Source organism: Flavitalea plasmicola (genome assembly GCF_030546645.1).
Taxonomy (GTDB): Bacteria; Bacteroidota; Bacteroidia; order Chitinophagales; family Chitinophagaceae; genus Puia.
In genome coordinates, this window is the sequence record NZ_JAUOTO010000001.1 from 749,730 (window position 1) to 865,072 (window position 115,343).

Here is a 115,343-nt window from a genome sequence, read left to right on the forward strand (position 1 = left end):
ACTTATGCGAACAGATGCAGAAATACAGAAAGACATTTTGAATCAACTGAAATGGGAGGCATTCCTCAACGCAGCAGAGATCGGCGTAGCGGTGAAGGACGGCGTAGTAACTCTTTCCGGCCAGGTAGATAGCTATTATAAAAAGATCGGGGCCGAATTGGCCGTCAGGAAGATCGCCGGCGTCAAGGCGGTAGCCGAAGAGATCCAGGTCGGCGTTTCTCCCGTCTACCTCAGGTCCGATGCGGAGATCGCCAAGGCTGTCACCGATGCGCTGAAATGGCATACGGCTGTCGAGGAAGACAAGATCAAGATCCTCGTGGAAAAAGGGGTCGTTACCCTTTCCGGCGAGGTCGACTGGAATTACCAGCGCCAGGCTGTCGTCGATGCTATCCGGAATATGGCCGGCATCACCCGGGTGAATAACTACGTCACTGTCAAGCCGGGTGTGACTTCCGCCGACATACAGCAGAAGATCTCGGACGCACTGGAGCGCCATGCCACCATCGATTCAGAAAAGATCCGGGTCGAATTGGTGGGCCATAAAGTGATCCTCCGGGGTACCGTGCGCTCACTGGCTGAAAAAGATGACGCAGAACTTGCCGCCTGGTCCGCTCCCGGCATCACTTCCGTGGAGAACAGGCTGACCATTGCGGTCAGGGAGTATTCTTTTTAGGCTCTTATTTATGCGCATAACAAGACCATCCGGAAGGAGGTCTTGTTATGCCCCTTCGGGGAATTTTCTAAAAACACACTTATGCTTACTCCTTACAAACAAAATTTTGTCATACCCTGCGGGAATAAACAACTTTCCTGCGAGCTGACCCTGCCGGAAAATGCCCATGCCATCATCATTTTTTCCCAGGCAGGCGGCATCAGCAGGAACAGCCCGCGCAGCAGGATGATGGCCGAATATTTACAGCAGCATAGCATCGGCACCCTGCTGCCCGATCTGCTGACGCCGGAAGAAGAACAGTCTTCAGGCAGGCAATATGACGTTGAACTGATGACCAGACGGCTGATCGCCGTAACACAGTGGGTCCTGGACAGGGACCTGTTGGATCATTACCGGCTGGGCTATTATGGCACCAGCACCGGCGCCGCTGCCGCCTTGCAGGCCGCTGCCCTGTTACCCGAAGACATTGGCGCGATCGTTTGCCGGGGCGGCCGGCCCGACCTTGCGAAAGGGGCACTTTCCAGGGTGCAGGCGCCTACGTTACTGATCGTTGGCAGCCTGGATCGGTATGTGGAGCAGATGAACAGGGAGGCATTGGATGAACTGTCCTGTGACAAGCAGCTGGAAGTGATCCAGGGCGCCACTTATTTATTCGAAGGCGAGAAGATAAAGGAGGTGGCCGCTTCCACCACCTCGTGGTTCGCAAGGCATTTACATTCTTTACAATTTGCACATCCTTAGATCATGGGTAAAGACAAAAAGAAGAAAGAGCCGGCCGAATTGCCGTTGCCGCCAAAGGAACCCCAGGTATCGCCGGATAAGGAACGGCCTTCTCCACAGAACCCGGACGAACTGCCGCCGGTGCAACCCGACGCGCCCCCGGAACCCCCACCCTCCGAGATCCCTTCATTAATGTATGATCCTTCCATCCATCATCTCGATGATCCTGTCTGACCGCGCCGCAAAATCTTTGTCATGGGTGACAGCCAGAATGGTGTTACCCTCCTGGGCCAGCTGCCGGAATATATTGAAGATGATCTGCGTATTGTTGGAATCCAGGTTGCCGGTGGGCTCGTCCGCCATGATGATGCCCGGGTTATTGATCAATGCCCGCGCAATGGCGACGCGCTGCTGCTGACCGCCTGATAGCTTCCCCGAAGGCTTCAGCGCAACATCCCGGATCCCCATTTCCTCCAGCCTTTGCATCGCATTGTGTTCGATCTGCTGCCGTGAAAGCTTACCCAGCTTCATCGCCGGGATCATAATGTTCTGCAGGACCGTGAATTCCGGCAGCAAATAATGGAATTGGAAAACGAACCCGATATGCTCGTTGCGAAAACCCGACAAATCATGCTCATTCAGACCTGTAACCTTGCTGCCATTGATCGACAGGTTGCCGGTGTAATCCGTATCCAAAGTGGAAAGGAGATAGAGCAGGGATGATTTTCCACAGCCTGACTTGCCGACGATGGTGATGAACTCACCTTTCTGTACCGAGAGCGAGATGTCTTTCAATACCTGGAAAGGTTCCGGCAGGCGAAAGAATTTATTGAGCTGCGTGGCTTCCAATATTGGTTCATTCATGATATCTCTTTTAGCTGCGGAGGATGGCCACCGGGTCCACGCGCGCCGCCTTCCGGGCAGGCAGCACGCCTGCTACGAAAGTCGTCAGCATCCCAAAGCCCGCTCCAAAAAAATAATATTTGATGTCGAATACCACCGGAAAGAATTTCATGAAGGTGAATTCCGTCTGGGGAAAAGGCACCCGGGACAACCCGTACGACAGCAGGAAACCCAATAACAACCCTGCTAACGCGCCCAGGATGCCGATCACCAGAGACTGGGATAAAAAGATCATTAGGATGTCCTTGCCGTCAAAACCTTGCGCCTTCAGTATCGCAATGTCCTTCATCTTGCTGGAGATCACCATATTCATGATGTTGTAAATACCAAAACCCGCCACCGTCAGTAAGGTGAGGCTTACCACCCAGGTAAGGGTGTCCCTGATCAGGTTACCCGCCTTGATGGAAGGATTGGAGCTTTCCCAATCTTCGGACTTATACCCATATTTTTTTCTGCAGACTACCGCCAGGTCCCTTGCCATGTTGATGTCTTTTAGCTTGACCCGGATGTCCGTAATATAGTCATGGTCTTTTGCCAGCAATTGCTGGACGCCGGAAAGACTTACATAAGCCTTGATGTTGTCCACGGTGCTGAGGCCGAATGAAAAGGTTCCCACTACCCTGAAGCGCATAGAGTTGCCGGCAGGAGTAGCCAGCGTAACCTGGTCGCCCCGGACGACATTCAGCTTGTCGGCAAGGCCTTGACCCAGAAGGATACCCTTGTCAGCCGTCAGCAGGTTTTCAGCGCGCCCCGTCATCATTCTTTCCCGCAGACTGAATAAGCGAGCTTCTTCAAGGATATTGACGCCATCGAGGACCCCGTTCAGTTGCACGGGCCCGTAGTTGAAAAATACCTGGGTGGACAAAAGAGGCGAGACGACCTCCACGTCGGATCGCGTTTTCAGGTCGGAAATGATTAGGCTGGCGTTCTTCAGGTTCAGCCTCACTTTTTCCGGCCGGGGATGATGCACGACCACCACTTTGTCGGGATCATTGCGAAGCCATATGCTGGTAACCGACGATGTATAGTCGGTCCTGATGTCATTATAAATGTGAACATCGGGGATCGCGGAAAGCATGGTATCCTGGATATAGTTATTGACTCCCTTCATGAAGCTGATCATGAAGATGAACATGGCGATGCCGAATATGACGCCCAGCATGGCGATGAAGCTTTGTCGCTTGCGGGCCAGCAGCTGCGTGCCGGAGATGAGGAGGTTGACAGGTAGAGTCATCTGCTGCCGGTTTCTTTCTTTAATAATACAGGAGTCCTGGCATCTATCCCGGCCAGGATCTCTACATAATCCAGGGTAAGGATGCCTGTTTTTACAGCGATCTTCTTCTCTTTCCCGTTGACGAGGACCCAGACACTGTCCTCGCCTGCCAGTGCTTCACGCTGTAATACGTTCGCATGTGGTTTGACGGCAATAATGATGTTGGCTTCCACCGAGCAATGGATGAAGGCAGGAGGCAGCTGTTGCACAAAAACGGCGTCCACGCGGAAGGTTTGATCCGATTCATTCATGATAGGATAAATATGCGTGACCGTTGCCTCGTATACCGTGTCACCGGACAGGTCTGTTTTCAACACCACCCGCTGGCCCTTCCTGACCTTGCCGATGTCTTCCTGGTCTACGGAAAGTCGGATGATGCGTCGGCCGCTGTCCCCGATCAACGCCACGACTTCGTTGGCACGCACGCCCTCTCCGGCCTCCCTGAAAGTCTGGTAAACAATGCCGGCCCGGTCGCTGCAGATGAAATGATCATCCAGCTCTTTTTTGGCGGCTTGCAGCTGGCTCTTTGCATTGCTGCTGCTGACTTGCATGTCATGCAGGGCGGAGGTATATTTTTCGGCGGCGCTTTTTTGCTGGTTGACCGAGAGCTGGTAGGCCGTATAGCTGTTGTCCAGGTTGTTCCGGGTGCCGATGCCTTGTTCCCAAAGGTTTTTCCACCGGTGGTAGGTAAGGGAGTCGTTCCTTAATTTGATCTCGGCGCTTTGAAGGGCCAGCTGCAGATCATGCAGCAATGGCGATCGGTCGGAAAGGTTCAGCTCGGTGTTCCGGTAGCCTGCCAGGGCGGCCTGGTATTTCGCCACCACCGGCTCATTCTGGACGACATACAGTACCTGCCCCTTGCCGACCCTGTCGCCGTCCTTCACCAGCTTCTTCAGGATAGTGCCGTTGTTGAATGCGAAAAGGTTGTATTCATTGTCCGAAACGATCTTGCCGGAAGCATAGACGGTCTCTACGATGTCTTTTTGCAGAATATGGACCTGCTGTACTTTTTTACAGGAAAAGGTAATGGAGCCGAATACCATCAGCATGTAAATCCGGGCCTTCATAATGCATGTGTTATAATGCCAAAAGTACCGGAAATCGATAATGGCGCTTATGACACAGGTTGCCCGGAAAAATGATTAAAGTCAGTCCACATGCCACTTCCAATCCCTTACTTCCGGCATATCTTCCCCATGCTGGTAGATGTACTGCCGGTGTGCGATCAGCTTGTCCTGCATTTCCTGCTTCACATAGACTCCCTTTGCTTCCGTTTGCGGCAGCCGGTCGATGACATCCATCACCAGGTGGAATCGGTCCAGGTCATTCAGCACCGTCATGTCGAATGGCGTGGTGATGGTGCCTTCCTCCTTGTAGCCGCGGACATGGATATTAGGGTGATTGGTGCGCCTGTATGCCAGCCGGTGGATCAGCCACGGATAACCGTGAAAAGCAAAGATCACCGGCTTGTCCTTTGTGAACAGCATGTCAAAGTCACGGTTGGAAAGCCCATGGGGATGTTCGGTGCCCGGTTGAAGCTTCATCAGGTCGACGATGTTGATCACCCTGATGGCCAGCTCAGGGAGTTTCTTCCTTAGGATCGACACGGCAGCCAACGTTTCCAGGGTAGGAACGTCCCCGGCACAGGCCATGACTACATCGGGCCCGCGATCCCTGTCGTTGCTGGCCCAATCCCAGATGCCGATGCCTTTCGTACAGTGCGTGACCGCCTGCTCCATCGTAAGCCATTGGGGGGCAGGGTGCTTGCCTGCCACGATCACATTTACATAATGGCGGCTGCGGAGGCAGTGATCCATCACCGACAACAGGCAGTTGGCGTCGGGCGGCAGATACACCCTCACAATTTCCGCTTTCTTATTGATGACATGGTCGATGAATCCCGGGTCCTGGTGGGTAAACCCATTGTGGTCCTGCCGCCATACATGAGAGGCCAGCAGGTAGTTGAGGGAAGCGATCTGCCGGCGCCAGGGAAGCTCCGATGTCACTTTCAGCCACTTGGCATGCTGGTTGAACATGGAATCCACGATATGGATGAACGCTTCATAACTATTGAAAAGGCCATGCCTGCCCGTCAGCAGGTAACCTTCCAGCCAGCCTTCGCATTGATGTTCGCTCAGCACTTCCATCACACGGCCATCGGTGCCCTGGTATTGATCGTTCTCCAATCGCTGCGCCTCCCATTGTCGTGTGGTGGCCTGGAATACGGCATCAAGCCGGTTGGACAACGTTTCATCGGGTCCGAAGATGCGGAAATTTCGCTGGTGCTGATTGAGCTTGATGATATCCCTGAGAAAGGCGCCCACGGTCATGGTATCGGAAGCTTCGACGGCGCCCGGCGCTTTTAAAACCACCCCATATTCCCTGAAGTCCGGCATGAGAAGGCTTTTTAAAAGCAGTCCACCATTGGCATGCGGGTTGGCGCCCATTCTTCTTTGGCCTTCCGGTGCCAGCAGGGCTAATTCTTCTCTCAGCCGTCCGCCCGCATCGAAGAGCTCCTCCGGTCGGTAGCTTTTCATCCATGCTTCCAGTTGCTGCAGGTGCCGGGGATTGCTGTGCGGGTCCGATAAAGGCACCTGGTGTGAACGGAAAGTTCCTTCCACGGGCAGCCCATCCACCTCCTTCGGGCCCGTCCAGCCTTTAGGTGTCTTTAAGATGATCATGGGCCATATGGGCCTGGCAGCCTCGCCGTCATTAAGTGCCCTGGAGCGAATGTCCTTTATATCCTGCATGACCTTATCCAGCACGACGGCCATTGCCTGGTGCATCTCCTCGGGATCATGGCCCTCCAGGAAATACGGTTTCCATCCATATCCTGAAAAAAGCTGTTCCAGTTCGTCCTGGCTGATCCTGGCCAGCAAAGTGGGATTGGCGATCTTATAGCCGTTTAGATGCAGGATGGGTAAGACCGTACCATCTGTCACCGGGTTAAGGAACTTGTTGGAATGCCAGGCCGTAGCCAGGGGGCCGGTCTCCGCCTCTCCATCTCCCACGATACAGGCCACGATCAGGTCCGGGTTGTCAAAGGCGGCGCCGAAAGCATGGCTGAGTGAATAGCCCAGCTCTCCGCCTTCATGGATAGATCCCGGGCATTCGGGAGAAACATGGCTGGGGATACCCCCCGGGAACGAGAACTGCCTGAATAGCTTGCACAGCCCCAGCTCGTCCTGGCTGATATGCGGGTAGACCTCGCTGTACGTTCCTTCGAGATACGTATTGGCGACCAGGGCCGGACCGCCGTGCCCGGGCCCGGAGATATAGATCATGTCCAGGTCATATTGCCGGATGATACGATTGAGATGCGCATAGATGAAATTCTGGCCCGGCGTGGTGCCCCAATGGCCCAGCAGTCTGTGCTTCACATGCTCCGCTCGCAACGGCTCATGTAAGAGCGGGTTGTCACGCAGGTAGATCTGCCCTACGGACAGATAGTTGGCCGCACGCCAATAAGCATCGATCTTCCGCAGCAATTCCGTAGAAACCTGGTTGTCCGGAACTTTTGTCTTATATATTTCCATAAAATGAGGTGTTTTTAGCGATCATTTTTTCTTCATCCGTGGGAATGACATACACCGTGGTCCGGCTTTGCCCGGAGGATATGATAAGGTCATTCTTTTTATTTTTCCCCTCGTCCAGGCCCAGGCCCAGATATTCCAATCCCTGGCAGATCCTGCTGCGGATGACAGCCAGGTTCTCTCCGATGCCGCCAGTGAATACCAGGGTATCGATCCCTCCCAGGACAGCGGAATAGGCGCCGATCTGTTTTTTCACCTGGTAGCAGAATAGCTCCACGGCCTCGGCAGCCCGCACATCTTCGTTCTCCTGCTGCAGCAGGTCCCGCATGTCGCCACTGGTCCCCGATACGCCTAAAAGGCCGCACTGATGATTGATCAGCGCGTTGAATTGAGCAGGATCCAGGTGATCCTTTTGTATCATATACCAGGCCACGCCCGGGTCCAGGTCGCCGGGGCGCGATCCCATCATAATGCCGCCTGCAGGTGTGAACCCCATGCTCGTATCCATGCATCTGCCTTTATATATTGCCGCCAGGCTGGCGCCACTGCCCAGGTGTGCAATGATCAAACGTCCTTCGGCTGCTTCTTTTCCCGCGAGATGCCCCAGCTCCCCGAGGATATAGGAATACGAAAGGCCGTGAAAACCATAGCGGCGTATGCCGGCTTCATCATATCGCCTGGGAATGGGCAGCAACCGGGCAATGCGGGGAATATCTGCGTGAAAAGCGGTGTCGAAGCAGGCCACCTGCGGCAATTGGGGATATTTTTCCCGGAACAGTTCCATCAGGATGATCTCCCCAGGCAAATGATCCGGATCATAGGTACTGATTCCCCGTAATGCTTTCAACAGCTGCTCCGTGACCAATGCTGGACGGACATGCTCCAGGCCATGCACCACCCGGTGGCCAATGGCTTTTATCCCGGCAAAAGCCTTTTTTTGTTCAAGCCAGTTTACCAGAAAACGGGCAGCTTCCTGAAGATCAGCCGCTTCTATCCGGCTTTGGACGGGCGGCCCGGCTTCCGTCTCTGCATAGCTCAACAATGGATCTGCAAGACCGATGCGCTCGATCTTCCCATGCAGAAGGCGCTGTAATGCATCGCCGGTCCCATACACGGAGAATTTAATACTGGAAGATCCGCCATTGATCGTCAAAATACCGGCCGGAGATGTCTGCATGTTTTTGTCTTTCGCCTTCTACCTGATCACAAAAAGAATGCCCCAGGCCGTTAATGATGTAATATTATCATTAAAGTCATCAATGGTGGACGCTAACGTCATTCGTGATACAGATTTTCCCTGTCTCCCGGATCGCCTTAAAACCACCCTCGATATTGATGAGATCGTGGAATCCTCTTGCTCTCAGGATCGAGCAGAAGATCATGGAGCGGTAGCCGCCGGCGCAATAGACATAATAGGTCCTGTCAGGATGCAGCCGGTGCATATTGTCATTGATATATTCCAGGGGTATATTGTCGGCATGGATGGCATGCTCCGCCAGGAATTCAAAGCTTCTCCTGACATCCAGCAGATGGATAGGCGCGATACTCATGATCACAGCCAGTTCCTTCGCGCTTATGCTATTGATCCTGTCCAGCCGTTTTCCCGCATCTTTCCATGCCTTGGCCCCTCCTTTGAGGTAGCCGATGCAATGATCCAGTCCTACTCTCGCCAGGCGTGTGATGGATTCCTCCTCGCTGCCCTCGTCAGTTACGAGCAGGATAGGCTGGTTGAGGTCGGGGATCAGGGTTGCGGACCAGGGAGCGAGATCTCCTCCCAGGCCGATATTGATGGAGTGGGGAATAAACCCTTCCGAAAAGACGGCAGCAGCCCTGGTGTCGAGAATGAGCGCTTCCGTTTCTCTGAATGCCGCTTCGAATGCGGCAGGATCCAGGCCTTGCTGTCCCCTGGACAGCACCTTTTCGAATGGCTCATACCCTTGCTTGTTCATCAGGACATTGCCAGGAAAATAGGCGGGAGGGGGCGTAAGCCCGCTGGTGACCTGCTGAATAAAATCTTCTTTCGACAGGTCGGCCTTCAAAGCATAATTATGCCTTTTCTGTCCGCGCAGCGTATCCGTTCTTTCTATGCCAAGGTTCTTGCCACAGGCGCTTCCTGCGCCATGACCCGGATAGATCACGATGTCATCTCTTAATGGCATTATCTTATTCCTCAACGAGTCGTATAAATAGCCGGCCAGCTTTTCGGGTGTCAGCTCCGCATCGATCTTTTGGGCCAGGTCAGGCCTCCCAACATCATTGATGAACAGGGTGTCGCCGGTGAATAAAGCCCGCTCATGGCCCTTCTCATCTTTCAGCAGGTAGCAGGTGCTTTCCATCGTGTGGCCCGGCGTATGCAGGATGCGGATGCTGCAATGCCCCAGGCTCAGCTCTTGTCCGTCACGGACAGCCATAAATGAAAAACTGGCCTGCGCATTAGGCCCATAGACAATGGCAGCCCCTGTCTTTCGGCTGAGATCAAGATGGCCGCTGACAAAGTCCGCATGAAAATGCGTTTCCAGAATGTATTTGATGGTTGCTCCCGATCTGGCCGCCCTTTGCAGATAAGGCGCTGTTTCTCTCAGTGGATCGATGACGGCAGCTTCGCCGTTGCTTTCAATGTAGTACGCCCCCTGGGCCAGGCATCCTGTATAGATCTGTTCGATTAACATGGCTGCAGTAATTTACTGCAAGCTAAAAAGAGGAGGCCAATAGAAGCATGACATGGGTCAGCAGGTCGCTTGATGAATGTCACCGCCGTCCTCAGACACCGGGGGTAAACTGTGCCAGTTCATAGATGCCCAGCTGCTTTTCAATTGCCATGACCTTGTCCACCATGACCTCGAAACCATCCTTGCCAAAACGCTTGTGCTCGTTGTTCTCGAACTCTTCCCCCAGAGAATCGTATTCGTGGCGGGTCACCAGCCTGCGGAAGGCCGGAAAGAGTACCGTATCTTCCCTGGCTTCATGGGGCCGGTACATGGTATTGAACCTGGTAAGGAGCAGGATCAGCTGCTGACGTTGATCATCGGTAGGCGCTTTCACTTTTCCAAGCTCCATCAGCTGCTGGGTGATCGCGCGTCCGGCGTTGTGCTGTTGCAGGAGCACATTTACCAGGTCGGTGAGCACGCCGGCTTTTCGGAACCTGGGAAAAAGGTAATCCTCTTCCTGCTTTTCATGATAGTCCTCGACGAATGTCTTGATGATTCCTGCGGCCCCGGACAGGGCGTCCAGCGGAGGAGTCTGTTTAGCTGCCAGTTGTTCCCGGCAATGATCATAGATCAGCAGGATCCTGTTGAGCAGTCCATGTTCCTGCATGAGATCTTCGGGAGGGGATACTTCTTTGTCTTCCTCCTTTTCTTTGCAGCCATGGAGCAGCAGGATGCCCGAGGCGCTTCCGAGAAGGCCGGCCTTCAGGCTTTGCCCGAGAAACCGGCGCCGGCTGTTGTCTGTATGCATAACGGATCAATTTGTGCAAAAAACATACCGCGGACTAATGCTGCACCTTCCAGACCGCTGTGCTGCCCGGCTTTCTTTCGTCCGTGGCTTTTACCAGCAGGGTATCGCCCGCCTGGAGCCGGCCGAAGATCTCTACCCCTTTGTCGGTGCTGATCCCCTGGCTGACATCCACCCATTCGATCATATTGTTCTTCACCCGGATGATAAATTTCTTTTCCTGGGTGGTGCTGACGGCTGAGGGAGGCACGAGGAGCGATAGCCCATCCCGTTGCAGGCCAAGCTGTGCATAAGCGAAGGCGCCCGCCTGAAGTTCCTGGTGGGCATTGTCGACCGTGTACTCCCACAGTTCTGTGCGCGTGTTGGGATCGATGGTTCCCGTCCTGCGGGCCGGAACAGCCGTGAAGCTCCGGATAGGATAGGCGTCCACACGGAAACGTATAGCCGGGATCTTGCTCACTGCCGCCGTGTAGGTCTCTGGAACGGCTATGCGCAGACGGAGGGTACGGTCATCCTGTATGGTCAGCAATGGCTGCGTAGTCCCCACCAATGCCCCTTCGTCAGCTTTGCGGGCGGTGATGACGCCGGAAAAGGGAGCGTTGATGTTGAGATAGCCCGAGATATCCCTGCTGGCCTGCGTCTGTTTGCGGGCGGCTTCATAGGCGCTGCTGTCGGTGAGCATCTGGTCCAATGCGCGCTCCAGGTCCACCGGCGCGACGATGCCGGGTGAGGAGGTCCGGGAGGCCCGGTAGAGCCGGAGGTAGTTATCCCGGCTCCCGGCCCATTTCGCTTTGACGGATTGCAGCGTCGCCTGGGATTCTTCCAGCCGGGAGTTTACTTCCGGCGCTTCTATCACCGCAAGGCTTTGTCCTTTCACTACACGGCTGCCGATGTCCACTTTCATCGCACGGACAAAACCCTGCACCCTGGCATAGAGGTCCGTTCGTTGGTAGGGCTCCAGCTCGGCGGGCAGCTCCACCGTCTTCCTGAGAGAGTCGGGCTTTAAAATAAATACCAGGACAGTATCTCCGGGTGTGGTGACGCCGGCCTGTCCGGTGGGTTGCTGCTCGCTGTTCCCGCAGGCAATAAGAAAGCACAAAGGCAATCCTTTAATGAATGGTCGCATATATCTAAATAGAAGGCGCTGGATGGTCATAGTTTTTACTGTTTATGTCATCAGGATCCAGGGATACATTATGATAAGGCTTGCCGCCCGCGATCCATCGGTAGACGGCAGGCAGGAAGAACAGGACGCTGCCGGTGGAGAACAACAGCCCTCCTATGACGGCAATGGCCAGCGGTGCGGTCTGGTCCCCTCCTTCGCTGATACCGATGGCCATGGGGATCATGCCGGCGATCATGGCAGCGCTGGTCATCAGGATCGGACGGAAACGGGCCTCTGCCGCATTCAGATGTGGCAGGGAATTCCCTTCTTTCCGTGCACGTTCAGCCTGGGTGATAAATAATACGGCATTGGCAATGGAGACGCCCGCCGCCATAATAGTTCCCATATAGGATTGGATATTGAGGGAATGCCCCGTCACATACAGCATGGCCAGCGCACCTGCGACAACGGCGGGCGTCACCGCCACCGTGACGACGGCCACCCGGAACGATTGAAAGTAAATGGCCATCGACAAAAAAATGGCGACGATAGCGATGAGCAGGCCGAACCGGAGGTTCTGCAATGTCTGGTCCAGCAGCTCAGGCTGGCCGCGCAGCAATATCTTCGCGCCGGCAGGGAGCTTGCCCATCGAGGAGATGGCGGCCCGCACTTTCGTGAAGGCGCTCCCCGCGTCTTCTTTATGTACGTTGGCCGTCACTGTTACATACCGCTGCTGGTTCAGCCTGTCGTATTCCCCCGGGATGGTCGTGCGCGTGAGACGGCTGACTTCACTAAGATAATGCGTATTGCCTGCCCCGGAAGAAACGGGGACCATTTCCAATGCGCCGGTGCTGTTCATGCTGTATTCGGGATATTGCACCTGTACCTGGTAGGCTGTGCCCGTCGTCTTGTCAAGCCAGTAGCTGGGCATGGTGAAGCGGCTGGAAGAAGTGGCGGCGACCGTGCTCCGCGCGATCTGGTCTCCGGAGATGCCGAGCGCAGCCGCCTTCACGCGGTCCATATCCACGCGGATGGCCGGATAGTCCAGGGGCGTTGCGATCTGTACGTCCCTCAGCGCCGGTGTCTGTTGCAGTTTTTGCACCAGCTGCCGGGCGATCTTTTGCCCCTCGCCCAGGTTGCGGTCCACCACGGCAATTTCCACGGGGTTGCTGCTGCCCAGGTTCAACACCTGTTCGACGATGTCTCCCGGCTCGAAAGACAGCCGCGCTGCCGGCATCTCTTTTGCCGCCGCGGATCGCAGCTGTTCCCGGAAAGCCTCGATAGGTAGGCTGCCCCGCCGAAGCTTGATCCTTGTCACTGATTCCTGGGGGCCGCTGGTCCATAGATGAATATAGTTGACAGGATAGCTGGAAGGCTGGGTGCCTATGAATGCCGAAGTGATCTCCACCTGGCCCTTTCCGGCGATGCGCTCGGCCAGGCCAAGCAACTGGCGGGTGGCGTCTTCCGTCCGCTCGAACCGCGTGCCCACGGGCAGGCGGAGACGGACCTGTGCCTGACCGCTGTCGCCGGGAGGGAAGAGCTCCGTACCCGTGGACGCAAACAGCAGGACCGCAAGCCCGACCGTAATGAGGACAAACAGGCTGGCGGCTATGACATGGCGCCCCTGGAACTTACTTCCCAGACGCACATAACGGTCTTTCAATCGACTGAAAAAAGTCTTATCACCTGCCGGACCTTGCTTATGCAGCGCTTCCCTCATCCACCAGTTGGCCATCACGGGTACAAAGCTCTGGGACAAAAGGAAGGAAGCGATCATGGCAAAGCCCACTGCCAGCGACAAAGGCAGGAACAATGCTTTAGGTACGCCGTTCATGAACAAGGCCGGCACGAAGACGGCCAGGATGCTGAGCAGGATCAGCAGCTTCGGCGCGGCTATCTCCCTGCACGCATCGGCGATGGCGCGGGCCCTGTGTTTGCCGCCTTCCTGGTGGCGGTGGATGTTTTCCACCGTGACGGTGGCTTCGTCCACCAGTATACCAACGGACAAAGCCAGCCCGCCCAGGGTCATGATATTGATGGTCTGTCCGGAAAGATAAAGGGCCGTGACGGCGGCCAGCAGGGCGAGCGGAATGGTGAGGATGACGATCAGGGCGCTGCGACCGTCCCGAAGGAATAGCAGCACCACCAGCCCCGTGAGCAGGGCGCCCAGCCCGCCCTCGATCAGCACGCTCTTCAGTGAATTGATAACATAGCCTGACTGGTCGAATGCATACGTCACTTTTATATCAGGGGGGATGGCCGCCTGCATGTCCGGTAAGGCCGCTTTCACATGCTGGACCACGTCCCAGGTGGAAGCATCGGCCCGCTTCGTGACGGGAATGTATACGGATCGCTTGCCGTTGATCAATGCATAGCTGGTCGTCACATCCGCCCCCAGGCTGACAGTCGCGATGTCCCTGACATAGACGGAAGGGCCGCCGCCCGTTCGCAATGGCATGCTCTGCAGGTCCTGCAGACCTTCGATCACACTGTTTTGAGGGGTGATATAAGTGGTGTCGCCGATGCGGACATTGCCCGCCGGGCTGATGGTATTGAACTTCGCAAGCGTCTGCACCACTTCGTCGGCAGAAAGGTTATAGCTGCGCAATTTGCCGGGATCTACTGTGATCAGCACCGTCTTTTGATTGCCGCCGAAGGGCGGTGGCGCCGACACGCCGGGAAGGGTAGCGAACATCGGCCTGACCCGGAAGAGCGCAAGGTCCGAGATCTCGCCCAGGCTCCGGCTTTCAGAGCTGAAGACCAGCTGACCGACAGGTACGCTGCCGGCATCAAAACGGGTCACAAAGGGCGGTACGGTTCCCGGCGGCATGAAGGCCCGGGCCCGGTTGACATACCCCACCACTTCCGCCATCGCCTGGCTCATATCCGTGCCTTCGTTGAATTCCAGCTTGATGAGGGCGGCGCCCTGGATGCTTTTCGACACGACATACTTCACACCCGTGATATACAGGAAGTGATACTCATAGTAGGAAGTGACAAATCCTTCCATTTGTTCCGGCGAAAGGCCGCCATAGGGTTGTGCAACATACACCGTAGGCAGCCCCAGGCGGGGAAAGATATCTATTTTGGAATTCCTGATGGAAAGATAAGAGAAGAACAGGATGGCAAGAACAGCAACGAGGACCGTGACGGGATGGCGCAGGGCCGATGATATTAATTTCATGGTTGGCTGACTTGATCGGTGAAAAGACTGAGGCGGCCCGCAACAACGGCCATGTCGAGCAAGGATCTCCATGCCTGGACATAAGCTCCGGCCTGGGCTATTTCCGCCTGCAGCAGCTGATACCTCGCCTGTTCCAGCCGGGTGTAATCGATCAGCCCGTTGTCATAGCTGAGCTGCAAACCCTGGTAGGCCAATTGCTGTGCACGGGTCACCGTGGGGATACGTTCCGCAATAAGCCGGCTCTGTTGATAGTTGCGATGGGCCGTTTCCATTTGTTTGCTGAGATCCAGCGACACCTGCGCCAGCTGTGCCTCATCGGCTGCCAGCAAGCTGCGGTATTGCTTTTTCTGCAGGCCTATCCGGGAGAACTGGAGGATGGGGAAGCTCACCTGGAAGCCCGCGCCATAGTTATCGTGGGTCAGCCTCCAGCCGTCGGACTTGTTGATCGTTCCATTCGACAGGATACCCGAGCCACGGCCGTAGGCATTGGCCCATATGTCCAGCTGCGGGCGCCAGGATCGCTGTATTTCTTTCAGTGAAGAAAAGCTGAGGTCTTTTTTAGCCTTGTACCAGCCATACTGCGGGTTGTCGGTGACGGAAAGGGTGGTGTCGGAGAACCGCGGCGTGCTGATGGCGAAAAGCGTGTCGGTGAGCGCAAGATCCTCCGTTGCGCCGGCGAAGGCCAGTAGCCTGGTAAGCTCGACCGCTTGAGCATCGAGGGTACGCTGGGCTCCCAAAAGGTCGATCTCGGACTGGGCCAGCGCGGCCTGGAACTGGATCGTGTCGATGCCCGGGCGGAGCCCTTCTTTGGCCAGGTCAAGGGATTGCCGCAGCTCGCCGCGGGTGCGGTCCGTGTTGGCCTGCAGGCTTGCCAGCAGCTTTTTAAGATAGACAAGGTCGAGATAGATATTCAGGACCGCATACTGTTGCCGGAAAACGGCATCATTATATTCGGCATTGGCAAGCTTGTATTGTGCTGCCGCTTTGTCGATGGCGGCGGCACGCTGGCCAAAGGTCAAAGGCGACCACTTCAGCAGGGCCGTCAACGCCGTACCCGGTACAAGGTCATACGTATTGGAGGCAACAGGTGGTCCCGAAATAGGCATGAACAATCCGGGATAGCTCATGCCCGTGACATTATTGAATGTGGCATAGCCCGCCTGGTAGCCGGCAGTGAGATCAGGAACCAGCGTATTCCGGGCCAGGCTGGTATTGTAGCCCGCGGCAGTAGCCCGTTCTTTGGAAGCCTGCAGCTGCGGCTGCTGCGTCTGCACCAGCGACAGCGCCTCCCGGATGGAAAGGGCCTTTGGCTGCGCATGGCAGGGCACGATCATACAGGCCACGCTCGTGGAGGATACCAGGGTCCGCCAATTGATTGAAAATAAACGCATGCAATGAATGGAATTGCAGGCAAATTAGAGAGGGTAGATAAGATAGGATGGTGAAAACGACCCTATTGATGGTGATTTTGAAAATGTTGCTTCCGGTATGCTTCGGGCGTCAGCTGCTCGTATTGCTTAAAGAATTTAATAAAGTAGGACGGGTCTTTAAAACTAAGCTTGTAGGCGATTTCACCCACGTGGCTGTCCGTATACAGCAAGAGCCGGCGCGCTTCTCCCATGATAAATTGGTCCACCACCTCGCTGGCGCTCTGGTGCGCCGCTTTGCGGCAGGCGGCATTCAGATTTTGGGGGGTAGTATCCAACTGCCTGGCCAGCACGCCCACCTTCCGCTGGATGGCCGGACGGGTTAGCAGAAGGTCGATCAGCCGGGCATACAGCCGCGTCTGCACGCCCGTGTGCAGGAAGCTATTACGCCCTTTTTCAAGCAGCATGGCGACCAGGCTTTTCAGTAGGCCGTCGATACTGTGATGTTCATACGCAGTGGGAGAGACGGATTGCGCCACCAGCAGGGGAAACAGGGCCGCCAGGTCATCGGCGTCATCCAGGTAAAGACAGTTGGCATGCCAGATAAGATGGAGCAGCTGTTTCAGCGGCTCGTCGCGGCTCTGCTGAAGAAAGGTGTTTTTGAGGATGATGACATATCCGTCGGGGTCATTGTCCAGTTGCCAGTTATGCACCTGGTCACGATTGATAAAAAAGAACACGGGAGGCTTGATGTCATAGCAGTGGCCGTCTATCCAATGCTGCCCGCTGCCCCTGGAAAGGTATACGATCTCGAAGTATTGCTTATGCTTATGAGGTGGTGTGACCAGCGTTCCTTTCCGGAAAGGTTCCACCTTAATATGCTTTTCAGGGCTAATCTTATTCTTGGTTGGAATCAGCTGTTTCAACGCAATTAAGGTAATCATTTAAACTGCAAATGCAAAGAGATCACGTCCGATACCAGGTCCGTTGTCTGCGTGTAATGCCCGTATCGAAGCTCCAGCGCGCTCAGGTGCGTGCCGAAGATACCTTTCGGAGGCGCCAGCCGGATGCCGGCCCCGAAGAAATTGCTGGAAAAGGCAGACAGCGCATAATTGCTGGTGTAATAGGTATCCGTGGCGGCATGCTGTGCATAGGGCGCGAAATAATTGGCCGCTGTTTGTGTGTAATATCGGTAGAAAGGCGACACGGAAAAGAAAGGGGTCAGCTTCACCGGCACTTCCAGGCTGGCCGTATGCGATCGCACACCCCAATTGTCCTGGTAGTAGCGGTAATAGCTCCGCAGGATCACCTTGTCGCCCAGGAAATAGTTCAGCCGCACACCGACAGGCAGCTTGAAGCGGTTCGAGGGCAGGTTTTCAACGGCGTCGTTGCCATCCGTGAAATATACTCGGTGGAAGGGCAGCCCCAGGTAACCATGCTGCTGAACAAGGTCCAGCAGGAAGCTGGCCTGCAGGCGGCTGTTGATCACCTGTGAAAAAGAGAAAGAGGCCGTATAGGTCTGGCGGGGACTGGAGCCGTAGTCAGGATGGTTTTCCTCATCACGGCCGCCGCCATAGGTGCGTGCCGGCTCGAACTCCGATGGATAGATGAGCTTCACCCTGTCGAAATAACCGCTGAGCTTCAGCCCAAACTCGCCGTTGTTCTTTGTTTTTTTGGTTGCACCCGCGCTGGCGCCAATGGATTGATAGTTGAATTCATTCGAGTAGTAGGCGCCGAGGCTGAAGGAGGTGCCCTTCTTTTCATTCTCCCGCGTCCAGTCCAATGAAGGATAGATGCGCGTGCCGTCGGTCCTTCGACTGGCGCCTGTCTTTGAAATATAGGCCTGTGATGCGGCCGTATGGATGTCGATGCCCACCCCGGCCGTCAACGTATTCTTTCTTTGATGGGCATCCCATCCCACCCATTTCAGCTCGAGACCATTGGCAAGGTCCGTGACCTTTTCGGAACCGATGCCCCCTTGTATAGCGGAATGGTCACCCCGCTGGGTGTAGTAGCTGGAGACCAGGTTCACTTCGTCCAGTTGCAGCTTTCTCGGCTTAAATGCAGCAGAGTCTTTTGTCACCTGGGAAAAAGCATGCAGCAACATAAAATACATGCCGACGACGGTCAGACAGATCTTTTTCATGGAAATGTATTACGCGATGATTTTTAATTACAGCCGCAGCCGCCTCCTGTTTTTCCGCCGTTGGCGCCGGCGGCGCCTTCCCGGTAGGACTGGAAATTAAGCTCATTCTTTTCCACTTTCCGGCTGGACAGGCTCATCTCTGAATCGTTGATCCGGCTTTTCTGGTATTCTTTCACCGACGTGCATGCCGACATTACCACGCAGGTCAACACCGCGAGGCCTCCTGAAAGAAAAATGCTTTTTTTCATTGCTGTTGTTTAGAAAAATGTATGTGGTCCGATGTATATACTACGTCGTCGTCATCTATCAATATCGCCTCGATGTCTCTCATCTGGTTGATCATATCGAGTCCCGCCCTGATGCCCATGATCATGACAGGGGTGGCCATGGCATCGGCGATCTCAGCGTTCGGGCACAGGATGGTCACGCTTTTGATGCCCGTGACAGGCAGGCCGGTCCTGGGATTGATCGTATGGGAATATCGTTTTCCATCGATGATGACATACTTTTCATAATTGCCCGAAGTTGCCAGCGCAAGCCCCGTGACATTCAAATAGGAAAAGATCTGTCCCGCCGAATTGGGGTTGACAATGCCAATGGTCCAGGGTTCTCCGCCAGGCTGATAGCCCCATGCTGTCAGGTCTCCGGAAGCATTTACGACGCCGCTGGCGACACCCATTTGCTGCATGACCGCCTTGGCCCTTTCAGCGGCATAACCTTTCCCGATGCCGCCAAAACCGATGCGCATTCCTTTTTCTTTCAGGAACACCGTGTGATTTTCCTTATCCAGGAGAATATGTTGGTAATTGATCAGCCGCACCATCCGCCTGGCAGTGGCTGCATCCGGCAGCGCCCGCATCGTGGTATCGAAATTCCACAATCCCTTGTCCACGGAGCCGTACGTAATATCGAAGGCGCCCTGGGTGACCTGGGAGATGCGGATAGATCGTTCGATAAGGGCGAAGGTTTCAGCGCTTACCCGCACCGGCGCCAGCCCGGCATGGGCATTGATAAGGCTGGTCTCGCTGCCCTCGTCATAGGTGGTAAGTAAAGTTTCGATGCGTTGGATCTCCCGGACACCGGCATCGATCCGGTGGTGGGCCCATTCTTCCTCTTCAGCTACGACGCTTAGCTCGAAATGGTTGCCCATGAGCTTCATCGCACGCTTAAAGATCTGTTGCTGCACAGGAGCTTTCGGGACCTTAATGTGTTTTGCCGGCGTCAATGATGGATCGTATCTCTGAAGTGAATGGATCGGGTTTTATCGAAGGGTTGCCTTCCCATTGATGGATCACTTTTCCTTCAGCATTCAGTAAAAGCGTTAAAGGAAATTTCCCCTGCGAATTATAATGGTCAGCCAGCTGATCGTTCTGCTGCTGCTGTTCTTTCGACAGCTGATTTTTTTTCATACGGGGAAAATCGGCGTTCACCAGCACCAGGGTGCTGTCCGCAAATGCCATAAAAGCCGGCGAGTCAAAGACTTCCTTGCGCAGCATGATACAGGGCCCGCACCAGTCGCTGCCCGAAAAGTTCAGCAGGATATAGCGGTGCTCCTTCCGGGCGATCTCTTTGGCTTCCTGTAAACTGTTATGCCATGGCGAAGGCGGGGTCAGGCTCAGGAACCCAAGCAGGAAAAGCGCTTTAAGCATTATTCAGAAACTTTGATGTTATAACGTCAATTACGGATGAAGGTTTGTTTAGGTTGTGTTAAAACCTTATTTTTTATGGAACCTGTATCCTAGAATGATCTTAAAGATATCATTGTCTGTGCTTTGCGTAAGGCCCAGGCCGTAGCCGACATTTAACTCCCAGTCCGGGGACCAGTCCAGGTCCACCGCCACGAAGATCTGATGCCCCTGGTTCTGATAAGAGGGGATATTATTCAGGGGGCCCAGCGCACCATAGTATTCAAAGCCGGCTGCAATGATCTTCGTGACATCGTAGGATGCTTTTAAATTAGGAGAGAATTCATAACCGGCATTCTTGTTTATCCCGTGAAAGGACTTGTCAAAAGTAGGGTTGAAGGAAAAATAAAACTTCCCCCATTGCTTGTCCACGATCGGCCTGATCTCCAGGCTCCAGTCATCCTCGCTGAACTCCCTTTTCTGGTAGCCGGCTTCCAGCGAAAGGCTAACTCCCACAGGCCATCCCCAGGACGCAGGCGCCATCACCCGCGGCCGGATATGGCTGCCGACATAGTTGGTGCGGTTGTTATTTCCGATGGTGTTAAAGATATAAAAGCCCGTTTCGAACCAGGAGTTCCATCCATGGGTGATCTCGATGGTCTCATGCAGTACATGGTTGGTGGGCAATACTTTGCTTTGGATAGTCTTCGATCCGTCAATGGTAAAGTTGCTGTGCAGCTCCACCATCGTACTGCCTTTATTGACCGTCGGCGACGCGTAGACCTGGATCTCGTAGTCATCCTGGCCTGATGTTATAAGTGGGAACACCAGTGTCATGAGTAGTAGATGAAGCAATATTCTCATGAATATGAAGTCTTTGGTTTATGCAAACTGCTGCAAGATGCATCCCAATTCTGGAGGATTCTTGAAGTTACGGATCCATCACCAAAAGTGGCAGATTGGTCACTTTTTTCACTGTTTAACTATCCATATCATTTTCCCCATCCCAGCTGAAAAGCTACGAAGGTACCTGTCGGTCCAAAGACGATCCGGACAACCAGGTACAGATCAGGCCCGCGAACAATGATCTGATCATACGACAGCTGTGGGATGGGAAAGAAATAGCTGTCTCTCCCAGGACAGACAGCTATTTTTACAATGACGCGGAATCCTATCCCGTGCAGTTCCTGAAGGATAAGGAGGGAAGGATCAACCGCGTACAGGTATTGGGGACGAATATTTTCGAGAAGCTGCCCGATCCACATAATACATCAGCACCACGCAAATAGCGAACGCCCCGATCGTCACCAATCCCAGGAGGTCATATCGCAACAGCCGGCCTGCCGCATCCTGACCGATCATCCAGCCCCCAACGACAGAAGCGATGCCGCCGCCCAGCTGCTGCACCGAAGAGTTGATGCTCATGAATGCTCCCCGGTCCTTCATATCCGGTACGCCCGATACCAATGCCTGGGTTGGGATCATCCGCGACATGACAGCCGTATACATCAGGGTATTGGCAATCAACACCAGCCAAAAAGGGGTTACGGAAAGATGCGTAATGATCAACACCATAAGGGTGGCAAGCATGGTGCCCATGATGAATACCCTGTATTTGCCCAGCTTATCGCTCCATTTGCCAATGAGCGGCCCCGTGACAAGACCTGCACAACCTGCCACAATGAAGACGACGGGCAGCATCTTCTCCGCCACGCCCACATTCCGTACAAGGAAAGCGCTGGAATAAGGCATCATCAGGAAGCCGCCGGTGGAAAGGAACACGGTCGATAAAAAAGCTACCATATATTCCTTCCTGGTAGCCGTCCGGGCCAGGTGTAATAAAGGCTGCTGCGCAGCTCTTTCCTTCAGATGTCCGGTCACAGGCCGCATCCACCTGACGATGCCGGCGCCCGTCACCAGGCAAAGCCCCACGATAATGAGAAAAGGCATATGCCATCCATATTGATTGGCGAAGAACAACCCGACAGGAATGCCCAGCGCCTGGCTCACCGCAAATGCCATCTGCACAAAGCCCATGACCCGGCCCCGCACTTCCAGCGGGAAAAGATCAGCGACGATCGCCATGTTGACGGAGAAGAGGACACCGCCGAATACGCCGGTAACCATACGGGCCACCAGCAGAAAGGAATAGTCCGGCGCAATGCCGCATAGCAAAGTGCCCACTATAAATCCCGCGTAAAAGAACAACAGCATTTTTTTCCGGTCAAATTTGTCGGCAAAGCCGGCGGCAAGGACACCGGAAATGCCGGCGCTGAAAGCATATACCGACACCACCCACCCGAATTGGGAAGGGCTGATTTGCAGGATACGGATCAACATGGCCCCCAATGGCGCCATTACCATAAAGTCGAGGATCACAGTGAACTGAAGTAAAGAGATCAGCACGATCATGAATATTTGATACCGGCTGAAGACAGCTGTTTTAGCAGAGGTCGTGTTCATTGGATGTATTTAATAAATGAATGTTCGTTTAATTAATAAGTCAAAAAATTTTTTATTGGTGCTTTATACAGCTGATGTCCGGCACAGGCTCGCCGGCGCCTGGTTTCAACGCCTTCAATACCAATGAAAGGGTCTGCATCAGCATCTCATCCGTCAGCTGGAATTTCTCCCCGGACAGGTTCATGCCCGCCTTGTGATACCGGACCAGGTTATAAAGGGGAGCGAAAGCTACAGACCAGTATACCTCGAAAGGCATGACAACCAGCTCCTTATTTTGTATGGCCTTCGTGACGAACCGGGACATCATTTCCGAAAAGCGCTTATCCCGCATACGAATGGATTTTTGCAGCAGCGGCGTAAAAGCAAAATTCTCCATAAAATGACCCTCGTTCGGATGCTTGATAACATACTCGGCCCTTCGCTTCCACTGTACAGCCAGGCCCGAGGCAAAATCCATTTCCGGATCAAAGCCATCCAGGATATAGGCGAAATATTTATCCAGCTCCCGTTTGTGCAGCTGCAGAAGCAGATCCTCCTTGTCCTTAAAATAAATATAGATCGTTGCGGGGGAGACTCCCGCAGCCTTTGCCAACTTCTGCATGCTCAGCCCTTCAAACCCTTCATTGACAACCATTTGCAACGCTTCCCTGTAAATGGCCTCTATTTTATTTTCATCCCTTGTTCTCATGAATGCAAATATAAGTGTTGACCCCATGACCCTTCCGGTTTAATACAAGGGCAAATATAAATGAACGTTCATTCATTTTAAAACAAAGTTTTCCACAACCCTGACATCCATTCATCATGTTCCTTTATCGTACCCTCCGTTTATGACTACCGTCACTCCCTATTCTATTAGGGCGGATGAGCGCCGTTAGTACCTTTATTCTTCATAAGAGATCACAACATACAATGCAACATCCCGTTATTTTCACATTCTGATTTACACCCTTAACAACCATGCGTATTACAATCAAATTATGGCTGGCAGCCAGTATGCTCGGCCTGGCATCCTGCAGCAACAGCGAAAAGGATGATGTCACTGACACGGTTAACCGCGCCGGTGCGATAGAGACAGCTGTCACCGTACAGCATGCCGACAGCACCCATGACGTGCTGCTCACCACCCACAAGGTATGGGTCAACTTCCATGAGTTCAGGACGGTGGTCCACCAGGACACCATCCCGGCTTTGGGCATCGGGGATGCCACCGCCGAGAACGAGGATGGCGACACCAAAAAGGTGAGTGTAAAAAAAGATTACGAGATCTACATAACGCTGAAATGAAAAAGACGAAGCACATAGAGCTTATATTGATCACTGCCGCATTGGCAAGCTGTCACCGTCCCAACAACGAGTGGCAGAATGGCAATAAAGTGTATGTCCGCGGTGACAGTACGGCGCCCTATTCCCGCGCCTATCACTCCCACACCAGCCCCGCGCTCTGGTACTATGCATTCAGGCCTTATGGCAACTGGTACAATGGGTACTATCAACGGGCAGGATATTATTCAGGCGCCATCAGCGAAGCCAGCAACATTGGCAGCAATGGGTACAAAGGCAGTGTCGTCAGAGGCGGTTTCGGCCGCGGATCATTTTCCGTATCCTCCTGACACGCATATTATTTCCAACAATCAACGCCCTTCAAACACAACATATGGAAAGGATCGTCATCAATCCCCGCAATAACTGGCAGTCGGCTGTAGAAAAATTAGGCTTTGGCTTTCACTCTACGAATGTCCCTTACTGGGACGAGAGCGCCTGCTACCAATTCAAAATGGACGAGGTCCTCTTTATCGAAAAGGCGTCGGCCGAGCTCTGGGATCTTTGCCTGGGCGCCGTACAGCACGTAATGGATAATAACCTCTATCATCACTTCGCCATTCCTTCTGACTTCATTCCTTATATAGAAAGGTCATGGACGGAAGACCATCCGGCCATTTACGGCAGGTTCGACTTTGCTTACAAAGAGGGGCAGCTGAAGCTCCTGGAATTTAACGCCGATACGCCGACCAGTCTTTACGAAGCCGGTATTGTACAATGGTTCTGGCTGCAGGATTTCGATAAGAGCAAAGATCAGTTCAACAGCATACACGAGAAGCTCATCGCATATTGGCAATACCTGAAGAATTATCTTTATCCTGCACCGCTTCATTTCACCTGTGTGAAGCAATCCCTGGAGGACCTGACCAATACCGAATACATGCGGGATTGCGCCATACAGGCAGGGTTGGATACGCGCCTGATCTTAGTGGATGACATCGGCTGGGACCAGGATGCCCAGGTATTCATGGACATGGAGCTGCGGCCCATGCAGAATATCTTCAAGTTGTATCCCTGGGAATGGATGGTCAACGATGAGTTCGGCGTCAACATCCTCAGGGACAGAAGCAGGGCCTACTGGATCGAGCCTGGCTGGAAAATGCTCCTTTCCAATAAGGCCATCCTGCCTGTTTTATGGCAACTCTATCCTGAGTGCCCTTACATCCTGCCGGCTTATTTTGAGGAAGGCCGTCTGAGCAATTATGCCAGGAAACCCATCCTTTCCCGGGAAGGGGCCAATATAGATCTGGTACGGGACAACCAGCCCGTGTATAGCACTGCCGGGGAGTATGGTAAGGAGGGCTATATCTACCAGGAGCTGTTCGACATTCCGTCTTTCAGCGGTAATTACCCGGTGCTGGGAAGCTGGATCATCGGTCAGGAGCCGGCCGGTATGGGGATCCGGGAGTCCAGGCAGCTGGTGACGGATAACCTTAGCCGCTTTATCCCGCACCTGATTGTTTGACCGTTTTCCTTTTGAGGCTGATCCTGCGCCGTCCCGGAAGGCGGGTGGGTATTTCGTCGCCCAATAATTTGCCCCAGGGCTTCAGTTCATCGATGCGATCGAAAATGATCTTCAGGATGCCGATGAATGGAATGGAAAGGAACATGCCCGAAATACCCCAGACGGCGCCGCCCAGCAATACCACGAGGATCGAGATCAGCGCATTGATCTTTACTTTCGACGAGACGATATAGGGGATGAGGAAATGATTGTCCGTAAACTGGATGACGATATAGGAAATGATGATGCCTACCTGTGTGCCGAACCCGTCTTTGGTGATGGTCGCGACCAATAAAGGCAGGAAGATGGCGAGAAGTCCCCCGATAAAAGGCAGCACATTCAGGAGCGCACCCAGCACGCCCAGCAGTACGGCATAGGGTACACCCAGCAGCACCAAAGCCAGCGTATTAAGAGAAGCCACGATCAGGCCTTCCAACAGCAGGCCCACCATATAGCTTTGGATCGCGCCCTTGACCTGGCGAAGTACCGTTGCCACCTCGTTGGCATTCTCTTCGGCGAATATTTCATAAATGAAATTGACGAGCAGTGTCTTGTAGTACAGCAGCAAAAAAGTATAGACGGGCAGGAGCGTGGCCGTGGTCAGGGTGCCGGCTACCGTTCCCAGTAGTTGGCCCACCAGGGGTTTGATGCTTGCCTCGGCTTCTCCCAGGTATTGGTTCTGCTTCGCCATCGGCACATTGAAGTCTTTTGTCAGGGTTGCCTGCAGTTTCGCCAGCAATTCCCCGAATTTTTTACGCAGCAGGGGCAGCTGATCCGTAAAATGCATCATCTGCGTGGCCAGGAAATACCATATGCCAGCGATCACCACGATGCCGGCTATCAACGCCAGGGTAATGGAAAGCACCTTGGGCACCTTCCAGGCCATCAGCCGGTCCACCAGGGGATTCAGCAGGATGGCCAGGAAAAGTGCAAATGAAAAAGGGATAAGAATGCCCCGTAGGTTGGCCAGGGCATATGAACATAGGATCAATCCAAGAAGGATGACGGTGGCACGCAGATAAAAGGGATACTTTTTAAAAACGGGCATAAGGGGAAATGATATACCCTTATATAGCGTTTAGCGTGCCGGTTTTTTTTCAGGGGCAAATACGCCATGCTAATGCCTGGTACTGGCAGGATGTATACACAAGCTGAGTATAATATTCCTCACCCTTGGAATTTTCTTTTTATTTTTAGTCCCTCATGCCTTCGTCTTCCGCTAAAAAACTTCGCCCGCTGCAGCTTGCTGCCATCATCTTCCTCACCGTTTCCGGCGGTCCGTATGGGCTGGAGTCGCTTTTTACCTATGTCGGCAATCAGGGGGCCCTGATGCTGCTTTTAGTGACGCCCCTGCTATGGGATGTGCCCACGATCCTCACCGTGCTGGAGTTGAACAGCCTCATGCCTGTCACCGGGGGGTATTATCAATGGGTAAAGCGTGCCCTGGGCATCCGCTGGGCATTTTATGAAGGATGGTGGACCTGGCTGTATACATTCATCGACCTGGCTATCTATCCCGTGCTGTTCATCGGGTATGCCGCCTTCTTTTTCCCTGCTATCGAAGCGTACAAGGTTCCCATCTGCCTGGTGATCATCTGGTCTTCGGCCTTGCTGAATATCCTGGGCATCGTACCAGTGGGGAAGACCTCTGTCTTTTTAGGTATCATGGTGCTGGTGCCATTCCTCGTCCTTTTTATTGTATTGCTTACCCGGCATACCGGCATTCCCGCCATACCCACCCCTTCCCTGCACGGGCTGGGTTTTTCTCCGGTGGCGATGGGGCTTTACACGGTGATGTGGAATTTCATCGGATGGGATAATGCCACCACCTATGCCGGGGAGGTGCGGCGCCCCGCCCGGTCTTATTTGTTATCCATTAGCCTGGCTTTTATCCTCATCGTAGGGGTCTATATGCTCTCGGCCCTGGCCGTACAGCGCAGCGGTATCAGCGCGGAAACGCTGGACAATGGTAAATGGCCCGTGCTCGGCACCCTCGCAGGAGGCCATTGGCTGGGCGCCCTGCTGGCGGCCGGAGGCATGGCCAGTACGCTGGGACTTTACTCCGCCGTCCTCCTTTCGGTATCGAGGGTTCCCCAGGTGATGGCGGCAGACAGCCTGTTACCCTCCTGGCTTTGCAGGCTCCATCCCCGTTTCCAGACCCCGTATCTATCCATTATCGCTTCCTCCATGGTCGTCAGCATACTGATCCTTTGGACCTTTGAAGACCTCGTAGTCATGGACATCGTGCTGTACGGCGCAGGCTTGTCGCTGGAATTCGTCACCCTCTTTGTATTGCGCATCAGGCAGCCGATGGCGCATCGTCCATTCAGGATCCCGTTGAATAACACCGGCCTGTTGCTGATGATCCTGCTCCCCGTTGGCGTATATGCCATCGCCCTTTCCGGCGCGCTGACCTCCTCCGGGACCATGGCCATGCCTGCGCTTATTTCCATAGGGATGCTGATCTCGGCAGAGCTTGGTTGGCAACTGGTCCTCTGGAGGACACCCGCCTTAAAACAACAGACATGAGAATGCTTTCTTTCCTATTATGGACGCTGCTCCCTGCGCTGACAGCCAATGCCCGGCCCCCCATCCGCGTGCTCGTACTATATGAGAATGGCGGTCATCATATTGAATTCTCCCGCGCTGCAAAGGTCTGGCTTGGCCAGCTGGCCACCGACAGCAATCTCGTCATCGATTATATTAATGATACCCAAACCATCAACGATAGTACCCTTGCCCGGTACGCCCTGTTTATTCAGCTGGACTTTCCACCCTATGCCTGGGCGCCCCAGGCCGTCACCGCCTTTCAACATTACATCGAACAGGGCAGCGGCGGCTGGATCGGCTTCCACCATGCCACGCTGCTGGGGGAATTCGACGGCTATCCCATCTGGCCATGGTTCTCCACCTTTATGGGGGGCATACGCTGGAAGAATTACATCGCTGATTTTGCAAGCGCCCATGTCAAAGTAGAAGATGCCGCTCATCCCTGCATGAAAGGTATACCCGCTTCATTTGTCATAGAAAAAGAGGAATGGTATACCTGGGATACGAGCCCCCGTCCGAACGTGCATGTGATCGCCAGCGTAGATGAATCGACCTATGCGCCCAACTCCACCATCAAAATGGGCGATCACCCTGTCATCTGGACGAATGAGCATTATGCCGCCCGGAATATTTATATATTCATGGGACATTCCCCGGAGCTTTTTAACAATAAGGCATATACGACGTTGTTCAGGAATGCAATATTTTGGGTAACAAGCCCGAGCACAGCGAGGGCGTCCGAAGGACAATAGGTTAGCGTCTAAATAAACCCGGTCCGCCAGGACCGGTAATAATCAGGCATTACATAGCCTTAACCACACCATAATGCTGAGGTAACATATAGTAATGATCTTTGCGGCGACAAAACGTTACAGCGCTGTAATCCTATTTAGAAAAAAACCGTTTCAACATGACAACACGTACTTTCCTTGTAACAGGCCTTCTTATCATGGGCCTTTCCGCAGCCGCTCAAGCCCAGAACTTTCACACCGCCTTTCATTCCATGCAACAGGTGAACGCCCTGCTGGACTCCCTGGAAACACCCCATTTGCGGGTGGTGATCCAACAACCCGACAAAAATGACATGCGATTCCGCATCGCCTTCTCCAATCCCAACAGCCGCCATGCAACCATCATCATCCGCAAAAAGGACGATATCTATTTCCACGAAAATGTGGCGGAACAGGAGTATGCCAGCATGTATGACTTCAATCAGCTGGAAGACGGAGACTACCAGGTAGTAGTGGTTGGAGGAAAGGAGAAAGTGTCCACCAACATCACTATCCATACGGAGACACAGGTGAACAGGCAAGCCGTTCTTCACTAGACCTGCACCTACCCAACCCCACACAAAAACAACGATTGCTTCGCAAACCATAGGTAGCTATATGCCTGAAGGAGCCTTATCTTTCCGATGGGAGAATTATGTATCAATGCCTGGCAATAGTCCTGGCTCAATGTTTACTGAAATTGATCGGAGAGAGGAAAGTACAGCGACGGAAGGCCATATAGCTACCGACAAAGCAGAAAAAACTCAAAGCACCTAACTAAACAACAAACCCCAAAAAACTAACGTTCCTTAGCCTTCTGCAGCTGTATCCACCTTTCACTCTTCCCCAACAGCTGCGACACCTCCTTATTACTATCGCTGAAGGAGAGTGCCGTCCGTGTGATGAGCGACTTGATCATATCCATGATATGCTTCACGTCGTACCCGTTCTGCAGCGCCTCCGCAATGGCAGCAGTCAATTCCGGTTGCTCATGCCAGCTCTTCTTGACGGACGTATAACAAAATTGCCTGTCATTTTCCGGAATATCGCCCAGTGTAACAGGGCCCTTACCAACATATCTCATGGAGATCCGGTTGACAAGATGCTGCAGTTCCCGGATATTCCCATGATAATCCCGTTCCTTTAAATAATCGATCACAGCCGGATCGATGGACGGCATCGTATCTTCAGGGAATCGTTTCCGAAGGAAGAAATGCACCAGCGCAGGTATATCCTCCCTTCGCTCGTGCAGGCTGGGCATATCGCACTTCCAGAGGGAGATGCGGTCGTAAAGGTCCTTCCTGAAATTCCCCCTTTCCGCCTCTTCTTCCAGGTTGCGGTTAGTGGCGCTCACCAGCCGGAAGTCTGTTTGCTTCCATACGTTGCTTCCCAGCTTTTTATACACGCCCTCCTGGATCACCCGCAACAGCTCGGCCTGCATGCGCAATGGCAGCTCGCCGATCTCATCCAGGAAAAGGCAGCCATTGTCAGCCAGGGCGAAGGCGCCTTCCCGGCTATGGTCGGCGCCTGTGTAGGAGCCTTTTTCATGACCGAAGAACTCACTGCCTGAAAGTTCTGCCCGAATGGTAGTGCAATCTAACAGCACCAGGTTGGTCTGGCTCCGCTGTTTGTCGACCGCATGGATCAGCCGGGCCAGGGACTCCTTTCCAGTGCCCCGCTCACCCATAATGAGAACTGCACAATCGGAATAGGCGGCAACCTCGATGGCATTCCGGATCAGTTTTTTCAGGATCCTGCTTTCCCCGATGATATGGTTGCGCACGACGGATGACCGCATCATGATCTCGATGGTGCGCCAGCGTATGAATTTATCGCCCAGGCATTCGAATTGGTCGTCACAGGAGGAATATTCGAAATAATATTCCGCACCAAAACTAAAGATCCGCATGACTTCCTGTCTGCCTAATGGCTCGGGCGAGGTATTGAGTACAATGACCCTGTTACCCCGCTGCTTCAATTGTATATTCAACAGCGAGATCAGGTTGTCAAACTGTTCATTGCCGGCTATAAAAATGATACCCAGCTCTATGGACGTCTTACTGTGCCAGTGCTGCAGATCGATCTGCTGTTTCTGAAAAGCTTCGGATACCTTTTGCACACATGACAATACAGGCGACAGGTGTACGCACCAAACATCCATATGGTCAGTTCTTTTGCTCAATGCAATGATTTAAGGTACCCTTTAAGAAGACGTCAGGTAAAATTGAGAGACCGGCACTAACAGAGCGATATACCTGCGATGATCCTATGCATTCTTCAGGTGTTAAAATGCATGAGGGAACAGGCTTTGGTGAATCCCAGACGAACGGGTAGGTATGGGAGATAGGAACAGATAATTTTGTAATGGGTCAGACAAATATGAAGAGCCTTTAATATAAAGATAGGTTCTTGGACCCCTTTTCCCTATACCCTCTTTGTGGTATTCTTTCCCTGGCCAGCCGCAGCCGCCTGGCACGAAAATAAATTCATCCTTTCACGCGATTTTTTTCGCGACCCCGAAAAAATATTCGGAAAACAACTGGAAAAAGGCCTCAAAATCCACTGGCACGTAGTTTGGCATATAGGGAATGCCGGCAATCTTATTTCATCATTAATCAATCCATTTTAATCATCTTAAAAAATTTCAGTTATGCACAACATAGGACGTACAGTTGGCGAAGCCAACCAGGAATTCGAAAGCCATGAATTTGAAGGACATGAATTCGAAGGCGAAAATGAATTTGAATTCGAAGGCGAATTCGAAGGTGAAGGCGAAAGCCATGAATTCGAGGATGAATTCCTGAACGAGCTGCACGGAGAGTCTGAATACCATGAGTTTGAAGGCGAATCCGAGATGCACGAGACCTCCCACGAGGCCCTGGAGATGGAACTGGCCACAGAACTGCTGGAAGTCAGCAACGAAGCCGAACTGGAACAGTTCCTGGGCGGCCTGATCAAAAAGGCGGCAGGCGCAGTAAAGAACTTTGCCAAATCTTCTGCGGGTAAGGCGATTGGAGGCTTCCTGAAATCAGCAGCGAAAAAAGCATTACCGATCGCAGGCTCAGCCCTGGGCAATATGATCGTACCGGGACTGGGAGGGGCTATTGGCGGCAAGCTGGGTAGCCTGGCTTCCGGCATGTTTGAGCTGGAATTGGAAGGTCTGAGCAATGAGGACAAGGAATTCGAACTGGCCAGGGCCTATACACGGTTCGCTACCAATGCCGTTCGCAAGGCTGCCAGCAATCCGAATTATAAATTCCAACCCCGCCGTGTTGCCCGGGCCGCTACCATTTCGGCCGCAAAACGTTTTGCTCCCGGTCTGTTGAAAAGGGTTCGTACTACCGGAAGGCGCTTCAGCCGTCCCGTAGCACCCCGCACCAGGCCCATAGGCGCAGGAGGCAGCAGTTATGGTTTTGGCGGCTACACCGCCGGTGGATATGACAATGGCTATGAACCCGATCAGTCAATGGCAGGCCCGGGAGCCGGTGCTGGTATCGAAGGTTCTGGCACATGGTACCAACAGGGGAATCAGATCATTCTTAACCTCTGAACAATATGAGGCGGAACCTATTTACCACCCGCTTCCTGGTCAACGAAGCGTTGTCCTTACTCAGCAGGCTGGAGACGGTGAAACCGTTCGCGCTGACCATGCCGATGGTGACTGCCGCATGTATTCCGGACGAAGCCCTCAAAGGCATCACCGATCTGATCGTGTCTGGCAATAAAGAGCTGAAAAAACGGGTCAGGGATTTTGTTGCCTGGGTCAGTCATCCCGACAGCCAGCACGTGTCAGCGGAAGAGGCGCAGAGAAGGTTTGCAGTGCTTAAGCTCCGGTTTAACGATCTGCTGGATGAGCTCGACATCTTTGCTGATGTCACTTCCCAGCGCGCCGAGCACGATACAGGGGTCTGGGTGGCGGGGCTGGATGTCCTCGCCGCCGATGCCCTGGACCTGAAGGGTAAATATTACAAGGCGCCGCCCGTCATCTGCTACCTGGAAAGAGGTCACGGAGCTGCGATACGCAGGGCCAGGACAAGGCTTCCCAGCGGAGGGGACAACCCGGTGGCCGTAGTACAGCTTCCCAGGGAAAGGATGGTAGGCAGCGGCATCGCTTCCTCACTTATACACGAGGTAGGCCACCAGGGAGTAGCATTGCTGGACCTGGTGCGCTCTATCCGTAATCAGATCCAGTATAGGAAGAAAAAAAGCAACTACCCGGCGGCCTGGGAGCTCTATCACCGGTGGATCTCCGAGATCCTGGCGGACTTCTGGGCCATGGCCCACCTCGGCATAGGGGCAACACTAGGTCTGATTAATGTAGTGAGCTTACCGCGTTATTTCATGTTCAGGATAAAATTGGATGACCCACATCCCTTTCCATGGATACGGGTCCGGCTGAGCCTCGCTTTTGGCAAAAAGATCTATCCGCACGAGCAATGGGAGAGATTGGAACGCTTGTGGCTGTCCATGTATCCCTTGCAGAAGGAAAGCCCGGCGACCCTCGCTATCATTGATGCCCTGAATAGGATAATGCCGGAATTCACCGATCTGGTCATCAATCACCGGTCTGCGACGCTCAAAGGGAAAAAGCTGTTGGATATCTTCCCTTATAAGACAAGACATCCGGCACGGCTACAGTTCCTGTATAATACCTGGCGCTTTTCTCCGGAAGAGATCAGCACAGCGCCTCCCAGTCTTGTCTTCGCAGCTATCGGACAGGCACATGCCGACACGAATATCTCAGCAGCCGCAGAGAGTAAATTGTTATCTGACTGGCTAACCCGATGGGCCTTCTTGAGTGTGGAGAACAGAACGAAGAAGGAGACCAGGCAGATCATCCATGAAATAAAAAATTTAATTAACGATTAAAAAAAAGTAATTATGAACAGCGAAATAACAAGGGTTAGAAATGCCAAAGGACAGCCGGCATCGCCTCAGACGTTTGAGCCATTAGTGCTGGCCTGGACGGAAAATGATTCTTTGGCGCGCCTGGATGTCGAGATCTATGACAAGGGCAAGACTCCGGGAAAAACCAAGCCTATCCGCCGGTTTTTCTTCCGGATCGACAGTGGTGAGATCATACCGTTGGTGTTCACCTCCAAAGACCTGGTTGTCCGAAACGCGCCTAAGAACGGCCCTTCATCGACTTTGTACCAATTCCCCATCAACTATGATGCTTTTACGGAAGGCGGCAATACCCTCACTTTTTATGAGGACATTACAGACAGGGACCAGCAGTTTACAATTCCCGGCTCCACGCCTCCCATCGGCGACGTGGTGTCACTGCCGCAGAACGATGGATCTTCCGTTGATGTAGTCCCTTTTGCCGTGATCAAACTGAAAGCACAGCCGGAAAAGAACGAAGTCAACGTCAAGCTGGAAAGACCCGGCATCGAAGAGACCACGGACAAAATACTGTGGAAGGCGATCAAGGCTCATTCATTGAAGTTTGAAGAGTATGAGCACTTCATCGATACGATCCTCGACCATAATGTGCCGGATGCAGGTGGCAGGCATTTCAACCGGAAAAGCGCTAAAAGGCGGTCGCCTTTCGTCAAAAGTGAAGAGTACAATCTCATCAAGTTCGCCACGGAGTTCCACATGCTGTCGAAGTTCGGGCTGAATGAAAAAGAATTGATAGGATACGTGGGCTCCAGCGGAAAGCTCCCTTATTATGACTTCGTCATCGATCGTATCCGGGATGACCTGAAGCTCGATAGCCTCAGCGAAGATTACGAAGATGAGTCAGGTGGTGACGTTGCCCGCAGGGAAGAGCAACGGCTGTACAATCCCTTCATGACAGAGCTCATCTGGAGTTACTGGATGGAGCAGGCAGGGCTGGCCCAGACCATGAACGTTATCAACCTCCGGTTCCAGAACATACGTACCGACGTGTTTTCCGACAGGCTGCAACGCTTCGATGCCGATCCGCTTCGTCCCCTGAGCTATATTCTTTGGGGCTATATCCAGGACGAGCAGCATCGTTTGTCGCTGCCCCGCCGTGTCAACGAGTATGACCATGAATATGGTCTCCTGCTCACGGGCCGCGCAGTGAATAAGTCGAACAACGTGGACACGCGCGTCAAATTCCTGGAAGCTTTTCACAATCTGCTGAATCTGTCTTTTGTGTACTTCAAGGAAAGTGATGATACGACCTATATCGCCGACGCCTTCCCCGTCCTCAATGCCTTAAGGGAGGTGCACCTGCTGCTGGCCGAAGGCAATCACAATGCTTACGGCAATCTCACCTGGACTGCCCGGCAGGAGATGATGATGCAGCAATATATCCTGGCAAGGCCGGAAATGCGTGAGTTCCTGGGAGGCAGGGTGATGGTGCCCTATCCGGAAACCTGGATGGATCGTGTGGACACGATGCGCCATATCCAGCAATGGGGTGAGACCAGCGTTCTTCACTACTATGAGCTGGCGATCCATGGCGAGCAGATCCTGCTGTCCATCCGCTATGGCAACTGGAGCGATGTTACCCTCGACAGGAATAACGCTGCCAACTGGGCCCAGGAGTTCCGTAATAATATTTACCGGTATACCCATGCGTATCGCGTAGTGACAGGCGTCGACCTGACCATGGACAAGGTTCAGTCCACCAGCACTTTTGCGATCCAGCCCGCTTATCTCATCCAGCAGCGTCTGATGCAGGAGAGAGGCAACGGAACCTTTGTGCAGAACCAGCGCATGATGGTCCGTGCAAAGGATAGGAGAGTGTAAAGGTCGGCCAATTACAACGACCACTAATTTATTTACCATTAAAAATTATGTCATGATACAACCCACTGCACGACCTGCTTCGAGAATGCCCGCCGCAGCCAATGGCCCGGCGGGCCGGCCGGCCGCTCCGGGAGCGGCCCGGAACCCGCTCTCCGCAGGCCCTGTAAGAGCTGCTGTTCCATCGAATGCGTTGCGGTCCTCTACCACCGGTAGGCCGCTGGCTTCTACAGGTCGTCCACCGTCCATAACAAGCCGCCCGCCATCCATAACAAACCGTCCCACATCCGTAACAGGACGCCCGCCATCCGTAACAGGACGCCCGCCATCCGTAACAAGCCGCCCACCATCCATAACAGGTCGCCAACCATCCTTAACAAGCCGTCCATCATCTATACCAGGACGCCAATCCATGCCAGGACGCCCACCATCCACTGCAAGCCGTCCGCTGTCTGCAACAGGCCGCCCGCTGTCTGCAACAGGCCGCCCGCCGGCTGCAACAGCATGGCACACGACAGCCCCCCGGCATTCTGTTAGCGCCGCAAGCCCTGCAGGCCGGTCTACCGCGACCACCGGCTGGCCCTCGCGTCGCCGGTCTGCAACCACAGGCACCACTACCGGCATTCGCCATGCTCCAGGTACGGTTACGCCAACCCATCGTCCTTCTGCGGGAACCGCGTCCCCGCTCCGCCATCCGGGTGCACACCATGTCACCAATATCCGGCGCACAGCGGCTCCTGCACAGCACGCCGGAGTCCATCGCCGTGGCATCGGAGCCCATCCTCGTGGCGCCGTTGTTCCCGCCCATCGCCCTGGCGCTCCTTCACATCGTACCACCCCCGCCGCCAGGACAACACATCGCACAGGCACTGCTCACAAGCCTATCACAGGCTGGCCTCACCATGGAAGAAAACAACAGCACGCCTATCCTGCAGGGACCACCACCATGATACGCCATGGCCGTCACATTCCCGGAAAGCCCGGTCACCGCGCCACGCGCTATACGACTGGCGCCCCCGGCACCCGTACCGTACGCTATACGGCCGGCGCCCCAGGTGGCCGCAGGGCACCATACACGCCCGGAATACCCGGTTCGTACGTGGAGTATATCCAGCAAGGCATGAGCCTGCCCGGCCAGCCGATACCAGGTCAGCCATTCACTGGTCAGCCATTCACTGGCCAGCCATTCACCGGTCAACCGATCCCAGGTCAGCCCATGCCCGCACAGTCCATGCCTGCCGGTCAGCCCATGCAAACGGGCGGCTATGGAGCATGCCCCACCGCCATGCCCGCGCCCGGGCCGTCGTCCGCAGGGCCCGAAAGCTCGTACCCCGGATCTGCTGGCGCCTACCCCGCACCAGGCGCCTACCCCGCACCAGGCGCCTACCCCGCACCAGGTCCCACACCCCCTTTATCCGCTGAGCCGTCTGCCACGGCGCCGGCACGCCCCTGCCATACCTGCGGCACCTCCGCACGTGGCTGTACAACGGTGTCCCGCTTTGCCTTCAACAGCGCCGAACTGAAGAACGCACATAAAGCACAGCTCCGGCAGCTGGCTGAACGCATCCTGAGGCAGAACAGCAATACCGTCATTGCCACCGGGCATGCCGACAGCAGCGGTACGGAAGACTACAACGAAGCCCTGGGCGAACGGCGTGCAGCAGCCGTGGTAAAAGAGCTGAAGAAACAGATGGCCCTGCTGAAACCCGGCTCTCAGAAACATCTTTTCTGGAAGATCGATTCAAAAGGAGAGACAAGTCCTGTCTCCCAGACGAATGCCGCGGCCAACAGACGTGTGACGATCTGCGTTAGAAAAGGCAGCTTTACCAGATAAGCTCATGATCAGCAGGGAAGATATAGTACGCGACCTGAAAGAGTTCATCTCATTCCCCAGCGTAAGCGCCGACAGCAGCCAGCAGCAGGCCATGTTCGATTGCGCCAGCTGGCTGGCAGGCCATCTGTACGAGATAGGTATGCAGCGGACAAAGGTCCTGCCGACCTCGGCACACCCGGTGGTATATGGAGAATATATGATCGACGCCGCATTACCTACGATCCTCTTCTATGGACACTATGACGTCACACCCGTCGATCCGTTGAATAAATGGGATACGCCACCCTTCCGGCCGGCTATCAAAGGCGACTATATTGTCGGCCGGGGGGCTTCGGATGACAAAGGCCAGCTGTTCACCCATATCAAGGCGGTAGCAAAGCTTCTACAGGAAGGACGCCTGCCGGTGAACGTCAAGTTCCTCATCGAAGGCGCCGAAGAGATCGGCAGCGTAGGACTGGAAGAATTTGTAGCGCAGCACAAAACGCTACTGCGATGTGACGCCGTTGTGGTGTCCGATACTAAGATGGTAGGGCCGGGACAACCGGCCATTACTTACTCCTTACGCGGCTCCGTCAAAGTAGAGGTAACGCTGCGGACCATGGCCAAAGACCTTCATTCAGGAACATTTGGCGGCTACGTTCCCAACGCGGCCATAAAAATGGCGGAGTTCATCGCAGGGCTGCACGATAAGGACAACGCTATAGCCATTCCGGGGTTCTACGAGGACGTACGGGACCCGTCGCCCGCAGAAAGAGCTTTTGTCGCCGCGAATGGCATCGGCAATGCTGCCCTCATGCAGGAGGCGGAAGCCTTCGCCCCCTGGGGAGAAAGCCGCTTTTCCATGTACGAGCGGATCTCCAGCCGCCCTTCGCTGGAAGTCACCGGGATAACGGCAGGCTACCAGGGAAAAGGATTTAAGGAAGTCATTCCCGCGGTCGCCTCCGTTAAGCTTAATTTCCGCCTGGTACCCGACCAGGAACCCGGGCGGATATCAAAATTATTGGAGCAGCATGTCAGGAATGAAGTCAAAGACGCGGACGTGAAGATCACCTATGGCGCTGTTGGTTATCCCGTCATCATCCCCCGGAATAATTTTTACGTCCGTGCGGCCGCACTTGCCTGCGAAAAGGTTTTCCGGCGAAAGCCCCGGTTCCTCCGCAACGGCGGATCCATTGGAGCCGTGGATTATCTCTACACCATCCTGGGTGTTCCTGTGGTATTGTTGGGATTTGCCCGGGCCGACGACAACATGCACGCACCCAATGAAAAATTCTATCTGCCCGATTTTTTCAAAGGCATCGACACCATCCGGCAATTCCTGCAATTGGTGGCTTCCGGAATGCCTAAAGCATAATAGTATGTCAACCCTCATCATCGACAGCCATTGCCATGCCGGCAAAGGCGACGGCCTCTCGGGACCTTGGGATACCAATGCTCCCCTGAAAGATTATCTGCAATGGTGTAACGACGCCGGCGTGCACAGGACCGTGTTATTTGCCGCGCTGCATGCGGACTACGCCCGGGCCAACTTTGAAGTGGCTAACATCGTGCGCAGCGATCCCGGCCGTTTCTACGGATATGCTTTCCTGGATGCCGAAAGGGATAAAGGCCGCATACATAGCATGGTACGCACCGCCGTCGAGGAATATCATTTCTGCGGGATAAAGGTCCATCGCCATGATGCGCCCATTTCCAGAGAGATCTGCGCGGCAGCCCGGCAGTTCAGGTTGCCCGTACTTTATGACGTGACAGGAGAGATAGCCACCGTCGAATTGCTCGCCACCGAATATCCCGATATCAATTTTATCATCCCCCACCTGGGCACCTTTTCCGATAATTGGAGCTGGCAGCTGAGTTTCATCGACCACCTGGTCCGGCATCCCAATATATATACCGATAGCTCCGGAGTAAAACGATTCGATCTGTTCAAAATGGCTTATGAAAGAGCCGGCGCCCATAAGATCCTCTTCGGTTCCGACGGCCCCTGGCTCCACCCCGGCGTCGAGCTGGCCAAGATCCTGTACCTGAAAGCATCCCCCGAAGAAGAAGCCCTCATGCTCTCCGGCAACTTCCTGCGCCTGACCAGGCAAGCCCGATCACACCAACGCCAACGCCAAAACCAATACCATCTACACAATCAACACCTCACCAAACCCCCACTCGCAACGGCACGACTGTAGGCAGCTATATGTCTGAAGGCGCCTTATCTTTCATACGGTAGGGACATATTATGCAGCTGAGCATCAGTCTCCGCAGACAATGTCCTAATGCTGATCGGAGATTGAAAGTACAGCGCCGGAAGACTATATAGCTGCCGGCAATGAAAAACCTAAAACCAGAAAAACCAGAAAAACCAAAAAACCCGCAAGCCCCCTACCTTTACCCCATGAAACAATTCATCGCCAACATCACCCTCCTGGTCAAAGACTACGACGAAGCCATCGCGTTTTACACCCGTAAGCTCAGCTTCGACCTCGTCGAAGATACCCGCCTCACCGAAACCAAACGGTGGGTGCTCGTCGCACCCAAAGGCTCGAAAGAAACCCGCCTGCTCCTGGCAAAAGCCGATGGCGAAGACCAACAGGCGGCAATAGGCCGTCAGACTGGTGGCCGCGTCGCCTTCTTCCTGTTTACCGACGATCTCCAAAGGGACTATCTCCAAATGCAAAACAACGGCGTTCGCTTTATCCGACTACCCGAGACGCAACCCTACGGCACGGTGGCCGTTTTCGAAGACCTGTACGGCAATCAATGGGACTTATTGCAGCCGGCAAATTAGTACCTTTACCCCGGCATGGAAGATCGGCAACACATACAGTTAGAAAAAGGCACCATGGACTACACCGTCTGGGAGTTCGACGATATCCGCATGGGTCATGGCGTCATGAAGTTCGAAGAATATATCAGCCGTCCCGCCAGCAGCACAAATGACGTGGTCCGCCTCCATTTTGGCCTGAAAGGCAATTACAGCTTTACCTATCGGCAACTGAATAAGACCTATGACCTCATTGGAGGCCACCACAACATCATGTACTCGAAAACGTTCGACATGGTAGTGGAGAACAGGACATTGGAACTGGAGACCTTTGGCGTTCAGTTCCCCGCGGCCATGTTCATCCGGTTCACCCAGAACGGGGACGATCAGCTTAAAAGATTCTCCGATGAGATCCTGAAAGGCAACAGCGCCATGCTGTCCGAAGAGTGGGGCGCCGTCGATACGAATATCCAGCAGGTCATACAGCAGATCATCCATTGTAATTACGCCGATCAGCTTAAAAAACTTTTCCTCCTTTCAAAAAGTATCGAGCTGCTGGTCCTGTCCGCAGAAGCATGCAAATCTGCCGCCGGCAAAAAAGAAACCTTTATTAAGAGCAAGACCGATAAGGAGAAATTGATCGCCGTACGTGACCTGATCAATGAAAGGCTGCATTGCCCGCCCAACCTTTCGGAAATAGCCAGGACAGTGGGACTGAATGAATATAAGCTCAAACGGGGCTTTAAAGAGACTTTCAACAGTACTGTATTCGGCTATCTCACGGAGCAACGCCTGCAGCTTGCCTGGCAATACCTGCGCGATACGGAAAAGACGGCGGCCGAGATCTCCTATGAGCTAGGCTACGCCACTCCTCAGCATTTCAACAATGCATTCAGGAAGAAGTTTGGCATCACCCCTTATTCCGTCCGCAACACACGCAGGTGATCCGCAAAATAGCGTAATTTATCTTTTCAGCATCCTGTCCCGGATTATCTCCTTGATCACCGCCTCCTGGAGATTCTGGCTGATGACCACCCTGGTCTTACCCAGGTTGATCTCATTGGCTTCAATGCTTTTTACTTTATTGATATTGATGATGGTGGATTTATGGATCTTCAGGAAGTGCTTCGCCGGCAACTGCCCGTCGATACCCTTGATCGTAAGATGGACGATCAGTTTCCTCGTTTCCGTATGCAACACCACATAGTTGAGCATGGCTTCCACAAAGATCAGCTCGTCATACAGCACTTTTTCGATCCTCCCGTCGCATTTTACAAAAAAATGATCGGCCGAGGCAGGGGCAGCGCAGTATTCACGGGCCTTATTGCAGGCTTTCAGGAATCTTTCAAAAGAGATGGGCTTGACAAGGTAATCCAGGACATCCAGCTCGTATCCTTCGATGGCATATTCGGTATAGGCCGTTGTGAGGATCGTGGGGGGCACCGCCGGTAAGGAACGTAAGAACTCGATGCCGCTCATCTTCGGCATATCGACGTCCATGAACATAAGGTCCACCCGCTGGCTGTTGAGCAGTGCATTTGCTTTTAAGGGATTTTCCGCCTTTCCCACCAATTGAAGGAAGTCAATGTCTTCGATGTATTCCTCCAGCAGTTTGCGGGCCCCCGGTTCGTCATCTACGATGATACACTGTAAGTTCATGATAATTGCAGGTTTAGAGTGACTTCATAAATATGTTCATTGTCTACGATATCCAGTGCATGTTTGTCGGGATAAAGCAAGGCCATCCTGCGCCTGGCATTGGCGATCCCGATGCCTTTATGCCCGATGCCGCCGCCTTTTCCCCCTTCCCGTGTATTCATACAGGTGAAGAGGAGGCCCTGCTCCCTTTTTTCAAATCGGATATGCACTTTGTTCTCTTTTTCGTCGCTGTCGCTGACATATTTGAAAGCATTTTCGATAAAGGCGATGAACAGCAGCGGAGCAATAAGGAACCCTGTCACATTCTCTCCGATGGACAGACAGACCTGCAGGCTGCTTTCCTTTCTTGCCTGTTGAATGGCAACATAGTTCTTTATATAGCCCATTTCCTTATCCACACTGATATAATGGGTGTTGCAATCATACAGCTGGTAACGCAGCATTTCGGAAAAGCTGAGCAGCATATTCCGGGCGGTAGGGTTTCGCTTATCAATATGCGCATAAATGGAATTGATGGAGTTGAAAAGAAAATGAGGGTTGAATTGCGCGTTTAAAAAGTCAAGCTCCGCCTTGATCTTTTCCTTCTCCATTTCGCCCATATGTTTACGCAGGCGCAGCTGGTCCAGCGCCAGCTTGAAAGAAAGGATGCCGATCACCCAGATCGAAATATTCAGCAGCGACGAATAAAAGATGTCCGTCACCGGAGGTTGTGCGCCACGCGCTGAAAAGAAGTGGTTGTTCATATAGATCACCAGCGGCACGCGCAGAATGGCCGTGACAACAATGCCCGATACAAGCAACATACCGAAGCCAACATATTTTTTCCGGTACAGGAAAGTCGGAATGGCATAACCAACATGGAAATAGTAGTTGGCCGCTATGAAGAGCAGGTAGCAAAATTGAATGGTCCATGTCTTTGACAGCGTAAAAGCCCTGTTCTGGAGCACCAATACCCAGAAGAGATACAAAGCCGCCCACCATAAAAAATCGATCCGCTTGCCCATTGGAATTAGTTACGGAGTCAAATTTAAACCCTTTCCGCACCCTTTTCTGGCGGTTTTACACCATTTATGAAAATTCCTTGATGAACGAATAGGCATAGATGATCATGCCAGGAGCATACTTCATGTAAATGATTGTGCAGCCATCGGGGATTCTTTTTCTTTTGTACCAGCATTTTAAAAAAAACGACATGAAACAAGACGACAGGATCCACAGCGACCATAATGACGACGGCATTGACCGCAAGGGATTTATCAAATGTATGGCCTGGGCAGGCACAGGTGTGTTATGGCTGATGAGCGGGGGCAGCCTGAAGGCATTGGGAATGAGCCAACTATTGGATAAGCATACAGGTCGCCTTAAGGAGGGCCTCATCCTCCCTCCCAGCGATTTCAGCTTTGTCCAGATCAGCGATAGCCATATTGGGTTCAACAAGCCCGCCAACCCCGATGTGACAGGCACCCTGCAGGCGGCCATCGGGAAGATCAATGCCATGCCCAACGCGCCCTCTTTTGTTTTGCACACCGGCGACCTTTCCCATCTTGCGCAGGCGGAAGAGTTCGATACCCTGGATCAAATGTTGAAAACAGTAAAGACAGACAGGATCTTTTATGTGCCCGGCGAGCATGACGTGCTGAATGACAATGGCAAACAGTTTCTCCAGCGATATGGTAAGGGCACGAAAGGCAATGGCTGGTATAGTTTTGACAAGAACGGCGTGCATTTCATCGGGCTGGTAAACGTGGTAGATACGGCGGAGGGAGGATTGGGCGTCCTGGGCGATGCGCAATTGGCATGGCTGGAGGACGATCTGAAAGGGCAGTCGAATAGCACACCCATCGTCGTATTTGCACACATTCCCCTTTGGGCAGTTTATCCCCAGTGGGGGTGGGGAACCCGGGACAGCGAACGGGCGTTGTCCTACCTCAGGCGGTTTGGCTCGGTATCCGTATTGAATGGGCATATTCACCAGACGATGTTAAAGGTGGAGGGCAATATCACTTTTCATACGGCAGCTTCCACCGCCTTCCCTCAACCCCAGCCAGGCATGGCTCCTTCCGCGGGACCGATGAAAGTCCCCGCCGAAAAGCTGCGGGGCCTCCTCGGCCTCACCAACGTACACTACGTGGAGCATGACCATACATTGGCCATCACGGACACGCCCCTGGCGGAAGCAGCGGGGACAGCGGTCAATTCCTAACTCAAAAGCCAGTTATTTTGAAAGCATTGCTATTACAGGTCCTGTGCCTGCTCACAATAATGAATGCAAGGGCCCAGCTCAAACCTGTAGAAGGCCAGTCAGCCATAGGATTTACGATCAGGAATTTTGGTATTCGTGTCAGCGGAATGCTGAAAGGCATAGAGGGAAATATCCATTTCGATCCCGCGCGATCAAATGAAGCCGTCTTCGACATAAATATAGACGCCGGAACCATCAACACGGATAATTCCCTGCGCGACGATCATTTGAAAGGAGAAAGCTACCTGGATATAAAGCATTACCCGAAAATACACTTTCAGTCCACACGGGTCACCTCTTCCAATAGGACGGGTACCTGGATACTCACGGGACGCCTGACCATCAGGGGGCATGAAAAAGAGATCTCCTTTCCCTTTTCGGCCGCTGCAACCAACGGTGGCTATCTTTTCAAGGGAACCTTCAGGATCCACCGGAAAGACTTTGAAGTAGGAGGGACCAGCACGATCTCGGATGAAATGCAAGTCGACCTGAATGTATTTGCAAATTAAAGAGCATGAAAAAAAACAACACTCACGTCCTCATTATCGGGATCACCCTCCTCCTGTTCCTTTGCAGTGCCGCGATCGATCCCCCCAAAAGTGAATACCGGAACCTCAAAGTGTTGCCCGCAAACATAACATCCAAAGCCATGTCGAAGATCATGGTGGATGAATTTTCAGATGCGCTGGGCGTATCCTGCGGCTTCTGTCATGCCGAAGAAGCAGGCTCGCACCGGCTGGACTATGCCAGTGATGCAAAGCCAGAAAAGGCGATGGCAAGGATCATGATGCGAATGACCTTGCGGATCAATAAGCAATATTTCAACGGGAAGCATCCGAAGCTGGAAGATCCGGCCCTCGTGATCACCTGCAACACCTGTCACAATGGGCAGCCTCATCCGGACAATGTATCATTGAAGTAGCAGGCTGCCAACTCCCAAAATTTTCCTAAAACCACCCGGCTGCCATAGCAACCTTATTGATACGGCATTATATTAGGGCATGATAAATGTCTACGACCTGCATTTCAAAAAGGAGATCGTTCCCTTATTCGATCATCTCCACAATGAATTTTCGAGAATGGCACTATTGGAAATAATGTCTGAAATGCCGGAGTCGACGGAAGAGATCTATGAAAGACAAGACATTTTAAAAGCCTTCCTGGCGAATAGGCGCCTCTTTGCACCCTTTGCCTATTCCAGGATCGAGTTCAACCAGGTGTATAGGTACATCGAAGACAAAAAGAACCAAGGCACACATCTCACCGGCAATTCGTTAAAGCTGCAGCTGCTATTGGCCCGGTCGCAAAGCAACAGGGAAAAAGGAAGCCTTCATCAGCTGTATTACTTTCTTTCTAAGATACGCCAATGCTACTTTGACCACCTGGACAGCGGCCCGTTTCCCCAACCCTTCCGGGACAGGATCGGGAACATCAGCCGCATGCTGACCCATCTGCAGGTAGAGAAATATTACACCATCGGAAGGCAAAGAGGATTCAGCATTTTGGACGTGGCCAGGGTGATGGAATTGCTGCAGGAAAAAATAAGCTCCGGGGAGATGGATGTTTTCTGGAAGGACTTCTTCCTCTTCGAGGCATATTATTCCATTGCAAAAGGGATCGACATGAACAATTTCGTATTCCCCGTATTCAACGATACAGGTTTATCCATCGACGGGTTTTACCATCCTTTATTAAAGCACCCGGTAAGGAATAGCCTGGAAGTGAAGGAGGCAGTAACCCTCATCACCGGCCCGAATATGTCCGGGAAATCCACGCTGCTGAAATCCGTGGGATTGTGTGTTTACCTGGCGCATCTTGGGCTGGCCGTTCCGGCGGAGAAATGCGTGCTTCCTTTTTTCAACGTCATCTCCGTTGCAATCAACCTGAATGATGATCTAAAGAATGGCTATAGCCATTTCATGCAGGAGATCCAAACCCTGAAGAAGGTAGTCCTGCAAGCACATGACAACCAGCGATGCTTTGCGATCTTCGATGAGCTGTTCAGGGGCACCAATATCGAAGATGCCCTGGCCATATCAACCACCACCATTCTGGGATTAAAGGCATTTACAGGTTCCTTCTTTTTCATTTCCACACATTTGCATCAATTGGAGCAGATAGCCGGGGCCGGAAAGATCAACACCTGCTGCATCGAATGCCGGCTCGATGAGGGAATGCCCGTATTTACCTATAAGCTACAGGCCGGCTGGTCGGACCTGAAGATCGGGCAGGTAATTTTCAGGCAGGAGGGGTTGAATGATTTGTTACACCGGTAGCCGTGACAGTTCCGTAATTCTCGCCAGGTGATGGTCGTCATGATCGGCTACGAAGAGGAAAAGGTCCATCGTACGCATAGGCGTTTTAAGCCGGGGGTGAAGGGCGGACTTAAATACCGAAGCTTCGTCGATGGCCTCCAGCAATGCGATCGTCTTCCCTCTTATTTGTCTGAAACCTTGCAGCAGCGCTTCTACAGGCACCTCGTTGTGGCCCGCGATAGTCGTCCTGGTATTGAAAAGATCGGTAGGGCTTAGCTCCGTCTTGCCTGTGAGGATATCATCCAGTCGTTGCTGCCACAAGGGTTCCAGGTCACTTAAATGTCCCAGGTTCTCTTTGATGCTCCAGGTATTGTCCACCTGGCGTGACAGTAAAGCCGCCGGGATAGACCTGAATTTTTCTTCCAGCCGGGCAGGAGTGCCCCTAAGCCGCTCCAATATGGAAGGGAAAATATTTTGTGTGGTGGCGAAATCGAAGCTGCGGTCAAACCATTTTACTTGTCCCATAGTATGAAAGTAAAGAAATTTATGCTTCCATCGCCTGGCGCAGGTCATCAATAATATCGTCGATCGGCTCTATGCCGATGCTCATCCGGATGAGCCCGTCACTGACGCCGGCTTTGATCCTGTCCGCTGCCGGCATCCCGGAATGGGACATGGACGCAGGATGTGAAACAAGCGTATCCACCGTACCTACCGATACCGCCCGGGTACATACCTGCAACCTGTCGATGAACGCCATGCCCGCCTGCATCCCGCCTTTCAACTCAAAGGACATCACTGCACCCGCCCGCCGCATTTGTTTTTGCGTGACGGCCTGGTCGGCATGATCCGGCAGCCCGTTGTAATGCACTTTCTCCACCGCCCTGTGACTGGCTAAAAATGTAGCCACCCGTTCCGCATTGTCGCAGTGTCTGTCCATCCTGAGCCCCAGCGTCTTTATTCCCTGGGTTAGCAGAAAGGCGTCGAAAGGATTGCTGTTGGCGCCAAGCAGCTTGTAAGTATCATAGACCACCGTATTCATAAAAGCGAGATTCTTTCCGACAAGCACACCGCCGATGGAAGTGCCATGACCATTCAGGAATTTTGTCGTCGAGTGAAATACAAAGTCCGCTCCATGGCGAAAAGGCTGCTGCAGATAAGGAGTAGCGAAAGTATTGTCCACGGTCACCTTGATCTGATGGCGGGCCGCGATCGAACAGACAGCTGACAGGTCGATGCAGCCCATGGTAGGATTGGCAGGCGACTCGATATGAATGACTTTCAACCCCGGCGTCTTTCTGATCAGATCTTCCAGCTGCCCTTCGTCTTTGAGGTCGGACAGCAGGGAATGAATACCAAATCTTTTCAGCAATCCATAAATGAACTCATGCGTGCCGCCATATAAAGAAGGGTGGGAGAGGATGGTATCCCCGGCCGACAGGTTGGACAGGAGCATGGTTGCCATCGCCGACTGCCCGCTGGCATGGAGCAATGCCTTTAGTTGTAGCGGCTTTCCCTCCTTATCCGTGATGCCGAATGCTTCCAGTCCCGCCACCAGCTCCTCCGCCGCCCTGACCGTGGGATTGGCAAACCGGGAATATACATAACCGGGTTCTTTCCCGGAAAACCGGTCCATCCCCTGCTGGGCGCTTTCAAACGTAAAAGTGGAAGAGGCAAAAATAGGCAGCAGATGTGCGTGTTCGGCATTTTCATGATGGCTGCCATGAATGGCCAGAGAGGTCATGCTGGGCAGAAGGTGATCTGAGCTGGTTTTCATGCGAATCGTTTTTTTCAGTAGGGTGCAAGGTAGCAATTACCAGGGGCTTTCATTCCCATTCTTCTGATAATCAAGACTGAAAAACCTCCCCGTAGGGCCATCGGCGCCAATAGTCGCATACTTGACGACGAAGGCAGCAGCAGCTTCCACCGACCCGCGACCCCGGTGGTGATTAAAGTCCGTAGCCGTATAGCCCGGGTCCACGGCATTTACTCTAAAGGCAGTTGCCCGCAATTCATGGGCCAGCGCCACCGTGTAAGCATTCAAGGCAGTTTTGGACGGACCATATGCCGCGCCTTTCACCTCATAATACATCCAGGAAGGATCGCTGTGCAGGGTCAGAGAGGCCAGGCCCGAAGTGACATTGACGATCACAGGAGAAGAGGACTTGCCCAGCAGGTGCATAAATGCCCTGGTAACTTCTATCGCGCCAAAAAAATTGGTATCAAACACTTCCCGGATAGCCGCCGTGTCGAATGTAGAAGGCGGTTGAGGAAAGCCGCCGGATATACCCGCATTGTTGATCAGCAGGTCGAGGGAGGCAGATTTCCCGGCAATGGTCTGTCGGGCCTTTTCGACGGATGCCGCATCGGATACGTCGATGACGACAGCCTCAACCTGGGACAGTCCCTCAGCGTGGAGCCGGGACACCGCCAGTTGTCCCTTTTCCCTATCCCGGCTGCCGAGATAAACGTAATAATCCTTCTTGAGTAATTGCCTGACTGTTTCAAAGCCGATACTTTTATTTGCGCCTGTGACGAGTGCGGTCTTCATGTGTTTTATTTCTTTGTTGATCACGCAAATTTACTGCCACTTGTTGTCTATGAACATATAATAATACCCTGTCCTCGTCGTTTAGGAAATCTGACCCCAAACCAGCAACCATTCCTATGCGGACCGCTATCAGGTTATTTTTCGGCATGCTCATGATCTTTTCCGTTCATGCCCATGCCCAGACAGACTCAACCCACCGAAAAAAGCACCTTACAGCCCGGCAAAAGCTGATCCCCAATACGATAAAGCTCGAATTGGTATACAAGGAAGCACTTGTTACCCAGTATAATTCCAACGGAGGCAGCAGGTCGTATAATGTATTTGTACCATTCGTCCGGGTCAATGACGCCAAGCCCGTGGAGATCGGCAAACACGCGGATTTTCTTCGCTCCTTTTACTCCAGGTGTAATGAGGCAGATCAGCAGATAGACCTGATGAATCAGCAAATGAGACGGGCCAGGCTTGATTTTTGGGGAGGCGTCGGCATCGGTTCGACCATTGCGTTCGCAGGCGTGTTTCGTGCCGGCAGTAACAATAATATGAGCTCTACCGAATTTTTTGCGCATTTTGTCGTGGGCGCACTGGTCATGGGCACGGGAGCCTTTTTCGCGCATTCCCATGCTAAGCGGGCGGATGAACATTTGCGGCTTTCCGTAGACACATATAATAGCCGATGTTATAAGCCACTGCCGTCAGACACTGCAAGACTGGCAAAGGGGGATGCCCCGGTCTTTCCAAGTCCGATGAAAATATACAGGGACACTACCCTGTACCGGGAGTTACGGAATGAACCTTCCCATTCCGGGCTGTTCGGGTTGAACGTTACACCTGTGGCTGTAAATGTAGCGTCGCTCAACCTGAACTTCAGTGGCGGACTCGGGTTCTTTTATACTTACGAAAGCAAATTCGGTATCAACGTCAATTACCAGCGGGCTTACCTGGATGATCTCACGGGGGACAACCGTGGCGATGGTCCCTCCGGAGATGCGGATAGTCATGGGAGCCCTGCGAATCGCACCAAATCCTCCCTGTTGGATATCCAAACGAAGTTTACCGCCGTATCCTGGGAAAAGGAGGGTTCTTATCGCCTGAAGATAGGAAATACGAAGATCGGCGCCATGCATGCCGAAGTGGTCGGGCGCGCGAAAGGCAAATACCTTAAAGCGATCACAGCCAGGCTGGGATACCAGGCTGATCACAGGCTGGTGGAGAGCTCCAGTGGCATCGCCTATAATAATGCAACACCTGTTTACAATTATAATTTCGAAGGGCAGGTGTACCCCCTGACTCCGGATAACCTGGTGACATCTTCTTCCATGATAAGATCGGGTATTATCACAGCCGGCATCGGGTGGAGCTCATTCTATGACCTTAAGATCGAACTGCTGGATGACACCTACAAAGGGAGGAGAGAGCAGAAAGGGCAGGATGACCTCTTCCTGGACGTCATGTATGCGCACTCAATGACGGTGGAGGATATGATCTATTACCATGCGCTGGAACCCCGGACAGGCGAATATGAGCATCTGCCGCAGCGCCTGGACGTATCACGTACGCCCGTCAAAAAAATTGGCGCCCGTGTGGGATACCAGACAATTGCAATGTACGCACCACATTTTGGGGTGAGAAGCCAGCTGGAGTTAGGCATACGCCCCGGACCACAAACCTTGGACAATAAGACAGGGTTTTATTTTCAGGCCACCTTCGGACTGATATTCGGAGGAAGGGTCAGTCATCAATAAATTCAACCTATTCAAACATGAGACGCCAACTCGTCATAAAGCTCATTACAGTCGTCGCATTGCAAAACCTGTTATGGTCTTGCACGAAGAAGGACGATCATTGCAATCCATCTGTTAAACCCGTTGTCACAACGAACTCGCCGGTGCTGGCAGGTGACTCATTGAAATTGTCCGTTTCCGGTGTGGGCAACGTGTATATGTACAACTGGTATGGTCCCAATGGCTTCTCTTCCCATGATTCCGCGCCGGCACTGCCCGGCGTATCATCCGCCAGCAACGGCAGGTATTTTGTGGACGTTATAACCAAAGAAGGATGTATCTATTCTGCTACCACTGATTCTGTGCAGGTGGGCGCGCCGGTGTTGCCGTGCTCCCTGACTAACAATACAGCTGATATTTCGGGAGTGACGAACATGAGCTTCTACTATATCACAGGCGGCCCGGGCGGCGGCTCATATTTCCTCACGGCCAACGGCTCCCAGGGAGATGTACAATTTGAGTTCCCCGGCACCGGAGTGCCGCCGGTGGGCGTTTATTCAGCGCAAAGCTTAGGAGGATTCTGGGGACCGGGCTATGTTCGGGTCAACTTCACTGCTGCCAGCAGTATTTGGTATGGGGATCCGGGCACTGTTTATGTGGCTGTCTCGAATAATAAGATAACAGTCAGCTCCTGCAATATTCATTTATCTTCACCCACCTGGGGTATTAATACAACCGGAAGCTTCCAGATAACCCAGCAATAAACCTCCATCCCGCCAGGAATATAAGCGGCCCGTCCGTCGTGGATTATAAGCAATAAAAAAAGCCTATAAACAATCGCTTATAGGCTTTAATAAGTTAAACTGGATTATTCCGGCGTCTGCAGGAATTCTTCGAATTCCGGATTTTTGGGGTCTTCACCATAATCATTTGGACCCGTAGTCCCTGGAGTGCAGGCCAGGATGAGGCTGTAGATAGGGATCAGAATGAACCAACCGCTTTTGTTGACATCGTGCATCCTACGGACACCAACAGCAATGTTTGGGATCAAAGTGGCCAATGCCCAAATTACTTGAAGATATGCATTTCCCATTGCACCGCCGATGAAGCCAAGGACAAAGGAAATAATAATGTTGAATAAAAAAAAGTACCAATATTCGGAGCGTCTGGCTCTGCCGTTGAAAACTGCATACTTTTTAAATGCTGCAATAAAATAATTCATTAGGGGCTTTTTTTAGTTAATAAAGGATTCTATTCGTGCGAGCCAAAATAATAAGGAAATTTCATACTTCAAAGCTATAACAGTAATAATATTTAACTGATTTTCAGCTTCTTGTCTGTATTTTTAACAAATGAGACCTATTTCCCTTGCCACAAAACCCCATTACCCTATCCTGGATGGCCTGCGCGGTGTGGCCGCAATGCTGGTGGTGGTCTTTCATATTTTTGAAGCCCACTCCACCAGCCACCTGGATCAGATCATCAACCATGGATATCTCGCCGTCGACTTCTTCTTTCTGCTCTCAGGGTTTGTCATCGGCTATGCATATGATGATCGCTGGGGCAGCCTGACAATGGGAGGTTTTTTTAAGCGCCGCCTGGTAAGGCTTCAACCCATGGTGGTAATGGGTATGGTGATTGGAGCCATTGCTTTCTATTTTCAGGATTCTACCATATGGCCCGCCATTCACACCGTGCCCGTTTGGAAAATGCTTTTGATCATGCTGATCGGGTTTACGCTGATCCCGGTGCCCATATCCATGGATATTAGAGGTTGGCAGGAGATGCATCCGCTGGATGGCCCCGGATGGTCGCTGTTCTTTGAATACATCGCTAATATCCTGTACGCTCTTTTTGTCCGGAGATTTTCCAGGACGGCTTTGTCGATCCTCGTGATCCTGGCAGGGGCGGCGCTCGTCCATTACACCGTGACAGGCAACAACGGGGATGTCATTGGCGGTTGGTCTATTGACGCATTGCAGCTGCGCATTGGCTTTACACGTATGATGTATCCCTTTTTCGCCGGATTGCTGCTCTCCCGCACCGCGAAGCTGACCCGGATCAGCCATGCTTTCTTATGGTGTAGCCTGTTGCTGGTGATCGTCCTGGCAATGCCCAGGATAGGAGGAGAGAAGCATGTATGGATGAATGGACTGTATGAATCGCTGGTCATCATACTGGTGTTTCCACTGATCGTTTACCTGGGCGCAAGTGGTGAAATGACTGGCAAGGCCGGCGCCCGTGTGTGTAAATTTTTCGGAGATATTTCATATCCCATTTATATCACACATTATCCACTCATCTATATCTACACCGGATGGGTCAGCGATCATAAAGGCGTTGGGTTCCGCCATGCATTCCCTTACGCCCTGGCTACATTTGTGTCTGCCGTGGTGATCGCTTACGTCAGCCTGAAGCGCTATGACGAGCCCGTGAGACGTTGGCTGCAGGTTCGGTGGCTGCCCCGGCAATTGGCAAGGAAGAGGCCCGTTGGTAAAAAAGTGATGGAATGACCGCTGGAGCACTACGCCGCTTGGATTGCACGCCGGTAAAGGTCCCGGACAGACTGAAATGACGCTATGAACAAAGTAATTTGACGTTTTAAACAAACCTTGTTACGATGCACCCCTCTAATTTTGATGTATTAAATTCAATTGGAATGAAAGGGAAAATTCAGGCCAACTATAATGGTCTACTGCAAAAGCCCATCGGATCGGGATTTGGTTATCGGTCGACGGCAAGCGATATTATAGAAGGCATCGATCTTACAGGAAAAATAGCGTTAGTTACGGGTGGTCATGCAGGAATAGGCTTGGAAACGGTTAAGACCTTTGTCAGGGCGGGAGCAAAGGTGGTCGTGCCGGCACGGGATATACATAAGGCCGAAAAGAATCTGGCAGGACTTGAAAACGTACTTATCAGGCAGATGGATCTGATGGACCCGGGATCGATCGATCTGCTGGCGGTTGATTTCCTGGCGACCGGAGAGCCGTTGCATTTATTGATCAATAACGCAGGTATAATGTGGGTTCCCTTGCGCCGCGATAAACGAGGCTACGAATCTCAGCTTGCCACTAATCACTTAGGGCATTTTCATCTTACGGCCAGGCTTTGGCCCGCCTTGAAAAAAGCCCAGGGCGCAAGGGTAGTGAACGTCTCTTCTTACGGCCACCAGATGGCGCCGTTCAATTTCGAGGACCCGAATTTCCTGCACCGGGACTATGAAACTTTGCAGGGATACGGCCAGTCCAAAACAGCCAATAATCTCTTTGCGGTGGAGCTGGACCGGCGCGGTGCAAACTTTGGAATACGCGCTTTTAGTCTGCATCCGGGTTCCGTCTATGGGACAGAACTGGGGCGTGACGCGCCAGCAGGCTTATTTCAGCAAATGGGCCTGCAGGATGCCAATGGGGACATTTATCCCGAAGTGGCTGCAAAATTGAAGAATGTGGCGCAGGGTGCCGCGACCACGATCTGGTGCGCCACCAGCCCGCAGCTAAAAGACATCGGAGGCGTTTATTGTGAAAACGCGGACATCGCTGAATTAGATGAAGGGAGCATTGAACACAAATATGATGATCCAATGACCTTGCACGGCGTAAGATCCTATTCACTGGACGAAAGAAATGCAAAAAAGCTATGGGCTTTGAGCGAGCATATGACAGGCGTTTTATTGCCAGGGTAATTTTATTTTATATTTGTGTCACGATCGAATGGAATTCAAGAGCCAATATATTACCCCTGATATTAAGCTGTCAAACTACGATGGTAAGTTATTTAAGACAGAAGTAATGTTCGAGCAACATATACTGGTCTGGTTTATCTCGGGGGAAACAAAAATTGTGCAAAATGATGCCACCTACACTTTTGGGACAGGCGACATCTTCCTGATCCCCAGAAATCAATTGGCAACCATTATCAATTATCCCAAGGACGGGCAGCCACATAAGACGGTCGCCATGCATCTTACGAAAGAGCGGCTGAAAAATTACTACACCAGGCATAAAGCCGTCGGAAAGCCATCGCCTGGTCAAAAGCTGCGTAAATTCTCTAAACATCCTTTGCTGGAAAGCTGCCTGGCCTCACTCATCCCTTATTTCGATCTGTCCGAAGGCCTGCCCGAAAATATCGCTGATATAAAAATTGAAGAGGCTATCAGCGTTCTAAGAGCCATTGATAAGGATATGGATAGTTTACTTGCCAATTTCGAAGAACCCGGCAAAATTGATCTTACGGATTTTATGGAACGAAATTTTAAGTTCAATATGACAATGGAGAAGTTCTGCTATCTGACAGGACGGAGCCTGTCTACTTTTAGAAGGGATTTTAAAAAGATATATAAGAAGAACCCGCAGGCATGGCTGATGGAGCGACGATTGGAATTGGCCCATTATGAACTTTCAGAAAAGCACGGCAAACCCTCGGAGATATATTATGAAGTAGGATTTGAGAATTTATCACATTTCTCCTATGCTTTTAAAAAATATTTTGGATATTCCCCAAGTGAGCTGGTCAACCGTTGACAACTAGAATCCATCAACTTCGATGACCGCATCGGCAAACGCTTTTGGCGCTTCCTGCGGTACGTTGTGACCGATGCCTGGTAGGATCCGGTGCGAATATTTCCCCGAAAATTTCCCGGCATACGATTTCCCGTCCGCAGCTGCGCCATCGAAATCACTGGCAATGGTAATGGTTGGCACGGTGATGACAGGCATTTCGCTCAGCTTTTTTTCCAGATCGTCGTATTGTGGATCGCCTTTCGCCAGGCTGAGGCGCCAGCGGTAATTATGGATCACGATGGCAACATGATCAGGGTTATTGAACGCGGCCGCGATGCGCTCGAAAGTCGCATCATCGAACTTCCATGTTGGCGAGGCGATGGTCCAGATAAGCTTGGCAAAATCGTGGCGGTTGGCATCGTAGCCGAGACGGCCGCGCTCAGTGGCAAAATAATACTGGTACCACCATCCTAATTCAGCCTTTGGCGGCAATGGCTTTGCATTGGCTTCCAGGTTGACGATGATATACCCGCTCACGGCAACAAGGGCTTTGCAGCGTTCGGGCCAGAGTGCTGCAAGGATATCAGCCGTCCTTGCGCCCCAATCAAATCCGGCAATGATGGCTTTTTCGATCTTCAAGGCATCCATCAAGGCGATGGTATCGAGGGCAAGCGCGGCTTGTTGACCGTTCCGGAAGGTTTCAGGTGAAAGGAACCGGGTCGTGCCATAGCCGCGCAGGTAGGGGATGATCACCCTATAGCCCTTTGACGCCAGCAAGGGGGCAACATCAGCATAGCTGTGGATATCGTAGGGCCAGCCATGGAGAAGGATGACCACTGGACCGTTGGCCGGGCCGGCTTCGGCATAGCCGATATTCAATACGCCGGCATCGATCTGCTTCAGAGGACCGAACGACGGATCAGCGGCGGATTTGATGGTTGATGCGTCCCCGGGTTTGCCCGTTCCTGCTTGTGCGGCTACGGTGTCCAGGATGCCTAATTGTGCGCCGGTGAGTGTAATTGCCGCTGTGGCCGCCGTGCCGAGAAAGTGGCGTCGACTTTGATTTTCAAGATACATTTTAATGAATTTTAGGTGCTTGCAATTTTAGACCAGGCCCCACCAGGGCCTGGCGGTAAGTGATCAAACGATGATATTGGTCTCGACATCGACGTTGCCGCGTATAGCCTTGGAATAAGGGCAGGTCTTGTGCCCTGCGTCCACGAGGGCCTGGGCGGTCTCGCGGTCCAAACCCGGCAGGCTGACGTTAAGCCGCGCCTGGATCGAAAAATCCACCCCCGTCAGCAAAAGGTCTACTTCTGCGTCAATGGCCATGTTCTCCGGTAGTTCAACCTTCATTTTACGGGCCGCGATACCCATTGCTCCTTCAAAACAGGCAGACCAGCCGGCGGCAAATAATTGTTCAGGGTTGGTGCCGATCCCATCGGTGCCGGGTGTGGACAGCTTAATATCCAAATGACCATCCGAGCTTCGGGAGACGCCGTGTTCACGTCCGCCAGTCGTATGGGTCTTGGCCGTGTATAATACTTTTGTCTTAGACGTTGCATGCGCATGCGTGTGTTCCATTGCTTTAGTTTTTAAGATGATTATTATTTATTTAGCCGAAGGTGAAGTCAAAAACGGCTACTCCAGGGTCCGAAAACTCTATCTCGAATTCCCGGTCAGTGATGGGCGCAGGTTGCCGGATGACCTGGTACATCCGCTGTCCGGTCACCGTGCCGTTGCCCTCGCCGTCAACGTCGACTCCATGAGCCGCGCCCGGGGCCTTTCCGTCGATGAGCACACGATACCTCAAAGTAGTCCCCTGCACGGCCGGCCCCATGATGAGGTTGACATCGCGGGCGTGAAAGCGGTAAACAAGCCGCCCGTTGCCTTCATTCAACACATTACCTTCTCTTCCCATGGTCCAGTTGCCTGCAAGGGCCCATTGGTTGAGCCGCAATCTCGCAGGGACGGTATACACCTGACGCCGGTCTTCTTTGGCGCCGCCGGGAGATGCAAAATCCACGGTACGCTCATAACCCAGAAAATTTTCTGCAGATCCCAGCGTGCTCAGATCGGCGGCGGCTTCGGCGCCGCTAGCATCCACCGGCACCGGCTCATTGCTGACGCCCTTGACCCCGGCCTCGGCCAGCAACTGCTGGATCACCTTTTCCGACTGTTCGTAGCTGCCTTCGCCGAACTGGTGATGCCGGATCTGACCCTTTGCATCGACAAAATAAAGGGCCGGCCAGTATTCGTTCCGGAAAGCGTTCCATACCGCATAGTTATTGTCCATGGCGATGGGGAAGCCGATCTTCATGTCTTTCGCAGCCCACCGGACGTTGTCGACCTCTTTCTCGAAGGAGAACTCCGGGGTATGCACACCGATCACCACCAGTCCCTGATCTTTGTATTTTTCGGCCCAGGCCCGGACATAGGGAAGGGTGCGCCGCCAGTTGATACAGGTGTAAGTCCAGAACTCGACCAGGACGACCTTGCCTCGAAGGTCCGCTGTCGTCAAAGGTTTTGAATTCAGCCATTGGGTGGCGCCGCTGAAAGAAGGCAGCTTGTCTTTACCGGGCATTGCCCAGGCGATGCCGGCGAGTAATGCAGCGAGGGTCATATAGGTAAGTTTTTTTAACATGGCTCACTGATCTTATTTACTTTTTTCTTTCGGCGGTGATCCCTTTTTTACGAAGGTCCGAGACCAGTTCACCAGCATAACCCCAGTCATCCAGGTCGTATTCCTGGATGACCACAAAAGTGAGCTGGGGGTCCTTGTTGAGTGTATCGCTGATGAGATCGGTCACCCCCTTGATCAGGGTGGCCTTTTGTTCGCGGGTAGTGCCTTCGCGGGTAATCTCAATTTTGACGTATGGCATGGTAAAAGACTTTAAAAGTGATAAATGTTTCTTGAGATGCCCTGCTTAAGCCGCCTTGGCGGTCACGAGGACATGTAAGGTGAAGTCATTGAAAATGAGGGTATCGCCGAGATCTTTGAAGAAGTTCCCGCTGCGAAACCGCATGCCGTATTTAGTGCGGTCGACGATCAGCTTGGCGGAAGCCTGCAGTGTATCGCCATCAATCCCGCCTACTTCCGCATCGAATTCGATGGGATGGCTAATGCCTTTGATGGTTAGGTTCCCGGCTACATGATAAATACCATCGGATTCCTGCGACACGCTGGTGATCTCCAGGGTTGCCGTGGGATATTGCTCGATGCCGAAGAAATCCTCCGAAGCCAGGTGCCCGGCGAACTGGGCGTTGGTATTGAGGTCGGTGATATCCAGGATCCTGATGGAGGTCGTGTCGATGGTGAACTTACCACCGGTGAGCTTGCCATCATTGAATGTAAGAAGACCATCAGCAATGTTGACAGTACCATTGTGTGCACCGGTTACTTTTTTGCCGACCCATTCGATAGAGCTCTTGGCAGAGTCGATCTTAAAACTTTTCGTTTCCATTTTTTATGTTTTTTATTTTTTTTGTTTGATTGACGATTGGCAGGTCACCTGTTCGCAAGCCAGTGCAAAAAGGTGCTGGCTTTTTCTTTTGATACCACCATTTTTTCAGCGACGGGAATAATAAGCTTCACCAGGAGCTTTCGGGCAAAGTAATGCTCCACCTCTTTTACTGCATTGAAGTTGATCAGGTACTGACGGTTTAACCTGAAGAATTTCAGTTCGGGTAAAGTGTTCTGGATATATTCCAGTGAGTAGTTTACTATATATTCCTGCAGGTCGAAACATACAATGATCGAATATTCATTCTTCACATAGAAAAAAGCGATTGTATCGGTAGAGACAGTGAGATACCGGTTGTTCCTGAAGACAAGAAAGCTTTTTTTGCCCACCCGCGAAGTAGGCTTTGTCAGCTGGTCATCCGGATAGCTCCAGCTGTTGACTTGTAAAAAAGATTGTGCTTCCATCTTATTTATTTTTTATGGGTGATAAATTCCGCGGAGAGGGAGAGGTCCTTCCATTTTTTAATTTCTTCGCCCAGGGATGCGATCTTTTCGCTTGCCCTGTCAAAGGCGTTGGCGCCCAGCCAGAGGTGTAGGGGAGGGTCGGGGCTTTCCGCAATCCTTATGAACACGGCCGCGGCTTTTTCGGGGTCGCCGTCCTGCTTGCCGTCCGACGCGGCATAGCGGAGATGAGTGCTGGTGACGGATTGGTAGTCTGCTATCTGGCTTTCCACGGATACAAGGGAATTTTTCGTGAGAAAGCCGGTGCGGAAGCCTGAAGGACCTATGACGGTCACTTTGATCCCAAGCTCCTGGACATCCAGGGCCAGCACTTCAGAGAAGGCTATGACGGCGGACTTGGTAGCGGAGTAAATAGACCAGCCCGGGGCGCCGGCAAATCCGGCCACCGAGGAGATATTGATGATATGCCCGGACCGTTGCTTCCGCAGGTAGGGGAGGACGTATTTCGTTACGTTGATAGTGGCCAGCACATTGATCTCGAAGATAGCCCGGACCTCTTCTTCTTCCATTTCTTCTACTGTGCCTTCCATCCCGTACCCTGCATTGTTGACGACGACGTCGACGGCGCCAAAGGCGGCAATGGTTTGTTCTATTGAGTTGCGGATAGAGTCGGGGCTGGTAAGATCCACGCCCAGCGGAAGAAACTGGTCCGGACGGGTCGTGCCGGCAGACTTTTGCAGCCCGGTGGCGGACCTTGACGTGGCGGCTACACGATAGCCGGCGGCAAGCAGCTGTTTGACGAGGGACAGTCCCAATCCCTGGGACGCCCCGGTGACATACCAGACTTTATTGTTGGACATCGGATATCATTTTATTGACGATAAGCCATTTTTCATTGAATTTATGGAAGGACAGCAGCTCGAAGTAGAAAAAGTCGTACATCTTCACCTGCACCTTCGCCACCGCAATAGAGTTGACGATCTCGATAGCGATGATATCTCCGCTGAAAGGCTTGCCGGAGTCCTTCGGACTTTGACGATTTTTGACGCCTTCCAGGTATTGGGCCAGCGTCTTATAGTAAGGCTGCCCTTTGACGTCTCCAAAGAGCAAGGTGCCTTCATAGTAAATGCTCCCCAGCAGGGCGACATCTCCTTCATAAATACCCTTAAAATAGGCGTTGTTCAGGACTCCTGCGATCGCTGCGGAGTCAATGCTGTAATTTTTCATGTTCTTATAATTTTTTGCCGGCGAGATCTGTGCCGCCGTCGTTAGGGTGAGAAAGATGGATAATAATATAATAATGGCTTTCATGTTCAGACTTTTTACTTATTCATTCTGATTGACAACACAAAGTAACGACGGGAACGGGGAAGGATCGCGTGACCTGCATCACATTTAATAACAGCCGGCACAACTGTGATGTAGATCACTCATTAGATCCTTACAAATCTAAGGAAGGAGAATAGGGGAAGCAATTGACAAATGATGGCACCTGGGGTATCCTTCATCGGGAATGCACGCTTGCGGGAGACTATCTGGACAAAGGCGGCAGGATACCCTCCAACCTGTTTCTCATGTATTCAAGACGGGCCGGTAGCTTCAGTTGTGAGCCCAGTTCTTCCACCGTTTCATCCACAGTAAGACCGGGCTTATCTGATGCCAGCTCAAACAAGGCGCCTCCGGGCTCCCTGAAATAGAACGAAGAAAAATAAGTAACGTCGGTCTTAGGAGTTATACTGAGTCCTTGTGAAAGAAGCCTTCCACGAAAAATGGTCAGGGCCTCATCACTATTCACACGAAAAGAAACATGGTGCACAGTGCCGCCGGCTACATATCCGATGGGACCATCAGGCATTTCAACCAGGTCAATAATATTCGCATCCATAGCCGCATCAGTAACAAAACGGCTTTTGTTGCCTTTCCGCTGCGCGAGGGTATAGCCAAAAATGCCGGTGAGGATTTGCGCTGTTTGTGCTGTGTCCTGCACCATCAGCGATATACTATGGAGACCCTTTACAGCCATCGCTTCAGGCACTTCTCCCCCATGCCATCCCTGCCTTGCATCTTCTCTGCCGGGTACGACCAGGTTAAATTTCAGACCATCAGGATCGCTGCAGTGCAGGACTTCCTCTCCGAATCCCTCGTTTTTGTCGCCGGTCCTGGGATTGAATTGTTGAAGTCTTTCCTTCCATGCCTCCAGGCTGCCGGGCGGCACGGAAAAGCTGATCTCCGTGGCCATGCCCGTACCTTCATATCCGGGGCCAATATTTTCCCAGGGGAGGATACTAAGGATGGTGCCCGGATCGCCTGTCTTATTTCCATAGTACAGATGATATGCCCCCGGGTCATCCATATTCACCGTTTTCTTTACTAACCTGAGACCGAGCAATTTTGTGTAGAATTCATAGTTCCGTTGTACAGATGTTGCAATGGCGGTAATATGATGCAAGCCAGCTATTCTATAGTTCATAAAGTTTTTTTAGGATAAATCGACGGATCATGGAGGTGAATGGCAAAAAAATAGCTGTCAGGGATCAACTGGCAAAACTGAATTGCTGTGAAATTTCCTTTCTGAAATCAGAGAAACTGATGCCCGAAGCTTTTTTGAAGTATTTGCTGAAATGAGAAATATCGTCGAAGCCCAGGTCATAGGCAATTTCTTTCATGCTTGTCCGTACATAAGCCGCTTTACGTTTTGCTTCGAGGATAATGCGTTGCCGGATGTGAAAGCTTGCCGGAAATCCTGAAGCCCGTTTTACTATTTCATTTAAATAGTTGGGAGTCACCGAAAGGTCCTGCGCATAATCGGATACCATTTTTCTATTGATAAAGTCTTTTTCAAGAAGGCTGAAGAATCTTGAAGCAAGCCCTGATTGATGCAGATGGGAGAGTGTTGGCTGGGGTTCCTCCTGTAGCCTGTTCAGATATACCAGGAATATTTTCAGCAGTCCCCTCAGGATTTCAACTTTACCGGGGTAGGCATTTGAAAATTCCCTGATCATTTTTTCAGCCACCTCCAGCATTTCCAGGCTGTTCTCCACTTTTACGATGGAAAAAGGCGAGAGCGGATGAGAAAAGGAGGCGTATTGCAAAGGCTCTGTATGAACGCCTGCCATTGCCAGGAATTCAGGCGAAAAAGAAAGTGAATATCCGTCCGTCTCCCCCTCCGGCTCAAATTTCATTACCTGGCCAGGCTTTATACAATAAATGCAATTGCTGCTAATGGTGTGCGTATGCATGTCAACGCTTAAAGTGCCGGCACCTTCCTTTATCCAGATGATCCTGAACAATTCCTTGATAGCAGTTGCATTATTTTCTCCATTTTTTAGAGCCTGGATCTCAAAAGCGCTTGTGGAATGGTATTGTTTCAGCATAATGGATGTTTTGCCGGTAACAGTTCGATTAATATGCCACATTGGAGAGGGATCGAAAAAAATAATATCGGACAGTACAACAGTATGCTAATAAATGAGTTGGAAGAATTAACAAAAAGTTCCTCATTTCCTGTTTTGCGGGAAGGCTCCGAAAATTTCGGAGTATGAAGGCGTTGGCTCCGAAATTATCGGAGCGCCGGACATATTTTAGGAAAAATCCTCTTTTTTAATGCCCAGTTTTGCCAGCCGTGATTCCAATGTGGTAGGTTTTTGATTTAAAAGCTCTGCGGCTCCTCCTTTTCCCCTGATGCGGCCCTTGGTTTTTTGCAGGATGGAAGAAAGGTATTCCACCTCGGCTTGTTTTTGGATGTTCCTAATATCATCCAGCGATCTGATGGAGGGACTGGTATTTTCATTTTTACCAGGACTTGCATACATAATAGTCCTGCCGGGCAAGGGGCGCTTTAACGCCAATTCCGACCGCCCGTCATTCATGATGACGGCTTGTTCTATGATATTTTCCAGCTCCCGAATATTACCAGGCCAGTCATAAGCCTCCATTTCCTGCATCATACGGGGGCTTATACCATGATAAGATTTATTAAACCTTGAAAAGCACCTGGAAGCAAAGAATTCGGATAATTGTGCAAGGTCCTCTATTCGGTCGCGCAGTGGCGGCAGCGTGATAGGAAATACATTCAATCTGTAATACAGATCAAGGCGAAACCTTCCTTCCGCCACTTCTTTTTCCAGGTTTCTGTTGGTGGCGGCGATGATTCGGACATTTACCTTGATTGGTTGCCGGCCGCCTATTCGCTCAATTTCCTTTTCCTGCAATACCCTCAGTAATTTAACCTGCATTTCCAGGGGCATTTCCCCAATCTCGTCCAGGAATATGGTTCCGCCTTCAGCCAGTTCAAATTTTCCTATCCGCTTGTCCAGCGCACCTGTAAAAGAGCCTTTTTCGTGGCCAAATAATTCGGACTCTATTAAAGTGGCAGGCAATGCACCGCAGTTCACCTTCACAAATGACTTGTCTTTACAAAAAGAGTTCTGATGGATGCAATCGGCAATTCTCTCTTTGCCTGTGCCGCTTTCTCCTAATATCAATACAGATGTATCCAGGGGAGCTACCTGGGCCACTGCATCCAGCACATTCAAGAGGGTAACGCTGTTGCCTATTATACGATCAAATACGGGAGCGCTGGCTGGTCCTTTTGAAGAAATGCCTCCCTCGCTTTCTGTTTTTTTACCCGGCACTTCGATACTTAAGGTTGATACGCTGTCCAGGGCGATCGTCAGCAGCTGCTGCAGCCGGAAAAGCAAAGAGAGGTGTTCCTGGTTGTACGCATCGCTGCGACGGCTGTAAAAAGAAAAAACAAATATCCCCCCGTTGGCCGGCAGCACGGGTATCATAAGGTTGGATGCCAGCTGAAAAGTGTCGGCAAGGAGCTTTTTCATTGGGTTGAGCCCGCAAATACTTTGAAAGTCGGGGCCATTGTACCAGGTTGCCTTGTTATTGGAAGGAGAAGCTGCCAGTATCTTATGAAGCTCATCGGCTTTCAACCCGGTGATGGTCAGCAATTCATCGGTTCTTATCAGTTGGTATTCATCGAACCCGATACGCAAATAGCTGGTCCCGTAGTACAGCAGGTCATCAGCCCTTTTTATGGCAGCAATATAATCGAAGGGGATATATGGTTGAATAGCCCTGGCAACACGCATGAATTTAGTCTCCCAATCAGTCTGCTCTTCTATGATGTCGGTAAGCTGGTGATGCAGGTAATTCTCGCGCCTGATCCTGGACTCTACCCCATATTCCTGCCTGTAACGGGCTATGTCAAGCGTTACAAGCAGGTCTTTTTCACGATAGGGTTTTACCAGAAAGCCATAGGGCTCCGTAGCTTTTGCGGCTTCAAGTATTTGCTGATTTGAATTTGCCGAAAGGTATACAAATCCAATATTGCTTTCTTTCAATTCCTTTGCAAGGGCAATACCATCCAGTTTTCCTCTGAGCTGGATGTCCAATAAAGCAAGCGATGGTTTTTCCTTTTTGAGTATTTCCCTTGCCTCATTTACTGAAGCCGCAATGCCACAAACAATATAACCTGCTTTTTCCAATGTCAGCTGGAGATCATGGGCTACGACAAACTCATCTTCTACGATTAATATCTCTTTATTCATAAACAATTCCTAGATTGTCATTGATAGTTCATTTTCTGGGGCAGGCTTCATCACGGTACTAAGTGGGAACGCTATTTGTACGCATAATCCATTGTCTGATACGATATTTATCGTCCCTCCCAGCTGTCCCGTCAGACCCCGGATAAGGTTCATGCCAAATGAATACTTCTTTCCGGCGCCGGGGCCGGTGGGCAATCCAATCCCATTATCGCTGATGCTAAGCAGGATCCCGCTCCCGGCTACTTTTTTCATAACTACATCGATTGTTCCCCTTTGCCTGCCGGGGAAGGCATATTTGATCACATTGGTAATGGCTTCGTTGAGGATCAAACCCACCGGCACTGCCTGTGAAACATCCAGGTTAATTTCCTCCAGGTCCAGGTTGCACTGGATGTAACGGCCCGAATCATAACTTTCTCTCAGAAAACCCGTCAGTTCGCGAATATAGGATGGCATATTGATAAGTGCTACATTATCTGCCTGGTATAATTTCTGGTGTATTAATGACATGGCCTGCATGCGGTGCTGGCTCTCTTTAATGGCCGTAAGGGCATCGCTTTCCAGGTAAGCAGATTGGGTATTCAGCAGGCTCATCACGATCTGCATGTTGTTTTTAACACGGTGATGCACTTCCTTCAATAGCCACTCTTTTTCAACCAGCAGCTTTTCCTTCTGGTGAACGAGATGCTGTAAGGAAGTATTTTTATCATTTATTTCGCGCTGCTGCAGCTGAAGTTTCCTGTTCCCGCGTTGATTTGTCCGGTAACCATTGAACAACAATCCTACAATCACAAGCAACAATGCTATCAGGCTGAAAGTCAGATTCCTGACGACCCTTGTCCGTCGCAGCTGCTCCTGCTGTAGTTTCGCCTGGTTGGTAAGCAACAGGATGTTGCTTTCTTTTGAGGCGATTGCCTGGTCTTTTTTGATACTTTCATATTGGATCAGGAGCTGATTGATCTGCTGGCTGGTGGTCAGACGGAGTGAAGAATCACTGGCTTCTTTATACTGCTTATAATGTACAATGGCGGACACATAATCCCTCAAAGCAGAATCCGCTTTGAACCACCATAGGGAGTTTTCCACCAGGCCGGAGATAATATGATATCTTCTGCAGATACTATCATTGACTGGCAGATATTTATACATTTCATGATACTGCCCTGAGGCCAGGTAAAAGGGAATGACTGCCCTGTGCAGATTCCTGAGCAAAGGGACATCAGGACTATCGCTCGCCAGCCGGAGCAATTCCCTTACATAAGGTTCAGCCTTTTTATAATTGCCGGTGAGCAGGTATGCCTGTGTATACGTGGAATTATAAATTGCCTTATCCCGTATAGGTTCCTTGTCATATAAAAATTTGGCATGCTGAAGGAAAGTAAGCAGCTCCTGTTGTTTCTCCAGCCGTAACAAGGTATTCATTACATTGGGAACGATCACACGCGCACCCAATGTGTCTTTATTCCCGACAGCAATGGAAAAGGCATGGGTAAAGCAATGATCTGCTTCCTGGTATTGGGTCAGACGGTAATAAATGAGGCCAAGCCGGTTATAAATAGTGCTTAATTCACGGCTGTCTGCTTTTACGCTTTCAGCAGTTTGCAACGCCAGCAGTCCATATTTCAATGCCTGGTGGAAATCGCCCTCATTGAATAGAATATAGCCGATCAGGTCATATACACCCTCCACTTTGGGGTAATGCACTGACTGGAAAATATCCAGCGATTTATGCAGATCTTTCAGTGCAATACTATCTTTTTCATTTATCTGGTAAAAATCGCCCAGATGCTTTAACATAGTGGCCTGTTTCAGCTTGTTCCCTGCCTGCTCGTACAGTCGCTCCGCCTGCTCGGCATATTTCACCTTGATGACAAACTCGCTGTCTGAAAACAAATTGTAATAAAGCTGCAGTTCAAAATAGGCATCTCCCAGCCTTTCCTTCCGGCCATATTTTGCAAAAAGGGGGATAGCCCTTTCTATATAGCTTTTCCCCTTCTCCTTTTGATGGCTTTCCCGGTACACCTGCGAATACACATAAAAGCAGCGGGCTTGCCATACTGGCAAATTCAGCCTGTTGGATATATTCATTGCTTCGGTGGTAAAGAACAAAGCACTGTCGAGATCATGCTTTTCCTCTCCGGGCTTCAGCACATAAACAAGCGCTGCTTCAAGCAATAGATCGATACGTGCTGTATCGGCGTTGCTTTTTTGCAGAAGAGTGCTCAATTCGTCAATGGAATGGATGGGTTCGTCCTGGGCTTTTAATGGTTGGACTGAGAACAATAATAGTACACAGGCAACTAAAAAAACTCTCACCATAACTTGTGTATAAGGCGGTTTTTTAAGCAAGGAATGGCAAACTTGTTAGCGATGCTGCTGCCTTCAGAGAGTAAGGTTCATTGCCCGAATGTAATAGCAGGTCGGTCGATGACAAAGATAGGGATTCATAATTATATGATCCGGGGGGCTTTGGGCATCCGGCGCAAGGCTGCCTATCCCGTGCATTGTCGCCAATTATTTGATTTTTACAAATAATGGATTGATTGCCACAAACAGCAGCCCTGTTTTGCCCGCTATCTTTGTGGTATAAAAACAATCCACGATGGAACAGAAAAATAAGATAGCTCTCGTCACTGGCGGTAGCCGCGGGCTGGGTAAAGACATGGCTTTGCGTCTCGCAGAAAAAGGAATAGATGTCATCCTCACCTACAATAACCAGGTGCAGGATGCAGAGGGCGTAGCAGGGCAGATCCGGCAAGGGGGGCAAAAAGCCGCCAGCCTCCGCCTCAATACGGGTGATTTAAAGAGTTTTGGCGCTTTTACCACACAGCTGCAGGATGTTTTGCACACAACCTTTCATGCTACCCATTTAGATTATCTTGTCAACAACGCGGGCATCGCCGGATATACGCCTATAGCTGATGTAAGCGAAGAGCAGTTTGACGAGCTGCTGAACGTCCATTTTAAAGGCGTTTACTTCCTGACGCAAAAAATGCTGCCGCTTATCAACGATGGCGGTGGCATCGTTAACATATCTTCCGGCCTCACTCGTGTCTCAGTGCCCGGTTCCTCGGCTTATGCCTCCATGAAGGGCGCAATAGAGGTTTTCACGCGCTACCTGGCCAGGGAATTGGGTGCACGGAGTATAAGGGCGAACACCATAGCTCCCGGAGCCATCATGACGGATTTTGGGGGAGGTCATCTTAGGAACGATGAACAGCTAAAAAAAGTGGTAAGTAATATGACGGCGCTGGGCAGACCGGGTGTGGCTGAAGATATCGGCAGTGTGGTCGCTTTCTTATGCACGGAAGAGGCGCGTTGGGTGAATGGACAGCGAATAGAGGTATCTGGCGGAATGCAATTGTAATTTTAGCGCTACCTTTGAATTTTACAAGCCCAATGCCTGATCATTCTTCCCTTAATGACTTTTACAAAAGAAGTGCCGCCCCGCTGCCCGAAGGCATCGAAAAGGAAATAGGGCATTTTAATGTTTTCGAGACTGAAAAGCTGTTCGACAAGGCCTCGGGTAGCCGGACAATGCCTTATAGCCGGAGGAAATATTATAAGATAAGCTGGATACGGGGCAAAAGCAGGGTAGAATATGCGGATAAGGTTATCGATGTTCAGCAGCAGGCTTTGCTATTTGCAACGCCCCAGATCCCTTATCACTGGCTGCCGGCAGATGGGAACCAGACAGGTATGTTCTGCATTTTTACCCCCGATTTCCTTTCGCCGGGAAGGTCCGGCGTCATCCTGGAGGACATGCCCATATTCCAGCCGGGTAGCTTACCCGTGTTCCAGCTCGCTCCGCAGGAGGTGACAGAGGTTGAATATATCTTCAGGAAAATGCACAAAGAGCTTGCGGCGGATTATAAATTCAAGTACGACCTGCTGCGCAATCTTGTATTGGAGCTGATCCATTATGGACAAAAGCTCCAGCCTATGTCAGCGCTCAGCACTGCCCAGAATGCTTCGCAGCGCATATCTTCTTTGTTCATCGAGCTGCTGGAGCGGCAGTTCCCCCTTGAGTCTGCTCATCAAAGACTAAGCTTACGCACGCCAAAGGAATATGCTGACCGGCTTGCAGTTCACGTCAATCATCTCAACAAAGTATTAAAAGAAGTGACTGGCAGCACTACCACGGAGATCATCAGCAAAAGAATGATACAGGAAGCCAAAATACTGCTCAGGCAAACAGATTGGAGCGTAGCAGACATTGCCTATACATTGGGATTTGATGATCTGGCAAATTTTTCCAATTATTTTAAAAAACAGACTTCCCTGGCCCCCTTGGCATTCCGGTCCTGATTGTGCAGCAAAATTCATATATTGACAGGTTTAAAGTCATGATCATATGCGTGTAAGAAAAATTGCAACGACTTTGTTCTTATTTTTCCATGCGGCGACTTTTGGACAACGAAGGCCGGGAGAGGTGGATTCCGCCTTGCTGCCCGGACAATATGCCCATTACATGCCCGAATATGCTTTAGACGCGCCGGTTAGCCCGCAGGCATGGGCCGGACAACCAGGCGGATTGCATGTCTCTTTTGTGCCCACGGACCGGGCCTGGTTCAGGACAGAGGCGCCGGAATTGAAAGAGGCCGATACATGGAAGACTACAGGCTGGAGAGGCGAAAGACTGAATGCCGAGGTGCTGGTGTGGTCACGGGACACCCTTGAACAGGTGCGGGTTATCACGGCTGACCTGAAGAGTGCAGATGGAAAGACCATCAGCCGTAAGCATATTACATTGAACCTTGTCCGTTACGTCTTATCCAACTACCCCTACGGGGCAAATGACGCCGTCTGCGGCCCCTCCCCCTACAAGAACGGGTATCTGATGCCTGACAGGTTCCAGCCGCTGGAACGTTTTCAGCTGCCCGGCCGGACCGTGCGGCCAGTGTGGTTGTCGGTGAATGTCCCCAGGGAAGTAGGCCCCGGCACCTACAAAGGCGTCTTTCGGGTGAGCACTACCAACGCCACTAAAGAATTGCAGGTAAGCATAGAAGTCCAGCCTGAAGTGTTGCCGCCGCCACGTGAATGGCGGTACAGGCTGGACCTGTGGCAGAACCCCTGGGTCATCGCCTGGCGCAACCACCTGCAGCCGTGGTCAGAGGAGCATAAAGCCCTATTGAAGAAGCATCTGCAATTGTATGCGGACGCGGGCGGCAAATACATCACCACCTACGCCGTGCATTCTCCCTGGGCCGACAATTCCTATATGATCGAAGGCGGCATGATCGACTGGATAAAAGGGAAGGAGGGCAAATGGCGGTATGACTTTACCATTTTCGATACATACGTATCCCTTGCCATGCAGGCGGGCGTCGACAAAGCCATTACCTTGTACACGCCTGTTTCCTGGGGAGACCGTTTCCGCTATATGGATGAATCCACCGGCAATGCTGTAAATGCCACCTGGGCTCCGGGTTCGGACATTTATACTGCACGCTGGAATGACTTCCTTACGGCGCTGAAGGCGCACCTGGAAAAAAAGGGCTGGTTGTCCAGAGCCTACATCGGCATCAACGAAAGTGAGATGAGCCAGACCCTGGCTGCCATAAAGGTGATCAAAGCACATTGGAAAGGGTGGCGGATCACCTATGCAGGTAACTGGCATAAAGAGCTGGATGGCCTGTTGGATGATTATTGCTTCCTGTACGGAAATGAGTCCGGTGCTGAAGAAGTAAAGGCCCGCGCCGCAAGGGGCGCCACCACTACCTATTACGTATGCTGCAATCCCGCCAGGCCAAACAATTTCGTTTTCTCGCCACCGGTGGAAGGCAGGTGGATCAGCTGGTATGCCGCGGCCGCCGGATACAATGGGTTCCTGCGTTGGGCTTATGAGGCATGGCCCGAAGACCCGGTGAGGGATGCACGCTTCGGCAGCTGGCCCGCGGGAGATTGTTTTTTAGTGTATCCGGGAGCAAACAGCTGCATCCGGTTTGAGAAGCTGAGGGAAGGGATAGCGGATTATGAGAAGATCCGGATACTGAAGGGCCTGGCGGCAGGTCGCTCCGGGGAAGCGGGACAATGGTGGAAAGCGTTGGAGGATCACCTGAAAGTTTTCACCCGGGAGCGCGATTTCAACGAAGAAAAGATCACCGCCGATGTCGATAAGGGAAAGGCGCTGATCGATGCATTGAGCAGGAAACTGGCGATCACCTTTCTTCCATCCAACTAAGGAAGGCATGCGCCTTCTCTTTGTTGATCAGCAACTTCTCAGGCGTATCTATGACCAGTTTCACATACAGCTTCCGCATGAAATAAGGCTCTACCTCTTTGATGGCCTTGAAATTCACCAGGTACTGCCTGTTGACCCGGAAGAACTGCCTGGGCAAAACGATACTGGCTATCTGGTCCAATGACTTACCCACACTATAGCTCTCCTTGTCGAAGCACACAATTACTGTATCGTCATATCTGATGTAAAAGAATGCAATATCCTCCACCTGCACCGTGCTGTATTTTTGGTTCCTGAAGACCAGGAAGCTCGTTTTGGCGGCAGGAGCATTGAGTTTCAGCAGGAGCTCATCCAGGTTCGGCACGGATTTCTGCTGAAAAAAGTTTTTTAGCTCATCCACCTTTGCGAGGGCTTCCCTGATGTCGTCTTTTGAAAACGGCTTCAAGACATAATCCACGCCATTGTTCTTAAATGCTTCCAGCGAATATTCGTCAAATGCTGTGCAGAAGACGACAGGGCTGGTGATCTTGACGGATTTGAAGATCTCAAAGCAAAGCCCGTCGGCAAGCTGGATATCCATAAAGATAAGGTCCGGCTGGCTACCCGTCGACAGGGCCTCTGCGGAGCCTGCCACACTTTGATATTTGCCGATGATCTTCGCCTCGGGCCTGAGGCCCAAAATGATATTCTCCAGCGATTTAGCCGTCTTTATCTCGTCTTCAATGATGATGATTTTCATAAATGAGGGGAAGTTTTACCTTAAAATCCTTGTCGTCGTTGACAATGGTCACTTGCTTGTCTAGTAAATGACCGTATCGATGCGCGATGTTTTTGAGCCCCACGCCGAGCGAATTGTTTTCGCCTTTCTTCAGGTGAATGGGGTTCTCAACAACTATCTCCTCCTTATCTTCATAGATCCGTATGCGCAGCGGATGTTCAAGTGAGACAATATTGTGTTTGATGCAGTTCTCCACCAGCAGCTGCAGGGTGAAAGGAGGGATCAGGGTTTGCAGGGTTCTCTCGCTTAGTACGCTCGAAAACGAAATGCCATCGTCAAAACGGGCTTTTTGTAAAAATAAATAAGCATGCAGGATCTCCATTTCTTCATGGACATGGATAAGGTCGTGTTTACGGCTTTCCAGTGTGTGCCGGTAAAAATTGGATAGCTTGAGGATGAAATCCACCGCCTCTTCGTCGCCCGATTCGACCATCGCCTTTAAAGTATTCAGGCTGTTGAACAGAAAGTGCGGATTGACCTGCTGTTTCAGCAGTTCGTACTGAGCGCCGAGATTGTCATGCCTGATCCTTTCCAGTTCCATATTCACATGTTGATTCTCATAGTTTTGCTGCAGCAGGTGAAGGAACATGTAAAATACCAGGTTGATCAGGATCCCCCGGACCTCCACCATCAGCATGGTCGACCCGAAATTGATATGAGATAGGATTAATTGCTGTATCCAGGCGAGCCCCAGCATCACCAGAAGCCCGAACGCCAGCGTACCTAAGAGATTGGAATAGGAGAGGGTCTGCTTCCGCGCTTTGGCAGGCTTTCGGGACAACATGAAGATGTTGAAATACCACATCACCAGGGCGAATGCAGCGGTAATCCCTGCATTTACTGCTGCCTCGGCGGCACTAAAATCATGTGCCGCTAATTGCGGCACAGAAGATAATAATCCCAGGAAGATGGAGCTGACCCAAATGGCGGTCCGGGAGATCCTGAAAGTTGTTGTTCTCATGAATGATAGAGCCGGGTGCTTATGATCAAATGACTAAATTAGGAAATTATCTTTAGCACATTTTGCATATTCATCTTTTTACATCTTTATAATTTGATCATGCCCCTTGCTTCGATGATGGCATCCGCAAAAGCCTGCGGCGCCTCCTGCGGCAGGTTGTGCCCGATGCCGCCGGAGATGGTATGGTGTACATAGGGACCTTTGAATTTTGCCGCATATGCCGAAGGGGCGGGATGAGGAGCGCCATTGGCATCACCTTCGAGTGTAACCGTGGGTACGGTGATAACAGGGCCAGCCGCCAGCTTTTTTTCAATCTCATCGTAAGAGCGTTCTCCGTCGGCAAGTCCCAGCCGCCACCGGTAATTGTGGATGACGATGGCCACGTGATCGGGGTTATCAAATGACTTCGCCGATTGCTCAAAAGTCACTTCATCGAAATGCCAATCAGGGGAAGCCGTCTGCCAGATAAGCTTATTGAACTCCCGGCGATTGGCGTCGTACCCTGCCTGACCGCGCTCGGTGGCAAAATAGAACTGATACCACCAGGATAATTCGGCCTTCGGCGCAAGTGGCGCTTTATTCGCCTGTTGACTTCCAATGAGGTAGCCGCTGACGGAAACCAGGGCCTTGCATCTGTCCGGCCACAGGGCGGCGATGATGTCCGCAGTGCGTGCCCCCCAGTCGAATCCGCCGATGATAGCCTGTTTGATCTTCAGGGCGTCCATAAGGGCGACGATATCCGCAGCCAGCGCGGATTGCTGACCGTTCCTGGGCGTCTCCGGCGACAGGAAAACGGTGGTCCCATAACCCCGTAGATAAGGGACAATGACCCTGTAACCCTTCCCCGCCAGTATGGCCGACACTTCAGTATAACTATGGATATCGTAAGGCCAGCCGTGGAGGAGGATGACTGGCTCGCCATTCACCGGGCCAACCTCGGCATATCCTACATTAAGGACACCGGCTTTGATCTGCTTTACATGGTCAAAGTCAGCCCGGACATCCTGGGCCTTCAACGCTGTTCCCGCAAACATCATAACAGAGGCGGTGAGAGCGGCAGCGCTTAAATAGTGGCGGACAATAAAATTTGTATTCCTTTCCATGGTTATTTCATTATGTTGTTTTAATAGCTCAATTGCTCCTCAAAATTAATCGCCCTCCGCCAGATGGAGCGTTTCGGAACCCTTGAGCCGGACAAAACAGTCCGTGAAGCAGACAATAGCCTATTCCCCTTAAAAGATGAACCTTCACAGGCCCCGATTCCCTGTTGGCAGTCGATCTTGTCTGTCTCGGCGGTTTGCTCCCTCTGGCCGGCTCCTGGCCCGAATACCTTTGAGGTACATCAAATCTTACACATATGACATCCGTTAGAAGGACCTCGTTAGGTATCATTTTTGCACTTGTTTTTTCTACCCTGTTTATGGTGGCTCGTTGCAACACCCGTGGAAAAGAGCCAAAGTTGAAGCACGATCAGCCAAAGGACTCCCCGAAAAGTTCCGCTGGAAAAGGATTTGCCGTGCTGGAGCTATTTACCTCGGAGGGATGTTCCAGCTGCCCCGCAGCAGACGATCTCCTGGCGCATGTGCAGGAAGAAGCCGGCGATAAACCCATTTATGTGCTTGCCTACCATGTGGACTATTGGAATCGCCTCGGCTGGATGGATAAATTCAGCAGTCCGGCTTTCTCCCAAAGACAGTATCAGTATCATAACTGGCTTGCCAGCCAGGTCTACACTCCTCAGTTAGTGGTCAACGGCCGCTCGGAACTCGTCGGCTCGGATGCCCCCGCGGTCAGACGCGTTGTGGAGGGATCACTGGGCAATGCTGCTGCCGCAGCGCTGGAGCTCCATGGCCAACAGCAGCCCGGCATGATCAACCTGCAATACCAGGTTGCCGGTGATAACCCCGGCCACCCCATCACTGGCCAGCTCGTCATCGCCGTCGTGCAAAAACACGCCATCAACAAGGTCGAGCGGGGCGAGAACGCCGGACGGACCCTGTCCCATACCCAGATCGTTCGCGATCTGCACACATTCGAACTTACCAAGAATAAAGGCGCAGTAAAGATCGATGTTCCCAGGGAGTTCAATTCCCAGGATTGGGAAGTAATTGGAATGATACAGGACCCCGGATCGGGAGTGATAAAAGCTGCCGCCCGGCTTTCCCTGAATGACACCACAACAGGCATAGTGCTAAAAAAAGCCGTCTCAAAAATGAGACGGCTTTTTCCTTATGAGTGGATGATCAGGCGACAACCGCAGGCTGATAGCTGGCCGGATAGAGCTTACGATACATGATATAAGTTACAGAGATGATCGAAAATGCGATGATCGCGTCGATGGTGGCCGAAAAACCCAGCACACTGATCTTGGAGAAGAAAGCAAAAATGATATCAAAGAAGATCCCGGCGATCACCCACTCCTTTAGCCGCAGTAGTCTGTTGGGCGTTAAAAGCACGGCCACACCCGAAAGCTTGGCGACACCGAGAATGTAGATGAAATGCGGCGGATACCCCAGTTGCCGGGTGATGCCCCACACGATAGGGTTCCCGGTGAGCTCAAAGAATCCGCTTGCCCCGAACCATAATGAAATGAGGCCTGTTCCTGTCCAGTAGATGGCTTTTGTTATTTTCCTGTTCATGATCTTGATCTTAAGTGATTTAATGAGACAAAGTTGCCTCATATCCCACCAGGACCAATCTGGAAAAGACGTGAAGCCGGCAAACTAGGCCGTGGGTTAGACAAGGATCAGTTGCTAATGGACATGATAGGAGTATCCCATTAGGAGCGTATAACTGCGCTGAAAGTTCCGTAAATTGGGATAGATAGCCGGAAATGCAAAAACAACGTCAACCAAATACCGAAACAAACAGCAGGGCAGTGGCTAACAATGTCCAGCGCATGATTCCGAAGCAAGGAAATGCAGAGACTCCCGCTGCTTTGGTTATGCAAGCCAAAGGGTTCAACCGGATCAATAATAAACTTCCGGCTGAGTTCAAAGACGACGATCCCGAAAAAAGAATCGATATAGCAGGAAACAAAGTATGGGACAGTGTTTTCAAAGACGACAAGATCGACAAAGCAGGGGGCGTAATAGCTGAGCATAAACATTCGGATGATAAAGTGGGGGGAGAGGCTACAACTGCACGGGAAAAGGATCTGCCTTTTATGGCATTCGGTCTGGTGGAGTTAACAGGTGATGTAAAGAAAGGCACCGGCATTGACCGGTGGTCATTGAAAGCAGTGTCCGCCGAAGCATCGGATGAACTGATATTCACGCCAGAGACACTTATTGAACATGCAGAGCAGGTGAAGGCGATAATCTTCACAGCACTAAGCGGAGGCAAGGCGGACAAAGATGCCAGTAAAGATACAACCCAATTCAAAGGAGTAGATGACTTTATCACGATGTTCAAACCCATGGCGGATTGGTGTGCGGACAATCCCGAACGCGTACGTGAGATCGTAGTTATGGTGTATCAACATTTGTTGAAGACGATGATAGCACGTAAGGGCCAGTTCACCAGGGAATTTTGCGAGACCATCAGCAGCGACACGGACGATCCTTTTTCAGGGAAACTATACGATGGTATGGTAAGCGGGCTAAAATTGAAGGGTTTAGGGGGAAAAAAAGTTGTTCCTACTCCAGTGACCCTTCCCCTGGAGGAAGTCGTCATGCACGAATTTGGGCATATAGGTGCTGGACTACTCACTACGGAGGAATCCGTCGAAGGCCAAAAAAAGAGCTTTAAACCTCAGCTACAGAGTGCGGTCATCCTGGCGCAACAGCTATCAAAGATCCTGTCGGAAGGCCTCCCCGATCGTGCATTAATGACCAACCTCCGGTTTGCCTGGGCAAGGAATGTGACGGATTGGTATAAGATCAAGGACGGGAAGGGGATCGTCGACGGCCCGAAAACAACAGATGCGCTTAAGATCATGCAAAATATTTTCATGTCCATTGAGGAATATATGAATATCATGGACATAGACAACCAAAAAGCGGACACGAAAGAAGGGATGCGGCTCAAACATGGGACAGAACATAATACAAGTATGCAGATCGGCGAGATCCTTTCGCCTGATCTGGAAAAGACGCTGGCAAATCAACCTAAGACCCAGGTAGCTAAGCCGTTGGAAATGGCGGACACTGTTTGGAGAGAGAAGTTGGAGTTAATACTGAAGGCATTCATACAAAAATACAGTCATTGAATATTTCGCCTATCCGCGAGCGGGGAAATATCCCCGTTTTTTTTTATATTTAACGGAATTACGAGAAGCCTGCCGTTAACCGTTTAAACCTATGCCTGTAAAAATACTGCTCCTTTTCCTGCTTGTTATTTTCCCGTTCATTATTTTTGGCCAGCGCCCCCCGCGCCGGAATGTCCCCCTGGCCGGTCCCTGTACGACGACCAATGCTGAAAAGATCTATGGAGGCCTTTCTGATGATTATGCAGCTAATATTATGATCACCAGCGATGGCGGGTACCTCATGTACGGTTATACGAATAGTTTCGGCAACGGAGGCTATGACGGATATGTAGTAAAGTTTGATAACCTCGGGGTTATCCAATGGTCCAGGACCTACGGTGGGCCCGGTGATGACGAATTCGGAACGGGAAAACAAACATCCGATGGCGGCTATATCCTGGGCGGTTATACCACTTCCTATGGAGATCCGGCCGGAGATGCCTGGCTCGTCAAAATAGACGCCGCCGGTAATATGTTATGGTCAAAGAAATATGGGGATGGCAACCCCAATGGCGATCGGTTATTCGACCTCATACAAACGGCCGACGGAGGCTATGCTTTCTGCGGTGATCATAAGTATACCCCGGGAGTTGTCGATGCCATGGTGGTTCGTACAGATGCTACAGGGAACCTGCTATGGGCAAAAGGATTCGAGTCCGGAGGCAGCGACGAATCCGTCGGCATTCTCGAAGACAAGGATTCGCTCGTGGTAACGGCATTTTACCAAAGCTTCACAGGCTACGACGGGGTCCTGATGAAGATCGAAGAGACCACCGGAACAATCTCCTGGCTGAAGAGCTGGGATTTTGACAACCGTACGAACCGGATGGGCAATATTTACTTACAACCTGATGGATACATCATCGGCGGCGTCAATTCAGATGGGTTTGGATTGAGCAATCCATATGAAAACGTAATGAAAACCGACTTTAATGGAAATATCATCTACGTCCAGGAGTTGAGAACGACCCCGAACACGATGAACGGTTACTTTCGCCCGACATCCGACGGCGGCTACATTATCGAAAATGATGAATTGATAACAGACCCCAATGCGGATATCTATTTTACAAAAGTGGCAAAAGATGGAACCATTGAATGGTCGAGAAGATATCCGCAGCCGGGACAACAAATAATGGGAGGGATCATGCCAACCCCCGATGGAGGTTATGCGGGATTGGCTACTACCAATCAGACCGGTAATGTTGATTTCTTACTGATCAAAACAGATGCGACAGGTCAAACCGGCGGTTGCACCAACGTTGCTGTTACAGGGGCCAACCGGAATCCAGTGGTGACAGACCTGTTGTATAGCTGGCCAGGTCAATATGACATCGTCTTCGATCCCAGTCTGACCATCAACCCCGTTGTAACGACCCCGGCGACAAAAGATTCTTTGCTTTGTCAAACGGTGAACGTATGTGTTGACCTTAAGCTCAACGGCTCAGACAGCATTTGCAATTTCAGTGATACGATATCCTATAAGGCCACCCGGGACCCAGGCTGCGTTTCACCAGTGCAATGGACGGTGGACAACACCTACGCCAATATTATTGCCCAGACAGATTCGACCATCCAACTGCAATTTAAGCAACCAGGCTCCGTGAAGTTATACGGAAAGATCATCAATCCTTGTGCGATAGTGGAAGATAGTATAATCGTCCAGATCTTCACTACGACCCCGATAGACCTGGGTAACCCCGCCAGCATCTGCCCGGGAGATAGCATCGTGCTGGACGCCGGCAGCGGTTTTCAATCTTACGCCTGGAGCACCGGCGACATTTCGCAGCAGATCGTGGTCAAAACCCAGGGGAACTATTGGGTCGCCGCCGTCAATCCCATCGGCCTGTGCTTATCGAGAGATACCATCGCCATCGGAGTGTATCCCAAGCCATCCGTTAATATCGGACCCGACACATCTATTTGCCGCGACAGCGTGTATATATTTAATGCAGGTAGCGGCTTCAGCAACTACCTCTGGCAGGATGGCTCTTCCGATTCCGTCCTTTACACCAGTCTGCCTGGCATCTATTGGGTGAGCGTCACCGACCAGAATGGTTGTTCCACTTCTGACTCCGCCCGCATCCTGCGTATCAACGAAAATCCAAAAGATTTCCTGGAGCCGGCTGCTGAAATATGCTCCCAGGGACAACTGCCCCTGCAGTTGAATGCCATCGGCATTTACCGCTCCTACCTATGGTCCGATAGCTCGGCCGGACCCGCTATTACAATAGCCGCACCCGGCCAATACTGGCTGCAGGTGACGAATGCAGCAGGCTGTACTGCAAAGGACACAATTTCGGTCATTGGCAAAGCATGTCCCATTGGCATTTTCTTCCCGGGGGCCTTTACCCCCAATAATGACGGAAATAACGATGTCTACAGGGCCATTGTCTATACTGTGCTTGATAAATTCTACATGGCCATTTACGACCGCTGGGGTGTAAGAGTATTCCAGACCTCGGATCCTAACAAAGGATGGGATGGGATGTTCAACGGCCATCCGCAGCCAGCCGGCACCTTTGTCTGGTATGCCCAATACCAATTGCATAGTCAGCATGGAAAGGAAATAGTGCAAAAGGGTACGCTTTTGCTGGTACGGTGAGCCGGGCGACCAGAAAAAACATTCCCTGCAAAAAAAATAACGGATCCCTGCTGGGACATCCCCCCCTTTTTTTACTCTACATAATAACCAACTCTTACCGCCATCATGAAAAAAACGCAATCCAGTCCCCACCAGTCGCTGGCAAGGGAACTGTACATCTGTATTTCCGTGGTCTTTTGCCTCACAGGCTGCTCAAAGAACGAGAAGGTTCCTGCACAGGCAAAACCGGCGCTAACAGCAACGACGACGTCCCCCCGCGCCGCGACCTGCTGCTGGGTCAGCACCACCAACGATGCTGACCATAAAGTGGATGTCTGGGACCCCGCCGATAATCCATGGACGACCTCCAATGTCAAGTGGTCCTGGATGCCTACCACGGCATTGGGCTATAACGCGTCTACCGAAATACCTTTGTGGAGCGACCCGACGGATGTAAAAGTGCGCAATAACACCGTATTCGGAGGCTCGCAGGTAATTATAGCCTCGTCCGGCCGCCTCGCTACCATCGCGTCCTATCCCGGCGGGGTACACCTATGGGCTTGCGGTTTTCCATCCGGCGTCCAGCTACATGGAGTAGAGCTCCTTCCCTCCGGCAATTGCATAGTGGCCAATGCCGACACAGGATCAAAAGGTTATATCCGGATATTTTCTTCATCTCAACCTCCTCCCAACCATACGGTGAGCAGCATCTATCCGTTACCCTCAGCGCATGCCGTCTTATGGGACGCAAGCCACAACTGTCTCTGGGCGCTGGGCAATACCCTGAGAAAATATACCGTAGGCCCTTCTCTGACAAACCCGACGCTCAGCCTGGTCGCCACCTATTCATTATTCACCCCATGGGGACATGACCTGTCCGCCTATACCAGCGATAGCAATCTAATGTGGGTGTCGACCAATGGCGGCACTTACATATTCAATAAATCCTCCGGATTATTCTCTCCCCTGCCGGGAGCCGCTTATAACACCTTTGTCAAAGGCCTGAGCGACCAGCCCGGCCAGGGCCAGATAGTGGAGACCATTATGGACAACGCCGGATGTACGCTCAATGGCTGGTGTACCAGGACCATCACTTTTTTTGATTTATCTACAGGTGCGCAGGTTGCCACCCGTAACGTAAGCTCGGCCGCTTTCTACAAAGCGAAGACCTGGGACCCCTATTATTATTGAGTAACTCGGCTGATTATCACCGGCCACCCGAAGGGCTTGGAAAACAAAGAAAATGTCACGATCTTAGAGAATAAGTAGTTAAGTCTCGAATATGAAAGCCGGAGAAAGCAGCCTTGACGCCGAAATAATTCGGAACCTGAAGAATGACGACGCAGGCGCCATGGGAATGTTATACAAATTACACTGGAAAGCATTGTACATTTCGGCCTACAATATTTTAAAGGATAAAGGAGCTTGCGAAGACATTATACAGGAGCTGTTCATACGGATCTGGAACAGCAGAAAAGACCTCAATATCACCTCTTCCTTACAAGCCTATCTTTCCGCGGCAACACGATACGAAGTATACCGAAAGCTCCGGGAGAACAAAAGATATGAACCTATTGTCGATGAAATGGTGGGCGCTCTGGCCGGTTATTCCGGGTACGGGGCTTTGGAATTCAAGGAGCTGCAATCTCAAATAAACACGGTGGTAGATACGCTGTCACCCAAATGCAGGAACGTTTATATCCTCAGCCGCAACGAACAGTTGTCCCATAAAGAAATCGCCGGGAAGCTGAAGATATCTACCAACACCGTTCGGAACCATCTGACGCACGCCCTGCATCATGTAAGGGAAGGCATTGATCAGGCGATCATCATTCTTTTGATCATACTGATCAAATAAGATCATCGGCTGGTTCATTCAGTGTTTGCAAATTTCCGGCGGACATATGGGACATCCCCTTCATTTTTTACTCCTGTATTAAAACGTGGCATCGTGAATAAAAGAGAATTTATACAGCTTTTGGATAAATACCTGGCAGGGACAGCTTCCCCGGAAGAAGAAGCGCTCCTGCTGCGTATTTACGAAAGCTACCAGGACCACCAGGAATGGGATAGCCACGAACTGGAAGCCATCCATTCACTGGAAGATAAATTGTTTGAGAAGATCGAGCTGGCTATCCGGCAGCCCGAAGGGTCCCCCGTACCCGAAATACGCGTCGCCCGACGGTTACGGCTGCTGCCATTAAGAAGGATCCTGACAGCGGCCTGCGTCATCCTGCTCGTTGGGATTGGCCTGATTTTTTTAATAAGACCTCGTCATACTGAGCCCGTCGTTGCTAAGGCGCCAGCGCCGAACAAAGATTTCAGCCCCGGCGGTAATAATGCCTACCTGATCTTGTCTGACGGGCAAAAACTGGCCTTGAACCAGGCAAAAATAGGTGTGCTTGCCCGGCAGGGCGGCCACGAGGTGATCAAAAAGGATGACGGACAGATCGTTTACAGCAGGAATGCCTCCGCCGTCCCCGCAGAAAGCTCAATTTCTCTTAACAAGATCGTCGTCCCTGTAGGAGGCCAGTATAAGGTCATGCTGCCTGATGGAACCAATGTATGGCTGAACGCCGCCTCTTCCCTGGAATACCCCATCGAGTTCACCGGTGACCAACGTCAGGTGAGACTGACGGGTGAAGCCTATTTTGAAGTCGCTAAAAATCGAGTATTACCGTTCGTGGTGAACGTAAATGGCAAAATGGATGTCAAAGTGCTGGGTACGCATTTCAATATCATGGCTTATGGTGATGAAGACAGGATCTCCACTACCTTGCTCGAAGGTTCCGTAAAAGTGGTGGACCGCGCCAACCCTGCCAATGAGAAAGTGCTGACTCCGGGGCAGCAGGCGGATTGGTCGGATCATGAAAAAATTAAAGTGATGGCGGCAGAAGGCGAAGAGGCAATAGCGTGGAAAGAAGGACAGTTCCTCTTCGTAAATGAAGACATACATAGCATTATGCGCAAGCTTGCCCGATGGTATGACATCGAGGTGGTCTATTCAAGATCCATGAAGAACAAAAGCTTTGATGGTTCCATCTCCCGGAATAGAAATATTTCCGAAGTCCTGAAATTGATGGAGCTGACCAAAAGCGTCCACTTTGTTTTTGACGAAAGAAAAATTGTCGTAATGCCTTAGAACCCACCTTTCCTGTATTATTCCCTTTCCTATTGATTCAAAAAAACCAGGAGCGCTGGCACGCCCCTGGAAAGGTCAGAGTTAATTAATGTTACACTTGGAATCTAACAATGTCATTAACCTAACAAATCAAAGTTATGATTTTTTTTAAGCTTTGTCGTGACAAAGAGAAGCGTCTTATTACCCAACAATTCCGGTTAAGTATGAAACTGACGTTTTTGCTATTAATGGTAAGCCTTTTACAGGTCCGGGCGGCTACTTACGCCCAGCAGATCAGCCTGCGCGAGAATAATGTCTCCCTGAGAAAGGTGTTGAATGACATTCATAAACAGACAGGGTATGATTTTATTTTTGACCATGACATTTTAAAAGATATCCAAAATGTCACCATACACGTAAAAAATGCTGCCATCGGCGACGTATTGAGCCTTTGTTTTAAGGACAAGCCCCTGAAGTTCCACATTGTGGAAAGATCCATTGTCATAGAATACGATCCGGTTACACCGGTGATCGTGCAGGATATTATCATCAAAGGAAGGGTCACCGATCTTAATGGCACGCCATTGCAGGGCGTAACCGTTAGTTTCAAGGGAGGGCAGGTCAATTCCGTCACCGATGGCAATGGAGAATATGCGATCTCGGTTCCCGGCAGGAGTGGCACCTTGATATTTAGTTATGTGGGATACGAGTCAAAAGAGGTTAAGATCAATGATCAATCCAATATTTCGATTCGCCTGGCAGTGAAAAACAATGCCCTTTCCGAGGTAGTGATCGTAAGCTACGGCGTACAGAGTCGGGCGAACGTCACCGGCGCCATCTCGCAGCTGAGTGCCAGCAAGGTGAAGGATCAGCCGGTAGGTCAGTTTGCGCAACAATTACAAGGCCAGTTCGCGGGCGTGCAGGCCAATATCAATACGGGTAAACCGGGTCAGGGCATGGAGATCCAGATCCGGGGCGCTGTTTCCATCAATGCAGGGAACTATCCATTGGTGGTGATAGACGGTCAGCCCTTATCTCCCATCGGCAACCAAAACCCCATCAACTATATCAACCCCAACGAAATTGAAAGCTTCACGATATTAAAGGACGCCTCTGCCTCCGCGCTGTATGGCTCCCGCGCCGCCAGTGGCGTCATACTCATCACTACCAAACAGGCCAGGGCCGGAAAGACCCAGATAAGTTATGATGGTTATTATGCGCAGGCATCCCTGGACCGAAGCCATGTTCCTCCCATGATGAATGCCCATCAGCTTGCCACCTTCATGAACCAGTTTTTTCAGGATAAGATTAAATATGAAGGATATATCAATCCTCAAACAGGCACTGCCACCGTGCCTGCCGAATACGCTAATCCGGATCAATATGGGAAAGGGACGGATTGGCTTGGACAGGTAACCCGTTCGGCGCCCACGCAAAGCCATAACATATCCATTTCCGACTATCGGGAGAGATCTTCCACCAGCATAGTAGCCGGTTATTTCAAGCAGCAGGGCATCGTGATCAATACAGGATATGAACGATATTCCATCCGGGCCAACACCGAGTTCCGACCGGTGGATGGTCTGAAGCTCGGATTTAACCTCGCCCCTTCCTATACCCTCGACAACAACAGCATTGGAAGCCCAACGGATGGCTCCCGGCAAATAGTCATGGGGGCATTGCTGTCATCTCCTATCACCAAGCCCTACAATTCCGATGGAACACCCGTTAACCAGGCTTCCGGCTTTTTCCTGCTGGCTTTGCCTAACTACAGGCTTATCGCGGAGAACCAGAACAACAAGGTGAGAACGGGCCGTATGCTGGGAAACAGCTATCTGCAGGTGGACCTCATAAAGGGACTGACCTTTAAAACAAGCTTTAACATCGACATGGCGCAGGCAGCCACCAATGCCTTCACCAACCAGATCGCGGCTGCTGGATTCAATGCTCCGCCTCCCCGTCCCGTCAGCGCTATCTCCGGATATTATAACACTGACAATTATATATCATGGGTAAATGAAAATGTCCTCACGTATAAAAAGACCATTGCCCGGGATCACCACCTGGAAGCCCTCGCCGGTTATTCGGCACAAAAGCTCTCCGAATATACCAACAGGTCGAATGGTGTTACTTATTCCGATGCCTCCATTCCGTATGTGAGCGCAGCCACTACCACTACAGGGACCAGCGCCCTGACACAGTGGGCGCTCCTTTCTTCCTTTGGCCGCCTTGATTATAATTACAAGGAGAAATACCTTTTCGAGACTTCGATACGCAGCGACGGCTCTTCAAAATTCGGATCCAACAAACAATATGGCGTATTTCCCACGGTATCCGCCGGCTGGGTAGCCAGCAAAGAGCCCTTTATCCAACGGATGCTACCTTCCATCAGTTTCCTGAAAATACGCGGGAGCTATGGATTGACGGGAAATAACAATTTCAACTCAGTAAATTATCCGGCAGCATCCCTCATCGGAAATACGACCTACGTGTTGAATGGAGCCCTGGTCAGCGGCAGAACGGTTTCCCAGCTGGGCAATGCCGACCTGACCTGGGAAAAGAACAAACAACTCGACATCGGGTTCGATATCGGGCTCTTTAACAATCGCATATCCCTGACCTATGATTATTACAACAAGATCACTGATGGCTTATTATATGGTATCAATCTCCCGGCCTCCTCTGGCTTTGGCTCCGTTAACAGCAATATAGGAACCTTCAAGTTCTGGGGACATGAGTTCACCCTGAGCACGGCAAATATGACAGGCGCTTTTAAATGGAACACCAGCTTTAACATCACTTTCAACCGCAACCTGATCCAGAAGCTGGGCACGCAGAATTTGCCTATCCTCCCGCTGAATGCGTATTCCTGGCCGAATATACAAAAGGTGGGTCAGCCGGTAGGGGCATTCTATGGCTACGTGAACGAAGGCGTTTATATGACGACGGCTGACTTCAATGCAAGCCCGAAGGATGTCACTTCCACTGTAGGAAGCGTGAAAATGAAAGATCTTACCAAGGACGGTAAGATTACATCGGACGACCGGACAATCATCGGCAACCCCAATCCAAAATTCATCTATGGAATGACCAACAGCTTTGCCTGTAAACGCTGGGACATGAATATCGTTATTGCCGGCTCATACGGCGGCCAGATTGCCGATCCACTGCTGGGAGGGGATGGCAACAACCTGGACGGAGCGTTTAACATATATGCCAGCAACCTTCATCATTGGAGGTCTGAAAGCGATCCCGGCGACGGAAAAACACCCAGAACCCTGGCCGGCACCACCGCATTGTATCGCACATTCAATACGCACAGTGTTCACCCCGGATCCTATCTCACCTGTAAGAACATTACAATAGGATATAACGTCCCCCTTCACAGTAATAGATACATCAGCAAATTGAGGGCGTATGTAAGCGCACAACAAGCCTTTGTGATCACTAAGTACCAGGGATTAAGCCCCGAAACGAACAACCAGGGGACTTCCGGTATTACTGGCCTGGTGGTGGGGGTCGATGCAGTCCAATACCCGATCCCCAGAACGATTTCCTTTGGCCTGAACATGGGGTTATTTTAATTTTTTATTGCTAAAAAAAAGTAAGATGAAACATAGATATTTATTCAGCATATTGTTAGTTTCATTGTGCGCGACTTCCTGCCAGAAGAGCTTTTTACAGCTCAACCCGCCGACACAATTGAATACAGGTACCTTTTATAAGACTGCCGATGATTTTCAACAAGCGCTGATAGGCGTATATCCCTGTCTCCGCAATTGGGCGCTGCCCACCAGCTGGCTGATGGGGGAAAGCCGCTCCGATAATACCCGGTATGATTTTAATATGCAGAACCGTGCCGTTGCTATCTTAGAGCGGGAAAACGTCGATGACTGGGTGGATGACGCCAACAACAGCACCACCAAGACCAAATATGTGGCCGATTATGCCGGTATAGAAAGGGCCAATATGATCCTGGACAAGATAGTAGCTGCGAACATAGATAGCCTTACCAGGAACAACGTTACAGGCGAAGCCGAAGTACTGAGAGCCTTTTTTTATTTCGACCTGGTCCAGTTCTATGGCGGCGTGCCATTGAACTTACATACGGTGGCCAGCCCTTCGCAGGCATTTCTGACACGCGCCTCCGTTGCGGATGTATATGCCGCCATCATAGCCGACTTGAAAGACGCCATTACCAGGCTGCCCACAAAGGTCACCTTCCCGCAGAGCGGAAGGGTCACCATCGGCACCGCTGAGATGCTGCTAGCCAATGTCTGCATGGTCCAGAAGAACTATTCCCAGGCGCAGATAGCGCTGGAGGCCGTGACCAAACTGGGTTACTCCCTGAATGCCAGTTATGCGAATGCCTTTTCTACTACGAACAAAAATAGCGCAGAGTCCATCTTCGAGGTGCAATATCAGCAGGGCACCGCCAATGGGCAATACAGCTATTTCATTTATGACTTTATCCCTCCCATGGCCAGCACTACGGTTGTCACGGGGACTAACACGAATACGCTGAGCGCTTCCGGCGGCCAGAACGTGCCCACGCTGGACCTCATCAACGCTTATGAGCCGGGGGATGCCCGCCTGGACGCCACCGTGGGCATGATCGAAGGGCATACGGATGCAAACGGTAATTTTGTTGCAGAAAGCCTTAAAAGCATCGTCGGGTATACGGCGCCGCCGGGAAAAGTGGGCAGAAGATTTGCGAAGAAATACCTGCATCCCAGCGCTACGCCGGGCCAAACGGATGATAACTGGCCCATCTACCGTTATTCGGATGCGCTGCTCATGCTGGCCGAAAGCCTTAACGAACAAGGCAAGCCCGCTGATGCGCTGCCTTATCTGAACCAGGTCAGGTCACGTGCGGGGCTGCCAGCGTCCGTCGAGACGGACCAGACTGCATTGCGGGCCGTTATAGCCCACGAGCGCCGTATCGAATTAGCCCTGGAGAATAAAAGATGGACAGACCTGTTGAGAACAGGCCAGACCATCCCGGTAATGACCGCATTTGCAGCCCTCATCAAACAAGATCCCAGGGTGCCTTCGAATGCCTACAGCAAGATCGATGAGGATCATTTATTGTTTCCCATCCCCGCCTCGGAGATCCAGCTTAACCCTTTGATCAAACAGAATCATGGTTACTGATATGGCTACCAGAAGAAACTTCATCAAAAAGTCGTTCCTGTCAGGCCTCCTGATTTACAAGGGCGCCGGATTTTGGGAGACATCGCCGGACGACCCCTTTACCTATTCGTCTAAATACCTCAGACTGACCCTGGATCGCGCCTATCCCCAACTGCTGGAATTTGACGTCGACAGCCTGGGAGGATCACAGTTTTACGGTAGCCCATTGCTGCCAGTACCAGACAAATCAGGGGCAAATGCCTTTACGAACAAGGTTGGGCGCAACAGGATTTCCTGGTTCCTGAAAGGGTTTCAAAACAAGCCGGCATGGGAAATGAAATGCGATGAAAAAACCATAACTATCCGTACGCAATATACGGAGGGGGCGCCCGCAATGGACCCCTTCGTCATTGCCATAGCACAGAAGCTCAACCATGCCACCGTGCTGGGCCTGCTGACCCCTGAAAAAAAGATTGGCTTTCCCTGTCTTTTCCACCTGCCCGGTAGAGGCACCTTCCGCATGCATTGTGATCGATCCGAAGTAACGTTGGGATATGATGCCTATCGCTTCAAAGCTAAAGGCGACAAAGGCACTCCCTTTGTAAAAGCCGAATTTCAGGCCGCTGATGCGAAGACCCCTTCGATCACCTACACGCTCGAAGCAGTAGCTGTCTTTCCCGACCTGAAAGATATCCGGGGAGATGCAAGGTTGGACGGCCTGCGTCGGAATTTCATTAATATCTTTCAATTAAATCCGAGGGAGAAAGTATTGGCCAATAACAGCGCCAGTGATCCTTGCGCATTCACCCTGTTCCTGTATGCGGAAATGGCCCGCCGTACGCCCAAACTGACCAGTGACTTCTCTGCACTGGATCTCATCAGGTCTTCGCTGGATGTTTATCTGGGAGGATATAAAGGGTATGGCCAGGTGGGATATTATTACAACAACCAATATGGATGGTTAAGTAAATTCGATTCCACCGACAGCGCCCCTTCTTTGATCATATCGGCCTGTTATTATATACTCGATACAAAGGACAAGACCTGGGCCCGTAAAAACTATGCAGGCATTAAGAGTTGGGCAGCCAAAATGATCCAGACGGATACCAACGGCGATGGGATCATAGAATATGGCCATTCGGGTAACACAGGGAGCTGGGATCAAAAGCCTTTTCAAAGGCCCGCGAACTGGTGGGATGCCATTGGTTTTGGTCACGATGACGCGTATTCAAATGCCCTCGCTTACCGGGCCGCCGGATTATTGGCCGAAGTCGCAGCCTTGCTGGGTGAAACGAGCGATCAAAATGAGCTTACAGCCTTTGCAGAAAAACTAAAAGCCGGTTATTTCAACCATTTCTATAATGCCGACACCGGTGTATTGGCCGGTTGGCGCAGCGCGGATGGGCAGTTGCATGACTATTATTTCACGTTTGTAAATGGGGTCGCCGTCTGTTACGGCTTGTTAACGCCTGAACAGGGCAGACAGGTTATGCAAAGGATCGTACAAAAAATGAAGGAAGTCGGATTCTCCAATTTTAAAATGGGCCTTCCGGGGAACTTAATACCTGTTCCACCTGCCGACTATGTGGCGCATGAAAAACACTGGGGACATGGCGATAAACCCGACGGATCCGACGCTTTTCAGATCTATGAGAATGGAGGTGCCACTGGTTGTTATGCCTATTTCACCATCAAAGCACTTTATGAGCTTGGTTTACGTAAGGAGGCAGACGACATCTTCCTTCCAATGATGGAAGCGTATAAAGAAAATGGATTTGACGGCCACTGCGATGGCAGCAACTATACCAAAGACTGGAAGACCTGGGATGGCCAGTGCTGGGGATACGAAGGATTCCTGGTAGACAGTTATTTGCCCATGCTGGCCGTATACGACTGGCAACGATAATTCAGAAAAATGAAACATTTACACGTATATCTGTCAATTGTTTTTAATCTTTTTTTAGCTACGTCCACTCATTCCCAACAGACCGGATACAAAGGTGGGATCATACCCGCTCCTCAGCACATAAAAGTCACCGGTGGCGACTTTGTCCTTAACAGAAAAACGATCCTGTATTCGGACAGCGCCGGTTGTATGGCCGTAAAATTGTTTCGTTCCTACCTCTCGGAGAATTGCCACCTCGACAATAAGCTGGTCAAAGCTCTGCATGGATCCTATGGAAAGGATACGACCGTTGTAACTATCATAACAAAAAGTGATCCTCTTGTCGTCAGCGAGGGCTATCACCTGAAAATATCCCCCCGAAGGATAACCCTGACAGGCAATGGGGCCGGCGTCTTTTATGGCGTGCAAACCCTGCTGCAGCTTTTATCGCAACAGGATAAAGGCGCTTGTTCAATACCCTGTTTGGACATCGACGATTTCCCAAGGTTTGCCTACAGGGGATTAATGCTGGACGTTGCCCGTCATTTTTTCACCGTTGACCAGGTCAGGCAGGTGCTGGACCTCATGGCACGTTACAAACTGAATACCTTTCACTGGCATTTGACAGATGACCAGGGCTGGCGCCTGGAGATTAAAAAATATCCTAAGCTCACCTCGGTAGGAGCGTATAATGTCAATACGGTGCTGGACGGTGACAGGGATTTGCCGGACAGTATCAGCACAGGAGGCTATTACACGCAGGGCCAGGTACGGGAAGTGATCCGGTATGCGACGGAACGGGGTATCACTATTATTCCTGAAATAGAGGTCCCGGCACATTCCGCGGCTGCTTTGCGGGCATATCCCGAATTTAAATGTGTGTTGCCGGCCGGCTCCTCCAACATCACCGCGAATAATATCATCTACAGCCCTTCTGAACAGACCTTTCAGTTCCTGGAAGACGTATTGACAGAAGTGGCGGCGCTTTTCCCCGGTAAATATATTCACATCGGCGGAGACGAAGCCAACAAAAAGCCATGGGAAGAGTCGCTCTTTTGCCAGCGATTGATGAAGGACCAGAACCTGAAAGACGTGCACGAGCTCCAGAGTTATTTTATACGGCGGATAGAAAAGATCCTCCTTACGAAAGGGCGTAGCCTTGTCGGCTGGGACGAAATTGCAGAAGGTGGACTGGCGCAGACGGCCACCGTAATGTGCCGGTTTGGCTCAAAGGAAGAAAGCAGGATCGTCAAACTCAATCACAAGGTGATCATGACCCCGGGAATTGAAGGATTGTACTTCGACTATCCGCAGAGTAATTCAGGGCTGGAACCATTTTACCATGGACCCTATGTTTCCTCCCTGGAAAAAACTTATAGCATTGATCCGGCGCCCGAATCACTCACAGCTGATGAAAAGCAACTCGTGATGGGCGTTCAGGGTAGCCTTTGGACAGAGCATGTGCCTACCATGAACAAATTGTATTACATGATCATTCCAAGGATCTTTGGGTTAGCCGAAGTTGCCTGGACATTGCCGGAAAATAAAAATAAAACAACCTTTCTGGCCGTCAGCGTTCCGAAACATCTTGCCTGGCTGGAAAATAAAGGATATAATTTCCGGGTGCCTACGGCTTTTAATGAGACCGATACAGTAATGATAGGCCATAAATTCATACTGGAGAACAAATGTCTCCTGCCGAAGGCAAAAACCTATTATACGCTGAATGGGCGTATGCCTACGGAAAATGACAGGGAATTTAATAAGCCCCTGGTTATTTTGATCCCCAGGGACGAACGACGGGAATTACAAACGGTGGTCATTAGCCAGACAGGCAAGCGAAGCGTACCAACCCGAACGGTAATGTATAATTATGACCCATTTCCAGCTGTCGACAGTCCGGGCTTGAACAGCGGTCTTCGTTATTACACCTTTTCTTCCGATCCGCTAGACACAAGCTTGTCGCATCTTGTCACATCGGAGGGCGTTTTGGCGGATTTTCGTCTGGATTCCCTGAGAAGGGACCTGAAGAATTCCACGATCGTTTGTCACGGTTATGTTAATACACCGGTGGATGATGTGTACTGCTTTTTCCTGCCAGGCCGGGATGATAATAAATTCTTTATCGACGGTCGATGCGTCATCGCCGATCTCAGCCATTTTTCGCGTATGGTGAGCATCGGCTCTGTCCCTTTAAAAAAGGGGCTTCATAGGTTCAGATTGGATTATGCTTCCGATGGAAGTGCCGTTATTCCTCTTTATTACCAGACCTCAGATGGTGAAAGGCATAGGTTCACGCCCGGTCAGCTTTTTCATTAGGTTACCGTTCATTGTATTTGTCCTGATTAAATGCAGGATTTTGTATTTTCATGGTAGGTAATCACTTGCTCATAAGAAAATATATTTTATGCAAAGAAAGAGCTCATTTTTGTTCATGGGGTTGCTATTGTTTAGCTATCTCGCGGTAAACGCAAAATGCGGGATGGGACAAGACCGTATTGGCAAAGACAGTTTGCCTCCTGTCGAAACAAAACCGGGATTTGCCAACTACAAGCCCGCCTTTGCAGGGCAAACCAGGGTTGCAGGCGCCAAAACAAACACTCCTTACAAAGTGGAGAAGATTGCCAGTAAGCTGGGCGATCCGTTCGCCATTGCGGCTATGCCCGATGGCAGGCTAATGGTGACCCTCAAATCTGGCACAATGGAGATTCATGATAAGGACGGCCGGCTGGCCAAAAAGATCACTGGGTTGCCGGAGGTAGTGTACGCTGGCCAGGGTGGACTACTGGATGTAGCTTTTGATCCGGATTTCACCAGCAATAAGATCATCTATTGGAGTTATTCGGAAAGATATCAGTCGGGAAGTTTGACTGCCGTTGCCAAAGGGAAGTTGAATGAGCAGGCAGGTAAGGTGGACGATATTACGGTGATCTTCCGGGCAACACCTGCGACAAAGAGTAATTTACAATTCGGATCCCGGCTGGTCTTTGACAACAATGGCGATCTTTTCGTCAGCATAGGTGAAAAATTCTCCCCTGATGTCCGCGTGCAGGCGCAGGACTTGAATTCCTATCTGGGGAAGATCATAAGGATAACGACAGCAGGTAAGGCGGCCGCGGGCAATCCCTTTGCCAGCCGGTCGAACGCGAAACCCGAAATAATTTCTTGCGGCCACCGCAATCCGGAAGGATTGGACATTAACCCGGCGACCGGTGAATTGTGGGAAGCCGAATTCGGGCCGCATGGGGGTGACGAAATAAATCTTATCCGCCCCGGTAAGAACTATGGCTGGCCGGTGATCACGTATGGCCTTGAATACTCCAACGACAAGGTGGGCGAAGGCATTCAGCAAAAGGCAGGAATGGAACAGCCGGTCTATTATTGGGATCCCGTCGTATCTCCAAGCGGCATCTGTTTTTATAAAGGAACCGCCATTCCCGAATGGAAGAATAATTTGTTTGTTGCTTGCCTCAGCGGGCAGCATGTGGATCGCCTTATGATCAGGAACAACAGGATAGTAGGAGAAGAGAGGCTGCTCACAGACAAAAAGCAGCGATTTCGTGACGTAGCTTATTCGAATAATGTACTCTACGCAATTACCGATGACGGTGACATATACAAGGTCGAACCTGGTGCCAAACGGTAGAACTTCAAACCCGGGAATATTGTTTGCTGTTGCTGTTATTGGTGAAGAACGGACCTGTCACTTCCGGCCGGCCTGATGCCCCAACTGCTGTAGTCTTCGGATATGCGAACGCAATGCTGCAAGAAAGGATGGTTTCGAATTATAATAGACATTGAATTCCCTGGCCGTTTTCTCTACAATAGGCGCAATTTTCCGGTAATGCACGTGACAGATATTTGGAAAGAGATGATGCTCGATCTGAAAATTCAATCCTCCTATATACCAATTCAGGAAGAGATTATTTCTTGCGAAATCCGCCGTTGTCCGAAGCTCATGGACAGCCCAGTCGGCATGAATGATGCCATTTTCATCTGCCTTGAACTGTTGGGCTCCTTCCACCACGTGTGCCATTTGAAAAATAGTGCTGAGTATGCATCCGGCGGTCCAGTGCATGATGAAAAACCCGAGAAGGACCTGCCACCAGGCATATTCAGTATATATAATAGGTAGCCCGATGAAAGCGAACAGATAGATGATCTTTGCCAGCACCATCTTGGAATATTCTCTTGCAGGGCTTACATGATATTTGCCGGTGATCCCTTCCTTGTTGTAATCGGCGAGCTGCGTGAAATCATTAATTAATTTCGCGATGGTCATAAGCCCGTAAAAGAAGAAGGCATGAATATACTGGTAACGATGGATCTTTTTCAGGGGCGCATATTGAGAAAGCCGGATAGGGCCTTTCCCCGCTATGTCTTCATCGTATCCGTCAATATTGGTGTATGCATGATGCATCATGTTATGTTGCACTTTCCAGGTAAATACGTCGCTTCCCAGCAGGTACATGGTTCCGCCCATAATTTTATTCACCCACTCTTTGGTGGAGTAAGAACCATGTACGGCGTCATGCATGACACACATGCCTATTCCGGCCATCCCTATTCCCATGGTGATCACCCATAAAATGGCGGCCCATATACTCATGGGTATTGTCAGCAACAGTACAAACGGAACGATATATAGTGACAACATAGCGATCGTTTGTGTCACCAGTGTAACATTCCCCTTGGTGGAGATGCCTTTTTCCTTAAAGTAATTGTTTACATTGTTTCGAACTGCGGCAGCGAATTTTTTCTGCCATGCTTCGTCACTGGTGAATTTTATCGTTTTCATACAATTGGCTTGCTGTGATGAACGAAGGGATCCAATTTTTGTCGAAAATAGCTTCTCTGCCATATCCTCTTTTTGATGGCGGTCAGTGCCGGACTTGATTTTGATCATGGTACATGGGGTGACGAAGACAAACAGGGGTTATTCTAATCCGTCAAATCTTTCAAAAACACGGCGCTTAAATGCTTTATTGAACTTTACCATAATCTTTACATGCGAACCGATATTCCGTATAACGTCGGGACCTTTAAAAGGAAAGACCTTTGTGTGGTTCTATTCTTTCACAAAGAAAATCAACAACGATGGAATTCAAGAAAATTTTATTCGTAGTAACCTCCCACGACAAGATGGGCGACACTGGTAAAAAGACAGGCATTTGGATCGAAGAATTTGCGGCGCCCTATTATTACTTCCTCGATGCAGGCAAGCAGATCACCATTGCTTCCCCGAAGGGCGGGCAGGCCCCGATCGATCCAAAGAGCAATGAGCCGGAGAACCAGACACCAGCGACCGTTCGCTACTACAATGATCCGGAGACAATCAAACGCCTGGCCAATACTGTCGCCATCAAGGCGGTTAACGAGAAGGACTATGACACCGTATTTTATCCCGGCGGTCATGGACCGATGTGGGATTTGCCAGACGATGAGGGCTCGATCCGGCTGCTTGAAAGTTTTAACCGTGCGGGAAAAGTGATGACGTTGATGTGCCATTCGCCGGTGGCATTGAAAAATGTAAAGGGCGTAGATGGAGACTGGCTGATCCGGGGCAAACGCGTGACGGCTTTCACCAATGGAGAAGAGTCGGAGGCGGAGCTGACCTGGATCGTGCCCTTCCTGCTGGAGGACATGCTGCGCGGCAGGGGCGCCAACTATCTGAAGGGGGAGAACTGGCTGCCATTTGTCGTGCGTGACGGCAAGCTGGTCACCGGGCAGAACCCTGCCTCATCTGTGCTGGCGGCCCAGACAGTAATGGACCTTTTCGAGCGGATGAAATAGGGCAGATGCTGTGGAACGCATAAAGAAGACAATATGACAACGAAAGCTATAATGGAGGACGTGCGATCGGCGCAATTTGCAACGGAGATATTTCAGGGATTGACGGCAACACCCAAATACCTGCCGGCCAAATATTTTTATGACACGGCGGGCGATGAGATATTCCAGGAGATCATGAACTGTGAAGAATATTATCTATCTGCCTGCGAACTGGAGATCTTCCGGAAGCAAACGGCCGGGCTTGCAGCCGCGATTATGCAGCCCGGCAGCCCGTTTGACCTGATAGAGCTCGGGGCAGGCGACTGCAAAAAGTCGGCTTATCTGTTGCGATACCTGGTTCGCACCGGAGGCAGCTTTACCTATATCCCGATAGATATTTCGTCAAACATCATCAACTACATACAGACACAGCTTCCTTTGAAAATAGCAGGATTAAACGTAAGGGGACTCAATGGAGAATATTTGCCCATGATCTCAGAGGCGGCAAAGGTTTCCGGCAAAAGAAAAGTAGTGTTGTTCCTGGGATCGAACCTGGGAAACCTGGCTCCTGCAGAGGCTCGCGCATTTTGTCGAAAGCTCCGCTGCCACTTGAGGCCCGGAGACCTGGTCCTCATCGGCCTGGACTTAAAAAAATGCCCCGATATCATACTCGCTGCGTATAATGATAAGACAGGGATTACGAAAAGATTTAACCTCAATCTTCTGAAGCGGATCAACCGCGAGCTGAATGGGGATTTCGACATCGGGCAATTTCATCATTTCCCGGTGTATGATCCGCCCTCGGGCGCTTGCAAAAGTTACCTCATTAGCCTTGCAGACCAGCAAGTTACTCTGTGGTGTAACGGAGATGTGCAACACATCCGGTTTGTGCGCAATGAGGAAATTTTCATGGAGATCTCCCAGAAGTACACGATTGACCAGGTAGATCGTCTGGCCGGCGAGTCGTCTTTCAGGACAGTGCAGCGATTTTATGATGACCGCGGATGGTTCGTCGACGCACTTTGGAGCGCCGTTTAGTTATCAATATATTTGATGCTATGAAAGTAATTTCTATAAACGTATCACTGCCGAAGGAAGTCGACTGGCATGGCCGGAAAATAACTACCTCGATCTTTAAAACACCCGTCGAAGGCAGACGGCATGTCGGAAAATTAAACATTGGGGGAGACGGCCAGGCTGACCTGCAAGCGCATGGCGGTGAGCATCGAGCGATATTTGTCTATCAAAAGGATTCATACGACTATTGGAAAAAGGAGCTGGGGCTTGAAAATCTGCACTACGGGCAGTTTGGTGAGAATTTGACGGTTGAGGGTTTGCCTGACAGCGAGGTTTGTATTGGAGATCGGTTTCAGATTGGAACGGTGATCCTTGAAGTCACTCAACCACGCGTCACCTGTTATAAGGTAGCCCTTAGCACGGGTGTTCCGGAAATGCCGGCGCTGCTCGTCAGCCACAAACGCCCGGGTTTTTACTGCCGGGTGATCTGCGAAGGTGACATGGAAGCCGGCGATGAGATCAAAAAGCTTTTCAATGGCAAGGGCGGAATGACCATAGCCGAGGTTGATGGATTGTTATACAGCAACGCTCATCCCCGCGATCGTCTCCGGCAAGTACTGGACATTGAAGCATTGAGCGCAGGCTGGCGAAGCTCCTTCCAGGCATTGTACCAGGCTGCTGTCTCGGGATCGGCATCGGGAAATGCCGGTCTGGCGCCGTCCGCCATGCTTGCCGCCTGGCAAGGCTTCGTGCCCTTCATTGTCACCAGGATCGTTGTCGAAAGTGAAGGAGTGCATTCGTTTGAATTATCTCCCATGGATGGTCGCCGCCTGCCGGAATTCGTCGCAGGTCAGCACATCGTCGTTAAAATTCCGGGCCTTGGCGGCGCGCCGCTGATCCGGATGTACTCTATTTGCGGACCGGTGAACGAAACATACTATCGCATAGGCGTAAAAGCAGAACTCAATGGCGTGGGCAGCGACTATCTGTTCCACCATCTCGGGGTGGGAGATCGCCTGGAGATATCCGCGCCCAGAGGCGATTTCACACTTGCACAAAACGCTCGTCCCCTGATCCTGCTGGGAGCAGGCATCGGCATCACGCCCTTGCTCGCCATGCTGTATGCGGCAGCCGCTGACGGGGATCAAAGAGAAGTCTGGTGGATCTATACGACGCAGGACAAAGGACACTATCCTTTCCGGGATGAAGTAGGACGAATTTCCGGTAATATCGTTAAATATCACGGGCACACATCCTTTACACGGCCACAGGCGGGAGATATCCTCGGGTTGGATTTTGAAGCAAGCGACCGGCTGACGCCGGAGAAACTAAAACAGCTCGATCTGCCTGGTGATGGCGATTACTATTTATGCGGTCCCCCCACCTTCATGATGGAAATCAGCGCCGCCTTAAAATCGCTCGGGCTACCAGCGTCTGCGATTAAACAGGAAGCTTTTGGCAACCTTAATCTGTCCATTGACGGAAAGAAGCCGCCGCATGTCCCCGAAGGTAGCCCTGGGGAAGGTCCGGTGGTCGCTTTCGCCAAAAGCGGCATCAGCTTCAAATGGCATCCGCGGTTCACCTCCCTGCTGGAAGCTGCAGAGGCTTGTGATGTCCCGGTGAGCTGGTCCTGCCGGGTAGGTGTATGTCATAGATGCGAAACGACCCTTTTTTCCGGTGAAGTAAACTATATCTCCGCTCCCCTCGACCAGCCAACGGCCGGCAATGTGCTCATCTGCTGTTCGGTCCCCCGCGCTGATGTTCAGCTGGACCTTTGACTTTTATGACGGTCAATCATCATTTTCAATTGGCTCCCATAGTTCGATTTTATTACCTTCCGGATCGATGATCCAGCCAAATCGACCGTAGTCATATTCCTGCATGTCGCCGGCAATGGTTACGCCATTTTCCCGGAGCTCCGCAAGCAAGGCCCGCAGATCGGCGACCCTGAAATTGATCATATAGGACTGTTCGCCCGGGTTAAAATAGTCGGAGTCTTCTTTAAAGATAGCAACAGACGTACTGCCCGTGGGCTTATCATCGGCCCATTTGAACTGTATATAGCCATGCTGAAATTGGAGTCCCAGATGCTGGCCGTACCATTCCATCAGCTGCTGGGGGTTGCGTGCTTTGAAAAAGACACCGCCAACGCCGGTAATTTTTTGCATAAATGTATATTTGTCAGTTAGTAAGATATATTATTGTTGTCAAAGTAACAAAGGAGATAACCCCCATGCTCAATTGCGCGAGACGAGTGTTTGATATTCCCCTACACTTCCGGTCGCACCCGTACGAGGCTTCCGCCGCTTTAGAATTAACGCCGTGATCAGCGATATCACGATCCCCACGGGCAATACCTCCATATAGGTAAAAAGCACCACCATGATGGGATTCTTATACATCCTGCTCATACTGTTGATGGAATCCATCCTTTTTTGCAACGCCTCGGGCGACAGGCCGCTATGCTGCGCTTTCTGGATCAGGGCAGCCGAATACTTGTCCATATAATCGGGCATAAAGCAATAGAACTCGATCAGCCAGGCCCCCACATATAAGGTCGACCCGATCAGCGAAATACCCAGCCCGACCAGGAATGCCTTGCCAAAGCTGACCATGCCCTGATTATACTTATCCCGAAAATTTCTGGTCCCGACAAAAATAAATGAGAAGGCAATGATCATCGCGCTGTACCCGACTACCTCGTTATCTATATGCCCGTGAAAGGCTTTGGAGAGAAAGCCGATGGAGGCGACAAAGGCCGCAAGGATGACTCCCGAGACCAGCCCAAAAATGAGGATGTTCTTTTTCATACGTTCAATGATTTAGTCCCCCTAAATTGGGCTATTTCAATAACATAGCTTTCATACTTTCGGGTGATTTTGCCCTTTTCGCTCATTTTCATGCTTTGGAATGACGTCGATGCCCGTCAGGGGACGCCGCAATCACCGTATCAGCCTCAGCCTCTTCGACTTTTCTATCGCCTGCGTTCGCCGCCTTACATCCAGCTTTTCAAATATCCGGGAACAATGCGTTTTGACTGTATTGAGCGACACAAAAAGCCGATCGGCAATTTCCTGGTTGCTCAGCCCTTCCGCCATCAGCTGCAGTACCTCCTGTTCCCGGCCGCTCAACCCTAACCGGGCCATCTCCTTTTCATCGATCTCCTGCTGCGGCGCTTCAGGTGCAGGTTGCACGATCACCACCGTCTGCACCTTTGGCCTGGCCAGCTTCACCGCCAGCCAGATACCCAGCCCCGTAAAAACAAGGGCCAACGCGCCACTGTACACCTCGATGGCATGGTCAAAAATGATAAATCGCCATTCCAGCCATTTCATCAGGATCAGGAGCACCGCGAGGGCAAACCCATATATAATGATATTCCGGCTCATTTCTCATTAAAAATACTAAGGAAAATCCTAAGAACACCGGTATTCGAGAATAAGAACGCCGTTGTCGGCCGCGCGCGAGTGTTTGAGCTCGAATTTCTTTAATTCCAGATTGTCATCGAAAAGCCTCAACCCGCCGCCAATCGAGAGGGGAAATACCATCAACCGCAATTCATCGATGAGGTCGTGGTGAAGCAGGGCCTTGACGAGGGTGGCGCTCCCATAGACAAGGATATCACCACCATCGGACTTCTTCAGCGCCGCGACGTCTCCCGCCACGTCGCGAAGGATATGGCTGTTATTCCATTCCGTCTTTTGCAGGCTTCGGGATACGACATATTTCGGCATCCGGTTAATGGGGTCGGCAAACCCGCCCCCGGTCTGGTTAGGCCAGTAGGCAGCAAACTTTTCGTACGTGATTTTTCCCAACAGCAAGGTGTCCACGCTGGCAAGCTCATCAACCTTGTATTTGCCGGTTTCCGGAGAGCTGTATTTAAACTGCCATCCCCCATGAGGATGAGAGGTTTCATTGCCGCCGGGCGCTTCGATAACACCATCGAGAGTGATGAATTCGGTAACGATAATTTTTCGCATGATCTTTTTTTTGTAAAGCTAGCGAACGTAGTTTGATCAGACGGGGGGCGAAAATGACATTCAAAAGGGGCAATTGCGTCTTACACTATGCTCCGATTTTGGCTTTCAACTGACGCAAAGCGCCTTTCACATGACTTCTGACTGACTGCTTGCTTAAATTCAGGCGTTGCGCTATCTCCGCATAGGTCATATTTGATCCGCGGCTCATTTCGAAAACCCTTCGCATTTTTGGAGGTAGCAGGGTAATTTGTTTTTCAATAATCACCGCAAGCTGGAGTTCACGCACACGGTGATCAGTAATTGCCTCGGAATTAGCAGTCTCCTCAATTGACAAAATATATTTTTGCTGCACAGCTTTGTGGGCCAGCAGATTTAATACACGATTCTTTGCGCAGGTGTAGAGATAACCTGAGAAGTTCGAACAGAGGGGAACCGTTTGTCTTTGCTCCCAAAGGCGTAGGAATATATCTTGAACAAGGTCCTTTGCTTCGTCCTTGTCCTTTAAACGTTGAAAGGAGTGGATATGGAGAAGCCCGAAATATCGGTCATATAGCGCCTTGAAGGCATGCTCATCACTTTCTTTAACCAGGCGAACCAATTCCTGGTCTTGCACACAATCATATACAGGCATGTGTTGGCTGTTAAAAGGTTGACGTTCTAATCAACGGATTATTTTGAAATAGGGGCTTTGAAGGTAGCAATCCCAAAAGCGCTGGCCGTCCTGCGCCGTCCTGCTTTCGCCCGGAATGTTATATATTTAAATTTGAATATGTGAAATTCTGCTTCCATTTTTACCCCCCTGCCGCATAGGTTTCCTGTTATTGCAGTATTGTTATTCATTTTTTAATTTTAAACAATTATGGCCATACGTCGTTGTTCGGGTTTGTTCCTGGCTATTTTCCTGCTCTTACACTTCAATTGTCTTAACGCGCAATCAGACACTGTCCGGGGACAGCGGACGCCAAGGATTGTAAACATTGTCAACTTTATCCGGCTTATAGAGCCGCGCGATCCTGCAGTGACGAAAGACGTGCTTTACGAGACAGTGGCGTCCCAGGTCGCATTGATGAAAAAATACCATCTGGGGGGCACATTTTTGTTGCAGTATGATGCGCTCATTGACCCCCGCTATCAACGGCTGCTCAAGAGCCTTCCCCGGGACCAATTTGAAATAGGCGCCTGGTGGGAGCTTCCCCAACCACTTATTGAAAGATCAGGCATTAAATGGAGGGGAAAATATGCCTGGGACTGGCATTCCGATATAGGCTTTTCGGTCGGGTACACGCCGGAGCAGCGGGAGAGGATCATCGATACCTATTTCGCAGACTTTAAAAAAATATTCGGCTACTACCCAAGGTCCGTGGCGTCATGGGTGATCGATGCCTATTCCCTGGACTACATGTATGACAAATATCGTATCGTAGCATCCGCCAATTGTAAGGACCAGGTAGGTACAGATGGGTTTACACTCTGGGGTGGCTACTGGAACCAGGCATACTATCCTAGTCGCATCAATGCATATATGCCCGCTCAGCACGCCGAAAAGCAGCTCCCGGTACCCGTTTTCAGAATGTTGGGCAGCGATCCCATCAGACAATATGCCGATGGCAGCTCGGTCACCACCCTGGAGCCCGTATACGGGCACGCCGGCGGAAATGAACAATGGATCAATTGGTTCTTTCAAACCTTTTCCAACGATCCGGCATTGGGCTTTAATTATACACAAGCCGGTCAGGAGAACTCATTTACCTGGGAAGCTATGCGGAAAGGGTTGGAACTCCAAATGCCCATCATAGCACGCCTCAAAAAGGAAGGTAAGATCCGGGTGGAAACACTGGAGCAGTCTGGCAGATGGTTTCGCAAAAGCTATAGGCTGACGCCGGCCACGACATTTGCTGTCACCAAAGACCTGGGTGAGAGCGATCAAAAGACCCTTTGGTACGACAGCCGTTTTTACCGCACCAATCTTCTATGGAAGCATGGCCGCCTGCGCATCGTCGATATTCACCTGTTCAATGAGGCAGTTCCGGATAAATACCTCCACGCGGTAACAACGGTAAACCAGAGCTTTTTTTATACACTGCCAGTAGTAGATGGCTTTCAATGGGGAGCACGAGGGAATCCGGAAGGCTTTCGCCTGATGGCGCTAAAAGATGGAAAGGAGGAAGACATCAGTGGTGGGGACCCCATATTCACCCATGCCGGCAGTAAGACGGCGCATGTTCTATGGCCATCCGTCAATGGTAGGTTCGAGATCGATCTCGATGAAGATAAACTGTCCATTACTGCCAAAGATAGCCCGGCGCTGGACTGGTTTTTGGATCTCAATGTTGCAGCCAACGCCCATACCCCGCTGGAAAAGGTGGATAGCACAGAAGCCACTTACATATTTGACGGGCACACTTATCGCCTGAACGTGGCGCAGGGCTCCATCGGAAGTGGTTCCCCGGGCAGTTTGTACAGGATCCGGCCCCGCAATGGTCGCATTGTATTAAGACTGGCAGATCAATCCCTGCAGGAACGCAGATGAAGGGTTGTGCATCTCCGCAGAGATCATTGGGAAAATATGCTACCTTGCCTTGCTATTCCCGGTATTAAACACTGTTAAGGCAATTGGAGACTAATGGATCCTACAAACCAATATACTGATGCTAATCTTTGGCTACGCGTGAAAAATGGCGATCAGGGGGCGTTTAGCGAAATATTTGAACGATACAATGCCCTTTTGTACAGCCATGTCATCAATAAGCTGGACGATGAAGATGAAGCACGTGATATAGTCCAGGATATCTTTGTTGCCTTGTGGGAAAAAAGAGGTACGATCCACGAGGTCAATATAGCAGGATATCTTTTTACCGCAGCCCGGAATAAGGTGCTTAACAGTATCCGGCATAAGAAGATCATCAGCAAATTCGAAAAAGATTTCAAAGATTTTGCAGGAGATCATGCTGCCAATAACGTGGAGAATTCCATCTATAAAAGAGAGCTGGAAGCAATGATAGAAATGGAGATTGCGGCCTTGCCCGAAAGGATGCGGGAAGTTTTTGAATTGAGCCGTAAAGGATGCCTGCCTCACCAGGAAATTGCCGATCAGCTGGGCATCTCCAAACATACCGTGAACGACCACATAAAGGCTTCCTTAAAGATCTTACGGCTGAAGGTAAAGATGGCTATTGTATTTATCTTATTATCAGGTATTTAATTATTTTTTGTTTTTATCTCCCTATCCCGTCTTCCCCAGGTGTTATTATAATAATAACAATATCATTTATGCGGGAAGAGCAGCTGCGACCCCTTATTGAAAAGTACCTCGACGGAGAATGCTCTCCGGAAGAAACAGCGTTGCTGGAGTCCTGGTATGCCCAGTTCCATGGAGAGTCCCGCAAGACGCTGTCTGATGATCAATTGAGGGAAGCCGGAGCGATCATGCGCAGCAGAATATTTGTCAATCCTGAAAAACATGTCAGGTATTGGGGCGCATTCCGCATCGCAGCTGCCTGTATAATAGGGGCTATCCTGGCAACGGGATCCATTTACTTATCCAACAAACATGAACGCGCAAAGCAGGTGGCAGCCGAGATTGCACCGGGTAGCAATAGGGCGATATTGGTGCTTGACAACGGCGAAAAGCTTGCCCTGGACAGCGCTGCGGATGGCCGGATCGCCACACAAGCCAGCAGCGACGTAATAAAGCTCAGGAACGGTCAGATCATTTACCATGCAAATGATCCGGCCAAAAAGGAACCAGGTGCACCCGCTTATAATTCATTGGTCGTCCCCAAAGGAGGGCAATATAAAATAGTGCTGCCGGATGCATCTGTTGTGTGGATCAACTCGGCTTCCGTCCTGAAATATCCTGCATCTTTTGCCGGGCAGAAAACACGGGAAGTATACCTGATGGGTGAAGCCTATTTTGAGATCTCGCCTGACAAAATTCACCCATTTATCGTGAAAAGCGATAAGCAGGAAGCGAGGGTATTGGGGACACATTTCGATATAAATGCTTATCCTGACAATCCAACCATAAGAACGACGCTTCTCGAAGGCGGACTGGAGGTTAAAAGTTTGGTGCATGGAGACAGCTGCAGACTTAAACCAGGCAAACAGGCCGTTTTAAGCAATGTGATCAGCATACAGGATGTAGATGTCGAGAACGTTACTGACTGGAAAGATGGTTACTTCATTTTTCACGAGGAGGCGCTGGATGATATCTTGTTAAGACTTTCCAGGTGGTACAACGTGGAGATCGTTTGTAAAGACGGTGTGAAGAAAGTGAAGCTGGAGGGCATCATTGCGAGAAACACGCTTCTTTCGGAAGTTTTGACAATGTTATCCCGTACCGGGAAGGTGCATTTCGAGATACGGGACAGGATCGTGTATGCAAGTGAATAAGTGCGGTAAAATTTTACGATTGCTATATGAGAATAAGAAATAAGGGTCCGGCCTTGTGACGCAACAAACACCCATAAAAAACCGACAGCGCTAGAACACTGCCGGTTATAGATCGGGTTGATTTAACATGATCTTGCTGTCACAAATTAATGAACCCAAACATTACAAATGTAATGAAATTACTCAACTTCGTTACCAAAACACTGCTTTGCTTTATCGGGCTGCTGCATATACACGCGGTAAGCTTCTCTCAGAATATCAGTCTGCATAAAAAAAATGTTCACTTATTCGATGCTTTTAAATCGATAGGGAAACAAAGTGGATATAATATTGTCTATGATGCATCTCTTTTCAGCCCTGAAGATAAGGTCGATGTCGATCTGGCCAATGTATCAATAACAGACGCTATAGATGCTTGTTTGCGGGGTAAGGCTTTAACTTATCATATCAACGGAAGATCTGTCGTCATAGAAGCAAAGTCTTCAGGTAGGCTGGAGCCGTCCCCCCGGGCAGCGCCGGCACCGAGGAGGTCGGTGGTAAGCGGGAAAGTTTCCAACGACCAGGGGCAGCCGTTGGTAGGTGTGAGTGTGATCATAAAGGGCACTGCGGCGGGAACGAACACGGATTCGTCGGGCGAGTACCAGATCTCCGTACCGGATGGAGCTAGAACGCTTGTGTTCTCCTATGTCGGATACGATCCACAGGAAATAACGATTGGGAACCAGAAGATCATCAATGTCGCCCTGGCACAGAAAAAGTCTGAAGCGAATGATGTCGTGGTGGTAGGGTATGGAACCCAGAAAAAAATAACCACTGTAGGCGCGCAAACCACCGTAGACGTCGAACAGCTGAAGCAGCCGGTTGCCAACCTCACCGGTCTTCTTGCGGGCCATGCGGCCGGGATTATAGGCGTACAGAGAAGCGGAGAGCCGGGATATGACAACGCAGAGATCTATATTCGCGGCATTTCTACTTTTACAAGCAGCTCTCCCTTGATCCTGGTCGATGGGGTGGAGAGGGATTTCAGGAATGTGGATCCGGAAGATATAGCCACCTTCAGTATCCTCAAAGACGCATCCGCGACGGCGGTATACGGAGTGAGAGGCGCCAATGGCGTAATACTGATCACTACAAAGAAAGGTAGGGTGGGCAAGACGGCTATCAATGCGCAATACGACCAGGGGGTAACGGCTTTTACCAAATTGCCTCAGTTTGCCGATGGACCGACGTATCTCAAAATTTCCAACGAAGCGTATAAAAATAGCTTTCCTTCGGACGCTTTACCAAGGTACACCGACGGTCGCATCGACTCTACCCGCAAACATATAGACCCCGATCTGAACCCGGATGTCAACTGGTTCGACGTCATTCTACGCAAATATGGACATAACAGGAGGGCAAGGGTCAACGTCAACGGTGGATCCGACAAAGCACAATACTATTTGTCGGTGGGATACTATGATGAAACAGGCATGTTCAAAACGGATAATCTGGCTCAATACAATTCTTCGATCAAATTCTCCAGGTACAATTTCACTTCAAATCTTACACTCAACGTAACAAAGACCACCAAAGTCGAATTTGGGGCATCCGGCTGGATAAGCAATGGCAACTATCCGGGTAATGGCACGGGCTCTATCTTCAATAACGCTTATGTAATGTCTCCGGTTACGATCCCCGCAAAATATTCCAATGGCTTGTTTTCCCAGCCGCGGACGGGGGATATGGCTAATCCCTACAATAGCCTGACGCAATCAGGGTACGCGACGGAATTCAACAGCCAGCTTTGGAGTAACCTGCGGGCGACGCAAAGCCTGGATTTCCTGGTGAAAGGTCTTTCCATCACAGGTATGTTTTCCTTTGACAACTCCAACAGGCATCAGATCTCCCGGTCCAAATCGGTGGATGCCTACTATGCCACCGGCAGGGATACGGCAGGCGTCCTGCAAACGATACAGACGGCCATTGGTAACGAGTTCTTGGGTTACAATCGCAGCAATGGAGGTAGCAGGCGGTTTTACCTTGAGTCTGCCGTCAATTACAAAGAGACTTTTGGGAAGCATAGCGTCACGGGAATGGTGCTGTATAACCAGTCGGATTATGTGGACGCATTTGCGGGCGATTTCATCAGCTCTATTCCATATCGGTATATGGGACTCGCCGGCAGGGCTACCTATGCTTATGATAATAAATACCTGGTTGAAGGCAATTTCGGCTACAACGGCTCCGAGACTTTCGCGCCTGGCAACAGGTTCGGCTTTTTCCCGTCTTTTGGCGCCGGCTGGATCGCTTCCCAGGAGTCGTTTTTCGATCCCATCAGGAATATCGTATCGTTTTTGAAATTGAGATTTACCTATGGCGAAGTAGGGAATAGCAATATTGGAGGCAGAAGGTTCGCCTATGTCTCCACCGTCGCACAGGGTATTTCGGGGTACAACTATGGACAGAATAATATCTCCAACGACATCGGCGGCTTGAATTTTGGCGATTATGCGGTCAATGTTTCCTGGGAAAGAGCGAAGAAATACAACCTGGGCATCGATATAAAGACGAGCAATAACGCCATTTCGCTGACCGTAGACCTGTTCAGGGAGCTGAGAAGAGGCATCTTCCTAAAAAGAGGAGATATTCCATACTTCGCCGGCATCGGCAGCAACCCCTATGGCAACATCGGAGCAGTGAACAATAAAGGCATCGACGCTACGATGGACATCAACAAGCGGCTGAGCAAGGACTGGAACCTGATTTTCAAGGGGAATTTTACCTACAATCACCCGGTAGTGATAGATGATGCAAATGCGCCGTGGCCTTATCCCTGGCAGCAACGGATAGGGAGGAAGCTGGGCACGCGTTTCGGATATATAGCGTTGGGCCTGTTCAAATCCGACCAGGAGGTAGCCAATAGCCCTTATCAGACGGGAATTACAAAGGCCGGCGATATCAAATATAAAGACCTCACCGGGGATGGAAAGATCGATGCCAACGACCAGGGCCCGACGGGCTATGGAAGCCTTCCTGAGATAGTATACGGGTTCGGCCCCACCGTCAGCTATAAGAACTGGTCGCTGGCCGCTTGGTTCAAAGGTATTTCCCATGTTGATATTGGATTAGCCGGCAATGGTTTTCAACCATTCATTTACGGTGGTGAACGGGGCAACCTCTTTGCCAACATTACGGATCACTGGACCCCGGATAATCCCAATCCCCATCCTTTCTATCCAAGGTTGACGTATGGCAATGACAATATGAACTATCAGCCCAGCACATGGTGGACAAAGAGCGGCGCCTTTTTGAGAATGCAAACGCTGGAGCTGAACTATGACATGCACGACAAGCATTGGCTGCGACGGGCGGGTATCTCTCATATGAACATATACTTTATCGCCTACAACCTTATGACGGTGAGCGGGTTCAAATTATGGGACGTGGAGTTGGGAGACGGTAATGGCGCTCAGTATCCTCTTTTGAAGACGTATAACCTCGGCGCCAAGCTGAGTTTTTAAGAAAACCGATTCATTAAAAGTAAAAGCATAGTTTGTGAATAATAAAGCCAGGGTAACCGCGAACATTGCACTGTGTTGTGTGCTCTTTTTCGCTTCATGCAGGAAATACCTCGATCAGGTCCCCAATGACCGCATCAATATGGACGAGGTATTTAAAAAGCAATCGCTGTCCGAACAATTTCTTGCGAACATATACAGCAATATTATCGACGAAGGCGATCCGATCCATAACCATCCCTACATAGGGACGGCTGATGACATCGACTTTACATGGTCGGGCGGAGGAACTTTGAATTATGCCGTGAATGTGGGAAACATGGGAAGGGCCAACCTTGTTTTTGATTTTTGGCAGGGTTTGTATGGCGGCATCCGTTCGGCAAGTTATTTCATGCAGCATGTAGATGAGAATGATGAGATCCGGCGGTTGCATGGCCAGGATATGATCGATCGATACAAGGCGGAAGCAAGATTTTTAAGAGCTTATTTCTATTTCTCCCTGATGCGCCAGTATGGGCCTGTGATATTGATGGGCGATAAGGTGATCGCGCCGGATGCGCCTGCCGCGCAGTTCCAGCTGGCAAGAAGCCCTTGGGACAGCTGCGTCGACTATGTGGTAAAAGAGTTGGACGAGGTATCCGCCCAGCTGCCCATCGTCGCTGTAAGAGACGGAAATACAAGCGATGCGGATTATGGCCGGGCTACCAAAGGCATGGCATTGGCAGTGAAGGCAAGACTCCTGCTGTATGCTGCGAGCCCGCAGTACAACGGGAATACGGATGCCTTGTTGGCGAACTTCAAGACCGGCGCTGGCACGCCCCTGATCTCTCCGGATTATGATCCTGAAAAATGGCGCAAAGCCGCCGACGCGGCAAAGGCGGTCATTGATATGGGCATCTATTCGCTGTACAAGGACCCTTCTGGCGACCCGATCAAATCTTTACAAGGCATTTTTTCCCAAGGGTGGAACGCTGAGCAGATCTTTGTTAGAAAAGGGAATGGCCTGATCACATGGGATGTTCATTGCGAGCCCCGGCAGGCCGGTGGTTGGAGTGGTGTGGGCCCTACGCAGGAGATGGTGGATTCCTATTTTATGTCTGACGGCAAATTACCGACGGAGTCCTCATTATATGCTGAAACGGGATTTACAGACGTTGGTGGGCAGCAGATCTATAACATGTATTTAAACCGCGAGCCCAGGTTTTACAGGGATGTAACGTATAACAATAGTACCTGGCAGGGTGGGACCATGTCCAGGCCGGCGCCCGTCACTTTTTATGCCAATGGGCCCAATGGCAGGAACGGTCATCCGACAGATTGGACGAAGACCGGCTATTTATGCAGGAAAAATGTGGCGCCGCAGACCAATGTTGGATCCGGAGGCAACGGTCAGCAGCAGCAAAGACCACTGGCACTGTTCCGCCTCGCCGAAATTTACCTGGATTACGCTGAAGCCTTGAATGAGATCGATCCGGGGAATAGCGATATTTTGAAATATCTCAACATGATCCGCGAACGGGCCGGCATCCCGCTTTACGGCGCAGGCGTCAACCCGCTTCCAATTCCTGCGAGCCAGACAGAGATGCGGAAAAGAATATGGGCGGAAAGAAAGGTGGAACTTGCCTACGAAGGGCATCGATTCTTTGATATTCGCAGATGGAAGATCGCACCGCAGGTGATGGGCGTTCTGCACGGAATGGATATTACGAAGAACGACAACTCTTTCTATACAAGAGTACCAACCATCACGCCGCATCTTTTCCTGCCATCGTATTATTGGTGGCCTATCTCTCAATATGAATTGGACAGAGACCGGGTCCTCATTGAAAACCCCGGCTACTGATCGATATTGCCTTGCCCATAAATTATTAAAAATCGAATCGAATGAGACATATTATACTGACAGTGCTGGTCATTTCGTCTGCGATGGCCGGCTGTAAGGAAGAGGTCAATCTGCCTCCTCAGCCATTGTCGAAATATATCCAATTATATATGCCGCAGGCTGTCAACGGTCCTGTGACCTACAATTTAAACACGGGCGATACAATCCCGCCAGTGATCATTTACGGCGCCGACTACGGCGGAGCCGACTATCCGGATCAGGATATTCCCGTCACTTTTACCGTGGACGCTTCACTTGTCGATACGTTCAATATCTCGCACAATACGAATTATACCCTGCTTCCGTCCAAAAGCTACAAGATGAGTGAATTGAACGGAGTGATCAAAAAAGGCCAGCTGGCGACCGAACCGCTGAAGATCAGTATAACGTTGAAAGGTGATAGCGCACCGGATATTTCCAAGGCATATATTCTTCCCGTAACGATTACAAAATCTGCGGTACAGGTGAATGAGAACCTGAGAACGGCCTATTTTATTATTAATATCATTCCAACTTATTTTGACCGCAGCAGCTGGCAGATCATTGACTTTTCTTCCCAGGAGAGCGTGGGGGAAGGAGCAAACAACGGGAGGGCCATTTTTGCCCTCGACGGCAATATCAATACCTATTGGCACAGCCAATGGAAAGATGCGGCGCCCGGGCCGCCGCATTATTTTACCATCGACATGGGTGAAACAAGATCTATTCTTGGAGGAGCCTTTGTTGATCGACAGAATGCAAGCAATGGCAGACCGCAGGATATTCAGATATTCTTAAGCGACAACAATATTGATTGGAGTTTGGCTTATTCCGGTACTTTACTGAATACAGCAGATCTGCAAAAAGTGTTTTTTAGCACGGCAATGAATGGCCGGTATGTTAAACTGCAGATAAACACCGCTTATTCATCTGATCTTACGCATTTGGCCGAATTCTATTTATTCTAGAGAAAAAGGGATTGGCAGTTGTCAATCCTCTTTTTTCAAAAAAATACATAGAAACATTTCGATGTATTGATATTATCCATACCTTTGTCCTGTAATGATGGATAATAAGAAAATAGAGAAGATCTCCAGGGCATTAAGCGATGCCAGCCGGATAACTATTTTACAGCAGTTCAAAAAAAGAGACGACTGCCTGTATTGTGCGGAAGTGCATGATATTCTTGATCTTACACAGCCTTCCGTCTCACATCATTTAAAGCAGTTGGTAGAGGCCGAACTGCTGTTGGCCGAAAAAGAAGGACGTAATCTTAAATATGTCCTCAACGAACAGGTCCTCAACGAATACATTTCCTCTTTAAATGACCTTAAAAAGTAAATGACGAGGGGCCCGTGGCCCTGTTATCGGATTTAAAACATCGAAATATTTAAATATTTTAATCTGTGAAAAGATCTATTTACATCATGGCGCTCGGCGCCTTCGGCATCATCACCACCGAATTTGGGGTTATTGGCATCCTGCCGGATCTGGCAAAGGAATTCCATATTTCTATCGACACTGCCGGCTGGCTGCTCAGTGCATTTGCCTTGACCGTGGCCCTGGCCGGGCCCTTTACCAATATGCTCACTGCCAAACTGAACCGCAAATTTGTTATGTGCCTGGTGCTGGGCATCTTCGTTCTTTCCAATTTATTGTCCGCCGTAGCGCCCAACTTTACAGTACTAATGATAGCCCGTATCCTGCCAGCATTTCTACACCCCGTGTTTTGGGCGGTAGCCATGACCGCAGCGGCTAAACAGGCCGGACCGAAAGACGCGCCCAAGGCCATCGCCATCGTAATGGGAGGCCTAAGCGTCGCCACCGTCCTGGGCGTGCCCCTGACAACCTATATGGCCGATCTGTTCAACTGGAGAGCGTCATTCATCGTATCCGCCGCCATCAACCTGCTGGCCTTTGGAGCGCTCTACCTCTTTGCTCCATCGATGCCCGTTAATGAAAGCCAGGCAAGCCCGGCAAGCCAGCTAAAAATATTACGCAGCACACATTTATGGGTCAAACTGCTGGCCTCCACCATTATATTGGCAGGTATGTTCGCCACCTACGGCTACCTGGCCGAATATCTTGACAAGATCTCTCATATGAATGGAGCGCAGATAAGCATCATGCTGCTGGTCTTCGGCGGTACAGGTATCTTAGGCAACTGGCTTACAGGCATCGCGCTGAGTAAGAACATAACCCTTACTGTACGCCTGGCGCTGATCCTTTTAGTGGTGATGCATATCCTGGCTTACCAGTTCGGTGGGTATTTCATCCCGATGGTAATCATACTCTCTATCTGGGGCTTTATCCACACCGGCGGGTTCCTGGTTGCTAACCTTCATCTTACCCATGATATCAGGGAACCTGCACTTGACTTTGTCAACAGCCTGCTCCCGTCTTTTTTTAACGCGGGTATTACCATTGGCACCTTGCTGGGCGGTTTTGTCATCGCCCGGTACGGCATCCATGAGGTCATCTGGATGACAGTACCTTTACTTCTACTGTCGCTTGGGTTGACTTTTATCACTGCTCCCGTAAAAAGGACGGCCGGCAAGAAAGCCATGGTGCAACTGCGACAAACGAAAGTAGGCGAAATGGCCACGATTGGCGAATAGGGGCCATCACCCTTTGATCAAGAGCACAGCGGCGGGGTTCAGGAAATAGGCAGGGTTTTTGAATACCCCCGGATATGCCGTCCGGAAAACTCATTCTTCTCATAGCGTTGTTGACGTCATTATGCTACTGGCCCTCCCAGGTTTTGGGCCAGGTAATTACCTCCACGCCTGCACCTGCTGCGACAGGCGCCTTCCAGCTCAAGATCACTACGACCCCTGCTTCCTGCGCTTCCGGCAATGGAATGATCACGGTCAACCCTTCGGGCGGCCTGTCACCCTACAGCTACTCCTTTGACGGCGATTCCTGGCAACGTAGTGGCTACCATTCTGCCAGCGGGGGGACCCATACCGTCGATGTGCGGGACGCCACCGGCGCTATCGTCAGCGCTACTGTCAATGTCCTGAACAACGGGAATCCGCCCACAGCGACCATCACCAACATCAAAAAGCCTTCCGGCTGTACTTCCAAAGACGCGAGCCTTACCGTACTGGCCTCGGGCGGAACGCCTCCCTATTCCTATAGTTTGGCAGGAGAAGGTTGGCAGAAATCCCCCACATTCAGTAACCTTACTTCCGGATATTACGGTCTCTATGTGGTCGATGCCAAAGGCTGCACATATAGTACCGCTTATACATTTTATGGTTGTGTTTCCGTGACCTCCAGCGGTACCAACGCCACCTGCAGCAATAACAATGGGACCATCACGGTAGAAGCCCGTGATGCGCATCCACCCTATACTTATTCTCTCAACGGAATAAATTACCAGGGCAGCGGTAAGTTTACGGGACTATCCGCAGGGATTCATACGATACATATAAAGGATGGCAGAGGGCAAGTATCCCTGTTCTCTTATACGCTGGGATATGCCTGTAGCCTCGGCCTCAGCGGCACCGGGACAGACATGACCTGCGGCGGCTCACCCGATGGCACCATCACGGCCAAAGCCGTTGGCGGAGCGCCGCCCTACTCCTACACAATCGACGGCATTCATTTTCAGCCGAGCAACGTATTTGGGGGGCTTCTTTCGGGTTTGTATACTGTAATGGTGAAGGATGGTTCAAACAACAGGCACCAGGTCAACGTGACCGTGGGGGGGAATTGTCCGGGCCCTGCTGTGACCGTCACCGTGCAGAGCCCCGACTGCCATCATTCTTCCGGCACTATTACTGTACACGCTGTTCGCGGCACGGCTCCGTATGTGTATTCGCTGGATGGCGTCAAATTCCAAGCTTCCGCCGTTTTCCCATCCTTGCCCGTAGGTAATTATAAAGTCACCGTCAAAGATGCCAATGGCCTCACTGCCACTACTGCCGTGGCCCTCGTCAATCCATCGGCTCCTGCTGTTTCCGTCACAACGCATAACGCCGACTGCAGCGGTCAGGGGGCTACTGTGACCATCCGGGCATCAGGAGGCGCCTCGCCACTGCAATACAGCCTGGACGGGGCGAACTACCAGGCTGGAAATGTTTTTAGCAACGTACCCATAGGGAAGTTTACGGCGTATGTAAAAGATGCGAAGGGCTGCGTCGGCGACCAGGCCGGGGAGATAATACAACAATGCATTAAAGCGACCCTTGCATCCACCGGTGCCGGCTGCGGAAAGAGCGATGGTTCCATTAATGTCTCGGCGTCCGGCGGCACCGGGCGTTATACATATTCCCGGGACGGCGTGAATTTTCAATCTTCTCCTGTCTTCTCCTCATTACCCGTGGGCAGCTATACAGTGACGATCAAAGATGCGGGCGGGCTCACCGCTACTGTTACGGACAGCGTACCCCTGAACAATGATCTGACGGTACATGCCGGCCCTGAAATAGATCTATGCGAGGGGAATGCTGCAGTCATTAAAGCCACTTCCAACGGTACTGCTTTCATATGGCAGCCCGCCACCGGCCTGAATGATCCTGCCCTTCTTCAGCCGACGGCTTCCCCGCGGACTTCTACCACCTATTCGCTGACCGCTCGCAATGGCCCCTGTCAACAGACTGTATCCGTCAATGTGGTCGTCCACCCTACGCCCATCTTATCTGCCGGCCAGGACACCTCCATTCTGACAGGGCAGTCTCTTACCCTGCATGCAGAGGACATAAATAACAGCGGTTTCAATAGCTGGCAGTGGAGCCCCCCGGATGGTCTCGACAATCCCACTTCAAAGGATCCTGTAGCCAATCCGGAAAAAAGCACTACCTACACGGTGACGGCGGCTACGGATGGAGGATGTACAGCCACTGCCAGTGTCTCCATAAAGGTTTTTAGCACGTCGAATATATTCGTCCCCAATGCCTTTACGCCCAATGGAGACGGACACAACGACGTTCTGAAGGCCATACCCATAGGGATAAGGGACTTCGGATATTTTGCCGTCTGGAACCGCTGGGGGCAGCGTGTCTTTTATACAACGGACCCCGCTATCGGGTGGGATGGCTCCATCAGCGGGAGGCTAGGGGAGGCGGGCACCTTTGTTTGGAAGGCCAGCGGCGTGGATTATAAAGGAGATCGGGTCCAGCAGGAAGGAACAGTGCTTTTGATCCGGTAAAAATAGGGAGAAAACGCCTGGTGCCAGGTGAGCAGAAACTTTCTGCACGTGTTCCGAAATCACCGAAAAATAGCCTACATTAGGCATTATGAAATCATTGCTTGCTTTTCTCGTATGCGTCACGGCGGCCGGCCTGGCGCAAGCCCAGCCCTCAAGGTTTAGCCGCGAAATTTATGTCGAAAAAGGCGATACGCTGTCCTATCGCATGTTGTTTCCCGATGCCAACAGGCAAAGAAGATACCCATTGGTGGTCTTTTTGCACGGGTCGGGCGAACGGGGCAATGACAACGACGCACAATTAAAGTGGGGAGTGATGAACTTTGCGACCGACCAGAATATGCTGGCGCATCCGGCGATCGTCATCGCGCCGCAGTGCCCCGAGCGCCAAACCTGGAGCAGCGTGACGCCCGACAAGAACAGGGAAGGAATGACGTTGAACGCCGAGCCGAGTAAG

General features: G+C 51.1%; 103 protein-coding genes (1 of these 103 only partly in view). 54 read left to right on the forward strand and 49 right to left on the reverse strand.

Annotated features, from left to right (window positions below):
• Positions 1–4 precede the first annotated feature (4 nt).
• The 3 genes from Q4E93_RS02890 (at position 5) to Q4E93_RS02900 (ending at position 1,627) form a co-directional block, all read left to right on the forward strand.
• Entirely contained in the window at positions 5–673 is a 669-nt protein-coding gene (locus Q4E93_RS02890) for a BON domain-containing protein (RefSeq protein ID WP_303582585.1), read from the forward strand.
• An 81-nt stretch (positions 674–754) separates the two neighbouring features.
• The gene (locus Q4E93_RS02895) at positions 755–1,414 is read left to right on the forward strand and encodes a dienelactone hydrolase family protein (protein ID WP_303582586.1); all 660 of its coding nucleotides are present in this window, start codon (positions 755–757) and stop codon (positions 1,412–1,414) included.
• 3 nt (positions 1,415–1,417) lie between these two features.
• Entirely contained in the window at positions 1,418–1,627 is a 210-nt protein-coding gene (locus Q4E93_RS02900; RefSeq protein ID WP_303582587.1) for a hypothetical protein, read from the forward strand.
• On the opposite strand, the gene Q4E93_RS02905 is transcribed toward Q4E93_RS02900, so the two are convergent.
• From Q4E93_RS02905 to Q4E93_RS02990, 18 genes are all read right to left on the reverse strand, one after another.
• Complete coding sequence (locus Q4E93_RS02905; protein WP_303582588.1) at positions 1,583–2,257, reverse strand: ABC transporter ATP-binding protein; 675 nt, start codon at positions 2,255–2,257, stop codon at positions 1,583–1,585. The two genes, Q4E93_RS02900 and Q4E93_RS02905, sit on opposite strands and share 45 nt — an antisense overlap.
• Before the next feature lie 10 nt (positions 2,258–2,267).
• Positions 2,268–3,530 carry an ABC transporter permease gene (locus Q4E93_RS02910; protein ID WP_303582589.1) on the reverse strand — a complete coding sequence of 421 codons (1,263 nt, stop codon included), beginning with the start codon at positions 3,528–3,530 and terminating at the stop codon, positions 2,268–2,270.
• Positions 3,527–4,636: an efflux RND transporter periplasmic adaptor subunit gene (locus tag Q4E93_RS02915; protein ID WP_303582590.1), complete on the reverse strand. Its 1,110-nt coding sequence runs from the start codon at positions 4,634–4,636 to the stop codon at positions 3,527–3,529. Before Q4E93_RS02915 ends, Q4E93_RS02910 begins: the two co-directional genes overlap by 4 nt.
• A gap of 81 nt (positions 4,637–4,717) precedes the next feature.
• Positions 4,718–7,105, reverse strand: a complete 2,388-nt coding sequence (locus Q4E93_RS02920; protein WP_303582591.1) for a phosphoketolase family protein — start codon at positions 7,103–7,105, stop codon at positions 4,718–4,720.
• Positions 7,092–8,279 (reverse strand): acetate/propionate family kinase, encoded by a 1,188-nt coding sequence (locus Q4E93_RS02925; RefSeq protein ID WP_303582592.1) that lies wholly within the window; start codon positions 8,277–8,279, stop codon positions 7,092–7,094. The genes Q4E93_RS02920 and Q4E93_RS02925 overlap by 14 nt, the downstream gene beginning before the upstream one ends.
• 79 nt (positions 8,280–8,358) lie before the next feature.
• Positions 8,359–9,771 carry an MBL fold metallo-hydrolase gene (locus Q4E93_RS02930; protein ID WP_303582593.1) on the reverse strand — a complete coding sequence of 471 codons (1,413 nt, stop codon included), beginning with the start codon at positions 9,769–9,771 and terminating at the stop codon, positions 8,359–8,361.
• Between the two features lie 91 nt (positions 9,772–9,862).
• A complete protein-coding gene (locus tag Q4E93_RS02935) occupies positions 9,863–10,558 on the reverse strand; it encodes a hemerythrin domain-containing protein (RefSeq protein WP_303582594.1) in 696 nt (231 codons plus the stop codon).
• Between the two features lie 34 nt (positions 10,559–10,592).
• The gene (locus Q4E93_RS02940) at positions 10,593–11,681 is read right to left on the reverse strand and encodes an efflux RND transporter periplasmic adaptor subunit (RefSeq protein ID WP_303582595.1); all 1,089 of its coding nucleotides are present in this window, start codon (positions 11,679–11,681) and stop codon (positions 10,593–10,595) included.
• A gap of 4 nt (positions 11,682–11,685) precedes the next feature.
• On the reverse strand, positions 11,686–14,844 hold the full coding sequence (locus tag Q4E93_RS02945) for an efflux RND transporter permease subunit (protein ID WP_303582596.1): 3,159 nt from the start codon (positions 14,842–14,844) through the stop codon (positions 11,686–11,688).
• A complete protein-coding gene (locus tag Q4E93_RS02950; protein ID WP_303582597.1) occupies positions 14,841–16,235 on the reverse strand; it encodes a TolC family protein in 1,395 nt (464 codons plus the stop codon). Before Q4E93_RS02950 ends, Q4E93_RS02945 begins: the two co-directional genes overlap by 4 nt.
• 62 nt (positions 16,236–16,297) lie before the next feature.
• Positions 16,298–17,155, reverse strand: coding sequence for a helix-turn-helix domain-containing protein (locus tag Q4E93_RS02955; RefSeq protein ID WP_303582598.1), 858 nt, complete (start codon positions 17,153–17,155; stop codon positions 16,298–16,300).
• Complete coding sequence (locus Q4E93_RS02960; RefSeq protein ID WP_303582599.1) at positions 17,152–18,357, reverse strand: DUF3570 domain-containing protein; 1,206 nt, start codon at positions 18,355–18,357, stop codon at positions 17,152–17,154. Before Q4E93_RS02960 ends, Q4E93_RS02955 begins: the two co-directional genes overlap by 4 nt.
• Before the next feature lie 23 nt (positions 18,358–18,380).
• A complete protein-coding gene (locus Q4E93_RS02965) occupies positions 18,381–18,605 on the reverse strand; it encodes a DUF4266 domain-containing protein (RefSeq protein ID WP_303582600.1) in 225 nt (74 codons plus the stop codon).
• The gene (locus Q4E93_RS02970; RefSeq protein ID WP_303582601.1) at positions 18,602–19,543 is read right to left on the reverse strand and encodes an FAD:protein FMN transferase; all 942 of its coding nucleotides are present in this window, start codon (positions 19,541–19,543) and stop codon (positions 18,602–18,604) included. The genes Q4E93_RS02965 and Q4E93_RS02970 overlap by 4 nt, the downstream gene beginning before the upstream one ends.
• A gap of 16 nt (positions 19,544–19,559) precedes the next feature.
• Positions 19,560–20,006 (reverse strand): thioredoxin family protein, encoded by a 447-nt coding sequence (locus Q4E93_RS02975; RefSeq protein ID WP_303582602.1) that lies wholly within the window; start codon positions 20,004–20,006, stop codon positions 19,560–19,562.
• 66 nt (positions 20,007–20,072) lie between these two features.
• On the reverse strand, positions 20,073–20,846 hold the full coding sequence (locus Q4E93_RS02980; protein WP_303582603.1) for a hypothetical protein: 774 nt from the start codon (positions 20,844–20,846) through the stop codon (positions 20,073–20,075).
• Positions 20,847–21,191: 345 nt separating this feature from the next.
• On the reverse strand, positions 21,192–22,445 hold the full coding sequence (locus Q4E93_RS02985; RefSeq protein ID WP_303582604.1) for an MFS transporter: 1,254 nt from the start codon (positions 22,443–22,445) through the stop codon (positions 21,192–21,194).
• 52 nt (positions 22,446–22,497) lie between these two features.
• Positions 22,498–23,133, reverse strand: coding sequence for a TetR/AcrR family transcriptional regulator (locus Q4E93_RS02990; RefSeq protein WP_303582605.1), 636 nt, complete (start codon positions 23,131–23,133; stop codon positions 22,498–22,500).
• Positions 23,134–23,405: 272 nt separating this feature from the next.
• Here Q4E93_RS02990 and Q4E93_RS02995 point away from each other — a divergent pair, with 272 nt between their 5' ends.
• The 3 genes from Q4E93_RS02995 to Q4E93_RS03005 are packed head-to-tail and all read left to right on the forward strand — an operon-like array spanning position 23,406 to position 25,233.
• The gene (locus tag Q4E93_RS02995) at positions 23,406–23,732 is read left to right on the forward strand and encodes a hypothetical protein (protein WP_303582606.1); all 327 of its coding nucleotides are present in this window, start codon (positions 23,406–23,408) and stop codon (positions 23,730–23,732) included.
• Positions 23,729–24,058 (forward strand): hypothetical protein, encoded by a 330-nt coding sequence (locus Q4E93_RS03000; RefSeq protein ID WP_303582607.1) that lies wholly within the window; start codon positions 23,729–23,731, stop codon positions 24,056–24,058. Before Q4E93_RS02995 ends, Q4E93_RS03000 begins: the two co-directional genes overlap by 4 nt.
• 44 nt (positions 24,059–24,102) lie before the next feature.
• On the forward strand, positions 24,103–25,233 hold the full coding sequence (locus Q4E93_RS03005; RefSeq protein ID WP_303582608.1) for a glutathionylspermidine synthase family protein: 1,131 nt from the start codon (positions 24,103–24,105) through the stop codon (positions 25,231–25,233).
• Here the strand turns inward: Q4E93_RS03005 and Q4E93_RS03010 are convergent.
• A complete protein-coding gene (locus Q4E93_RS03010) occupies positions 25,211–26,320 on the reverse strand; it encodes an AI-2E family transporter (RefSeq protein ID WP_303582609.1) in 1,110 nt (369 codons plus the stop codon). The two genes, Q4E93_RS03005 and Q4E93_RS03010, sit on opposite strands and share 23 nt — an antisense overlap.
• A 155-nt stretch (positions 26,321–26,475) precedes the next feature.
• Between Q4E93_RS03010 and Q4E93_RS03015 the strand changes: the two genes are divergently transcribed.
• The 3 genes from Q4E93_RS03015 (at position 26,476) to Q4E93_RS03025 (ending at position 29,149) form a co-directional block, all read left to right on the forward strand.
• Positions 26,476–27,801, forward strand: a complete 1,326-nt coding sequence (locus Q4E93_RS03015) for an APC family permease (RefSeq protein ID WP_303582610.1) — start codon at positions 26,476–26,478, stop codon at positions 27,799–27,801.
• Positions 27,798–28,574, forward strand: coding sequence for a ThuA domain-containing protein (locus tag Q4E93_RS03020; RefSeq protein WP_303582611.1), 777 nt, complete (start codon positions 27,798–27,800; stop codon positions 28,572–28,574). Before Q4E93_RS03015 ends, Q4E93_RS03020 begins: the two co-directional genes overlap by 4 nt.
• A 158-nt stretch (positions 28,575–28,732) precedes the next feature.
• Entirely contained in the window at positions 28,733–29,149 is a 417-nt protein-coding gene (locus tag Q4E93_RS03025; protein WP_303582612.1) for a hypothetical protein, read from the forward strand.
• A 242-nt stretch (positions 29,150–29,391) separates the two neighbouring features.
• On the opposite strand, the gene Q4E93_RS03030 is transcribed toward Q4E93_RS03025, so the two are convergent.
• On the reverse strand, positions 29,392–30,774 hold the full coding sequence (locus Q4E93_RS03030) for a sigma-54-dependent transcriptional regulator (protein WP_303582613.1): 1,383 nt from the start codon (positions 30,772–30,774) through the stop codon (positions 29,392–29,394).
• A gap of 468 nt (positions 30,775–31,242) precedes the next feature.
• On the opposite strand from Q4E93_RS03030, the gene Q4E93_RS03035 reads away from it, so the two are divergent.
• The 3 genes from Q4E93_RS03035 to Q4E93_RS03045 are packed head-to-tail and all read left to right on the forward strand — an operon-like array spanning position 31,243 to position 35,318.
• Positions 31,243–32,142, forward strand: coding sequence for a hypothetical protein (locus Q4E93_RS03035; RefSeq protein ID WP_303582614.1), 900 nt, complete (start codon positions 31,243–31,245; stop codon positions 32,140–32,142).
• Between the two features lie 5 nt (positions 32,143–32,147).
• The gene (locus Q4E93_RS03040) at positions 32,148–33,461 is read left to right on the forward strand and encodes a hypothetical protein (protein WP_303582615.1); all 1,314 of its coding nucleotides are present in this window, start codon (positions 32,148–32,150) and stop codon (positions 33,459–33,461) included.
• Positions 33,462–33,473: 12 nt separating this feature from the next.
• Positions 33,474–35,318, forward strand: coding sequence for a hypothetical protein (locus Q4E93_RS03045; protein ID WP_303582616.1), 1,845 nt, complete (start codon positions 33,474–33,476; stop codon positions 35,316–35,318).
• Positions 35,319–35,363: 45 nt separating this feature from the next.
• Here the strand turns inward: Q4E93_RS03045 and Q4E93_RS03050 are convergent, their stop codons facing one another.
• The gene (locus Q4E93_RS03050) at positions 35,364–35,927 is read right to left on the reverse strand and encodes a hypothetical protein (RefSeq protein WP_303582617.1); all 564 of its coding nucleotides are present in this window, start codon (positions 35,925–35,927) and stop codon (positions 35,364–35,366) included.
• Positions 35,928–36,022: 95 nt separating this feature from the next.
• Between Q4E93_RS03050 and Q4E93_RS03055 the strand changes: the two genes are divergently transcribed.
• The 6 genes from Q4E93_RS03055 to Q4E93_RS03080 all read left to right on the forward strand — a co-directional run bounded on the left by Q4E93_RS03055 (position 36,023) and on the right by Q4E93_RS03080 (position 40,849).
• Positions 36,023–36,265 (forward strand): hypothetical protein, encoded by a 243-nt coding sequence (locus tag Q4E93_RS03055; RefSeq protein WP_303582618.1) that lies wholly within the window; start codon positions 36,023–36,025, stop codon positions 36,263–36,265.
• Positions 36,262–37,149 (forward strand): OmpA family protein, encoded by an 888-nt coding sequence (locus Q4E93_RS03060; RefSeq protein ID WP_303582619.1) that lies wholly within the window; start codon positions 36,262–36,264, stop codon positions 37,147–37,149. Before Q4E93_RS03055 ends, Q4E93_RS03060 begins: the two co-directional genes overlap by 4 nt.
• Positions 37,150–37,153: 4 nt before the next feature.
• Positions 37,154–38,503, forward strand: a complete 1,350-nt coding sequence (locus tag Q4E93_RS03065; protein WP_303582620.1) for a dipeptidase — start codon at positions 37,154–37,156, stop codon at positions 38,501–38,503.
• A 4-nt stretch (positions 38,504–38,507) separates the two neighbouring features.
• Positions 38,508–39,329: an amidohydrolase family protein gene (locus Q4E93_RS03070; RefSeq protein ID WP_303582621.1), complete on the forward strand. Its 822-nt coding sequence runs from the start codon at positions 38,508–38,510 to the stop codon at positions 39,327–39,329.
• Positions 39,330–39,535: 206 nt separating this feature from the next.
• Complete coding sequence (locus Q4E93_RS03075) at positions 39,536–39,928, forward strand: VOC family protein (protein ID WP_303582622.1); 393 nt, start codon at positions 39,536–39,538, stop codon at positions 39,926–39,928.
• A 54-nt stretch (positions 39,929–39,982) separates the two neighbouring features.
• The gene (locus tag Q4E93_RS03080; protein WP_303582623.1) at positions 39,983–40,849 is read left to right on the forward strand and encodes a helix-turn-helix domain-containing protein; all 867 of its coding nucleotides are present in this window, start codon (positions 39,983–39,985) and stop codon (positions 40,847–40,849) included.
• An 18-nt stretch (positions 40,850–40,867) separates the two neighbouring features.
• Here Q4E93_RS03080 and Q4E93_RS03085 read toward each other — a convergent pair whose 3' ends face one another.
• Both Q4E93_RS03085 and Q4E93_RS03090 read right to left on the reverse strand, forming a co-directional pair.
• On the reverse strand, positions 40,868–41,563 hold the full coding sequence (locus Q4E93_RS03085) for a LytR/AlgR family response regulator transcription factor (protein WP_303582624.1): 696 nt from the start codon (positions 41,561–41,563) through the stop codon (positions 40,868–40,870).
• Positions 41,560–42,567, reverse strand: a complete 1,008-nt coding sequence (locus Q4E93_RS03090) for a sensor histidine kinase (protein WP_303582625.1) — start codon at positions 42,565–42,567, stop codon at positions 41,560–41,562. The genes Q4E93_RS03085 and Q4E93_RS03090 overlap by 4 nt, the downstream gene beginning before the upstream one ends.
• Positions 42,568–42,755: 188 nt before the next feature.
• Here Q4E93_RS03090 and Q4E93_RS03095 point away from each other — a divergent pair, with 188 nt between their 5' ends.
• The 4 genes from Q4E93_RS03095 (at position 42,756) to Q4E93_RS03110 (ending at position 46,081) form a co-directional block, all read left to right on the forward strand.
• Positions 42,756–43,766 (forward strand): metallophosphoesterase family protein, encoded by a 1,011-nt coding sequence (locus Q4E93_RS03095; protein ID WP_303582626.1) that lies wholly within the window; start codon positions 42,756–42,758, stop codon positions 43,764–43,766.
• 17 nt (positions 43,767–43,783) lie between these two features.
• Positions 43,784–44,314, forward strand: a complete 531-nt coding sequence (locus tag Q4E93_RS03100) for a YceI family protein (RefSeq protein WP_303582627.1) — start codon at positions 43,784–43,786, stop codon at positions 44,312–44,314.
• A 5-nt stretch (positions 44,315–44,319) separates the two neighbouring features.
• Positions 44,320–44,727, forward strand: a complete 408-nt coding sequence (locus tag Q4E93_RS03105) for a c-type cytochrome (protein ID WP_303582628.1) — start codon at positions 44,320–44,322, stop codon at positions 44,725–44,727.
• A gap of 79 nt (positions 44,728–44,806) precedes the next feature.
• On the forward strand, positions 44,807–46,081 hold the full coding sequence (locus Q4E93_RS03110; protein ID WP_303582629.1) for a MutS-related protein: 1,275 nt from the start codon (positions 44,807–44,809) through the stop codon (positions 46,079–46,081).
• On the opposite strand, the gene Q4E93_RS03115 is transcribed toward Q4E93_RS03110, so the two are convergent.
• Genes Q4E93_RS03115 through Q4E93_RS03125 form a run of 3 tightly spaced genes read right to left on the reverse strand, consistent with a single transcriptional unit; the run spans position 46,070 to position 48,611 of the window.
• Positions 46,070–46,585 (reverse strand): DinB family protein, encoded by a 516-nt coding sequence (locus Q4E93_RS03115; RefSeq protein ID WP_303582630.1) that lies wholly within the window; start codon positions 46,583–46,585, stop codon positions 46,070–46,072. The two genes, Q4E93_RS03110 and Q4E93_RS03115, sit on opposite strands and share 12 nt — an antisense overlap.
• A gap of 19 nt (positions 46,586–46,604) precedes the next feature.
• Positions 46,605–47,837 (reverse strand): trans-sulfuration enzyme family protein, encoded by a 1,233-nt coding sequence (locus Q4E93_RS03120; protein ID WP_303582631.1) that lies wholly within the window; start codon positions 47,835–47,837, stop codon positions 46,605–46,607.
• Between the two features lie 36 nt (positions 47,838–47,873).
• Positions 47,874–48,611 carry an SDR family NAD(P)-dependent oxidoreductase gene (locus Q4E93_RS03125; protein ID WP_303582632.1) on the reverse strand — a complete coding sequence of 246 codons (738 nt, stop codon included), beginning with the start codon at positions 48,609–48,611 and terminating at the stop codon, positions 47,874–47,876.
• Positions 48,612–48,727: 116 nt separating this feature from the next.
• On the opposite strand from Q4E93_RS03125, the gene Q4E93_RS03130 reads away from it, so the two are divergent.
• Positions 48,728–50,353: a hypothetical protein gene (locus tag Q4E93_RS03130; RefSeq protein ID WP_303582633.1), complete on the forward strand. Its 1,626-nt coding sequence runs from the start codon at positions 48,728–48,730 to the stop codon at positions 50,351–50,353.
• A 17-nt stretch (positions 50,354–50,370) separates the two neighbouring features.
• Complete coding sequence (locus Q4E93_RS03135; protein WP_303582634.1) at positions 50,371–51,096, forward strand: hypothetical protein; 726 nt, start codon at positions 50,371–50,373, stop codon at positions 51,094–51,096.
• Between the two features lie 104 nt (positions 51,097–51,200).
• Here Q4E93_RS03135 and Q4E93_RS03140 read toward each other — a convergent pair whose 3' ends face one another.
• Complete coding sequence (locus Q4E93_RS03140; RefSeq protein WP_303582635.1) at positions 51,201–51,554, reverse strand: DUF805 domain-containing protein; 354 nt, start codon at positions 51,552–51,554, stop codon at positions 51,201–51,203.
• A 130-nt stretch (positions 51,555–51,684) separates the two neighbouring features.
• Between Q4E93_RS03140 and Q4E93_RS03145 the strand changes: the two genes are divergently transcribed.
• The 3 genes from Q4E93_RS03145 to Q4E93_RS03155 all read left to right on the forward strand — a co-directional run bounded on the left by Q4E93_RS03145 (position 51,685) and on the right by Q4E93_RS03155 (position 54,855).
• A complete protein-coding gene (locus Q4E93_RS03145) occupies positions 51,685–52,845 on the forward strand; it encodes an acyltransferase family protein (protein WP_303582636.1) in 1,161 nt (386 codons plus the stop codon).
• Positions 52,846–52,991: 146 nt separating this feature from the next.
• Complete coding sequence (locus Q4E93_RS03150) at positions 52,992–54,017, forward strand: SDR family NAD(P)-dependent oxidoreductase (RefSeq protein ID WP_303582637.1); 1,026 nt, start codon at positions 52,992–52,994, stop codon at positions 54,015–54,017.
• A 28-nt stretch (positions 54,018–54,045) separates the two neighbouring features.
• Positions 54,046–54,855 carry a helix-turn-helix domain-containing protein gene (locus Q4E93_RS03155; protein ID WP_303582638.1) on the forward strand — a complete coding sequence of 270 codons (810 nt, stop codon included), beginning with the start codon at positions 54,046–54,048 and terminating at the stop codon, positions 54,853–54,855.
• Between the two features lie 3 nt (positions 54,856–54,858).
• Here the strand turns inward: Q4E93_RS03155 and Q4E93_RS03160 are convergent, their stop codons facing one another.
• The 12 genes from Q4E93_RS03160 to Q4E93_RS03215 all read right to left on the reverse strand — a co-directional run bounded on the left by Q4E93_RS03160 (position 54,859) and on the right by Q4E93_RS03215 (position 66,636).
• The gene (locus tag Q4E93_RS03160; protein ID WP_303582639.1) at positions 54,859–55,911 is read right to left on the reverse strand and encodes an alpha/beta fold hydrolase; all 1,053 of its coding nucleotides are present in this window, start codon (positions 55,909–55,911) and stop codon (positions 54,859–54,861) included.
• Between the two features lie 63 nt (positions 55,912–55,974).
• Complete coding sequence (locus Q4E93_RS03165) at positions 55,975–56,418, reverse strand: organic hydroperoxide resistance protein (RefSeq protein WP_303582640.1); 444 nt, start codon at positions 56,416–56,418, stop codon at positions 55,975–55,977.
• A 31-nt stretch (positions 56,419–56,449) separates the two neighbouring features.
• Positions 56,450–57,457 carry a thioredoxin family protein gene (locus Q4E93_RS03170; protein WP_303582641.1) on the reverse strand — a complete coding sequence of 336 codons (1,008 nt, stop codon included), beginning with the start codon at positions 57,455–57,457 and terminating at the stop codon, positions 56,450–56,452.
• A 37-nt stretch (positions 57,458–57,494) separates the two neighbouring features.
• Positions 57,495–57,716, reverse strand: a complete 222-nt coding sequence (locus tag Q4E93_RS03175) for a tautomerase family protein (protein WP_303582642.1) — start codon at positions 57,714–57,716, stop codon at positions 57,495–57,497.
• 45 nt (positions 57,717–57,761) lie between these two features.
• Positions 57,762–58,298: a YceI family protein gene (locus Q4E93_RS03180; RefSeq protein ID WP_303582643.1), complete on the reverse strand. Its 537-nt coding sequence runs from the start codon at positions 58,296–58,298 to the stop codon at positions 57,762–57,764.
• Between the two features lie 44 nt (positions 58,299–58,342).
• On the reverse strand, positions 58,343–58,762 hold the full coding sequence (locus tag Q4E93_RS03185) for a LytR/AlgR family response regulator transcription factor (protein ID WP_303582644.1): 420 nt from the start codon (positions 58,760–58,762) through the stop codon (positions 58,343–58,345).
• A gap of 5 nt (positions 58,763–58,767) precedes the next feature.
• Positions 58,768–59,619, reverse strand: a complete 852-nt coding sequence (locus tag Q4E93_RS03190; RefSeq protein ID WP_303582645.1) for an SDR family NAD(P)-dependent oxidoreductase — start codon at positions 59,617–59,619, stop codon at positions 58,768–58,770.
• Positions 59,606–60,070 (reverse strand): nuclear transport factor 2 family protein, encoded by a 465-nt coding sequence (locus Q4E93_RS03195; protein ID WP_303582646.1) that lies wholly within the window; start codon positions 60,068–60,070, stop codon positions 59,606–59,608. The genes Q4E93_RS03190 and Q4E93_RS03195 overlap by 14 nt, the downstream gene beginning before the upstream one ends.
• A gap of 220 nt (positions 60,071–60,290) precedes the next feature.
• Positions 60,291–61,229, reverse strand: coding sequence for a VOC family protein (locus Q4E93_RS03200; RefSeq protein WP_303582647.1), 939 nt, complete (start codon positions 61,227–61,229; stop codon positions 60,291–60,293).
• A gap of 64 nt (positions 61,230–61,293) precedes the next feature.
• Positions 61,294–62,133, reverse strand: a complete 840-nt coding sequence (locus Q4E93_RS03205) for an AraC family transcriptional regulator (RefSeq protein WP_303582648.1) — start codon at positions 62,131–62,133, stop codon at positions 61,294–61,296.
• 207 nt (positions 62,134–62,340) lie between these two features.
• Entirely contained in the window at positions 62,341–64,317 is a 1,977-nt protein-coding gene (locus tag Q4E93_RS03210; protein WP_303582649.1) for a sigma 54-interacting response regulator, read from the reverse strand.
• 9 nt (positions 64,318–64,326) lie between these two features.
• Positions 64,327–66,636, reverse strand: a complete 2,310-nt coding sequence (locus tag Q4E93_RS03215) for a tetratricopeptide repeat-containing sensor histidine kinase (protein ID WP_303582650.1) — start codon at positions 66,634–66,636, stop codon at positions 64,327–64,329.
• A 283-nt stretch (positions 66,637–66,919) separates the two neighbouring features.
• On the opposite strand from Q4E93_RS03215, the gene Q4E93_RS03220 reads away from it, so the two are divergent.
• The 3 genes from Q4E93_RS03220 to Q4E93_RS03230 are packed head-to-tail and all read left to right on the forward strand — an operon-like array spanning position 66,920 to position 70,501.
• A complete protein-coding gene (locus tag Q4E93_RS03220; protein WP_303582651.1) occupies positions 66,920–67,684 on the forward strand; it encodes an SDR family NAD(P)-dependent oxidoreductase in 765 nt (254 codons plus the stop codon).
• Positions 67,685–67,716: 32 nt separating this feature from the next.
• Complete coding sequence (locus Q4E93_RS03225) at positions 67,717–68,625, forward strand: helix-turn-helix domain-containing protein (RefSeq protein WP_303582652.1); 909 nt, start codon at positions 67,717–67,719, stop codon at positions 68,623–68,625.
• 46 nt (positions 68,626–68,671) lie between these two features.
• The gene (locus Q4E93_RS03230) at positions 68,672–70,501 is read left to right on the forward strand and encodes a DUF4091 domain-containing protein (RefSeq protein ID WP_303582653.1); all 1,830 of its coding nucleotides are present in this window, start codon (positions 68,672–68,674) and stop codon (positions 70,499–70,501) included.
• Here the strand turns inward: Q4E93_RS03230 and Q4E93_RS03235 are convergent.
• The 3 genes from Q4E93_RS03235 to Q4E93_RS03245 all read right to left on the reverse strand — a co-directional run bounded on the left by Q4E93_RS03235 (position 70,479) and on the right by Q4E93_RS03245 (position 73,343).
• Positions 70,479–71,240, reverse strand: coding sequence for a LytR/AlgR family response regulator transcription factor (locus Q4E93_RS03235; protein ID WP_303582654.1), 762 nt, complete (start codon positions 71,238–71,240; stop codon positions 70,479–70,481). The genes Q4E93_RS03230 and Q4E93_RS03235 overlap by 23 nt on opposite strands.
• Positions 71,221–72,240, reverse strand: a complete 1,020-nt coding sequence (locus Q4E93_RS03240) for a sensor histidine kinase (protein WP_303582655.1) — start codon at positions 72,238–72,240, stop codon at positions 71,221–71,223. The genes Q4E93_RS03235 and Q4E93_RS03240 overlap by 20 nt, the downstream gene beginning before the upstream one ends.
• Positions 72,241–72,326: 86 nt before the next feature.
• Positions 72,327–73,343, reverse strand: a complete 1,017-nt coding sequence (locus tag Q4E93_RS03245) for an alpha/beta fold hydrolase (protein ID WP_303582656.1) — start codon at positions 73,341–73,343, stop codon at positions 72,327–72,329.
• 254 nt (positions 73,344–73,597) lie between these two features.
• Between Q4E93_RS03245 and Q4E93_RS03250 the strand changes: the two genes are divergently transcribed.
• The gene (locus Q4E93_RS03250) at positions 73,598–74,536 is read left to right on the forward strand and encodes a DUF1223 domain-containing protein (protein WP_303582657.1); all 939 of its coding nucleotides are present in this window, start codon (positions 73,598–73,600) and stop codon (positions 74,534–74,536) included.
• On the opposite strand, the gene Q4E93_RS03255 is transcribed toward Q4E93_RS03250, so the two are convergent.
• Positions 74,484–74,879, reverse strand: a complete 396-nt coding sequence (locus Q4E93_RS03255) for a DoxX family protein (RefSeq protein WP_303582658.1) — start codon at positions 74,877–74,879, stop codon at positions 74,484–74,486. The genes Q4E93_RS03250 and Q4E93_RS03255 overlap by 53 nt on opposite strands.
• 260 nt (positions 74,880–75,139) lie before the next feature.
• Between Q4E93_RS03255 and Q4E93_RS03260 the strand changes: the two genes are divergently transcribed.
• From Q4E93_RS03260 to Q4E93_RS03305, 10 genes are all read left to right on the forward strand, one after another.
• Positions 75,140–76,450 carry a hypothetical protein gene (locus Q4E93_RS03260; protein ID WP_303582659.1) on the forward strand — a complete coding sequence of 437 codons (1,311 nt, stop codon included), beginning with the start codon at positions 75,140–75,142 and terminating at the stop codon, positions 76,448–76,450.
• Between the two features lie 91 nt (positions 76,451–76,541).
• Positions 76,542–79,094, forward strand: coding sequence for a T9SS type B sorting domain-containing protein (locus Q4E93_RS03265; protein WP_303582660.1), 2,553 nt, complete (start codon positions 76,542–76,544; stop codon positions 79,092–79,094).
• A 105-nt stretch (positions 79,095–79,199) separates the two neighbouring features.
• Complete coding sequence (locus Q4E93_RS03270) at positions 79,200–80,264, forward strand: hypothetical protein (protein ID WP_303582661.1); 1,065 nt, start codon at positions 79,200–79,202, stop codon at positions 80,262–80,264.
• A 91-nt stretch (positions 80,265–80,355) separates the two neighbouring features.
• Entirely contained in the window at positions 80,356–80,931 is a 576-nt protein-coding gene (locus Q4E93_RS03275) for an RNA polymerase sigma factor (RefSeq protein WP_303582662.1), read from the forward strand.
• A gap of 93 nt (positions 80,932–81,024) precedes the next feature.
• Positions 81,025–82,215 (forward strand): FecR family protein, encoded by a 1,191-nt coding sequence (locus Q4E93_RS03280; RefSeq protein ID WP_303582663.1) that lies wholly within the window; start codon positions 81,025–81,027, stop codon positions 82,213–82,215.
• 203 nt (positions 82,216–82,418) lie between these two features.
• Entirely contained in the window at positions 82,419–85,778 is a 3,360-nt protein-coding gene (locus Q4E93_RS03285) for a TonB-dependent receptor (RefSeq protein ID WP_303582664.1), read from the forward strand.
• Positions 85,779–85,803: 25 nt separating this feature from the next.
• Positions 85,804–87,348, forward strand: a complete 1,545-nt coding sequence (locus Q4E93_RS03290; protein ID WP_303582665.1) for a RagB/SusD family nutrient uptake outer membrane protein — start codon at positions 85,804–85,806, stop codon at positions 87,346–87,348.
• Position 87,349: 1 nt separating this feature from the next.
• Entirely contained in the window at positions 87,350–89,233 is a 1,884-nt protein-coding gene (locus Q4E93_RS03295; RefSeq protein ID WP_303582666.1) for an alpha-L-rhamnosidase-related protein, read from the forward strand.
• Between the two features lie 9 nt (positions 89,234–89,242).
• Positions 89,243–91,531, forward strand: a complete 2,289-nt coding sequence (locus tag Q4E93_RS03300) for a family 20 glycosylhydrolase (protein ID WP_303582667.1) — start codon at positions 89,243–89,245, stop codon at positions 91,529–91,531.
• Between the two features lie 88 nt (positions 91,532–91,619).
• Positions 91,620–92,858: a PQQ-dependent sugar dehydrogenase gene (locus tag Q4E93_RS03305; protein ID WP_303582668.1), complete on the forward strand. Its 1,239-nt coding sequence runs from the start codon at positions 91,620–91,622 to the stop codon at positions 92,856–92,858.
• A gap of 57 nt (positions 92,859–92,915) precedes the next feature.
• Here Q4E93_RS03305 and Q4E93_RS03310 read toward each other — a convergent pair whose 3' ends face one another.
• Positions 92,916–94,010 carry a fatty acid desaturase family protein gene (locus Q4E93_RS03310; RefSeq protein WP_303582669.1) on the reverse strand — a complete coding sequence of 365 codons (1,095 nt, stop codon included), beginning with the start codon at positions 94,008–94,010 and terminating at the stop codon, positions 92,916–92,918.
• Positions 94,011–94,309: 299 nt separating this feature from the next.
• On the opposite strand from Q4E93_RS03310, the gene Q4E93_RS03315 reads away from it, so the two are divergent.
• Genes Q4E93_RS03315 through Q4E93_RS03325 form a run of 3 tightly spaced genes read left to right on the forward strand, consistent with a single transcriptional unit; the run spans position 94,310 to position 97,779 of the window.
• Positions 94,310–95,005 carry a type 1 glutamine amidotransferase domain-containing protein gene (locus Q4E93_RS03315; RefSeq protein WP_303582670.1) on the forward strand — a complete coding sequence of 232 codons (696 nt, stop codon included), beginning with the start codon at positions 94,310–94,312 and terminating at the stop codon, positions 95,003–95,005.
• A gap of 33 nt (positions 95,006–95,038) precedes the next feature.
• Positions 95,039–96,022 (forward strand): L-histidine N(alpha)-methyltransferase, encoded by a 984-nt coding sequence (locus Q4E93_RS03320; protein WP_303582671.1) that lies wholly within the window; start codon positions 95,039–95,041, stop codon positions 96,020–96,022.
• A gap of 20 nt (positions 96,023–96,042) precedes the next feature.
• Positions 96,043–97,779 (forward strand): MOSC and FAD-binding oxidoreductase domain-containing protein, encoded by a 1,737-nt coding sequence (locus Q4E93_RS03325; protein WP_303582672.1) that lies wholly within the window; start codon positions 96,043–96,045, stop codon positions 97,777–97,779.
• A gap of 12 nt (positions 97,780–97,791) precedes the next feature.
• On the opposite strand, the gene Q4E93_RS03330 is transcribed toward Q4E93_RS03325, so the two are convergent.
• The 5 genes from Q4E93_RS03330 to Q4E93_RS03350 form a co-directional block, all read right to left on the reverse strand.
• Entirely contained in the window at positions 97,792–98,169 is a 378-nt protein-coding gene (locus Q4E93_RS03330; RefSeq protein WP_303582673.1) for a VOC family protein, read from the reverse strand.
• A gap of 69 nt (positions 98,170–98,238) precedes the next feature.
• Positions 98,239–98,811 carry a DUF4199 domain-containing protein gene (locus Q4E93_RS03335; protein WP_303582674.1) on the reverse strand — a complete coding sequence of 191 codons (573 nt, stop codon included), beginning with the start codon at positions 98,809–98,811 and terminating at the stop codon, positions 98,239–98,241.
• Between the two features lie 132 nt (positions 98,812–98,943).
• On the reverse strand, positions 98,944–99,390 hold the full coding sequence (locus Q4E93_RS03340) for a helix-turn-helix transcriptional regulator (protein WP_303582675.1): 447 nt from the start codon (positions 99,388–99,390) through the stop codon (positions 98,944–98,946).
• Positions 99,391–99,417: 27 nt separating this feature from the next.
• Positions 99,418–99,981, reverse strand: a complete 564-nt coding sequence (locus tag Q4E93_RS03345) for a dihydrofolate reductase family protein (RefSeq protein ID WP_303582676.1) — start codon at positions 99,979–99,981, stop codon at positions 99,418–99,420.
• An 85-nt stretch (positions 99,982–100,066) separates the two neighbouring features.
• Positions 100,067–100,612, reverse strand: a complete 546-nt coding sequence (locus Q4E93_RS03350) for an RNA polymerase sigma-70 factor (protein ID WP_303582677.1) — start codon at positions 100,610–100,612, stop codon at positions 100,067–100,069.
• Positions 100,613–100,840: 228 nt separating this feature from the next.
• On the opposite strand from Q4E93_RS03350, the gene Q4E93_RS03355 reads away from it, so the two are divergent.
• The 10 genes from Q4E93_RS03355 to Q4E93_RS03400 form a co-directional block, all read left to right on the forward strand.
• Positions 100,841–102,511, forward strand: a complete 1,671-nt coding sequence (locus Q4E93_RS03355) for a hypothetical protein (protein WP_303582678.1) — start codon at positions 100,841–100,843, stop codon at positions 102,509–102,511.
• Between the two features lie 93 nt (positions 102,512–102,604).
• Complete coding sequence (locus Q4E93_RS03360) at positions 102,605–103,183, forward strand: RNA polymerase sigma-70 factor (protein ID WP_303582679.1); 579 nt, start codon at positions 102,605–102,607, stop codon at positions 103,181–103,183.
• Between the two features lie 68 nt (positions 103,184–103,251).
• A complete protein-coding gene (locus Q4E93_RS03365) occupies positions 103,252–104,373 on the forward strand; it encodes a FecR family protein (protein WP_303582680.1) in 1,122 nt (373 codons plus the stop codon).
• Between the two features lie 173 nt (positions 104,374–104,546).
• Complete coding sequence (locus Q4E93_RS03370) at positions 104,547–107,876, forward strand: TonB-dependent receptor (RefSeq protein WP_303582681.1); 3,330 nt, start codon at positions 104,547–104,549, stop codon at positions 107,874–107,876.
• 34 nt (positions 107,877–107,910) lie between these two features.
• Positions 107,911–109,716: a RagB/SusD family nutrient uptake outer membrane protein gene (locus Q4E93_RS03375; RefSeq protein ID WP_303582682.1), complete on the forward strand. Its 1,806-nt coding sequence runs from the start codon at positions 107,911–107,913 to the stop codon at positions 109,714–109,716.
• A 41-nt stretch (positions 109,717–109,757) separates the two neighbouring features.
• Positions 109,758–110,702 (forward strand): BT_3987 domain-containing protein, encoded by a 945-nt coding sequence (locus Q4E93_RS03380; RefSeq protein ID WP_303582683.1) that lies wholly within the window; start codon positions 109,758–109,760, stop codon positions 110,700–110,702.
• 94 nt (positions 110,703–110,796) lie between these two features.
• A complete protein-coding gene (locus Q4E93_RS03385; protein WP_303582684.1) occupies positions 110,797–111,075 on the forward strand; it encodes an ArsR/SmtB family transcription factor in 279 nt (92 codons plus the stop codon).
• Positions 111,076–111,140: 65 nt separating this feature from the next.
• Positions 111,141–112,352, forward strand: a complete 1,212-nt coding sequence (locus Q4E93_RS03390) for an MFS transporter (RefSeq protein ID WP_303582685.1) — start codon at positions 111,141–111,143, stop codon at positions 112,350–112,352.
• Positions 112,353–112,426: 74 nt separating this feature from the next.
• Positions 112,427–114,889: a T9SS type B sorting domain-containing protein gene (locus Q4E93_RS03395; RefSeq protein ID WP_303582686.1), complete on the forward strand. Its 2,463-nt coding sequence runs from the start codon at positions 112,427–112,429 to the stop codon at positions 114,887–114,889.
• A gap of 88 nt (positions 114,890–114,977) precedes the next feature.
• A protein-coding gene (locus Q4E93_RS03400; RefSeq protein WP_303582687.1) for a carboxylesterase family protein crosses the window boundary here: on the forward strand, positions 114,978–115,343 show its start. Its footprint extends 393 nt past the window's final position; the window shows 366 of its 759 coding nt (coding positions 1–366); it begins with the start codon at positions 114,978–114,980; the stop codon falls past the right edge of the window.

Coding starts and splice junctions, on each gene's coding strand:
- Q4E93_RS02890 (WP_303582585.1), top strand. CDS start 5: ATGCGAACAGATGCAGAAATACAGAAAGACATTTTGAATCAACTGAAA.
- Q4E93_RS02895 (WP_303582586.1), top strand. CDS start 755: ATGCTTACTCCTTACAAACAAAATTTTGTCATACCCTGCGGGAATAAA.
- Q4E93_RS02900 (WP_303582587.1), top strand. CDS start 1,418: ATGGGTAAAGACAAAAAGAAGAAAGAGCCGGCCGAATTGCCGTTGCCG.
- Q4E93_RS02905 (WP_303582588.1), bottom strand. CDS start 2,257: ATGAATGAACCAATATTGGAAGCCACGCAGCTCAATAAATTCTTTCGC.
- Q4E93_RS02910 (WP_303582589.1), bottom strand. CDS start 3,530: ATGACTCTACCTGTCAACCTCCTCATCTCCGGCACGCAGCTGCTGGCC.
- Q4E93_RS02915 (WP_303582590.1), bottom strand. CDS start 4,636: ATGAAGGCCCGGATTTACATGCTGATGGTATTCGGCTCCATTACCTTT.
- Q4E93_RS02920 (WP_303582591.1), bottom strand. CDS start 7,105: ATGGAAATATATAAGACAAAAGTTCCGGACAACCAGGTTTCTACGGAA.
- Q4E93_RS02925 (WP_303582592.1), bottom strand. CDS start 8,279: ATGCAGACATCTCCGGCCGGTATTTTGACGATCAATGGCGGATCTTCC.
- Q4E93_RS02930 (WP_303582593.1), bottom strand. CDS start 9,771: ATGTTAATCGAACAGATCTATACAGGATGCCTGGCCCAGGGGGCGTAC.
- Q4E93_RS02935 (WP_303582594.1), bottom strand. CDS start 10,558: ATGCATACAGACAACAGCCGGCGCCGGTTTCTCGGGCAAAGCCTGAAG.
- Q4E93_RS02940 (WP_303582595.1), bottom strand. CDS start 11,681: ATGCGACCATTCATTAAAGGATTGCCTTTGTGCTTTCTTATTGCCTGC.
- Q4E93_RS02945 (WP_303582596.1), bottom strand. CDS start 14,844: ATGAAATTAATATCATCGGCCCTGCGCCATCCCGTCACGGTCCTCGTT.
- Q4E93_RS02950 (WP_303582597.1), bottom strand. CDS start 16,235: ATGCGTTTATTTTCAATCAATTGGCGGACCCTGGTATCCTCCACGAGC.
- Q4E93_RS02955 (WP_303582598.1), bottom strand. CDS start 17,155: ATGATTACCTTAATTGCGTTGAAACAGCTGATTCCAACCAAGAATAAG.
- Q4E93_RS02960 (WP_303582599.1), bottom strand. CDS start 18,357: ATGAAAAAGATCTGTCTGACCGTCGTCGGCATGTATTTTATGTTGCTG.
- Q4E93_RS02965 (WP_303582600.1), bottom strand. CDS start 18,605: ATGAAAAAAAGCATTTTTCTTTCAGGAGGCCTCGCGGTGTTGACCTGC.
- Q4E93_RS02975 (WP_303582602.1), bottom strand. CDS start 20,006: ATGCTTAAAGCGCTTTTCCTGCTTGGGTTCCTGAGCCTGACCCCGCCT.
- Q4E93_RS02980 (WP_303582603.1), bottom strand. CDS start 20,846: ATGAGAATATTGCTTCATCTACTACTCATGACACTGGTGTTCCCACTT.
- Q4E93_RS02985 (WP_303582604.1), bottom strand. CDS start 22,445: ATGAACACGACCTCTGCTAAAACAGCTGTCTTCAGCCGGTATCAAATA.
- Q4E93_RS02990 (WP_303582605.1), bottom strand. CDS start 23,133: ATGAGAACAAGGGATGAAAATAAAATAGAGGCCATTTACAGGGAAGCG.
- Q4E93_RS02995 (WP_303582606.1), top strand. CDS start 23,406: ATGCGTATTACAATCAAATTATGGCTGGCAGCCAGTATGCTCGGCCTG.
- Q4E93_RS03000 (WP_303582607.1), top strand. CDS start 23,729: ATGAAAAAGACGAAGCACATAGAGCTTATATTGATCACTGCCGCATTG.
- Q4E93_RS03005 (WP_303582608.1), top strand. CDS start 24,103: ATGGAAAGGATCGTCATCAATCCCCGCAATAACTGGCAGTCGGCTGTA.
- Q4E93_RS03010 (WP_303582609.1), bottom strand. CDS start 26,320: ATGCCCGTTTTTAAAAAGTATCCCTTTTATCTGCGTGCCACCGTCATC.
- Q4E93_RS03015 (WP_303582610.1), top strand. CDS start 26,476: ATGCCTTCGTCTTCCGCTAAAAAACTTCGCCCGCTGCAGCTTGCTGCC.
- Q4E93_RS03020 (WP_303582611.1), top strand. CDS start 27,798: ATGAGAATGCTTTCTTTCCTATTATGGACGCTGCTCCCTGCGCTGACA.
- Q4E93_RS03025 (WP_303582612.1), top strand. CDS start 28,733: ATGACAACACGTACTTTCCTTGTAACAGGCCTTCTTATCATGGGCCTT.
- Q4E93_RS03035 (WP_303582614.1), top strand. CDS start 31,243: ATGCACAACATAGGACGTACAGTTGGCGAAGCCAACCAGGAATTCGAA.
- Q4E93_RS03040 (WP_303582615.1), top strand. CDS start 32,148: ATGAGGCGGAACCTATTTACCACCCGCTTCCTGGTCAACGAAGCGTTG.
- Q4E93_RS03045 (WP_303582616.1), top strand. CDS start 33,474: ATGAACAGCGAAATAACAAGGGTTAGAAATGCCAAAGGACAGCCGGCA.
- Q4E93_RS03055 (WP_303582618.1), top strand. CDS start 36,023: ATGTCACCAATATCCGGCGCACAGCGGCTCCTGCACAGCACGCCGGAG.
- Q4E93_RS03060 (WP_303582619.1), top strand. CDS start 36,262: ATGATACGCCATGGCCGTCACATTCCCGGAAAGCCCGGTCACCGCGCC.
- Q4E93_RS03065 (WP_303582620.1), top strand. CDS start 37,154: ATGATCAGCAGGGAAGATATAGTACGCGACCTGAAAGAGTTCATCTCA.
- Q4E93_RS03070 (WP_303582621.1), top strand. CDS start 38,508: ATGTCAACCCTCATCATCGACAGCCATTGCCATGCCGGCAAAGGCGAC.
- Q4E93_RS03075 (WP_303582622.1), top strand. CDS start 39,536: ATGAAACAATTCATCGCCAACATCACCCTCCTGGTCAAAGACTACGAC.
- Q4E93_RS03080 (WP_303582623.1), top strand. CDS start 39,983: ATGGACTACACCGTCTGGGAGTTCGACGATATCCGCATGGGTCATGGC.
- Q4E93_RS03085 (WP_303582624.1), bottom strand. CDS start 41,563: ATGAACTTACAGTGTATCATCGTAGATGACGAACCGGGGGCCCGCAAA.
- Q4E93_RS03090 (WP_303582625.1), bottom strand. CDS start 42,567: ATGGGCAAGCGGATCGATTTTTTATGGTGGGCGGCTTTGTATCTCTTC.
- Q4E93_RS03095 (WP_303582626.1), top strand. CDS start 42,756: ATGAAACAAGACGACAGGATCCACAGCGACCATAATGACGACGGCATT.
- Q4E93_RS03105 (WP_303582628.1), top strand. CDS start 44,320: ATGAAAAAAAACAACACTCACGTCCTCATTATCGGGATCACCCTCCTC.
- Q4E93_RS03110 (WP_303582629.1), top strand. CDS start 44,807: ATGATAAATGTCTACGACCTGCATTTCAAAAAGGAGATCGTTCCCTTA.
- Q4E93_RS03115 (WP_303582630.1), bottom strand. CDS start 46,585: ATGGGACAAGTAAAATGGTTTGACCGCAGCTTCGATTTCGCCACCACA.
- Q4E93_RS03120 (WP_303582631.1), bottom strand. CDS start 47,837: ATGAAAACCAGCTCAGATCACCTTCTGCCCAGCATGACCTCTCTGGCC.
- Q4E93_RS03125 (WP_303582632.1), bottom strand. CDS start 48,611: ATGAAGACCGCACTCGTCACAGGCGCAAATAAAAGTATCGGCTTTGAA.
- Q4E93_RS03130 (WP_303582633.1), top strand. CDS start 48,728: ATGCGGACCGCTATCAGGTTATTTTTCGGCATGCTCATGATCTTTTCC.
- Q4E93_RS03135 (WP_303582634.1), top strand. CDS start 50,371: ATGAGACGCCAACTCGTCATAAAGCTCATTACAGTCGTCGCATTGCAA.
- Q4E93_RS03140 (WP_303582635.1), bottom strand. CDS start 51,554: ATGAATTATTTTATTGCAGCATTTAAAAAGTATGCAGTTTTCAACGGC.
- Q4E93_RS03145 (WP_303582636.1), top strand. CDS start 51,685: ATGAGACCTATTTCCCTTGCCACAAAACCCCATTACCCTATCCTGGAT.
- Q4E93_RS03150 (WP_303582637.1), top strand. CDS start 52,992: ATGAAAGGGAAAATTCAGGCCAACTATAATGGTCTACTGCAAAAGCCC.
- Q4E93_RS03155 (WP_303582638.1), top strand. CDS start 54,046: ATGGAATTCAAGAGCCAATATATTACCCCTGATATTAAGCTGTCAAAC.
- Q4E93_RS03160 (WP_303582639.1), bottom strand. CDS start 55,911: ATGTATCTTGAAAATCAAAGTCGACGCCACTTTCTCGGCACGGCGGCC.
- Q4E93_RS03165 (WP_303582640.1), bottom strand. CDS start 56,418: ATGGAACACACGCATGCGCATGCAACGTCTAAGACAAAAGTATTATAC.
- Q4E93_RS03170 (WP_303582641.1), bottom strand. CDS start 57,457: ATGACCCTCGCTGCATTACTCGCCGGCATCGCCTGGGCAATGCCCGGT.
- Q4E93_RS03175 (WP_303582642.1), bottom strand. CDS start 57,716: ATGCCATACGTCAAAATTGAGATTACCCGCGAAGGCACTACCCGCGAA.
- Q4E93_RS03180 (WP_303582643.1), bottom strand. CDS start 58,298: ATGGAAACGAAAAGTTTTAAGATCGACTCTGCCAAGAGCTCTATCGAA.
- Q4E93_RS03185 (WP_303582644.1), bottom strand. CDS start 58,762: ATGGAAGCACAATCTTTTTTACAAGTCAACAGCTGGAGCTATCCGGAT.
- Q4E93_RS03190 (WP_303582645.1), bottom strand. CDS start 59,619: ATGTCCAACAATAAAGTCTGGTATGTCACCGGGGCGTCCCAGGGATTG.
- Q4E93_RS03195 (WP_303582646.1), bottom strand. CDS start 60,070: ATGAAAGCCATTATTATATTATTATCCATCTTTCTCACCCTAACGACG.
- Q4E93_RS03200 (WP_303582647.1), bottom strand. CDS start 61,229: ATGAACTATAGAATAGCTGGCTTGCATCATATTACCGCCATTGCAACA.
- Q4E93_RS03205 (WP_303582648.1), bottom strand. CDS start 62,133: ATGCTGAAACAATACCATTCCACAAGCGCTTTTGAGATCCAGGCTCTA.
- Q4E93_RS03210 (WP_303582649.1), bottom strand. CDS start 64,317: ATGAATAAAGAGATATTAATCGTAGAAGATGAGTTTGTCGTAGCCCAT.
- Q4E93_RS03215 (WP_303582650.1), bottom strand. CDS start 66,636: ATGGTGAGAGTTTTTTTAGTTGCCTGTGTACTATTATTGTTCTCAGTC.
- Q4E93_RS03220 (WP_303582651.1), top strand. CDS start 66,920: ATGGAACAGAAAAATAAGATAGCTCTCGTCACTGGCGGTAGCCGCGGG.
- Q4E93_RS03225 (WP_303582652.1), top strand. CDS start 67,717: ATGCCTGATCATTCTTCCCTTAATGACTTTTACAAAAGAAGTGCCGCC.
- Q4E93_RS03230 (WP_303582653.1), top strand. CDS start 68,672: ATGCGTGTAAGAAAAATTGCAACGACTTTGTTCTTATTTTTCCATGCG.
- Q4E93_RS03235 (WP_303582654.1), bottom strand. CDS start 71,240: ATGAAAATCATCATCATTGAAGACGAGATAAAGACGGCTAAATCGCTG.
- Q4E93_RS03240 (WP_303582655.1), bottom strand. CDS start 72,240: ATGAGAACAACAACTTTCAGGATCTCCCGGACCGCCATTTGGGTCAGC.
- Q4E93_RS03245 (WP_303582656.1), bottom strand. CDS start 73,343: ATGGAAAGGAATACAAATTTTATTGTCCGCCACTATTTAAGCGCTGCC.
- Q4E93_RS03250 (WP_303582657.1), top strand. CDS start 73,598: ATGACATCCGTTAGAAGGACCTCGTTAGGTATCATTTTTGCACTTGTT.
- Q4E93_RS03255 (WP_303582658.1), bottom strand. CDS start 74,879: ATGAACAGGAAAATAACAAAAGCCATCTACTGGACAGGAACAGGCCTC.
- Q4E93_RS03260 (WP_303582659.1), top strand. CDS start 75,140: ATGATTCCGAAGCAAGGAAATGCAGAGACTCCCGCTGCTTTGGTTATG.
- Q4E93_RS03265 (WP_303582660.1), top strand. CDS start 76,542: ATGCCTGTAAAAATACTGCTCCTTTTCCTGCTTGTTATTTTCCCGTTC.
- Q4E93_RS03270 (WP_303582661.1), top strand. CDS start 79,200: ATGAAAAAAACGCAATCCAGTCCCCACCAGTCGCTGGCAAGGGAACTG.
- Q4E93_RS03275 (WP_303582662.1), top strand. CDS start 80,356: ATGAAAGCCGGAGAAAGCAGCCTTGACGCCGAAATAATTCGGAACCTG.
- Q4E93_RS03285 (WP_303582664.1), top strand. CDS start 82,419: ATGAAACTGACGTTTTTGCTATTAATGGTAAGCCTTTTACAGGTCCGG.
- Q4E93_RS03290 (WP_303582665.1), top strand. CDS start 85,804: ATGAAACATAGATATTTATTCAGCATATTGTTAGTTTCATTGTGCGCG.
- Q4E93_RS03295 (WP_303582666.1), top strand. CDS start 87,350: ATGGCTACCAGAAGAAACTTCATCAAAAAGTCGTTCCTGTCAGGCCTC.
- Q4E93_RS03300 (WP_303582667.1), top strand. CDS start 89,243: ATGAAACATTTACACGTATATCTGTCAATTGTTTTTAATCTTTTTTTA.
- Q4E93_RS03305 (WP_303582668.1), top strand. CDS start 91,620: ATGCAAAGAAAGAGCTCATTTTTGTTCATGGGGTTGCTATTGTTTAGC.
- Q4E93_RS03310 (WP_303582669.1), bottom strand. CDS start 94,010: ATGAAAACGATAAAATTCACCAGTGACGAAGCATGGCAGAAAAAATTC.
- Q4E93_RS03315 (WP_303582670.1), top strand. CDS start 94,310: ATGGAATTCAAGAAAATTTTATTCGTAGTAACCTCCCACGACAAGATG.
- Q4E93_RS03320 (WP_303582671.1), top strand. CDS start 95,039: ATGACAACGAAAGCTATAATGGAGGACGTGCGATCGGCGCAATTTGCA.
- Q4E93_RS03325 (WP_303582672.1), top strand. CDS start 96,043: ATGAAAGTAATTTCTATAAACGTATCACTGCCGAAGGAAGTCGACTGG.
- Q4E93_RS03330 (WP_303582673.1), bottom strand. CDS start 98,169: ATGCAAAAAATTACCGGCGTTGGCGGTGTCTTTTTCAAAGCACGCAAC.
- Q4E93_RS03335 (WP_303582674.1), bottom strand. CDS start 98,811: ATGAAAAAGAACATCCTCATTTTTGGGCTGGTCTCGGGAGTCATCCTT.
- Q4E93_RS03340 (WP_303582675.1), bottom strand. CDS start 99,390: ATGAGCCGGAATATCATTATATATGGGTTTGCCCTCGCGGTGCTCCTG.
- Q4E93_RS03345 (WP_303582676.1), bottom strand. CDS start 99,981: ATGCGAAAAATTATCGTTACCGAATTCATCACTCTCGATGGTGTTATC.
- Q4E93_RS03350 (WP_303582677.1), bottom strand. CDS start 100,612: ATGCCTGTATATGATTGTGTGCAAGACCAGGAATTGGTTCGCCTGGTT.
- Q4E93_RS03355 (WP_303582678.1), top strand. CDS start 100,841: ATGGCCATACGTCGTTGTTCGGGTTTGTTCCTGGCTATTTTCCTGCTC.
- Q4E93_RS03360 (WP_303582679.1), top strand. CDS start 102,605: ATGGATCCTACAAACCAATATACTGATGCTAATCTTTGGCTACGCGTG.
- Q4E93_RS03365 (WP_303582680.1), top strand. CDS start 103,252: ATGCGGGAAGAGCAGCTGCGACCCCTTATTGAAAAGTACCTCGACGGA.
- Q4E93_RS03370 (WP_303582681.1), top strand. CDS start 104,547: ATGAAATTACTCAACTTCGTTACCAAAACACTGCTTTGCTTTATCGGG.
- Q4E93_RS03380 (WP_303582683.1), top strand. CDS start 109,758: ATGAGACATATTATACTGACAGTGCTGGTCATTTCGTCTGCGATGGCC.
- Q4E93_RS03385 (WP_303582684.1), top strand. CDS start 110,797: ATGATGGATAATAAGAAAATAGAGAAGATCTCCAGGGCATTAAGCGAT.
- Q4E93_RS03395 (WP_303582686.1), top strand. CDS start 112,427: ATGCCGTCCGGAAAACTCATTCTTCTCATAGCGTTGTTGACGTCATTA.